Origin of the sequence: Jannaschia sp. GRR-S6-38 (genome assembly GCF_029853695.1) — a bacterium.
GTDB classification, from domain to species: domain Bacteria; phylum Pseudomonadota; class Alphaproteobacteria; order Rhodobacterales; family Rhodobacteraceae; genus Jannaschia; species Jannaschia ovalis.
In genome coordinates this window covers 1,653,620-1,768,962 of the sequence record NZ_CP122537.1, presented here as the reverse complement: position 1 = coordinate 1,768,962, position 115,343 = coordinate 1,653,620, and the positions used below count along the sequence as shown (strand labels likewise).

General features: G+C 69.7%; 83 protein-coding genes, 3 tRNA genes and 2 pseudogenes (2 of these 88 running past the window's edge). 28 read left to right on the top strand and 60 right to left on the bottom strand.

Annotated features, from left to right (window positions below; genetic code table 11):
• On the bottom strand, positions 1-1,289 hold the 5' portion of the coding sequence (locus tag P8627_RS09040) for an FAD-dependent oxidoreductase (RefSeq protein ID WP_279963775.1). 217 nt of this gene lie to the left of the window's left edge; the window shows 1,289 of its 1,506 coding nt (coding positions 1-1,289); the start codon lies at positions 1,287-1,289; its stop codon lies off the left edge, out of view.
• Between the two features lie 216 nt (positions 1,290-1,505).
• Here P8627_RS09040 and rimP point away from each other — a divergent pair, with 216 nt between their 5' ends.
• The 4 genes from rimP to infB are packed head-to-tail and all read left to right on the top strand — an operon-like array spanning position 1,506 to position 6,983.
• Positions 1,506-2,090: a ribosome maturation factor RimP gene (rimP, locus tag P8627_RS09035; RefSeq protein WP_279963774.1), complete on the top strand. Its 585-nt coding sequence runs from the start codon at positions 1,506-1,508 to the stop codon at positions 2,088-2,090.
• Position 2,091: 1 nt separating this feature from the next.
• The gene (gene nusA, locus P8627_RS09030; RefSeq protein ID WP_279963773.1) at positions 2,092-3,861 is read left to right on the top strand and encodes a transcription termination factor NusA; all 1,770 of its coding nucleotides are present in this window, start codon (positions 2,092-2,094) and stop codon (positions 3,859-3,861) included.
• 18 nt (positions 3,862-3,879) lie between these two features.
• On the top strand, positions 3,880-4,512 hold the full coding sequence (locus tag P8627_RS09025; RefSeq protein WP_279967436.1) for an RNA-binding protein: 633 nt from the start codon (positions 3,880-3,882) through the stop codon (positions 4,510-4,512).
• Positions 4,509-6,983, top strand: a complete 2,475-nt coding sequence (gene infB, locus P8627_RS09020) for a translation initiation factor IF-2 (protein ID WP_279963772.1) — start codon at positions 4,509-4,511, stop codon at positions 6,981-6,983. The genes P8627_RS09025 and infB overlap by 4 nt, the downstream gene beginning before the upstream one ends.
• A gap of 58 nt (positions 6,984-7,041) precedes the next feature.
• Here the strand turns inward: infB and P8627_RS09015 are convergent, their stop codons facing one another.
• The 6 genes from P8627_RS09015 to P8627_RS08990 form a co-directional block, all read right to left on the bottom strand.
• Complete coding sequence (locus P8627_RS09015) at positions 7,042-7,461, bottom strand: hypothetical protein (protein WP_279963771.1); 420 nt, start codon at positions 7,459-7,461, stop codon at positions 7,042-7,044.
• Positions 7,462-7,567: 106 nt separating this feature from the next.
• Positions 7,568-8,371: a cytochrome c1 gene (locus P8627_RS09010; protein WP_279963770.1), complete on the bottom strand. Its 804-nt coding sequence runs from the start codon at positions 8,369-8,371 to the stop codon at positions 7,568-7,570.
• A 12-nt stretch (positions 8,372-8,383) separates the two neighbouring features.
• On the bottom strand, positions 8,384-9,754 hold the full coding sequence (locus P8627_RS09005; RefSeq protein ID WP_279963769.1) for a cytochrome b: 1,371 nt from the start codon (positions 9,752-9,754) through the stop codon (positions 8,384-8,386).
• A 12-nt stretch (positions 9,755-9,766) separates the two neighbouring features.
• Complete coding sequence (petA, locus tag P8627_RS09000) at positions 9,767-10,330, bottom strand: ubiquinol-cytochrome c reductase iron-sulfur subunit (RefSeq protein ID WP_279963768.1); 564 nt, start codon at positions 10,328-10,330, stop codon at positions 9,767-9,769.
• Positions 10,331-10,478: 148 nt separating this feature from the next.
• Positions 10,479-10,892 carry a GNAT family N-acetyltransferase gene (locus tag P8627_RS08995; RefSeq protein WP_279963767.1) on the bottom strand — a complete coding sequence of 138 codons (414 nt, stop codon included), beginning with the start codon at positions 10,890-10,892 and terminating at the stop codon, positions 10,479-10,481.
• On the bottom strand, positions 10,889-11,485 hold the full coding sequence (locus P8627_RS08990) for a glutathione S-transferase family protein (RefSeq protein WP_279963766.1): 597 nt from the start codon (positions 11,483-11,485) through the stop codon (positions 10,889-10,891). The genes P8627_RS08995 and P8627_RS08990 overlap by 4 nt, the downstream gene beginning before the upstream one ends.
• Before the next feature lie 163 nt (positions 11,486-11,648).
• On the opposite strand from P8627_RS08990, the gene P8627_RS08985 reads away from it, so the two are divergent.
• Positions 11,649-12,680 (top strand): sodium:calcium antiporter, encoded by a 1,032-nt coding sequence (locus P8627_RS08985; RefSeq protein ID WP_279963765.1) that lies wholly within the window; start codon positions 11,649-11,651, stop codon positions 12,678-12,680.
• A 37-nt stretch (positions 12,681-12,717) separates the two neighbouring features.
• Here P8627_RS08985 and P8627_RS08980 read toward each other — a convergent pair whose 3' ends face one another.
• The 3 genes and pseudogenes from P8627_RS08980 to dapF all read right to left on the bottom strand — a co-directional run bounded on the left by P8627_RS08980 (position 12,718) and on the right by dapF (position 15,412).
• Complete coding sequence (locus P8627_RS08980; RefSeq protein ID WP_279963764.1) at positions 12,718-13,224, bottom strand: fasciclin domain-containing protein; 507 nt, start codon at positions 13,222-13,224, stop codon at positions 12,718-12,720.
• A 116-nt stretch (positions 13,225-13,340) separates the two neighbouring features.
• Positions 13,341-14,613 (bottom strand): annotated as a pseudogene (gene mtaB, locus P8627_RS08975) (tRNA (N(6)-L-threonylcarbamoyladenosine(37)-C(2))-methylthiotransferase MtaB).
• Positions 14,606-15,412 carry a diaminopimelate epimerase gene (dapF, locus tag P8627_RS08970; protein ID WP_279963763.1) on the bottom strand — a complete coding sequence of 269 codons (807 nt, stop codon included), beginning with the start codon at positions 15,410-15,412 and terminating at the stop codon, positions 14,606-14,608. Before dapF ends, mtaB begins: the two are co-directional and overlap by 8 nt.
• Before the next feature lie 86 nt (positions 15,413-15,498).
• Between dapF and P8627_RS08965 the strand changes: the two genes are divergently transcribed.
• A tRNA-Lys gene (locus P8627_RS08965) sits at positions 15,499-15,575 on the top strand.
• Between the two features lie 21 nt (positions 15,576-15,596).
• Here the strand turns inward: P8627_RS08965 and P8627_RS08960 are convergent.
• Both P8627_RS08960 and P8627_RS08955 read right to left on the bottom strand, forming a co-directional pair.
• Complete coding sequence (locus P8627_RS08960; RefSeq protein ID WP_279963762.1) at positions 15,597-17,498, bottom strand: alpha-amylase family glycosyl hydrolase; 1,902 nt, start codon at positions 17,496-17,498, stop codon at positions 15,597-15,599.
• Positions 17,499-17,590: 92 nt separating this feature from the next.
• Positions 17,591-18,196, bottom strand: a complete 606-nt coding sequence (locus P8627_RS08955) for a lytic transglycosylase domain-containing protein (protein WP_347882267.1) — start codon at positions 18,194-18,196, stop codon at positions 17,591-17,593.
• A 151-nt stretch (positions 18,197-18,347) separates the two neighbouring features.
• Here P8627_RS08955 and P8627_RS08950 point away from each other — a divergent pair, with 151 nt between their 5' ends.
• Complete coding sequence (locus tag P8627_RS08950) at positions 18,348-19,235, top strand: lysophospholipid acyltransferase family protein (RefSeq protein WP_279963761.1); 888 nt, start codon at positions 18,348-18,350, stop codon at positions 19,233-19,235.
• A gap of 4 nt (positions 19,236-19,239) precedes the next feature.
• Complete coding sequence (locus P8627_RS08945; protein WP_279963760.1) at positions 19,240-20,640, top strand: L-serine ammonia-lyase; 1,401 nt, start codon at positions 19,240-19,242, stop codon at positions 20,638-20,640.
• Positions 20,641-20,704: 64 nt separating this feature from the next.
• On the opposite strand, the gene P8627_RS08940 is transcribed toward P8627_RS08945, so the two are convergent.
• From P8627_RS08940 to P8627_RS08930, 3 genes are all read right to left on the bottom strand, one after another.
• Positions 20,705-22,255, bottom strand: coding sequence for a glycosyltransferase family 2 protein (locus P8627_RS08940; RefSeq protein ID WP_279963759.1), 1,551 nt, complete (start codon positions 22,253-22,255; stop codon positions 20,705-20,707).
• Complete coding sequence (locus P8627_RS08935; protein ID WP_279963758.1) at positions 22,239-22,901, bottom strand: FkbM family methyltransferase; 663 nt, start codon at positions 22,899-22,901, stop codon at positions 22,239-22,241. Before P8627_RS08935 ends, P8627_RS08940 begins: the two co-directional genes overlap by 17 nt.
• A gap of 83 nt (positions 22,902-22,984) precedes the next feature.
• Complete coding sequence (locus P8627_RS08930; RefSeq protein ID WP_279963757.1) at positions 22,985-24,019, bottom strand: LacI family DNA-binding transcriptional regulator; 1,035 nt, start codon at positions 24,017-24,019, stop codon at positions 22,985-22,987.
• Between the two features lie 87 nt (positions 24,020-24,106).
• Between P8627_RS08930 and P8627_RS08925 the strand changes: the two genes are divergently transcribed.
• Positions 24,107-24,183 (top strand) — tRNA-Arg (locus tag P8627_RS08925).
• A 114-nt stretch (positions 24,184-24,297) separates the two neighbouring features.
• Positions 24,298-24,999, top strand: coding sequence for a phosphoribosyltransferase (locus tag P8627_RS08920; RefSeq protein WP_279963756.1), 702 nt, complete (start codon positions 24,298-24,300; stop codon positions 24,997-24,999).
• 7 nt (positions 25,000-25,006) lie between these two features.
• Here P8627_RS08920 and P8627_RS08915 read toward each other — a convergent pair whose 3' ends face one another.
• Positions 25,007-25,825, bottom strand: coding sequence for a class II glutamine amidotransferase (locus P8627_RS08915; protein WP_279963755.1), 819 nt, complete (start codon positions 25,823-25,825; stop codon positions 25,007-25,009).
• Positions 25,826-25,925: 100 nt separating this feature from the next.
• On the opposite strand from P8627_RS08915, the gene P8627_RS08910 reads away from it, so the two are divergent.
• Positions 25,926-27,323: a preATP grasp domain-containing protein gene (locus P8627_RS08910; protein WP_279963754.1), complete on the top strand. Its 1,398-nt coding sequence runs from the start codon at positions 25,926-25,928 to the stop codon at positions 27,321-27,323.
• A gap of 22 nt (positions 27,324-27,345) precedes the next feature.
• Here P8627_RS08910 and P8627_RS08905 read toward each other — a convergent pair whose 3' ends face one another.
• The 3 genes from P8627_RS08905 to P8627_RS08895 form a co-directional block, all read right to left on the bottom strand.
• Positions 27,346-28,329: a zinc-dependent alcohol dehydrogenase family protein gene (locus P8627_RS08905; protein ID WP_279963753.1), complete on the bottom strand. Its 984-nt coding sequence runs from the start codon at positions 28,327-28,329 to the stop codon at positions 27,346-27,348.
• A gap of 70 nt (positions 28,330-28,399) precedes the next feature.
• Complete coding sequence (gene ftsH / locus P8627_RS08900) at positions 28,400-30,292, bottom strand: ATP-dependent zinc metalloprotease FtsH (RefSeq protein WP_279963752.1); 1,893 nt, start codon at positions 30,290-30,292, stop codon at positions 28,400-28,402.
• A gap of 64 nt (positions 30,293-30,356) precedes the next feature.
• Entirely contained in the window at positions 30,357-31,073 is a 717-nt protein-coding gene (locus P8627_RS08895) for a hypothetical protein (protein WP_279963751.1), read from the bottom strand.
• On the opposite strand from P8627_RS08895, the gene P8627_RS08890 reads away from it, so the two are divergent.
• Complete coding sequence (locus P8627_RS08890; protein WP_279963750.1) at positions 31,060-31,995, top strand: AAA family ATPase; 936 nt, start codon at positions 31,060-31,062, stop codon at positions 31,993-31,995. The two genes, P8627_RS08895 and P8627_RS08890, sit on opposite strands and share 14 nt — an antisense overlap.
• A 16-nt stretch (positions 31,996-32,011) precedes the next feature.
• Here the strand turns inward: P8627_RS08890 and P8627_RS08885 are convergent, their stop codons facing one another.
• The 20 genes from P8627_RS08885 to P8627_RS08790 all read right to left on the bottom strand — a co-directional run bounded on the left by P8627_RS08885 (position 32,012) and on the right by P8627_RS08790 (position 80,733).
• Positions 32,012-33,793: a PHA/PHB synthase family protein gene (locus P8627_RS08885; RefSeq protein ID WP_279963749.1), complete on the bottom strand. Its 1,782-nt coding sequence runs from the start codon at positions 33,791-33,793 to the stop codon at positions 32,012-32,014.
• Between the two features lie 112 nt (positions 33,794-33,905).
• The gene (locus P8627_RS08880) at positions 33,906-34,790 is read right to left on the bottom strand and encodes a DUF2189 domain-containing protein (protein ID WP_279963748.1); all 885 of its coding nucleotides are present in this window, start codon (positions 34,788-34,790) and stop codon (positions 33,906-33,908) included.
• Positions 34,791-34,957: 167 nt separating this feature from the next.
• Positions 34,958-36,790: a DEAD/DEAH box helicase gene (locus P8627_RS08875; protein WP_279963747.1), complete on the bottom strand. Its 1,833-nt coding sequence runs from the start codon at positions 36,788-36,790 to the stop codon at positions 34,958-34,960.
• A 146-nt stretch (positions 36,791-36,936) separates the two neighbouring features.
• On the bottom strand, positions 36,937-37,746 hold the full coding sequence (locus tag P8627_RS08870; protein WP_279963746.1) for an efflux RND transporter periplasmic adaptor subunit: 810 nt from the start codon (positions 37,744-37,746) through the stop codon (positions 36,937-36,939).
• Complete coding sequence (locus P8627_RS08865; protein ID WP_279963745.1) at positions 37,743-39,719, bottom strand: preprotein translocase subunit SecA; 1,977 nt, start codon at positions 39,717-39,719, stop codon at positions 37,743-37,745. Before P8627_RS08865 ends, P8627_RS08870 begins: the two co-directional genes overlap by 4 nt.
• Positions 39,712-41,859, bottom strand: coding sequence for a peptidase M50 (locus P8627_RS08860; protein ID WP_279963744.1), 2,148 nt, complete (start codon positions 41,857-41,859; stop codon positions 39,712-39,714). The genes P8627_RS08865 and P8627_RS08860 overlap by 8 nt, the downstream gene beginning before the upstream one ends.
• A gap of 4 nt (positions 41,860-41,863) precedes the next feature.
• On the bottom strand, positions 41,864-43,720 hold the full coding sequence (locus tag P8627_RS08855; protein ID WP_279963743.1) for an HlyD family efflux transporter periplasmic adaptor subunit: 1,857 nt from the start codon (positions 43,718-43,720) through the stop codon (positions 41,864-41,866).
• A 21-nt stretch (positions 43,721-43,741) separates the two neighbouring features.
• Complete coding sequence (locus P8627_RS08850; RefSeq protein WP_279963742.1) at positions 43,742-44,146, bottom strand: DUF3467 domain-containing protein; 405 nt, start codon at positions 44,144-44,146, stop codon at positions 43,742-43,744.
• A 137-nt stretch (positions 44,147-44,283) separates the two neighbouring features.
• Entirely contained in the window at positions 44,284-62,685 is an 18,402-nt protein-coding gene (locus tag P8627_RS08845) for a calcium-binding protein (RefSeq protein ID WP_279963741.1), read from the bottom strand.
• Between the two features lie 276 nt (positions 62,686-62,961).
• Positions 62,962-63,939: an SMP-30/gluconolactonase/LRE family protein gene (locus tag P8627_RS08840; protein WP_279963740.1), complete on the bottom strand. Its 978-nt coding sequence runs from the start codon at positions 63,937-63,939 to the stop codon at positions 62,962-62,964.
• A 42-nt stretch (positions 63,940-63,981) separates the two neighbouring features.
• Positions 63,982-66,162, bottom strand: coding sequence for a malto-oligosyltrehalose synthase (gene treY / locus P8627_RS08835; protein WP_279963739.1), 2,181 nt, complete (start codon positions 66,160-66,162; stop codon positions 63,982-63,984).
• Between the two features lies 1 nt (position 66,163).
• Positions 66,164-67,891 (bottom strand): 4-alpha-glucanotransferase, encoded by a 1,728-nt coding sequence (gene malQ / locus P8627_RS08830; RefSeq protein WP_279963738.1) that lies wholly within the window; start codon positions 67,889-67,891, stop codon positions 66,164-66,166.
• Positions 67,892-67,899: 8 nt separating this feature from the next.
• Positions 67,900-69,615, bottom strand: a complete 1,716-nt coding sequence (treZ, locus tag P8627_RS08825; protein WP_279963737.1) for a malto-oligosyltrehalose trehalohydrolase — start codon at positions 69,613-69,615, stop codon at positions 67,900-67,902.
• Positions 69,608-71,677 (bottom strand): glycogen debranching protein GlgX, encoded by a 2,070-nt coding sequence (glgX, locus tag P8627_RS08820; protein ID WP_279963736.1) that lies wholly within the window; start codon positions 71,675-71,677, stop codon positions 69,608-69,610. Before glgX ends, treZ begins: the two co-directional genes overlap by 8 nt.
• A gap of 26 nt (positions 71,678-71,703) precedes the next feature.
• The gene (gene glgB / locus P8627_RS08815; protein WP_279963735.1) at positions 71,704-73,968 is read right to left on the bottom strand and encodes a 1,4-alpha-glucan branching protein GlgB; all 2,265 of its coding nucleotides are present in this window, start codon (positions 73,966-73,968) and stop codon (positions 71,704-71,706) included.
• On the bottom strand, positions 73,965-77,243 hold the full coding sequence (treS, locus tag P8627_RS08810; protein WP_279963734.1) for a maltose alpha-D-glucosyltransferase: 3,279 nt from the start codon (positions 77,241-77,243) through the stop codon (positions 73,965-73,967). Before treS ends, glgB begins: the two co-directional genes overlap by 4 nt.
• Positions 77,240-79,243: an alpha-1,4-glucan--maltose-1-phosphate maltosyltransferase gene (locus P8627_RS08805; RefSeq protein WP_279963733.1), complete on the bottom strand. Its 2,004-nt coding sequence runs from the start codon at positions 79,241-79,243 to the stop codon at positions 77,240-77,242. Before P8627_RS08805 ends, treS begins: the two co-directional genes overlap by 4 nt.
• A 110-nt stretch (positions 79,244-79,353) precedes the next feature.
• On the bottom strand, positions 79,354-79,686 hold the full coding sequence (locus P8627_RS08800; RefSeq protein ID WP_279963732.1) for a hypothetical protein: 333 nt from the start codon (positions 79,684-79,686) through the stop codon (positions 79,354-79,356).
• Between the two features lie 95 nt (positions 79,687-79,781).
• On the bottom strand, positions 79,782-80,483 hold the full coding sequence (locus tag P8627_RS08795) for a winged helix-turn-helix domain-containing protein (RefSeq protein WP_279963731.1): 702 nt from the start codon (positions 80,481-80,483) through the stop codon (positions 79,782-79,784).
• Entirely contained in the window at positions 80,455-80,733 is a 279-nt protein-coding gene (locus P8627_RS08790) for a hypothetical protein (protein WP_279963730.1), read from the bottom strand. The genes P8627_RS08795 and P8627_RS08790 overlap by 29 nt, the downstream gene beginning before the upstream one ends.
• A gap of 152 nt (positions 80,734-80,885) precedes the next feature.
• Here P8627_RS08790 and P8627_RS08785 point away from each other — a divergent pair, with 152 nt between their 5' ends.
• From P8627_RS08785 to P8627_RS08775, 3 genes are all read left to right on the top strand, one after another.
• Positions 80,886-81,353, top strand: a complete 468-nt coding sequence (locus P8627_RS08785; RefSeq protein ID WP_279963729.1) for a hypothetical protein — start codon at positions 80,886-80,888, stop codon at positions 81,351-81,353.
• A 44-nt stretch (positions 81,354-81,397) separates the two neighbouring features.
• Positions 81,398-82,021, top strand: coding sequence for a ribonuclease HII (locus P8627_RS08780; protein ID WP_279963728.1), 624 nt, complete (start codon positions 81,398-81,400; stop codon positions 82,019-82,021).
• Between the two features lie 113 nt (positions 82,022-82,134).
• A complete protein-coding gene (locus tag P8627_RS08775; RefSeq protein ID WP_279963727.1) occupies positions 82,135-83,244 on the top strand; it encodes a site-specific DNA-methyltransferase in 1,110 nt (369 codons plus the stop codon).
• A gap of 94 nt (positions 83,245-83,338) precedes the next feature.
• Here P8627_RS08775 and P8627_RS08770 read toward each other — a convergent pair whose 3' ends face one another.
• The 3 genes from P8627_RS08770 to P8627_RS08760 all read right to left on the bottom strand — a co-directional run bounded on the left by P8627_RS08770 (position 83,339) and on the right by P8627_RS08760 (position 85,263).
• A complete protein-coding gene (locus P8627_RS08770) occupies positions 83,339-84,295 on the bottom strand; it encodes a pyridoxal-phosphate dependent enzyme (protein WP_279963726.1) in 957 nt (318 codons plus the stop codon).
• A gap of 64 nt (positions 84,296-84,359) precedes the next feature.
• A complete protein-coding gene (locus tag P8627_RS08765) occupies positions 84,360-84,542 on the bottom strand; it encodes a hypothetical protein (protein WP_279963724.1) in 183 nt (60 codons plus the stop codon).
• A gap of 148 nt (positions 84,543-84,690) precedes the next feature.
• A complete protein-coding gene (locus P8627_RS08760; RefSeq protein ID WP_279963722.1) occupies positions 84,691-85,263 on the bottom strand; it encodes a L,D-transpeptidase in 573 nt (190 codons plus the stop codon).
• A 206-nt stretch (positions 85,264-85,469) separates the two neighbouring features.
• Here P8627_RS08760 and dalA point away from each other — a divergent pair, with 206 nt between their 5' ends.
• Positions 85,470-85,979, top strand: a complete 510-nt coding sequence (gene dalA, locus P8627_RS08755; protein WP_279963720.1) for a divisome-associated lipoprotein DalA — start codon at positions 85,470-85,472, stop codon at positions 85,977-85,979.
• Between the two features lie 3 nt (positions 85,980-85,982).
• On the opposite strand, the gene P8627_RS08750 is transcribed toward dalA, so the two are convergent.
• The 9 genes and pseudogenes from P8627_RS08750 to P8627_RS08710 form a co-directional block, all read right to left on the bottom strand.
• Positions 85,983-86,483, bottom strand: coding sequence for a L,D-transpeptidase family protein (locus P8627_RS08750; protein WP_407932921.1), 501 nt, complete (start codon positions 86,481-86,483; stop codon positions 85,983-85,985).
• A 90-nt stretch (positions 86,484-86,573) separates the two neighbouring features.
• Positions 86,574-87,440 (bottom strand): SDR family oxidoreductase, encoded by an 867-nt coding sequence (locus tag P8627_RS08745; RefSeq protein ID WP_279963719.1) that lies wholly within the window; start codon positions 87,438-87,440, stop codon positions 86,574-86,576.
• The gene (gene queG / locus P8627_RS08740; RefSeq protein ID WP_279963718.1) at positions 87,437-88,477 is read right to left on the bottom strand and encodes a tRNA epoxyqueuosine(34) reductase QueG; all 1,041 of its coding nucleotides are present in this window, start codon (positions 88,475-88,477) and stop codon (positions 87,437-87,439) included. Before queG ends, P8627_RS08745 begins: the two co-directional genes overlap by 4 nt.
• Before the next feature lie 102 nt (positions 88,478-88,579).
• Positions 88,580-89,245: an FtsZ-binding protein FzlA gene (gene fzlA / locus P8627_RS08735; RefSeq protein ID WP_279963717.1), complete on the bottom strand. Its 666-nt coding sequence runs from the start codon at positions 89,243-89,245 to the stop codon at positions 88,580-88,582.
• Between the two features lie 34 nt (positions 89,246-89,279).
• Positions 89,280-90,017 carry a monofunctional biosynthetic peptidoglycan transglycosylase gene (gene mtgA, locus P8627_RS08730; protein WP_407932920.1) on the bottom strand — a complete coding sequence of 246 codons (738 nt, stop codon included), beginning with the start codon at positions 90,015-90,017 and terminating at the stop codon, positions 89,280-89,282.
• Positions 90,018-90,106: 89 nt separating this feature from the next.
• Positions 90,107-94,595 (bottom strand): annotated as a pseudogene (gltB, locus tag P8627_RS08725) (glutamate synthase large subunit).
• A 50-nt stretch (positions 94,596-94,645) separates the two neighbouring features.
• Positions 94,646-95,101, bottom strand: a complete 456-nt coding sequence (locus P8627_RS08720) for a GFA family protein (RefSeq protein ID WP_279963716.1) — start codon at positions 95,099-95,101, stop codon at positions 94,646-94,648.
• Positions 95,098-95,808 (bottom strand): alpha/beta fold hydrolase domain-containing protein, encoded by a 711-nt coding sequence (locus P8627_RS08715; RefSeq protein WP_279963714.1) that lies wholly within the window; start codon positions 95,806-95,808, stop codon positions 95,098-95,100. Before P8627_RS08715 ends, P8627_RS08720 begins: the two co-directional genes overlap by 4 nt.
• A 163-nt stretch (positions 95,809-95,971) precedes the next feature.
• Positions 95,972-97,501, bottom strand: a complete 1,530-nt coding sequence (locus P8627_RS08710) for an NAD(P)-dependent oxidoreductase (RefSeq protein ID WP_279963713.1) — start codon at positions 97,499-97,501, stop codon at positions 95,972-95,974.
• Between the two features lie 208 nt (positions 97,502-97,709).
• On the opposite strand from P8627_RS08710, the gene P8627_RS08705 reads away from it, so the two are divergent.
• On the top strand, positions 97,710-98,510 hold the full coding sequence (locus P8627_RS08705) for an undecaprenyl-diphosphate phosphatase (protein ID WP_279963712.1): 801 nt from the start codon (positions 97,710-97,712) through the stop codon (positions 98,508-98,510).
• Between the two features lie 4 nt (positions 98,511-98,514).
• On the opposite strand, the gene P8627_RS08700 is transcribed toward P8627_RS08705, so the two are convergent.
• Entirely contained in the window at positions 98,515-99,897 is a 1,383-nt protein-coding gene (locus P8627_RS08700; protein WP_279963710.1) for an MATE family efflux transporter, read from the bottom strand.
• A gap of 50 nt (positions 99,898-99,947) precedes the next feature.
• Entirely contained in the window at positions 99,948-100,931 is a 984-nt protein-coding gene (locus P8627_RS08695; protein WP_279963708.1) for a complex I NDUFA9 subunit family protein, read from the bottom strand.
• A gap of 125 nt (positions 100,932-101,056) precedes the next feature.
• On the opposite strand from P8627_RS08695, the gene P8627_RS08690 reads away from it, so the two are divergent.
• The 8 genes from P8627_RS08690 (at position 101,057) to P8627_RS08650 (ending at position 105,782) form a co-directional block, all read left to right on the top strand.
• Positions 101,057-101,143, top strand: a tRNA-Leu gene (locus P8627_RS08690).
• A 177-nt stretch (positions 101,144-101,320) separates the two neighbouring features.
• On the top strand, positions 101,321-101,575 hold the full coding sequence (locus P8627_RS08685; protein ID WP_279963706.1) for a hypothetical protein: 255 nt from the start codon (positions 101,321-101,323) through the stop codon (positions 101,573-101,575).
• 101 nt (positions 101,576-101,676) lie between these two features.
• Entirely contained in the window at positions 101,677-102,306 is a 630-nt protein-coding gene (locus P8627_RS08680) for a ribonuclease D (RefSeq protein WP_279963704.1), read from the top strand.
• Positions 102,307-102,319: 13 nt separating this feature from the next.
• Positions 102,320-103,417: a lipopolysaccharide transport periplasmic protein LptA gene (gene lptA / locus P8627_RS17005; RefSeq protein WP_347882266.1), complete on the top strand. Its 1,098-nt coding sequence runs from the start codon at positions 102,320-102,322 to the stop codon at positions 103,415-103,417.
• On the top strand, positions 103,414-104,178 hold the full coding sequence (gene lptB / locus P8627_RS08665; RefSeq protein ID WP_279963702.1) for an LPS export ABC transporter ATP-binding protein: 765 nt from the start codon (positions 103,414-103,416) through the stop codon (positions 104,176-104,178). Before lptA ends, lptB begins: the two co-directional genes overlap by 4 nt.
• Before the next feature lie 206 nt (positions 104,179-104,384).
• Positions 104,385-104,954, top strand: a complete 570-nt coding sequence (hpf, locus tag P8627_RS08660) for a ribosome hibernation-promoting factor, HPF/YfiA family (RefSeq protein WP_279963700.1) — start codon at positions 104,385-104,387, stop codon at positions 104,952-104,954.
• 42 nt (positions 104,955-104,996) lie between these two features.
• A complete protein-coding gene (locus P8627_RS08655; protein ID WP_279963699.1) occupies positions 104,997-105,461 on the top strand; it encodes a PTS sugar transporter subunit IIA in 465 nt (154 codons plus the stop codon).
• A 54-nt stretch (positions 105,462-105,515) separates the two neighbouring features.
• Positions 105,516-105,782 (top strand): hypothetical protein, encoded by a 267-nt coding sequence (locus tag P8627_RS08650; protein ID WP_279963698.1) that lies wholly within the window; start codon positions 105,516-105,518, stop codon positions 105,780-105,782.
• A gap of 6 nt (positions 105,783-105,788) precedes the next feature.
• On the opposite strand, the gene P8627_RS08645 is transcribed toward P8627_RS08650, so the two are convergent.
• The 6 genes from P8627_RS08645 to cysQ all read right to left on the bottom strand — a co-directional run bounded on the left by P8627_RS08645 (position 105,789) and on the right by cysQ (position 112,788).
• Positions 105,789-107,126: a nodulation protein NodH gene (locus tag P8627_RS08645; protein WP_279963697.1), complete on the bottom strand. Its 1,338-nt coding sequence runs from the start codon at positions 107,124-107,126 to the stop codon at positions 105,789-105,791.
• A gap of 28 nt (positions 107,127-107,154) precedes the next feature.
• On the bottom strand, positions 107,155-108,852 hold the full coding sequence (locus P8627_RS08640) for a DUF5927 domain-containing protein (protein ID WP_279967390.1): 1,698 nt from the start codon (positions 108,850-108,852) through the stop codon (positions 107,155-107,157).
• The gene (locus tag P8627_RS08635; RefSeq protein WP_279967388.1) at positions 108,849-109,859 is read right to left on the bottom strand and encodes a glycosyltransferase family 2 protein; all 1,011 of its coding nucleotides are present in this window, start codon (positions 109,857-109,859) and stop codon (positions 108,849-108,851) included. Before P8627_RS08635 ends, P8627_RS08640 begins: the two co-directional genes overlap by 4 nt.
• Positions 109,860-109,995: 136 nt before the next feature.
• On the bottom strand, positions 109,996-111,018 hold the full coding sequence (locus P8627_RS08630) for a glycosyltransferase family 2 protein (RefSeq protein WP_279967386.1): 1,023 nt from the start codon (positions 111,016-111,018) through the stop codon (positions 109,996-109,998).
• Positions 111,019-111,026: 8 nt separating this feature from the next.
• Positions 111,027-111,920: a UTP--glucose-1-phosphate uridylyltransferase GalU gene (galU, locus tag P8627_RS08625; protein WP_279967384.1), complete on the bottom strand. Its 894-nt coding sequence runs from the start codon at positions 111,918-111,920 to the stop codon at positions 111,027-111,029.
• Positions 111,921-111,990: 70 nt separating this feature from the next.
• Positions 111,991-112,788: a 3'(2'),5'-bisphosphate nucleotidase CysQ gene (gene cysQ / locus P8627_RS08620; RefSeq protein WP_279967382.1), complete on the bottom strand. Its 798-nt coding sequence runs from the start codon at positions 112,786-112,788 to the stop codon at positions 111,991-111,993.
• Between the two features lie 110 nt (positions 112,789-112,898).
• Between cysQ and P8627_RS08615 the strand changes: the two genes are divergently transcribed.
• Both P8627_RS08615 and P8627_RS08610 read left to right on the top strand, forming a co-directional pair.
• Positions 112,899-113,720 (top strand): ABC transporter permease, encoded by an 822-nt coding sequence (locus tag P8627_RS08615; RefSeq protein ID WP_279967381.1) that lies wholly within the window; start codon positions 112,899-112,901, stop codon positions 113,718-113,720.
• Positions 113,702-114,310 carry a COG3650 family protein gene (locus P8627_RS08610; protein WP_279967379.1) on the top strand — a complete coding sequence of 203 codons (609 nt, stop codon included), beginning with the start codon at positions 113,702-113,704 and terminating at the stop codon, positions 114,308-114,310. Before P8627_RS08615 ends, P8627_RS08610 begins: the two co-directional genes overlap by 19 nt.
• Here the strand turns inward: P8627_RS08610 and P8627_RS08605 are convergent, their stop codons facing one another.
• Positions 114,311-114,844, bottom strand: a complete 534-nt coding sequence (locus P8627_RS08605; RefSeq protein ID WP_279967432.1) for an alpha-ketoglutarate-dependent dioxygenase AlkB family protein — start codon at positions 114,842-114,844, stop codon at positions 114,311-114,313.
• Between the two features lie 244 nt (positions 114,845-115,088).
• Here P8627_RS08605 and dnaK point away from each other — a divergent pair, with 244 nt between their 5' ends.
• Positions 115,089-115,343, top strand: partial view of a molecular chaperone DnaK gene (gene dnaK, locus P8627_RS08600; RefSeq protein ID WP_279967378.1) — the 5' end (the start) only. 1,674 nt of this gene lie beyond the right edge of the window; the window shows 255 of its 1,929 coding nt (coding positions 1-255); it begins with the start codon at positions 115,089-115,091; the stop codon falls past the right edge of the window.

Sequence of the window (115,343 nt, the reverse complement as noted above, 5' to 3'; positions counted from 1 at the left end):
GGGATGTCGGCCAGCCCGGCGGTGCCCCCCGCGATGCCGCGCGCGACGCGGGCGCCGTGCTGGCGGGCGACGCGCCAATGCTCGATCCGGGCGGCGCCGAAGGGCGTGGGCGCATGGGCGCAATCGCCCGCCACGAAGACCCCGTCGAGGCCCGGCACGGACAGATCCTCGGCCACGCGGACGCCGCCGTCCTTCTCCAGCGGAAGGCCTTCGATCGCGCCGGTCGCGGGCTTCACGCCCATCGCCAACACCACCAGATCGGCTTCGACGGGCGCGCCGCCCTTTAGTCGGATCGCCGAAACCGCCCCGTCTCCATCGAAGCCCTCGACCTCGGCCCCCGCGACGAAGCGGACGCCCGCATCCTCGTGCTCGGCCATGATCGCGCGGCCGACGCGCGTGCCCAGCACGCGCTCCAGCGGCACGTCCTCGCGCATGACGACGGTCACGTCGCAGCCCCGCTTGGCCAGGGTCAGCGCCCCCTCCATCCCGATGAAGCCGCCGCCGATCAGCGCGACGCGCTTCGCCGCGCCGGCCGCTTCCGACAACGCCTCGGCCTCCTCGACGGAGCGGAGCGTGTGGATGCCCGCCAGGTCGATGCCGGGCAGGTCGGGCCGGATCGGCTCGCCCCCGGGCGCGACCAGCAGCCGGTCGAAGGCGTGGGTGCCGCCATCGGCCAGCGTGACGCGGCCCGGCTCGACCTTCGCGATGCGACCGTCGATGCGGGCGATGTCGCGCGCGGCCAGCCCCTCGGCATCGGTCAGAACGAGGTCGGCGGCGCCCTTCTTCCCGGCCAGCGCGGCCTTGGACAGCATCGTGCGGTCATAGGGCGGCAGGGTCCCCGGCGCGATCATCTCGATCACGCCCTCGAAGCCGGACTCGCGCAGCCTGAGCGCACATTCCTCCGCCGCGGCGCCCGCGCCGGCGAGGACCACGCGGCGGGTATCGAGCCCCTGCCCGCCATGCGCGGGCGGCGCGTGGGGCACGGCGTCGGCGGGCAGCTCGACGGTCACCCGGCCATCGGCCACCGTCACCGCGAAGCGGCTGAGATCGCCATGGCCCGGCGGCTGCGCCTGGCGGCCGGTCCGCGCGTCGAAGCAGGCGTGGTGGAAGGGACAGATCAGCGCGCCGTCGCGGATCACGCCCTTGGCCAGCGGCAGGCCGTAATGCGGGCAGAGATGGCCCAGCGCGGTCACCGAATCGCCGGCGCGGATCAGGATGACATCGGCGTCCTCAGGCTTGTGCGGGACACCTTCGGGGATATCGGACAGGGCGAGTGTGATCTGCGGCATCGGGCTTCTCCTGCGGGGTTCGTCAAAGGATAGCCCCGGCGGATCGGCGGGAAAGGGGACGCGCGCGGCGGCGGGCTTGCATCGGCCGCACCCCTCCCCTATATGCGCCTCAACAGCGGCGGCCTCAGGGTCTCCACCGGGAAAGATCGACGGGCCGCGGGCCCGTTTTTTTGTGCCCGTCCGCCCCGACCAGAAACAGGAAAAACCGACCTCGCGATGTCCGACCTGATCGCCAAGACCGCGCTCGACAAGCGCCTGGCCGAAATCGTGGCCCCCGTCATCGAGGACATGGGCTACGAGCTGGTGCGCCTGCGGCTGATGTCCGGCAAGACGGCCACGCTGCAGGTGATGGCCGATCTGCCCGAGGGCGGGATCGAGGTCGACGCGCTGGCCGAGATCAGCCAGGCGCTGTCGGCGGTGCTGGATGTCGAGGACCCGATCGAGGGCGAATACACGCTCGAGGTCTCCTCGCCCGGGATCGACCGGCCGCTGACGCGGCTGAAGGATTTCGACGTCTGGGAAGGCTACGAGGCCCGCGTCGAGACCGAGGAGTTGATCGACGGTCAGCGGCGCTTCAAGGGCGCGCTGGCCGGGACCGAGGGCTCCGAGGTTCTGATCGAGATCGAGCGCGGCGGCGAGACGCTGACCATCGGGCTGCAATTCGAATGGCTGTCCGACGCCAAGCTGATCCTGACGGACGAGCTGATCCGCGACGTGCTGAACAGCCGCAAGGACAAGGGCCAGATCGACCCGGCCCAATTCGACGAAGTGACGACACTCATGGACGGTGAGGAAGACTGACATGGCCATCACATCCGCAAACCAGCTGGAGCTTCTCCAGATCGCCGACGCGGTCGCCCGCGAGAAGATGATCGACCCGGGCCTCGTGATCGAGGCCATGGAGGAGAGCCTCGCCCGCGCGGCCAAGTCGCGCTACGGCTCCGAGATGGACATTCGCGTGTCCATCGACCGCAAGACGGGCCAGGCGACCTTCACGCGCCAGCGCACCGTCACCGACGAGGACGCGATCGAGAACGAGAAGGCGCAGATCCCCGGCGACGCCGCCACGCAGGCCGTGACGCAGGCGAAGCCGGACATCTTCGTCACCCGTCGCAAGGTCACGCTCTTCGACGAGGAAGGTGAGAAGACCGGCGAGCGCGAGGTGCGCGCCTTCAACCTGCGCAAGCCCACCGAGGTGGACCGCATGAAGACCGAGGGCGTCGACCAGGATACGCCGCCGCAGGAGGGTGACATCCTGGTGGATGTCGTGCCGCCCGTCGACATGGGCCGCATCGCCGCGCAATCGGCCAAGCAGGTGATCCTGCAGAAGGTCCGGGAAGCCGAGCGCGACCGCCAGTTCGAAGAGTTCAAGGACCGCGCCGGCCAGATCATCAACGGTCTCGTCAAGCGCGAGGAATACGGCAACATCATCGTCGATATCGGCGCCGGCGAAGCCGTGCTGCGCCGCAACGACAAGATCGGCCGCGAGAGCTACCGCCCCGGCGACCGCATCCGCGTCTACATCAAGGATGTCCGCCGCGAGCCGCGCGGGCCCCAGATCTTCCTGTCGCGCACCGCGCCCGAGTTCATGGAAGAGCTGTTCAAGATGGAGGTGCCGGAGATCTATGACGGCGTCATCGAGATCAAGGCCTGCGCCCGCGATCCGGGATCGCGCGCCAAGATCGCCGTGATCTCCTACGACAGCTCGATCGACCCCGTGGGCGCCTGCGTCGGCATGCGCGGCAGCCGCGTGCAGGCCGTCGTCAACGAGCTGCAGGGCGAGAAGATCGACATCATCCCCTGGACCGACGACGCGGCGACGTTCCTCGTGAACGCGCTGCAGCCCGCCGAGGTGACCAAGGTCGTCATCGACGAGGATGCCGAGCGCATCGAGGTCGTCGTGCCCGAGGAGCAGCTGTCGCTGGCCATCGGCCGCCGCGGCCAGAACGTGCGCCTCGCGTCGCAGCTGACCGGGCTCGATATCGACATCCTGACCGAGGAAGAGGAATCGAAGCGCCGCCAGGCCGAGTTCGAGGAGCGAACCAAGCTCTTCATGGACACGCTGGATCTCGACGAGTTCTTCGCCCAGCTCCTGGTCTCCGAAGGGTTCACCAATCTCGAGGAGGTCGCCTATGTCGAGCTCGACGAGCTTTTGGTGATCGACGGCGTCGACGAGGACACCGCCAACGAGCTGCAGGCCCGTGCCCGCGACTATCTCGAGGCGCAGAACGCCAAGGCCCTGGCCGTTGCCCGCGAGAACGGACTGCAGGACGACCTGGCCAATTTCGAGGGCCTCACCCCGCAGATGCTGGAGGCGCTGTCGAAGGACGGCGTCACCTCGCTGGAGGAGTTCGCGCGCTGCGCCGATTGGGAGCTGGCCGGCGGCTGGACCGTCGTCGGCGGCGAGCGCCAGAAGGATGATGGCCTGTTGGAACCCTTCGACGTCTCGCTGGAGGAGGCGCAGGACATGATCATGACCGCCCGCGTGATGTTGGGCTGGGTCACTCCGGAGGAGGTCGTCGGCACCTCCGAGGAGGACGAGCAAGCCGCACCAGAGGAGGCCGGGGCGTGATCGCCCCGGATCGTTCCCCTGACGCGCGGCGGCAGAGACAAACAACTCGGCGAGCCTGAACGCCGCTGCATCGTGACCGGCGAGACCGGGCCCAAGGCGGGCCTGGTCCGCTTCGTCGTCGGACCCGACGACACGGTCTTCCCCGACCTCGCCGGCAAGCTGCCGGGGCGGGGTATCTACGTGACTGCCGAACGGGGGGCCTTGGAAAAGGCCGTCGCGAAGCGCATGTTCTCCAAAGGGGCCAAGAAGCAGGTGAGCGTGCCGGAGGATCTGGTCGCCACCGTCGAGGCCGGGTTGCTGCGCCGGCTCCAGGACGCGATCGCGATGGCCCGGAAAGCCGGGCAAGCGGTCTCGGGCTACGAGAAGGTCCGCACCATGCTGGACCGCGGCGAGGCGCGGGTGCTGCTGCAGGCGTCGGACGGGTCGCAGCGCGGCAAGGGCAAGCTGTCTACGCCGGAAGGCGGAAAGTGGATCGGCTTCCTGACCGCCGACGAGCTGGGACTGGCCTTCGGGCGCGACCGCACGATCCACGCCAGCGTGGCCGCTGGAACCTTGGCGCGGCGTATTGTAGAGGAAGCCGCAAGGCTTAAAGGCATCAGACACAGTGCCGACGAAACCGTCGTCGGCGAGAAGGATATCGGGAACGCATGAGCGATCAAGACGGCAAGAAACCCCTCGGCCTTTCGGGCGGCGCCCGCAGCGGGACGGTGAAGCAGAGCTTCGCCCGCGGCCGCACGAACAATGTCGTGGTGGAAACCAAGCGCAAGCGCGTGAACGTGCCGAAGCCCGGCGCGCAATCCGCCGCGGCCGTGAACGCCCAGGGCGGCAAGTCCTCGGGCACCACGACCGATGCGGAGATGGACCGCCGGCTCAAGGCCCTGCAGGCCGCCAAGGCCCGCGAGGCCGAGGATGCCGAGCGCCGCCGCCGCGAGGAAGAGCAGCGTGAAGTCGAGCGGGAACGCCGCCGCGCCGAGGCCGAGGCGAAGGAACGCGAGGAGCGCGAGCGCGAGGAGCTGCTCAAGCAGAAGGCCGAAGAGGACGAGCGCCGCCAGCGCGAGGCCCGCGAAGGCAAGGCCAAGCCGGCCGAGCCGGCCGCCCCGGCCGAGCCCGTAGCCGACGCCGCCCCGCAGCGCCAGCGCACGCACGGCGCCGATGCGCGCCCGGGCGTCAACCACGATGCCAAGCGCAAGCGCGACGACGAGGGCGGCAAGCCCAAGGGCGGCGAGCGCCGTGGCGGCAAGCTGACCGTCAACCAGGCGCTGGCCGGTGGCGAAGGCGGCCGTCAGCGCAGCCTCGCCTCGATGCGCCGCAAGCAGGAGCGTCAGCGCCGCGGCGGCGGCTCCAGCCAGCCGCAGGAAAAGGTCGTCCGCACCGTCCAGCTGCCCGAGACGATCGTCGTCTCGGAACTGGCGAACCGCATGACCGAGCGCGTGGCCTCCGTGGTCAAGGCGCTGATGCAGAACGGCATGATGGTCACGCAGAACCAGGTGATCGACGCCGACACCGCCGAGCTCATCATCGAGGAGTTCGGCCACAAGGTGCAGCGCGTCTCCGAGGCCGATGTCGAACAGGTCATCGAGACCGCCGAGGACAAGCAGGAGGATCTGGTCGATCGCGCCCCGGTCATCACGATCATGGGCCATGTCGACCACGGCAAGACCTCGCTTCTGGACGCGATCCGCAAGACCAAGGTCGTCGCGGGCGAGGCCGGGGGCATCACCCAGCATATCGGCGCCTACCAGGTCGAGACCAACGGCACGCTGCTGACCTTCCTCGACACGCCGGGCCACGCCGCCTTCACCTCGATGCGCGCCCGGGGCGCGCAGGTGACGGATATCGTGGTGCTTGTCGTGGCCGCCGATGACGCGGTCATGCCGCAGACGATCGAGGCCATCAATCACGCCAAGGCCGCCGGCGTCCCGATGATCGTGGCGATCAACAAGATCGACCTGCCCGCCGCCGACGCGAACCGCGTCCGGACCGAACTTCTGCAACACGAGGTCGTCGTGGAGGGGATGTCGGGCGAGGTGCAGGATGTCGAGGTTTCGGCGGCGACCGGCAAGGGGCTCGACCAGCTCCTCGAAGCGATCGCGCTGCAGGCCGAGATCCTGGAGCTCAAGGCCAACCCGAAGCGCGCCGCGCAAGGCGCGGTGATCGAGGCGCAGCTCGACGTGGGCCGCGGCCCGGTCGCGACCGTCCTTGTGCAGAACGGCACGCTCAAGCGAGGCGACATCTTCGTCGTGGGCGAGCAGTGGGGCAAGGTCCGTGCGCTGGTCAACGACCAGGGCGAGCGGGTGGACGAGGCCGGGCCTTCGGTTCCGGTCGAGGTACTCGGCCTCAACGGCACGCCCGAGGCGGGCGACGTCCTGAACGTCGTCGAGACCGAGGCGCAGGCCCGCGAGATCGCGGAATACCGCGAACAGGCCGCCAAGGACCGCCGCGCCGCGGCCGGCTCCGCCACGACGCTGGACCAGCTTCTGGCCAAGGCCAAGGAAGACCAGAACGTCGCCGAACTGCCGATCCTGGTGAAGGCCGACGTGCAGGGCTCCGCCGAGGCGATCATTCAGGCGATGGAGAAGATCGGCAACGACGAGGTGCGCGTCCGCGTGCTGCACTCGGGCGTCGGCGCCATCACCGAGAGCGATATCGGCCTCGCCGAAGCCTCGGGCGCGCCGGTCATTGGCTTCAACGTCCGCGCCAACGCCCCCGCGCGGGCCGCGGCGAACCAGAAAGGCGTGGAGATCCGCTACTACTCGGTGATCTACGACCTCGTGGACGACGTGAAGCAGGCGGCCTCGGGCCTTCTCTCGGCCGAGATCCGCGAGAACTTCATCGGCTATGCCGAGATTCGCGAGACCTTCCGCGTCACCGGCGTCGGCAACGTCGCGGGCTGCCTGGTCACCGAGGGCATCGCCCGACGGTCGGCCGGCGTGCGCCTGCTGCGCGACAACGTCGTGATCCACGAGGGCACGCTGAAGACGCTGAAGCGCTTCAAGGACGAGGTGAAGGAAGTCCAGTCCGGCCAGGAATGCGGCATGGCCTTCGAGAATTACGACGACATCCGCAAGGGCGACGTCATCGAGATCTTCGAGCGCGAGGAGGTCGAGCGCTCGCTCACCTGATCCCGTCTCTTACCGAACAGCGAAGGGCGCCCCGCGGGGCGCCCTTTTCCGTCGCCGCTCAGCGGGGCGGCTTGGCGGAGAAGATCGGGTGCGGTGGAGCCTTCGCCGTCTCGCCCCGCGCGGCGGCGAGGCGGGGCCGGGTTGCGGGCGCGCCGGCCTCCGCCGGTCGCTCGACCGGGTCAGTCCGCGTGGCCTGCGCCGCAAGCTGGGGGCCGCTCGCCCGACCCGCGCGCGCGATCTGCGACAGGATGCCGACGCCGCGCTGCGCGATGCGGATCAGCGCGGCGAGGCCGAGCGACAGAAGCCCGAGGAAGACCAGGGCGATGCCCGGCAGGATCGCGGTCAGCGGTGCGGAGGCGGATGGGTCCAGTAGCGCCATCGCCGCCGCCGCGAGCCCCAGGGCACAGCCGAGCAGCCCTGCAACGACCAGTGCGCCGGCCAGAAGCCCCATGACCCGGTCCCGACCGTCCTCGTCCATCGCCAGTCCTCCCGCCCCGATCATGCGCCCGCGCCGGGGCCTCTGACCAACGAAAAAGGCCGACCCCGAAGGGCCGGCCCATTTCATGCCGATCGCGGTCTGACGATCAGCCCACGTTTTCGTCCTTGCGGCCCTTCACCGGCGCCCAGATGCGCTTGTTGGTGAGGTAGAGCAGCACCGACAGCACGGCGAGCATCACGATCGCCACGAGCCCCATCTGCTTGCGCGCGGCGAGCTTCGGCTCCGCCGTCCACATCAGGAAGGCCGCAACGTCCTTCGCGGTGCTTTCCATATCCGTGGGCGAGCCATCGTCGAAGATCACGTCGTCGCCGTAGAGAACCGGCGCCATCGAGATCCAGCCGCCCGGATAGGCTTCGTTTTCGTAGAGGACGGTGCCTGCGATCTCCTGCTCCTCGCCGGTATAGCCGGTCAGGAGCGAAGCGATGTACTCGGCGCCGCCCATACCCTTGATGATCTGGTTGATGCCCAGATTGTAAGGGCCGTGGAAGCCCGAGCGGGCCTTCGCCATCAGCGACAGGTCCGGCGCGCCGACGGCGTTGTTCTCGGGGAACAGGTCCGGCGGAGTCGCGGGGCGGTAATCGCCCTGACCGTCGGCCAGAAGCGGGTCGAACACCTCGTAAAGCTCCGCATAGGCGCGGACCTGATCCTCCGAGAAGCCGGGCCCGCCCTCGTCCGCGAGCGTGCGGAACGGGACATATTTCAGCCCGTGACAGGCCGAGCAGATCTCGGTGTAGACCTTCAGGCCGCGCTGCAGCTGGTTCTGATCATAGGTTCCGAAGGGCCCCTCGAAGGGAAACTCGTAATCCGTGATCTTCCCCTCGCCCCCGGCGGCCAGCGCCGCCGAGGTCGAGACTGCAAGTGCCGCGATGGCCTTGGTGAAGACGTTCATCTGTCTTTCTCCTTATTCGGCCGGGGTCGCGGCTTTCTCGCCGGGCAGACGCTGCCCGGTGCCGAGCCCGCCATCCGTTCCCGAACCGTAATGCTGCGCGAACTCCTCCTCGATGGTGGCCGGACGCGGCAGCGGCTTCTCGATGACGCCGAGCAGCGGCAGGATCACCAGGAAGTAGGCGAACCAGTAGACCGACGCGATCAGCGACAGCGTGGCCCAGGGCTCCTCGGCCGGCATCGACCCGAGCCACATCAGCACGAAGAAGTCGATGACCAGCAGCCAGAACCACCACTTGAACATCGGGCGGTAGCGGCCCGACCGGACCGACGAGGTGTCGAGCCAGGGCGCGAAGGCCATGACCGCGATCGCGCCGAACATCGCCAGCACGCCGAAGAACTTGGCGTCGATGATGCCGCCGGTGATCCAGTCCGCCGCGATGACGATCCAGACATCGGCCGTGAAGGCGCGCAGGATCGCGTAGAACGGCAGGAAGTACCATTCGGGCACGATATGCGCGGGCGTCGCCAGCGGGTTCGCCTCGATGTAGTTATCGGGGTGACCCAGGTAGTTCGGCATGAAGCCGACGATCGCGAAGAAGACCAGCATGATCACCGCGAGAGCGAAGAGGTCCTTGATCACGAAATACGGCCAGAAGGGCAGCGTGTCCGCCTTGGCTTCGGCCTTCGAGGTGCGGCGCACTTCGACCCCGGTGGGGTTGTTGTTGCCGGTCGAGTGGAAGGACCAGATCTTCACGACCGAGAGGCCCAGGATCAGGAAGGGCATCAGGTAGTGCAGGCTGAAGAAGCGGGTCAGCGTGGCGTTGTCCACGGCCGGTCCGCCCAGCAGCCAGGCCTGCAGCGGCTCGCCCACGAAGGGGATGGCGCCGAAGAGGCCGGTAATCACGGTCGCGCCCCAGAAGGACATCTGACCCCAGGGCAGCACGTAGCCCATGAAGGCGGTGCCCATCATCAGCAGGTAGATGATGATGCCGAGGATCCACGTGATCTCGCGCGGGGTCTTGTAGGAGCCGTAATAGAGGTTCCGGAAGATATGCGCGTAGACCGCGATGAAGAACAGCGACGCGCCGTTGGCATGGATGTAGCGCAGGGCCCAACCGCCGTTCACGTTGCGCATGATGTGCTCGACCGACGCGAAGGCGTGATCGACATGCGGCGTGTAATGCATGACCAGAACGATGCCGGTGATGATCTGAAGCAGCAGCGTGAAGGTCAGGACGATGCCCCAGATCCACATCCAATTGAGGTTCTTGGGGGTGGGGATCATGAGCGTGTTGTAGAGCAGGCCGATGATCGGCAGCCGCTTCTCGACCCATTTCTCGCCCTGGGTCGTCGGGACGTACTCGTCGTGGGGAATGCCGGACATGGGTGTTCCTCCTCAGCCCAGTTGAATTGTTGTGTCGTCGACAAAGGTGGCCACGGGCACCGGCAGGTTGCGCGGTGCGGGGCCGCGGCGGATGCGACCCGCCGAGTCGTAGTGGGAGCCGTGGCAGGGGCAAAACCAGCCGCCGAAATCTCCGGCGCCGTCGCCCAGCGGCACGCAGCCGAGATGGGTGCAGACGCCCATCTGGACCAGCCATTCGCCAGCCTCGTCCAGGGTACGATTCTCGTCCGCGGCGGATGCGCCGTCGTCGATATTGGCGTTGCCGGCCAGCGGGTCGGGCAGACTGTCGATGTCGACGGCGCGCGCCTCCTCGATCTCGGCCTCGGTGCGGCGGCGGATGAAGACCGGCTTGCCCAGCCAGAGCGCCGTGATCTGCGTGCCCGGCTCGACCGCGGAGACATCGACCATGATCGAGGCCAGCGCCTGGACGTCGGCCGACGGGTTCATCTGGTTGATGAGCGGCCAGACGGCGGCGCCGGTCACGACGGCGCCGGCACCGGCGGTCGCGTAGTAGAGGAAATCGCGGCGGGTTCCCGCTTGATCGTCTGCGTGTGACACGAAGTCGTCTCCCGTCTCATGTCGGTCCCGTCGGACCGGAATCGTTGAACGCGTTCAGCGGCCCTCGGACCACGTCTGGCGCGTCATAGCCCAAGCGGCGGCACAAGTTCCAGCGGACAATCCCGCGCAGTTTCGCTTTGTCCCGCGGTCAGAGGTCGCGGGTCATGTCCCGATGGGACAGCCCTGCATCCCGGTAGATAGGCCCATACGGTTCGAATCCCAGCCGCTCGTAGAAGCCCAGCGCGGTCGTCTGGGCGCCCAGAATCGCGCATCGGAAGCCCATTTCGGTCAGATCGGACATGGCGCGCTCCATCAGATTCCGCCCCAACCCCTTCATTCGAAAGGGTTTCAGGACCGCGACCCGCTGGATCTTCGCGTCGTGGCCCTTCGGCAGCACCCGTAGGGTGGCCACCGGCACCGCGTCGATGCGTCCCAGCCAATGCAGGCAGTCGAGATCGCGGCCATCGACCTCGTCGGCGAGGCTGACGCCCTGTTCGTCGACGAAGACCGCGGCGCGGACGGCCAGCGCTGCGTCGAGCTCCGAAACGCGCTCGATTCTCACGGCTTGGTGGCCACCATCGACTCGCGCGCCGCGAAACGCGCCTCCCATTTCGCGAGCGTCTCTCGCCCGGCGCGCCAGTTGCGGTCGGAATGGCGCAGGTCGAGATAGCCCAGCGCGCAGCCCACCGCGATCTGGCCCATCGTCAGCGGCCCCTCGAGGAGCGGCATCGACCGCGCCTCGATCGCGTCGAGGCTGCGGGTGATCTTGGTCCATTGCGCGTCGAACCAGTCCGGCCACCAGAGCGCCTCGGGCCGCAGCCGCTTCTCGTAGGTGATGGCGATCGCGGCTTCCATGATCGCGTGGGCATTGGCCTCGAGGCTCAGCACCTCCCACAGCCGGCCCTGCGGATAGAGATTGGCGCCGGCCCGGTCGTCGAGGAAGCGGGCGATGACGCGGCTGTCGTAGATCGCGGGCCCGTCCTCGCGCAGCAGCGCCGGGATCTTGCCTGACGGGTTCGCGGCGTTCAGCGCCGGCTCGCCGCCCATCGGGCTGGCCGAGACGTCGCGGATCTCGACATCCGCCTGCCCGGTTTCCAGAAGCAGCACCCGGCAGGTGCGGGCAAAGGGCGAGGCGGGGGAGCTCAGAAGCTGCATCACGGGTCTCCGGCGGGTGGGTCGGCTGCGACAGAAGCAGGCCGGCGCGGGCGATGCCAGCCCCCGGTGCCGATTTCGCCGTGGAACAACCGCCCGGCGCGCGGCTTGTGTCCCCGGGGGTCGGGCGTCCGGCCATCCGCATCGCAACCTGCCGGGACGCCGAATGTTCGCAGCCCTCGCCACCCCCCTTCTGATCGGGGCCTTCGCCGCGGCGGGGCTGGTCGTGCTCGTCGTCTCGACCCGGATGACGCGGCTGGCCGACATCATTGCCGACCGCACCGGCATGGGCGAGGCGCTGGCGGGCGGGATCCTGCTCGGGGCCGCGACCTCGCTCTCGGGGCTCACCGTCTCGGCCACGGCGGCCTGGAACGGCGATGCCAGCCTCGCCGTCTCGAACGGGCTGGGCGGGATCGCGGCGCAGACGCTGTTCCTCGCCGTCGCGGATCTGAGCTTCCGCAAGGCCAATCTCGAGCATGCGGCGGCAGAGCCCGCAAATCTCTTCCAGGCGGCGCTGCTGATGATCCTGCTGACCCTGCCGGTCCTGGCCTTCGCGATGCCGGCCTGGGACATCTGGGGCGTCCATCCCGTCAGCATCCTGATGGCGGCGGCCTATCTCTACGGCGCGCGGCTGTCGCGGGCGGTCCGCGAGACGCCGATGTGGGCGCCGGTCGACACGCCCGAAACCCGCCATGACGAGCCCGAGGACGCGGCCGAAGCCCATCGCGACGCGCGCGGACCGGCGCTGGCCTTCGCCGGGCTGGCCGTCATGCTGGCGCTGTCGGGCTGGGTGATCTCGGCGACGGCCTCGGTGGCGGTCGGACGGTTCGGGCTGTCATCCTCGCTGGTGGGCGCACTGGCGACGGCGGTGGTCACCTCGCTGCCCGAGCTGGTGACGACGGTCGCCGCCGTGCGGCGCGGCGCGCTGCAACTGGCGGTGGGCGGCATCATCGGCGGCAATACCTTCGACACGATGTTCCTCGTCGTGTCGGACGGCTTCTACCGCGAGGGCTCGATCTTCGCGGCGATGCAGCCGGCGGACCTGTTCTGGCTGGCCACGGGGCTGGTGATGACGGCGGTTCTAATGGCGGGGCTGATCCGGCGGCAGAAGCAGGGGCCGGGCGGGATCGGCGCCGAGACAATCCTGTTGATCGCGCTCTATGCCGGGGCGGTCGGCGTGCAGCCCTTCGGGTCGTGAGGTCGCGCGCCGGGACCGGCCCGGCGCGCGCGTGGGGTCAGGGCAGAAGGACGGTGTCGATCACGTGGATCACGCCGTTCGACGCCGTGACGTCGGGCGTGGTCACGTTCGCGCCCTCGACGGTCACGCCGCCGCCGGTGCCGTCGACATGCAGCGTCGCGCCGTTCACCGTCGGAAGCCGCCCGCGCACGCCCACGAGCGAGGAGGCCGGGTAGAAGTTCGGCGCGACGTGATAGGTCAGGATCGCGGTCAGCTGGTCGCGGTTCTCGGGCAGGAGCAGGGTCTCGACCGTGCCCTCGGGCAGAGCGGCGAAGGCCTCGTCGGTCGGCGCGAAGACGGTGAACGGGCCCGGCCCCTTCAGCGTCTCGACCAGCCCGGCGGCGCCCAGCGCGGCGGCGAGTGTCTGGAAATTGCCCGCCGCGACGGCGGTGTCGACGATGTCGGCCGGGCCGTCACTGGCGGCGACGCAGCCTCCCAGCGCGGTGACGCCGACAAGGCCGGCCCCCATGGTCAGAAGGCGGCGGCGGTTCAATTGATCGGTCATGATACTCTCCCTGTCGGATGCGCGCCTTGGCGGCGCCGTGACTTGGGTGCATCTGGACTGACGCAAGGTCAGGTCCACGCCACGGGCGCGGCGAGGCGTTCACGAAACCGTGAGTTTCAGCCGATCGTCTCGCCCAGAAGTTGTGCGCCATCGACCGAAACGGCCCGCGCGACAAGCGTTTGCCCGACGGGCTGATCCGTCGCGAAGCGCATCTCGGCGAATTGCGCGGTGCGGCCCATGCGCGGGCTTTCCATCAGCACGGCGTGGCGGCGCCCGACCTGCGCGGCGAGATGCCGGGCGACAGCGGCATCGCCCGCGGCGCGCAGCCGGGCGGCACGCTCGCGGATCGTGCGGCCGTCGATGGCGGGCATCTTTGCGGCGGGCGTGCCCTGCCGCGCAGAATAGGGAAAGACGTGCAGCCAGGTCAGATCGCACTCCGCCACCAGCCGCAGGCTGTCGGCGAAATGCGCCTCGGTCTCGGTCGGAAAGCCGGCGATGATATCGGCGCCGAAGGTCATGTCGGGCCGCAGGCGCCGCGCCGCCTCGCAGAAGCGGATGGCATCGCCGCGCAGATGCCGGCGCTTCATGCGCTTCAGGATCAGGTCCGCGCCATGCTGCAGCGACAGGTGTAGATGCGGCATCAGCCGCTCCTCCTCGGCGATGGCGCGCATCAGCGCGTCGTCGACCTCGATCAGAATCGATCGAGCTGATCCGGAGCCGCTCGACCCGCGTCAGCTTCAGGATCCGCATCACCAGATCGCCCAGCCGCGGCTTGCCCGGCAGATCCGCCCCCCAGGAGGTCAGGTCCACCCCGGTCAGCACGATCTCGGCATAGCCGCGATCGACCAGCCGGGCGATCTGCTCGACCACGACGCCCGCGGGCACGGAGCGCGAATTTCCGCGGCCGTAGGGAATGATGCAGAAGGTGCAGCGGTGATCGCAGCCGTTCTGGACCTGCACATAGGCGCGGCTCCGGGTGCCGAACCCGTCGATCAGGTGGCCCGCCGTCTCGGCGACCGACATGATGTCGTCGACCTGCACCGGCTCCGTCCCGCCGGTGGCGAGGCCCGCCCAAGTGCCGGACTGCATCTTCTCGGTATTGCCGATCACATGATCGACCTCGGGCATCGCCGCGAAGCCCGCCGGGTCGGTCTGCGCGGCGCAGCCGGTCACGACGAGGCGCGCGCCGGGGTTCGCGCGCCGCCGCTTGCGGATGTCCTGCCGCGCCTTGCGGACGGCCTCGGCGGTGACGGCGCAGGTGTTCACGATGATCGTGTCCGTGAGGCCCGCCTGCGTGGCCAGGTCGCGCATCGCCTCGGCCTCGTAGGCGTTCAGGCGGCAGCCGTGGTTCGACAGGACGGGGCCGAGGCGGGGGGCGTCGTCAGCCATGCCAGACCCCGTCGAACACATACGCGGTCGGGCCGGTCATCCAGACCCCGTCGTCGCGCCAGTCGATCTCAAGCCCGCCGCCGTCGAGATCGATGCGCACGCGTCGCCCCGTCAGCCCGCGCCGCGCCGCCGCGACGGCCACCGCGCAGGAGGACGAGCCCGAGGCCAGCGTGACCCCGGCCCCGCGCTCCCAGACGCGCATCCGCAGGTGATCGGGTCCAAGGAGATGCGCGACCTGCACATTGGTGCGTTCGGGAAAGAGGGGGTGATGCTCATGCGCGGCTCCGAAAGCCGGCAGGTCCACCGCCTCGGCATCCTCCACGAAGAAGGTGCAATGCGGGTTGCCCATGCCGGTCGCGACCGGGTCGCCCGGGATCGGCAGGTGCAGCGTGTCGACCTCCTCGGCCAGCGGCACGTCGCGCCAGTCCAGAAGCGGCGCACCCATGTTGACGCTGACCGCGTCGCCGCCCGTCGCCTGCAGCACGCCCCGCTCGGTCCGTAGCGTCAGGCTGTCCGCGCCGCGCCGCGCCATTTCCCAGGCGGCGATGCAGCGGGTGGCGTTGCCGCAGGCCCCCGCGGTCGAGCCGTCGGCGTTCCAGAAGGTCAGGCGCAGGTCGACGTCGCTGCCCGCCTCGATCAGCGCCAGCTGGTCGAATCCCACGCCGCGATGGCGGTCGCCCATGGCGCGCGCGAGATCGGCATCAACGCGCGCGCCCCCGCGCCCGTCGATCACGACGAAGTCGTTGCCCAGCCCGTGCATCTTCATGAACGGCAGGCCGTCTGTTCCATCTCGCGCCATCGCGGCGGCAGATACGCCCCCGCCCGCGTTTTTGAAAGACCCCCGGCTTGACGAGGTCGGGGGCTGGCGATAGTTGCGCCCGGCGTGGGCCGGTAGCTCAGTTGGTTAGAGCAACTGACTTTTAATCAGTAGGTCCTCGGTTCGAATCCGAGCCGGCTCACCATCAATCCCACAGACATTCCGATCAGGCGCGCAGCCAGAGGCACCCGTAGGGCGGCACCTCGACCCGCGCGCCCTGCCGCGCGGGCGCGGCGCCGGTCAGCAGGTCGACGGCGTCCGCCGGGATCTCGAGATCCGCCGCCTGCGGATGCTCGGTGAAGTTGCACAGGCCGGTCACCGTCCGGTCGTCGCCCAGCCGCGCCCAGGCGAAAAGGCCCCGGTTGCCCGCGTCGAGGATTCGCGTCGGCACGTTCGACGCCAGCTGCTCGGTCGCCCGACGCACCGCCAGGACGTGCCGCAGGCCCCGCCAGATGCGGCCATGCGGCGTGGTCGCGTCGTGCCGCTCCGCCGCTTTGTCCCAATCCATCGGCGGCCGCTGCATCCAGCGCCCGTCCTCGGCCTTTTCGGGATCGTCCCGGTAGGCGTGATCGTTCAGCAGCCCCAGCTCGTCGCCCATGTAGATCAGCGGGATGCCCCCGAAGCCCGCGATCAGCGCGTGGCCCATCAGGATGCGGGCCACCGCCGCGTCCACCGCCGCCGCGTCGCCCGCCTCCAGCGCCGACTCCAGGCCGGCGAGCGCGGCGAAGCTGCCATTCGTGCGCCGGTCGCCGGTCGCTTCGTTGACCTGGAAATCGGCGCCGCGCGCGAAACTGCCCGGGAAGCGCCCGGCGTAGAAATCGGCGAGGAAGGTGCGATGGCCCGGGCCCGAGATGCCGGGCACATGGGCCGCGTCCTCTTCGGTGACGGCCCAGCCGATATCGTCGTGGCAGCGGATATATGTGGCGAAGCAGGCGCGGCGGAAGCTCTCGGGGAAATGCGCGCGCAGCACATAAGTCATGAGCCGCGTGTCGCGGGCCGCCAGCGATGCCCAGAACTGCACCATGAGGTTGTTGTGATAGGCCAGCTGGCTTTCGCGGCCCTGATGCGTGTCGGTGCCCAGATAGGGCACCAGATCGGCGGGCCCGACGATGGCCTCGGCCTTGTGGATCCCGGCGGGCGCGGCGATCCGCGTGGCCTGGGTCAGCGCCTGCAGGATGTCGTGCACCTCGGGCAGGTTCTGGCAGATCGTACCCATCCGTTTCCACATGAAGGCCACCGCATCCAGCCGGAACACCTCCACCCCTTGGTTGGCGAGGTGCAGGATCATGTCGAGGATGGCGAGAAACACCTCTGGGTTCTCCCAGTTCAGGTCCCACTGGTATTCATTGAAGGTGGTCCAGACCCACTTGCCGCCATTCGGACCGGGAATGTCGTCATACCACGTGAAGTTGCCCGGTGCCTGCGCGGGGAAGATCTCGAGCAGGGTCTTCTCGTAGTCGCGCGGCAGGCTGTCGTCGTCGAACATGCGGTAGAAGGCCTGGTAATGCGGATCGCCCGCGCGCGCCTTCCGCGCCCAGTCATGCTCCTTCGCGGTGTGATTGAGTACCATGTCGATGCAGGGGCTGATGCCGGCCCGGCGCAGCTTGGCCGTCACCGCGCGGAACTGCGCCATCGTGCCCAGCTTCGGGTCGATCCGGCGGTAATCCATCACTGCGTAGCCGCCATCGGACTGGCCCGGGCGGGGCATCAGGCAGGGCATCATATGGGCATAAGTGATCCCCAGCTCCTGCAGATAGGGGATGCGGTCGGGCAGCGATTTCAGGTCGCCCGCGAGGCGGTCGATATAGAAGACATAGGCCGCCATCTCCTGGCTCAGGAACCAGTCGGGATCGACGTCGCGCGCCATGTCGAGGCGCTTGAGATCCGCGGGCCGGTCCGCCCAATGCCCGGCCAGCAGCGTCCGGATCCGCTCGAGCAGGGCCTCGGCCGTCGCACCCGGCCCGTAGAGGCGCGAGACCGGGCCGATCAGGTCGCGCCGCCCCCGACGCCAGCGCAGCGCGAAGACGTCTTCGTCGGTGATGTTGCGGGCGGGGCGCTTGACGGTCACGGGGGCGATCCTTCGGCTCGGATGAGCCCATGACCTAGCGCCTCCGGCCCGCGGGTCTCAAGCAGATGGGTGCCGGGAGCCTCCGACGCGTCCTAGGCGCAGCGCTCCTGCCCCAGGAGGCCGGCGAAGCCCGGGGCAGGCTGGCAGGTCACCTCGGCCACCATCGGCAGCGGGTTGCCCGCGTCATCGATCGGCACCATCGGCGCACGGCCCGCATCGTAGTCGCGCCACATGTCGCCGCGCAGCCCCGTTTCCCACAACAGGCCCCGGCGCTTGGCTTCGTAATAGTAGCCGCGCGCGTACCACATCATCGCCTCGTACTCGTCCCCGTCCGAGACCATCCAGGCCCCGCGAAGGTAGCGGGTCGCGTATTTCAGATGCGTGTCGGCATCCAGGAGCGCGCGATTTTCCGCGCGGAAGTTCATGTTGCGGGCGGTGGCGGGCAGGATCTGCATCATCCCCCAATAAGGGCCGTTCCGCGCGCTAGGCCGGTAGTCGCTCTCGCGCTGGATGACGCGGTGCAGGAGGCTGCGGGGCAGGTCGTAGTAATCGGCCCATTTGTTGACGAGCTGGCGGATCTCGGGCGTCTCGCCGGGATAGAGCGGCTGGGTCGCCTCGGCGCGGGTGGAGACCTCGGGGGGCGCGGTGGCGACACAGGCCGACAGCGCCAGAAGAAGGGGGACGAGCAAGCGGAGCATCGGAAGGGATCCGTCATTGTTGCGACCCCTGCCCGGTAGCGCGGGATGCGCCGCCGGGGGAGCCCCCGCATGACGCATCGGCAACCTCCCGCCCATGGCGCGCCGGGCCTCGGCCCTTGTCAGGCGGCGGCGCATGGGCCACCTCGGACGGGTGAAACGGCTATCCTACTGGTTGCAGGCGGCGCTTCTGCGCACGCTCCTCGTGCTCGTCGCCGCGCTGCCCATGGCCGCGCGCCGCCGCGTGCTGGGCTTCGTGACCGAGTGGGCGGTGCGCCTGACGCCGCTGCGCGCCCGGCTCGGCGCCAATCTCGATCGCGTCTGGCCCGACCTCCCCCCGGCGCGGCGCGGCGCGATCCTGCGCGGGGCCGCGCGCAATGTCGGGCGCACGCTGACCGGCATCTGGTTCAACGACGATCTCGCCCGCGAGGCGGCGGATCTGGTGCCCGAGGGGCCCGGCCTCGACGCGCTGCGCGAGGCCCGCCGCGCCGGGCGCGGCGCGGTGATCGTTTCGGGTCATTTCGGCCAGTGGGAAGCGATCCGCCACGTCCTCAAGCGCGAGGGGCTGGAGACCGGCGCGATCTACCGCCCCAACAACAACCCGTTCTACGAGCCGATCTTCCGCGCCGGGATCGAACGCGGCGGCGCACCGATCATTCCGAAGGGCAGCGCGGGAATGCGGCAGATGCTGCGCCACGTGCGCGCCGGCGGCTTCATCGCGCTGCTGCCTGACCAATATGTGGGCGACGGGGTCTGGCTGCGCTTCCTCGGCCAACCGGCCCTGACCTCGCCCGTCGCCGCCGAGCTGGCGCTGCGCTACGACCTGCCGCTGATCCCCGCCTTCGCCCCGTGGGAGGACGGCCGACCCCGCGTCATCCTGGAGGCGCCGATCCCGCCCTCGGACCCGGCGGCGATGATGCAGGCCTTCAACGACCGCCTTGGGTCGTGGGTGGAACGTCACCCGTCGCAATGGCACTGGCTGCACCAGCGCTGGAAATACTACGCCTTCAACGAGGCCGGCCGCGACGCGGCCGCGGAGTAGGCGCATGTTCCTGAGCATCTTCGACATCTTCAAGCCGGGCATCGGGCCGTCCTCGTCGCACACGATGGGGCCGATGGTCGCCGCCGGCCGCTTCCTTGAGGCGCTGCGCGGAGGAGCGGATCCGGAGCCGGGCTCGGGCCCGCCCGCGCATCTACAGGCGACGCTGCACGGCTCGCTGGCCTGGACCGGCAAGGGCCATGCGACGGATCGCGCAGTCCTTCTGGGCCTGTTGGGCTTCGACCCGGCGGAGGTCGACATGGACCGCGCCGAGACGGCGCTCGCGACGCTGCGGGAGACGGGTCGCGTGACGCCCGAAGCCCTGCCCGAGATGCGGCTCGACCCGGAGGCGGACGTGATCTTCGACTTCGGCCCGCCCCTGCCCGGCCACGCGAATGGCATGGTCCTGCGGGCCTTCGACGCGGGCGGCAACCTGCGGATGGAGGAGACCTACTACTCCGTCGGTGGCGGCTTCGTCGCCACCTCGGCCGAGCTCGCCCCCGCCTCCGACCTGCATGCCGAGAAGGCGCAGGCGGGCTTTCCCTTCCCCTTCGGCTCCGCCGCCGAGATGCTGGCGATGGGCGAGACCGCGGGCCTCAGCGTGGCGCAGATGAAATGGCGCAACGAGGCGGTGCTGACGCCCGAGGCCCGGCTCGCCGCCCGCGTGGACGCCATCTGGGCGAAGATGGATGCCTGCATCGAGCGCGGGCTGGCCCAGGACGGCATCCTGCCCGGCGGGCTCAACGTGAAGCGCCGCGCCCGGGCGATCCATCGCAAGCTGGTGGAGGAGGGCGGCCGCAACCTCGCGCAGCCGCATGTCTGGGGCGACTGGCTGTCGGTCTACGCCATGGCCGTCAACGAGGAGAATGCGGCCGGCGGCGCGGTCGTGACCTCGCCCACCAACGGCGCGGCGGGCGTGGTGCCCGCGACGATCCGCTACTACCGCGACCATTGCATCGGGGCGAGTTCCGAAGGCATCCGGACCTTCCTGCTGACCGCCGCCGCGATCGGCGGGCTGATCAAGCACAATGCCTCGATCTCGGGGGCCGAGGTCGGCTGCCAGGGCGAGGTCGGCAGCGCCTCGGCCATGGCGGCGGCGGGCCTCTGCGCCGCGCTGGGCGGCACGAATGCGCAGATCGAGAACGCCGCCGAGATCGCGCTGGAGCATCACCTCGGCATGACCTGCGACCCCGCCGGCGGGCTGGTGCAGGTGCCCTGCATCGAGCGCAACGGGCTGGGTGCCATCAAGGCCGTCTCCGCCGCCTCGCTGAGCCTTCGCGGCGACGGCGCGCATTTCATGCCGCTCGACAATTGCATCGAGGCGATGCGCCAGACCGGGCGCGACATGTCGGAGAAGTACAAGGAGACGAGCCAGGGCGGCCTCGCGGTCAACCTCCCGGAATGCTGAGACCGGCGCCGGGGGCGCGGCCCCCTGGACCCCAGGCGTGTTTCCGGACCCGTGGTCGGCGGACCTACCCTTCGGCGGCGAGCTTGCCCTGGCGGGATTTCAGCGTCTCCCACAAATCGCGGTAGCGCGGCTCGGCCATCAGGGTCTCGAACTGCTCGCGATGCCAGGCGATGCCCTGCGCGTGGAGGCGGTTGAGCTTGCGGTCGGACATCAGCGCGGCCAGCTCCGCCTCGAAGCCCGGCAGCCCGGCGACGAGCGTGTCGTCGCGCCCCTCGTTGAGGTTCCACTTGTCCCAGTAATCGAGGCCCAGATCCTCGTTGATATGGTTCGCCCGCCCGCGGTTCTTCTTGAGGATATAGGCCTCCATCGAGCGCAGCGGGTAATGGTGCATATAGGCCGTCCGGTCGCAGCCCTTCCACGGGATCGACCAGGTCTTCGCCGGGTTCATCCGCGCGCTGATGTCTTCCCCCGAGGGCGATTTCCAGACGATCCGGTCCTGCCATTCGGGCGCGACGCGCGGGCGATGCAGCCCGATGTGATACATCGCCTCGGGCTTGCGGAACATCGTCTTGACGTCGCGCTTGGCGCGCCCCTCGTGGCGCGGCGGCGGCTCGCAGGCCGTGAACTGTCGGGTGATGGGCAAGTCGCGGAAGGCCTCGATCCCGCCATTGCCGAAGATCTTCCAGGGAAACGAGACGACATCGGTCTCGGGGCCGAGCTCGGCCAGCAGGCCCTGGATTGTGCGGTCGGCGGTGCGGATGTTGATGAACTCGTCCACATCCGCGATCAGGATCCAGGTCGCCTTGTGGTAGAGGACGTGTTCCCTGGCCCATTTCAGCGCCGATTTGTGCGGCCCGCGGGCCAGCACCCGGTTCACCACGTGGCGCAGGATCCCCATCTCCTCCAGCCGGTCGAGGATCGGGTCCGTCGTGTCCTCGCAATCGTTCGTGTAGACGAGGAAATCCGTGAAGCCGAGCGCGCGGTGATGCGCGACCCATTCGATGACGTAGGGCGCCTCGTTCTTCATCGTCGAGACGACGAGGAACCGCGCATCGGCCGGTCGGCCCAGCAGCCGGACCGTGTCCGGCAGGCGGAGGGTCCAGTACTGGCCCTTCTGCTCCAACACGGCGCCGGGCAGCCGGGCGACGATATCGCCCACCGCCTCGCGCACCGGGCGGCCCAGCTCCCCGCCCCAGTGCCAGCCGCCGCCCGCGATCATGCCGCCGGGACGGACGACACGGACCGCCGCCTCGAGATCGGCCAAGATCACGTCGTAATGCTTCTGCCCGTCGAGCCAGATCCAGTCGAACGCCGCATCCTCCATCCCGGCGAGCGCCGCGCCCGAGGGCATCCGCAGGATCGTGGCGTCGGGATGCGCCGCGCGCACCTGCGCCAGTTGCACGTCGCGATCGGCCTGCGGGGCGGTGTAGGCCAGCGCGCGGACGTCGCGCGCCGCGTCCTCGGCCCAGGGGTCGATCAGCGTCAGCGCGCGCGGGACCGCGATCCGGACCAGATGCTCGGTATGCCGTCCGCCATGCGTGCCGATTTCCGCCCCGCGCCCCGCGCGCGGCAGCCTCTCGATCGCGCGTACCCCGTTCTCACGCAGCTTGCGCATCCGCATTCCTGTTACGGCCCATGTCGAAGCGCGGGCTGTCGGCGGGAATGAACAGCACATCCGCCATGCGCGGCGCCCGCGTCAGGCCGCTGAGGAAGCTGTACACCTCGAACCCCTGCTCGGCCATGAAGGCGATCACCTCCGAGAAGCGGTAGCCGTCGACGAAGCGCTTCTTGATGGACGTCTCGGTGATCACGAACTCGCATCGCCGCAGCGTGGCCGTCGCGCCGCGCAGCACCTCGAGCTCGGCGCCTTCGGTGTCGATCTTCAGGCCCAGCGGCCCGGCATGGCTGGCCACGAGGTCGTCGAGGCGCCGCACCTGGACGCGGCGCCGCTCCGCCGGGGTCCCGCCGTCGCGGCGCGCCCGGAACGAGCTGCGCGCGAGGCGCCCGGCCTCGACCTGCAATTCCATTAGGCCGGGCTGCGCGCCCAAGGCGCAGACGTGGAATTCATGGTCCAGATGGCCCCAATTCTCGGCCACGGCCGCGCGGCTCTCCTCCAGCGGGTCGATCATGACGAAGTGGCGATCCGGGAAGCAGTCGTAGAGGAAGGGCGTGCCGTTCAGGACGCCCACATCGATGATGGTGTGCGCCTCGAAACCGTAGCGGCGGAAGTACCGCGCCTGCATCTTGTCGGGCATCGCCATGATCCCAACTCCTGTCCTGCTCATCCGGTCTTCGGTGCCGGATCTTGCGACACGGTAAATGAACAAGCCGTTTGCGTCGACGTTCAGGCCGTCGAAACCGCGCGCATCGTGTCTCCGGGCAACAGTGTGGGAACCAGCTCCAGCCGCCGGTCCTCGCCTTCCAGCACCCGGCGTCCGCAGACGATCTCGGCGGCGATGCGCCCGGCCTCGCGGCGGCGGCTGTCGACGGTCGCCAGCTTCCGGGGCAGCCCGTCGAGAAGGGTAAAGGCGTTGAACCCCGCCAGACCCAGCGCGCCGCCCACGTCGAGCCCCTTCTCCAGCGCGTAGAGCAGGCCGCCCGCGCCGGTCAGGTCATTGGTATAGAACAGGAAATCGATATCCGGCGTCCGCGCAAGCATGTCGGCGGTCATCTCGCGGCCCTTAGCGAAGCCCGACATCCCCTCATAGGCCATCTGATCGGCCACGCCGATCCCCGCCTCGCTCAGCGCGCGTTCCAGCCCCTCGATGCGCTTGCGGGCGCGGTGGTCGCCATGGGCCCGTGTGCCCAGGATCCCGACGCGCCGGTAGCCGCGCGCGGCGATCTCCGCCCCGACCTGGTAGCCGGCGCGCCAGTGGCTGATGCCCACGGCCGCGTCGATCGGCTCGCCGTCGACATCCATCACCTCGACCACCGGCACGCCGCAATTGCCCAGCATCGCGCGGCTCGCCTCGGAATGCTCGAGCCCCGCGATCACGACACCCGAGGGCCGCCAGGACAGCATCTCGAAGAGGACGCGCTCCTCCTTTTCGGGGTCGTAGCCGGTGGTGCCGACGACGGGTTGCAGCCCGGTGCCTTCCAGCCCTTCCTCGACCCCGGCCAGCATCTCGGGAAAGACGAGGTTCGACAGGCTTGGCACGATTACGGCAACGAGGTTCACGCGGTTCGAGGCCAAGGCGCCCGCGATCTTGTTGGGCACGTAGCCCAGCCGCTTGGCCGCCGCGATTACCTTCGCCCGCGTCGCGTCCGACACGTCGCCCCGGTTGCGCAGCACGCGGCTGACGGTCATTTCGCTGACGCCCGACGCCTCGGAGACATCGCGCAGCGTGAGGTGCTGGTGGCGGTCGCTGCGGCGGGTCACAAAGGGCGTCCGAGGGTCATGCCGCAGGTCTAGCGCGGGGCCGCATCGGTGGACAAGCGCCCGCTGCGAGCGCTATCACCCGCCGGGGGTCCCGTGGCTCAACTGGATAGAGCAATCCCCTCCTAAGGGATAGGTTGCAGGTTCGAGTCCTGCCGGGATCACCACCTCCTCTCCGCATCTGCCGCGCCCGCGACGGTGGGGCCCCGGCCGCCGTCGCGCGCGGGCCTTTTGCGCGGGATCAATGACCCCAGCCGCGGGCCGGCGCATCCTTGCTTGCGATGATCCTCGCAACGGATGGGACCGGCATGGCCCGTGCGACGATATTTACCGACCGCCACGACGCGGGGCGCAGGCTGGCGGCAGAACTGCCGGAGTTCGATCCGGCCCAGACCGTCGTCCTGGCCCTGCCGCGCGGCGGGGTGCCCGTCGCCGAGGAAATCTGCCGCGCCCGCGGGCTGCCGCTCGACCTGCTCATGGTGCGCAAGATCGGCATGCCGGGACAGCCGGAGCTGGCCGCCGGGGCGGTGGCCGACGGCCCGCATCCGATAACGGTGGTCAACAGCCGCATCGCCGGCGCCTACGGCCTGGACGATGCGCGGGTCGAGGCGATGGGGCGCGATCTCCTGCCCGAGATCGCGCGACGCCGGGCGCTCTATCTCGGGGACCGGGCGCGCCCGGAGATCGCGGGGAAGACGGTGGTCCTGGTCGATGACGGGGCCGCCACCGGGGCCACGCTGCGGGTCGGTCTCCTGGCGGCGCGGAAGGCCGGGGCCAAGCGGCTGATCCTGGCGCTTCCCGTCGCAGCACCCGACGTTTTGGAGGAGCTGTCGCGGCTGGCGGATGTCGCGATCTGCCTCGACACGCCCCGGATGTTCCGCGCGGTCGGCGGGTCCTATGCAACCTTTTCGCAGGTCAGCGACGCGGAGGTCGTCGCCGCGATGGCGCGCTGCGCGGGCGACGGATCGGCCGACGCGGGCTAGGCCGCGGTCACGCGCCGAGCGGCAGGCTCTCGATGCCGTAATCCTCGGTCACCTGAAACACGCAGCCATTCGGCACCTCGGTCCAGACATCGTGCTGGGTGATCGGTTCGGAGGCGATCTCGACGGCCCGGTAATCGGTCGCCGCCTTGTGATGGACATGCGGCTTCCGGCAGATCGGGCAATCGAACACCCGGTCGCGGCGAAGGCGGTACAGGCTTCGGTTCAGGCGCGAGGCGACCATGCGCCGCCCGTCGGTCAGAACGACGTTCAAGCCGACGCGCGCGCCCGGGTCGACCACGCGGCTCCAGGCGATCACGTCGTTCAGCCCCGCCTGCACGTTTTCCAGGAGCCCCCGCTCCGGATGGCGCAGCAGCAGGCTCAGGAGGTAGCGGAAGATGTGCTCGCTATCGGTCTCGCCGTCGATCTCGACCCGGTGCAGCGGGTCCATCGCCTCCAGCATCGCCATCCGCACCCGCCCAAAATTCGGGATGGTGCCGTTATGCGCGAAGATCCAGACCCCGTGGTGGAAGGGATGGGTGTTCTCCAGCGCCTGGGCGCCGACCGTGGCGCGGCGGACATGGGCAACGACGGTGCGGGCATAGACCCGCGCGGCCTTCTTGGCAAAGCGCTCGCCGTGAAAGGCGGCCCAGGTCTGCTTTTCGATGATCGGCAGGCCCTCCGGATAGTCGGCGACGCCCCAGCCGTGCCCGTGCATCATCCCCTCGCGGTCGCTGAGGCTCTGCGCCATCAGGGCGTTCTGCGAGCGCACCAGGCCGCATTCGACGCGGGTCGGCTCGTTGGCATGCATGGCATAGAGGCGGCACATTCGCGGAGGCTCCCGGGTTGGCCCGTCAATCCGGCAATTCGGGCGGCGGCGCCTTGACGGCGATCAAGGCCGGCGCGCGCGGCGCGCGGTAGGCGCGGCCATGTCGACGCGATCAGATGCCGCCTGCGCCGCCGCCCGGCGCCTGCGCGACGAGCCGCTGCTGCGCTTCGCCGGCCGCTTCGGCCCGCGCGTCGAACAGGGCATCGGGGACGGCGCGCGGCTCCTGATCGGCGATCAGAGCGAGATCGCGCTGTTCCCGCCGGATCACGCCTCCTCGCTCGACCACCGCATGGCGCTTCTGGCGCGGCCCGGCGACACGGTCGTGACGCGGCAGCCCGCCCCGCGCTTCGCGGCCTATGCGCAGGACTGGCTGGGGCTCGGCGATGTCGCGTTCCTGTCCGTCGGCGCGGGCCGGCCCCGGCCGGTGGCCGCGCTCTGCCACGGGGATGCGCAGATGCGGAATCGCATCGCCGCGCGGATCGCCGGGCGCGGGACGCCGGCGATCCTGCCTTACCTCACGACCGGCCACGATTGGCGACTGGCCCAGGTCCTGGCCGAGGCGGCAGACAGGCCGGTGGCCGTCGCCGGGCCGACGCCCCTGATGTCGCGGCGGGCCAATGACAAGCTGTGGTTCGCCGCGCTGGCCCGCGACGTCCTAGGGCGCGATGCCGTGCCGCCGAGCGCCGCGGCCTTCGGCCCGGCCGCCGCCGCCGGGCTGGTCGCGCGGATGGCCCGCAGCGCCGACAGCGTCGTGGTCAAGGTCCCCGACAGCGCAGGATCCTCCGGCAATATCCGGCTCGAAACCGCGGCGCTGGCGGGGCTCGCACCGGCCGGCATCCGGCGGCTCCTCCTCGACCGTCTCGCCGCGCTGGGCTGGCAGGGACGCTTCCCGCTCCAGATCGGCGTGTGGGAGACGGGCGTGCGGTGCAGCCCCTCGGTCCAGATCTGGATCCCGGCGAAGGGCCCGCCGCGCCTCGACGGCGTGATGGAGCAGCGCGTTCTCGGCGTCGAAGGCGCCTTCATCGGCGGCACGCGCGCCGAGCTGGAGCCCGCGCTGCAGGAGCGGCTCGCGACGGAAGGCCTGGCGCTGGCGGATGCGCTGCAGCGGATGGGATATGTCGGGCAATGCTCGCTCGACGCGATCCTGCGCGACGGCGGCGGCCCCCCCGAGCTGCACTGGATCGAATGCAATGCCCGCTGGGGCGGCATGTCGATCCCCCTCGCGGTGGCGACGCGCCTCGCCGGCGGCGCGGCGCCCGCGGGATTCGTCGTCACGCAGGCGATCCGCCCCGAGCTTCCGCTGATCGGAATGGACGCAATGGTGGCGCGCCTGCGGGGCCTGCTGTGGCGCGACGGGGATCCGGCGACGGGTATCGTCGTCCTCTCGCCGCCCGACGCCCGGAACGGCCTGCGGGTGAACCTCATGGCGATGGACCGGACCGCCGGCGCTGCGCGGGCGCTGATGCGGCGCGCCTGGGCCCGGTTCGACCCCGCGTGATCCGGTCCCGGCCGAAGCGCCGTCAGGGCATCAGGACTGCCGCGCCCTGCAGGCGGCCCGCGCGCAGGTCGTCCAGCGCCGCGTTCGCCTGCGCCAGCGGATAGGGCACCGTCCGGGTCCGTACCCCCGCCTTGCGGGCCAAGGGGAAGAATTCCTCCCCGTCCGCCCGCGTCAGGTTGGCGACCGACAGGACGTGCCGCTCGCCCCAGAGATCGGCGTAGGGAAAGGACGGGACATCGCTCATGTGGATGCCCCCGCAGACGACGCGCCCACCCTTGCGCACGGCGCGCAGCGCGGCGGGGATCAGCGCGCCCACCGGCGCGAAGAGGATCGCGGCATCGAGCGGCACAGGCGCCGCCGTGTCGGAGCCGCCCGCCCAGACGGCCCCCGTCTCGCGCGCGAAATCCTGCGCCGCGGTGTCGCCGGGCCGGGTGAAGGCATAGACCTCGCGGCCCTGCCAGGTGGCGATCTGGACCAGGATATGCGCCGCCGCCCCGAAGCCGTAGAAGCCCAGCCGCCGCGCATCGCCGGCCTTGCGAAGGCTGCGATAGCCGATCAGCCCGGCGCAGAGCAGCGGCGCCAGCGCCACCGGATCGTCATCGCCCGGTAGGGGAAAGACGTAGCGCGCATCGGCCAGGCACCGCTCGGCGAAGCCACCGTTCAGCGTGTAGCCGGTGAAACCCGGATCGTCGCAGAGGTTCTCCGCCCCCATGCGGCAATAGAAGCAGCTCCCGCAGGTCCGCCCCAGCCAGGGCACGCCGACGCGCTGTCCGATCGCGGGCTCCCGGACCTCCGCGCCACAAGCCGTGACGCGGCCGACGATCTCGTGGCCGGGGATCAGCGGGAGCGCGGGATCCGGCAACTCGCAATCGACGACATGGAGATCCGTCCGGCAGACCCCGCAGGCCTCGACCGCGATCTCCACCTGGCGCGGGCCGGGCAATGGCAGGTCGATCCGCTCCTCCCGCAGCGCGCGCTGCCCCGCCCGCAGGACCATCGCGCGCATCGATCGCGTCACCGCGGCACGCCCGGTGCTCGGGCGGCAGGGGGCGGCGGGCCGATCCGGCGGCGCGGCCTCATTCGAGCGGCCCGTCCGTCGGCTGCGGCTTGAGATAGCGCACCTTGTCGCCCCCGCTCAGGCAGGCCGCGATCTGTTCGGCATCGAGGATCTCCTCGGCCTCCAGCTGGGCGATCAGGCGGTCGAGGCCGCCCCGCTTCTGCTCGAGGATGCCGTCGGCTGTCGCCTCGGCCTCGCGCAGCAGGGCGATCACGGCGGCATCGACCCGCGCCGCGGTCTCGTCGGCATGCTCGCGCGGCTGCGCGATCGACTGGCCGAGGAAGGGATGCTCCGCGCTCTCGCGCAGGTCGACGGGGCCCAGCGCCTCGCTCATCCCCCAGCGCGCCACCATCGACCGGGCCAGCTTGGTCGCCCGCTGGATGTCGTCATCCGCGCCGGAGCTGACACTGCCGAGGATCCGCTTCTCCGCCGCGCGGCCCGCCAGCAGGATGGCCAGCTGCGCGCGCAGATAGCCTTCGGGCAAGGTGTGATGCTCCTCCTTGGAGAGCATATGCGTGCCGCCCAGGCTGCGGCCGCGCGGGATGATCGTCACCTTGTAGAGCGGGTCGGCCCCCGGCAGGTGAAAGGCCACCGCGGTGTGCCCCGCCTCGTGCACGGCGAGGCGGTGCTTCTCGTCGGGATGGATGGCCAACGTCCGGACGGTGCCCATCATCACCTTGTCGCGGGCCTCCTGCAGGTCGGCCTCGGTGATGCTGTCGCCATGGCGGCGCGCGGCCTGGATCGCGGCCTCGTTGAGCAGGTTCTTCAGATCCGCGCCCGAAAAGCCGGGCGTGCCGGCGGCGATGGCCTCAAGGTCGTTCGGATCGACCAGCGGCAGGTCGCGCGCATGGATGTCGAGGATCGCGCGCCGCGCCATCCGGTCGGGCAGGTTCAGCACCACGTGCCGGTCGAAGCGCCCGGGCCGCAGCAAGGCGGGGTCCAGCACGTCCGGCCGGTTGGTCGCGGCCAGGACCACGACGGCCTCCTTGCCGCCGAAGCCGTCGAGCTCGGCGAGGATCTGGTTGAGCGTCTGCTCGCGCTCGTCATGGCCGCCCCCCAGGCCGGTGCCGCGCGTCCGCCCGATGCTGTCGAGCTCGTCGATGAAGATCACAGCGGGGGCCGCCTTGCGCGCGGCCTCGAACATCTTGCGCACGCGGCCCGCGCCGACGCCCACGAAGACCTCGATGAATTCCGACCCCGAGGTCGAGAAGAAGGGCACGTCCGCCTCGCCCGCCAGCGCCTTGGCGAGCAGCGTCTTGCCCGTGCCCGGCGGACCCATCAGCAGCACGCCATGCGGCACCTCGGCGCCGACCCGTTGGAAGCGATCGGGCTCGCGCAGGAACTCCACCAGCTCGGCCACCTCGGTCTTGGCCTGGTCCTGGCCGGCCACGTCGTCGAAGGTCACGCCGGGCCGCTTCTCGCTGGGTTGGGCGAATCGCCCGGCGAAGAGCCCGCCCGGCCCGCCGCTGCCCAGGCCGCCGGCGATGCGGCCCATCATGCGGCGCTGAAACCAGAAATATACACCGAGGATCAGGACCCAGGGCAGGAAATAGGCCAGGATCGACCCCTGCGGCGGGGCTTCGGCGGTGATCTCGACCCCGTTGGCCTCCAGCATCGCCAGCAGAGCGGGATCGCCCTGCGCGGGCGTGACGGCGCGGAAGGTCGCGGGCTCCCCCTCGCGGCCGGTCGTGACGGTGATGGCATGCTCCTCCAGATGCGCGCCGGTCACGATCCCGTCGGCGATCATCGCCTTGACCTCGCTATAGGGCAGATCCGTCGGGCCGGGCTGCGAGCCCAGGACGAACACCCAAAGGATGCCGAGCGCGAGCATCGTCGAGACGAGCCAGGCGCCGCTCAGCCATTTCGGGTCGAGGGTCGGGCCGCGGGGCGGCGGAGCGGACGGATCGGGCATGGGATCTCCGGGCTGGGGATTCATCCATCATGCGCGCACCGGGCCGCCGCCGCGTTGACCGGGGTCAAGGCCCCCCGGCCCGGCGGGCGCCGATACTGCGATCAACCAGCCGGGAGTCCGCCCATTGGACCAGTCCCAGACCATCGCCTTCCTGTCGTCGCCCGCCGCCTTTCGGGCGCTGGATACCCCGTCCCCCGACGACGCACCGGTCGAGATCGTCGAGACCCACGGCGCCTATGTCTTCCTCTGCGGCGCGGTCGCGCTGAAGCTCAAACGGGCCGTGGTCTACGACTACATGGACATGGGCACCCCGGAACGGCGCCACGCCCTGCTTCTGCGCGAGCTGGAGCTCAACGCCCCCGCGGCGCCGATGATCTACCGCGACGTGCTGCCGGTCACGCGAAAGGGCGACGGTCTCGCGCTGGGCGGCGCGGGGCCGGTGGTGGACTGGGTGCTGCGGATGTGGCGCTTCCCGGCCGACTGCGAATTCGAGGCCATCGCCGCGCGCGGCGCGTTCGACGACGCGCTGGCCACGGCCACGGGCGAGGCGATCGCCGCCTATCACGCGGCCGCCCCGGTGATCCGCCGCCCCGGCGGCGCGCCGATCTCGGACATCCTGGCCGAACTGGGCCGCGTCTTCGCGGAGTTTCCGGGCGCCGCCGGCGCGGAGCGGGTGGACGCCTGGCGCGCCGCCGCCGCCGCCGCGCTCGACCGGCTCTGCCCGCTTCTCGACCGGCGCGGGCGCGCGGGGCATGTGCGGCGCGGCCATGGCGACCTGCATCTGCGCAATCTCGTCCGAGATCGGGGACCGGCCCGTCCTCTTCGACGCGCTCGAATTCGACGAGGACCTCGGGACCTGCGACATCCTCTACGACGCGGCCTTCCTGATAATGGATCTCTGCCACCGGGATCTGCGCCGGCAGGCCTGCCGCGTCCTCGACGCCTGGCTGCGAGAGGCGCGCGGGGTCGAGGACTCGGGCCTCGCCGCGCTGCCGCTCTTCATCTCCGTCCGGGCCGCGATCCGCGCCATGGTCGCGCTGCAGACCGACGCGGCGCGGGCCCGGCCCGGCGCATCCGCCGCCGAGATCCGGGCCTTCCTCGACCTAGCGCTCGCGGCGCTGCACCCCGCCCCGCCGATGCTGATCGCGACGGGGGGCTATTCGGGCACCGGCAAGAGCGTGCTCGCCCGCCGGCTCGCCCCCGGGACGGGCGCCTTGCCCGGGGCCGTGCTCCTGTCGTCCGATCTCGAACGGAAGGCCGGCCGGCCGAAGGACCGCAGGCTCGCCCCCGCGCGCTATGCGCCCGAAGAACGCGAGGCGGTCTATGCGGGCATGTTCCGGCGGGCCGAGACGCTTCTTGCCGCGGGCCAGGCCGTGATCCTCGACGCGACTTTCCTGGATCCCGCCCTGCGCGCGGCCGCCTCCGCCTGCGCGGCGCGGGCCGGCGTGCCGTTCCACGGGCTCTGGCTCGATGCCCCCGTCCCGGTTCTCGAAGCGCGCGTCCGCGCCCGGCGGGGCGACTCATCGGATGCGGATCTGGAGGTTCTGCGGGGTCAGCTCGGCGCGTCCATCGGCCATCTCGACTGGCATCTGCTGGAGGCCTCCGGCACGCCGGACGCGGTGCTGCGCACCGCCCGGACCGCACTGGGCGACGGATCCGGCGAGACGCCGGATCTTTCCGGCCGGTCGCCCGCCCAGGCCTGAGCCTGCGGGCGCGGCCTCAGGTCTGGTGTACGTAGGTCCCGGGCGCCGCCCCGAGGGCGCGACCCGGTACGGGCGGCGGACCCGGTTCGCCCGACAGTCCCGCCAGCCAGTCGGACAGTTCGGGCCACCAGGACCCCTCGACCGGATCGTGCCGCGCAAGCCAGGTTTCCGGATCGGTATAGAGTGCGCCGGCCTCGCGATGGCCGATCCGGTAATGGCGGTTCGGATGGCCCGGCTCACTCAGGATGCCGCCATTATGCCCGCGGCTGGTCAGCACGAAGGTCAGGTCGCAATCGGTGAAGAGCCGCGTCTTGTAGACGGATTGCCAGGGCGCGATGTGGTCGGTCTCGGTGCCCACGACGAAGAGCGGGACCGAAATGTCCTTGAGCGCGATCACCTGGCCCTCCACCGCGAAGCGGCCGGCGGTCAGGCGGTTTTCGAGGAACAGGCCGCGCAGGTATTCCGAATGCATCCGCGCCGGCATCCGCGTCGTGTCGCCGTTCCAGACGCCCAGATCGGTGGGCAGATCCTCGCGCCCGAGGAAGTAGCGGTTGACGGCGCGGCTATAGATCAGGTCTTCGGCCCGGATCGAGGCGAAGGTCCGCGTCATCTGCGGCCGGTCGAGATAGCCCTGGTCCCACATGAAATCCTCGATGAAGGCGACCTGGCTGTCATCGACGAAGCGCAGAAGCTCGCCCGCCTCGGCGAAATCGACCTGCGCGGCCATCAGCGTGATCGAGGCCAGACGGTCGTCGCCGTCGCGTGCCATGGTCGCCGCCGCGATGGCCAGCAGCGTGCCGCCCAGGCAATAGCCGTTCGCATGGACCTTGGTGTCGGGCACGATCTCCCCGATGGCGTCCAGCGCGGCCATGATGCCGTTGCGCCGGTAATCCTCCAGCGACCAGTCGGCATGTTCGGCGCCGGGATTGCGCCACGAGATCATGAAGACGGTGAAGCCCTGGTCCAACAGGTAGCGGACCATCGAATTGCCGGGCGACAGGTCGAGCACGTAGTATTTCATGATCCAGGCCGGCACGAAGAGCACCGGTTCGGGATGCACCGCCTCGGTGCGGGGATCGTATTGGATCAGCTCGAACCACGGGTTGCGGAAGACGACGCGGCCGGGCGTGCAGGCCAGATCCTCGCCCACGCGGTAGCCCTCGGGCGGCTTCTCGCGCGTCTGCAACAGGGTGTGGAGCCAGTCCTCGGTGAAATGCGCGGCGCCCTGCACCAAGTTGCGGCCGCCGGCGGCGACGGTTTCCTGGATGATCTCGGGATTGGTGAGCGGGAAGTTCGACGGCGACACGATGTCGAGCCATTGGCGCATCTGGAAGCGCGCCCGGTCGGCATCGCCCTTGGCGAGGCCCGGCATGTCGTCGGTGGCCGCGTGCCACCAGTCCTGCACGGCGAGGAAGCCCTGTTTCCAGAGGCTGAAGGGCGGCTGCTCCCAGCCGGGATGGGTGAAGCGGTGGTCGTACGCCTTGGGGGCGAAGGGCGCCTCGGCCTCCCGGGCCAGGGCCTCGGACATCGCGAAGGCGCCGAGCTTGCCGGCATTGGCCTGGGCCCGCTCGGCCAGTTCGAGCTGCCGGCCCGGCGACCGGGCGAGGTGCAGCGACCAGTCCTGCCAGGCGGCGACGATGGAATGCGGCGAGACGCCGCCGGTCAGCCGCGCCAGCGCCGCCCGCGCGGCCCGGTCGAGCACGGCATGCGGATGGCGCGCCGGGGCCGGATCGGCCAGCGGGACGGGCAGGTTCGGTGTCGCAGGCTTCGCCTTCTGCGCCGTCGAGATCGTGGCCATCGCATCCCTCCCCCAGGTCGGCCCGGGCGAATCCCTCCCCCGGCCGCAACGCCCCCTTCTCGACCGCGCGCCGCGCCGCCGCCTTGACGGCGATCAAGCGCGTCGGGGCGGGTCAGGCGTCCGGGGCTGCCGGCGGCTGCACCGCGCGTTGGTAGAGATGCCAGGTCGCGTGGCCGAGGATCGGGAAGACCAGGATCAGGCCCAGGAAGATCGGGAGCGTGCCAAGGGCCAGGGAGGCCGCGACGATCAGGCCCCAGGCGGCGACCACGGCGGGGTTCTTGCGCGTCACCGCCAGCGAGGCCGTCACCGCCGCGTAGACGCCGACATGGCGGTCCAGGATCAGCGGGATCGACACGACCGTCGTGGCGAGCGTCACCGCCGCGAAGACAAAGCCCACGCCGCAGCCCAGCACCAGCAGCGCCCAGCCCGCGGGCGTGGTGAAGACATCCGTCGCGAAGGCCGCGGGCGAGATCGGGCTCGCCGGCCCGAGGGTCAGGCGATAGATGAGCAGCGCCGCGAGGAGCCAGACGAAGAAGACCACGGCCAGTCCCAGCCCGATGGCCAGGATCGACCCGATGGCCGGCGACCGGATGACGCCGAACGCCGCGCCGTAGCCCGCCGGATCGCCCTTCTGGCGGCACCGGCTCATCTCGTAGAGGCCGATCGCGGCGATGGGCCCGAGCAGGGCGAAGCCCGACATCATCGGGAAGAGAAGCGGCAAGAGGTCCCGCTGCAGGGCGAACATCGTCAGCACGAGGCCCATCATCGGGTAGAGGATGACGATGAAGATCACATCGGTGCGCAGCGCCGCGAAATCCACGGCGCCCTTGCGCAGCGCGAGGCCCAGATCACGGAAATCGAGACGTGCGACCTCGGGCGGGGGCAGCCCCTCGCCGCCGATATCCCGGGCCGCGTGCCGGCCCGACCGGACGAGATCGATGATCGCGTCGAGCGTCCAGGTCATCGGGTTGCCGATCGTTCTGACGGGTTTGGCCATCGCGCAAGCCTCCTCGCGTTTCCGCGCCGAGGGCTAGACCGACCGGGCCTCGCCGGTCGGAGCGCCGGCGCGAAACCAGCGTATCACGATTCCGCCTGCGGCACGACCGCCGCGCGGCGGCTTGGCCCGCCCAGGCAATCACGATGCGGTGCGCCGGCCGGCCGCGCTCAGGATCGCGGCGGAGTCTTCCCGGCGCGGGCCTTGTTCTTCTTCGACGAGGGCTTGCCCTTCGGCGGCGGCGCGCCCGTCGCATCGGCCCGCTTGCCCTTGTGCGGCTTGAACTTGGCCCCGGTCCGGGGCTTGCCCGGCGTCACCGCGCCGTCGCGGGTCGGATCCTCGGGCTTCGTGCGGTCCGGGCGGGGCCGTCCGGGGGCGGCCGACTTGCGGTCGGGGCCCCGGTCGTCGCGGCCGGGCCCGCGCTTGCGGTCGTCGGCGGGCGGGCCGTCGGCGGGGCGCAGGGTCAGGCCGTCCTCGATCTCACCGCCCACGGCGCGGGCGAAGGCCTCGGCCCGGCCCTCGCGCAGCTGCACGTAGCTCGTCGTCTCGCGGATGCGGATCGCGCCGATATCGTCGCGCGTGACCTGCCCGGCCCTGCACAGCATCGGCAGAAGGCGCCGCGGCTCCAGCCCGCGATCGCGCCCGCCGGAGACCTCGAACCACCGGCTCGGGCCGAAGGCCTCGCGCGGGCGCGGGGCCGCGGCGGCGGCCGGGTCCTCCAGCTCCTCGGGCGCGGTCTGGCGTTCCGCGCGCAGGCGCAGATAGGCCAGCGCAAGCTGCTCGGGCGAAAAACGCGCGGTCATGTCGTTGACCGCGGGCGACTCGCTTTCGGTCATCTCCTCGAACCAGGCCGGATCGGCCAGCATCCGTTCGCGGTCGCGCTCCAGCACTGCCTCGGCCGAAGGGGCGGGGCCCCAACTCGCCGACAGCTTCGCCCATCCCAGCAGGCGATGGGCCTTCTTCTGCGCGGCGGGCGGCACGATCAGGACCGAGGTGCCCTTGCGCCCGGCCCGGCCCGTCCGGCCCGAGCGGTGCAGCAGCGTGTCCGACCCGGTCGGAAGCTCGGCATGGATGACCAGGTCGAGATTTGGCAGGTCGATGCCGCGCGCCGCCACGTCGGTCGCCACGCAGACCCGGGCGCGCCCGTCGCGCATCGCCTGCAGGGCATGGGTCCGCTCCGCCTGGCTCAGCTCGCCGGAGAGGGCCACGACCGGGAAGCCGCGATTGGACAGGCGCGTGGTCAGCCGGTTCACCATCGCGCGGGTGTTGCAGAAGACGATGGCGTTGGGCGCCTCGTGGAAGCGCAAAACGTTGATGATCGCGTTCTCGCCGTCGCGCGGCGCAACGGTCACCGCCTGGTAGTCGATATCGGCATGCTGCGCCTCGCGCGAAGCGGTGGCCACGCGCTTGGCGTCGCGCTGATAGCCCTCTGCCAGCTTGGCGATCGCGGCGGGCACCGTGGCCGAGAACAGAAGCGTCTGCCGCGATTTGGGGCAGGCCCCGAGGATGAACTCCAGGTCCTCGCGGAAGCCGAGGTCCAGCATCTCGTCGGCCTCGTCCAGCACCACGGCGCGCACCGCCGACAGGTCGATCGAGCCGCGAGTGATGTGGTCGCGCAGGCGGCCCGGGGTAGCGACGACCAGATGGGCCCCGCGCGCCAGGGCGCGGCGCTCGTCGCGCATGTCCATGCCGCCGACGGTCGAGGCCAGCACGGCGCCCGCCTTCTCGTAGAGCCAGGCCAGCTCGCGCCGGACCTGCAGCGCCAGCTCGCGCGTGGGCGCGACGATCAGCGCCAGCGGCGCGGCGGCCGCGTCGAACCGGTCGGCCTCGCCCATAAGGGTCGGCGCGATGGCGAGGCCGAAGCCCAGCGTCTTGCCCGAGCCGGTCTGCGCCGAGACCAGCATGTCGGCGCCTTCGAGCGCCGGGTCGAGCACCGCCGTCTGGACGGGGGTGAGCGTGTCGTATCCTCGCGCGGCGAGCGCGTCGGCAAGTGTCGGTTTCATGTCACATCCAAAGCCGCCGCCCCGGATCGGGCGGACAAGGGACCGCCCCTAAGCTGCCCGGCGGCGAATGTATAGCCGGGCCATCGCGTCGCGCCGGGGCGACACATGGCCCTTCTCCGGGCGCGCCGGTCGCGGGGCGACGCCGCTCAGAACGCCACCCGGCATTTCGTGCCTGCGGGAATGGCGCCGTCCGGATTGGGCAGCTCCAGCCGCACTGCGAAGGTGGCCGAGGCCGCGTCGAAGACGCTGTCGACGACGGTCACCACCGCCTCCTGCGCGAAACTGACGGGCCGCTCCTGCCGAACGATGCGCGTGTCACCGGGCGCGACGCGGGCATAGGCCTCGGCCGGGACGAAGACGTTGACATATAGCGGGTCGATCTCGGCCACGGTGACGATCGCCGTCTGCTTGGTCGCGAATTCGCCCCGCGCGGCGGTGACCTCGGTGACGACGCCGGCGAAGGGGCTGCGCAGCGTGCGGCGGTCGCGCATGGCCTCCATCTGCGCCAGCTCGATCTCGGCCAGGTCGCGCGCCAGCTGCGCCTCCTCGACCCCCATCTCGGCCAGGCGCAGCTCGATCTCGGCGGTCTGGCGCAGGGCGGTCGAGCTGACGTTGCGCTCCTCCAGCGCGGCCACGCGGTCGAACTCCGTCTGCCGCAGCTCGCGCCGCGAGACCTGCTGGCGCAGCACCACGTCCGAGGCCGCGCGGGCGCGCGCCAGATCGACCTGCAGCGCCTCGAGGCTGTCGTCGAGCCGCGCGACCGGCTGGCCGCGGCGGACGATGTCGCCCCGATCGACCAGTATCTCGGCGATGATGCCGTCGGCGGCGGGCGAGAGATTGGCGACCGAACGCGGCTCGATCAGGCAATCGAGATCGAGCGGCGCATCCGCCTGCTGCGCGGCCGCGGGCGCCCCGAGCGCGAGCGCGCCCAGCGCCACGGCGATCCATCTGGTCATTCCACCCTCCCGGCAAAGCCGAACTGTTCTTCACGTCGAAGATCGTGGCGGAGAAGATCGGTTCGGGCGCGGGCATGCAACCGCTCGGCGCGGCGTTGCGCGCGACGGAATGTCCCGAGCCCGCCCAGCCGCAGGCGCGCGGGCAGGCCGCCGAAGCCCTCTATCAGCGGATCGGTCCAGCTCAGGACGGCCTCGCAGCTTCCCGGATCGCCCTGCCGGGCGCAGCGTCCGATCACCTGCCGGTCGATGCGCCCGGCCTCGTGCAGCTCGGTCAGGATGACATGCAGCCCGCCCGCCGCATGGACGGCTTCGTGCAGGCCGATATCGACCCCGCGCCCGGCCATGTTGGTCGCGACGGTCAGCGCGCCGGGCTGGCCCGCGGCGGCGATGATCTCGGCCTCCTGCCCCGACTGCGCGGCGTTCAGGAGCGCATGGTCGAGCCCCGCATCGGTGAGCGCCTGCGACACCGCCTCGCTCGCCCGCACGGTCCGGGTGGCGATCAGGACGGGGCGGCCCGCCGCCTGCAGGTCGCGCACCCGGCCCAGCACCTCGGCCCATTTCGCAACCTCGTCGCGCAGGATGCGGCCGCCCTCGTTGCGGCGGCGCGACGGGCGGGGCGGCGGCACGGGCACGACGCGCAGGCCGTAGACCGCGCGCATCTCGGCGGCGACCTCGCGCGCGGTGCCGGTCATCCCGGCCAGCCGCCGGTAGCGGCGGAAGAACCGCTGGTAGGTCATGCGGCCCCGGATCTCGCGGCGGCCGGTGATCTCGACCCCCTCCTTGGCCTCGATCAGCTGGTGCAGCCCGTCCGACAGCGCCCGGTCCGGCGAGACACGGCCCGTGTATTCGTCGATCAACCGGATCGCGCCGTCCTCGACCAGGTAATGCTCGTCGCGGCGGAACAGGTTGCGGGCCGAGATGGCCAGCGTCGCAGCATGTTCGCGGCGCGCGGTGTTGCGCCAGATGCCGCCCATCTCCAGCGCCATCTCGCGCAGGCGCCGCCGCCCCGCGCCGGTCAGCTCGATCTGGCGGGCGGAGCGGTCGATCGAGAAATCCCGTCCCTCCTCCAGCGCGGCGCCGAAGGCCGCCGCCTGCTCCGCCCAGTCGGGATCGGGATCGGCATTGGCCGACAGGATCAGCGGCGTGCGGCATTCGTCGATCAGGACCGAGTCGGCCTCGTCCACGATGGCGAAGGGCAGCCCGGTCATCGTGATCCCCGCGCCGCGCGGGGCGGGGGCCGCGACCATGTCGAGCGCCAGGCGCAGGGGTCCTGCCTCGGCCCCCAGCCGGATGCGGTCGCGCAGGTAGTCGAAGGCGATCTCCTGGTTCGAGCCATGGGTGATGTGGCAGCGATAGGCGGCGGGCCGCGCGGCGGGCTCGACCTCGGAGGTGACCAGACCGACCGAGAAGCCCAGCGCCTCGGCCAAGGGCTCCAGCGCCGCGGCGTCGCGGGCGGCGAGGTAGTCGTTGGCGGTGATGACATGCACCCGCTCGCCCATCGCCGCCACGAGGCAGGCGGCCAGCGCCGCGGTCAGCGTCTTGCCGGAGCCGGTCTCCATCTCGGCCAGCCGGCCCGAGGCCAGCACGAGGACCCCGGCGATCTGGTTCGGGAAGGGCATCAGCCCCAGCCGGTGCGAGGCCAACGCAGAGAGCAGCGCCAGAAGCTCGCAGGCCGGCCGGGCCAGCGGGCGCGCGAGCTCGGCGCGCGGCCGCGCCGCGGCGATGCGCGCCACAAGCTCCGCCTCGTCCAGCGCGCGGAACCCCTCGGCCATCCGCGCGACCCCGGCGGCCCGGCCCAGGGCGCGGCGGCGGATCAGCGACGCGGCCACGGGCTGGCTGGCCCAGGCCGCGGCGCGCTGCAGGCGGAAGCGCCAGTCGAGCGGCGCCTCGGCCTCGGGCGCGGGCACCATGCGCCGGAACAGCGACAGGCCCGGCGGCGGGCCCGGCAGGGCGCCTGGTGAAGCGTCAGACATTGAACCGCCGCAGGAAGACCTGCCGCAACCGGCGCCAACCGCGCCAGACCAGCGGTTCGCGCCCGTGGTCGAACCGGACATGGACCCGCATCCCCAGGACGAGGCTGGGCGCCTCGGCCAGCGGGCGCAGGTCGAACTGCATGACCGGCTGCAGCGCGACGTTCGGGCCCTCGGCCATCGGGTCGGGCGCGAAGATGCCGCCGCCCTCGGTCGTCAGCGCGGCGGAGGCCAGCTCGTAGCCCACCGCGGGCACCTCGCGCACGATGCGGCCCGCATAGCGCCGCTCCAGCCGCTCGGCCGGGCGCATGTCGACGGCGGCGGTGCGGTTGCGGACGATATCGGCCGTGTCCTGGTGCACCGCCACGCGCACCACGACGGCCGCCGGGTCGACCACATGCCCCACGATATCGCCGCGGTTGAGGTACCGGCCGTCCAGATCGGCCATGGCGGGCAGGACGAGCTGCCCGCTGCGATGCGCCACGACCCGCCGGGCCGCCTCCAGTTCGCGCAGGATCTGCAGCTCCTGCTCGGCGCGGACGGCCTGCGCGCGCCAGAGCCGGATGTCGTAGGCGCTCTCGCTCAGCGATTGCTGGTAGCGCCGGGCATAGCGCTCGTATTCGGCCTCGGCGGCGCGCAGCCGGGCCTCGGCATAGGGGTCCTCCAGCCGCAGGACCGGCTGGCCGGCCACGACCTGCACGCCCGAGGGCACGAAGACCTCGCGGACGGTGCCTGCCGCCTCGGCATAGATGGTCTCGTCGCGCGTCGAATGGACGACCCCCTCGGCCAGGGTCCGATAGGGCACCGGCCAGACACCCAGCGCCAGGATCAGCAGCAGGAGCGCCGCGCAGCTGACGCCGAGCGCGCGGGCCCGGCGGCCCCGCAACCGCTCGCCCAAGAGCACGAAGCGGATATGGGACACCAGCGGCTTCACGAACATCAGCGTCACCGACCAGATCGCCAGCGCGACGCCCACCGCAAAGAAGCGCACCGCGACGATCGAGACGATCGTGATGGTGATGATGATCCGGTAGATGAAGGCGGCGATCGAATAGAAGACGAACCACCCCCGCTCGCCCGGCGCGCGGACCGGGCTGCGCGCGTCCTGGATGCCGAAGGCGTAGCGCTGGACGAGGTAGCCCAGATACTGGTTCGCCCGGTTGCCGAGATTGGGGATCTCGATCGCGTCGGACAGCACGAAATAGCCGTCGAACCGCAGGAGCGGGTTGCCGTTGAACAGAAGCGTCGAAATGCCGCCGATCACCATCACGTTCCAGGCCACGGCGCGGACCAGCCCCTCCTCGACCTCGACCCAGACCAGCATCGCGATGGCGGCGAGGCCCAGCTCCACCAGGATGCCGGCCGCGCTGACCAGCATGCGGCGGCGCTTGTCCACGAAGCCCGTCGCGGCCGAGGCATCGACGTAAGGAACGGGAATGAAGATCAGGAACATCAGCCCGACCTCGCGGACCTCGGCGCCGTATTTCTTCAGCGCGAAGCCGTGGCCCAGCTCGTGGAAGAACTTCACCACCGGGTAGACCAGCGCCAGCGCGATCAGCGATTCCGCCGCCAGCGCGCGGTCCACCAGGTTGTCGGTCAGCGCCGGCCAGTTCTGGATCGCGGCGAGGCCGGCCCAACCCAGCAGCACCACATAGGCCAGCGCGCCCCAGAGCGTGAAGAACGGTCGCGCCAGCGGCCAGGCTTCGGTGATGAACCTGTCGGGATCGAAGAGCGGCAGACGCAGCGCCAGCGGGTTCATGAACCGCGCGACCAGGCCCTTGCCCTCCTTCTTGAGCGCGCGGTCGACGATGCGGTCGCTGTCGGGCAGCCCGTCGCTGACCAGAAGGTCCACGCCCGACAACTGCGCCAGCGCGTTCAGAAGCTCGTCCTGCGTCGGGGCCGTCTCGCCCAGCTCGATGCAGGCGATGTCCCAGACCTCGCCCAGCGTCCGCGTGCCATTCATCTGCGCGGCGACCCAGTAGGCGCTGTCGGACAGGCGGCAGAACTTGCCCGTCAGCGGATCGCGCAGCACGAACCAGGCCTGGCCGCGGAAATCCTGCCGCGTGATCTCGGCCCGGTCGGCGAGGCGCGGGCGCAGATGCGCGACGCGGTACCAGAGCTGGCTTTCGAACCCCGTCGCCATGGCGTCAGGGCAGCCAGCGCCAGGCCGCGAGGCGGAACCAGTCGATGATCGGCTGGGCCCAGATCGCGATCAGGCGGCGTTCCTCGATGGACACCTTGGCGATGCCGCGCATCCCCGGACGCAGCTCGGGCGCGGTGTCCTGCAGCGTGGCCTCGGCGATGGCGTAGTTGCGGCCGTCCTCGGCGATCATCCGCGGGGTGATCTGCGTGACTTCGAAGGGGAAGCGCTGGTCCGGCAGTGGCGCCAGCACCAGCAAGCCCTCCTGTCCCACGCGCAGCTCGTCGAGATCGCGCTCCTCGACTTCGATGGCGACGCGGTAGGCGTCGAGCGGCGCGAGGCGGAACATCTCCTGCCCCAGCCGCACGGCCACGCCGAGGGACTGGCTGAAATCGCCCTCGATCACGAGCGCGTCGAACGGGGCGCGCAGGACCGACCGCTCGAGCTGGCGCGCCACCAGGTCGGCGCGGGCACGGGCCTGCTGCATGTTGGCCTCGGCGATGCGGGCGGCGGCGGCGTCGCGGGCGGCCAGCGCGCGGTCGTATTCGCCGGCATAGCGCTCCAGGTCGGTGCGCCAGCGCGTGAGCTCGATCCGCAGGTCGCGCTCATCGAGTGCCAAAAGCGGATCGCCCGCCGCGACCCGGTCGCCGGCGCGGGCGAATTGCACGGCGATATGGCCGTCGAAGGGCGCGGCGAGCGACCGCACGACGGCGCCCTGCAGCTCGGATTGCGCGGTGACGCGGAATTCCGACATCGCGAAGGTGAAGAAGGCGACGATCCCCGCCACGGCCAGAAGCGCCAGCTTGCGCCCTAGGTAGCCGGGACCCAGCAGGCGGCCCAGCCCGCCCTTCAGGCTGTCCCAGGCGGTGCGGATCACGCCCCGCTCCGCCCGCTCGCGGCCCGACAGGAGCGCGCCCAGCGCCGCCGCGGCCCCCTCGGCCGCCGCCATTTCCATCTCCGAGAAGCGGGCCCCCGCGGGCTTGGCGAGATGCAGCGCGCCGATCGCCGCGCCGCCCGTTCCCTCGAAAAGCGGCACGGTCAGAAGGTCACCCAGCCGCCCGTCCCGCGCCAGTTCGGCATGGGCCTGGGTGACCATGAAGGCGCCGTCCTCGCGCGGCGGATGCAGGATCGAACCTTCCTGGTGAAACGCCTCGCCCATCGCCAGCGCGATGGCCTGGGTGCTGTCGGTCTCGCGCGGGCGCTCGGCCACGTCGGAAAGCGCGGTGACCCTGATCCGCCCGCGGCGGCGCGCCTGGCCCAGCGCCACGGTCGCGCAGCCCAGTTCGCGCGCCAGCAGGTTGCAGGCGGCCATCGCCGCGCCCCGATGGGTTCGCGTGTCGAGCGCGGCGCCCACGACGTCGAGCACCAGCGCGGCGCGGCCGCGATCCTGCCGGTCGGCCTGTCCCAAGTCGCGGCGCAGCGCGGCGACCATCCAGCCCGAGGCCCAGCGCAGCCGGTGCAGCAGGTCGGCGGCATCGGCCGGCGCCTGCGCGAGGTTCAGACAGACCGCGCCCAGCGCCTCGCCATCGACGATGAAAGGCTGCGCCACCAGCGTGTCGCGCCGGACCAGCGCCCGGCCCTCGGTCATCGCCAGCTCGATCGCGTCCATCACCGCGTGGCTCGGGCTTCCATCCTGCGGCCAGAGCGCGATGGGCACGAGGCCACGCGGCGTGCGCACGACCACCGCGGCCTCGGGACAGGGCCCGAGGGTGCGGACGGCGAGCGCCAGCCAGACCCGCGCGAAGGATGCGAGATCCTGGTCTTCGGAGAACTTGGACCAGAGCGCGCGGTCGAGAACGGAGACGGTCGAGGCCGCCTCCGCGCCGCCCGCGCGGGACGCGCCGGATCCGCTTGCCGGGGTCACGGGCGCGTCGAGGTCATTCCGTTACGACTTGCCCTTGCCGGCCTTGCCCGCCGAAGCCTGGCCCGAGGCCGCGGCCTGGCTCGCGGCGGCGGCGGCCAGCCCGTCGAGCTTGATCTCGCCGAAGCGCCGCTCGTATTGCGACAGCACCGCCCCCAGCAGCACGAAGAGGCGCTTCGCGGCATGCGGGTTCAGGATGATGCGGTTCAGCAGCTTGACGTCGAATTCCTTGTTGGCCGCCGGGTTCCAGGTCTGGTTCGACCCGAAAAGCAGCGTCACCTCCTCGCGCGTGGAGGCGGCGTTGACGACATTCGCGTAGGTCGTCTCCATCGCGCTGTCGTCCCAGTTGACCACCGGCGCGGCGGGGGTGCCCACTTCGTCCGGCGTCGCCGTCGTGGTCGAAGCGGTCTGTGCGTCGGTCTCGGCCATGGTCCTGAATCCTCAATGAAGTCACTGTTCAGCGGTGTGTGGAACTTGTCGAAGCGGCTGCCCCTGGGCAAGGCGTTTCGGGGTCGAAGGGGCGGGGCGCGCCGCACCTGTGGCGGGCGCGCCCCGGATCGGGGCGGTTACTGGGCGGCCACCGGCCAGGTCGCGCCACCTTCGCCATAGGCCGCGTCGAGGAGCATCGCTTCCTCGCGCGTGATCATCTCGCCGACGCGCTCATCGAAGACCAGCACCTCGTCCGGATCGGCGGGCGCCGCGGCGGGGTCGAGCCCGTCCTCGGGCGGCAGCAGCGCGGCCAGCTTGGTCGCCGGGTCGAGGCTGCCGATCAGCAGGGCCCCGGTCGGCAGCACGAGCGCCGCGGGCTGGAGCCCGAAATCGGCCAGCGACAGGGTGCTGACCAGATCCGGACGCGCGGCCTCCGCCGCGAAGGCGGCGACGCGCGGGGCGACCAGCTCTTCGCGGGTCGGATCGCCGCCGCCGCCGATCGCCGGCGGCACCAGGCCCTCTTCGCGGGTGAACCCGCCGGAACGCGTGTCGTCGCGGTCGCGCAGCCGGTCCTCGCCCAGGCCGCCGAGCACCACGGCGCCGGAGCGGGTATCGCCGCGCAGCCGGTCGTCGCCGTCCTGGCCCAGGATCAGGTCGCCCCCGCGCGAGCCGTTGACCAAGTCATCGCCCTCGCCACCGTCGATCAGGTCGTCGCCGACGCCGCCGCGGATCTGGTCGTCGCCCGCGCCGCCGAAGATCACGTTGTCGGCCGGGTCGGAGCGGCTGTCGCGTCCGCCCGAGCCGTCGAACAGGAACTGCACGCGCCCAGCCGAGATGCGGTCGTCGCCATCGCCGCCTGACAGGACGTTCGCCCCGTTGACGCCGTTGATGTCGTCCGCGCCGCCCAGGCCCATGATCAGGTTGTTGCGGTCGTTGCCCTCCAGGTCGTCGTCGAATTCGGTGCCGATGACGTCCTCGAAGGCGCTGCCGTTGAAGAGCTGCAGCGACAGCATGTGCTCGCCGCCCGCGACCAGCCCGTTGATCACCTGCCAGCGCATGTCGCCCAGGTCGATCTCGGCCGGCCCGGCCAGGCCGCTCAGGTCGATGCGGTCGCCCGCGTCGTTGGGCAGGCCCAGCGGGCCCGCGACGACGACGTCGTTGCGGCCGATCGCGTTGCGCACCGGCGGCTCGCCGTCGAAGGGATCCCAGTAGCCGCCATCGACGCCGTAGTAGTTGCCGGCATCGAAGTTCTGGAAGGACCGGCCATAGCCTGTCCCCTGGCCCAGGAATCCGGCTTCGACGATTTTGTCGTCGCCCAGCGCCTCGCCCTCGAAGACATAGGTGTCGTTGCCGGCCCCGCCCCAGGCCCAGTCGTCGTCGCCTTCGCCGGCGATCACGTCGTCGCCGCCGGTGCCGACATCGACTAGGTGCAGGCCCGGGACGCGGAAGGGATCGAAATTGCGTCCTTCCTGGCCGCCATAGCCACCATTGGTCCCGTAATCGTCGAAGAAGTCGCCGAAGTAATGCCCGCCATAGGCGCTGAAGCCGTCGGCGGCGTCCTGCGAGCGGCTGACCTCCTCGGCGGCCCACTGGCCCAGCTTCAGGCCCGCGGCCTCGCCGCCGTTGAGGACGGCATGGGCGTTGTCGCCCGCGATCACGTCGTCGCCGGCCTCGCCGCGGATGGTGTCGGCCCCGTCGCCGCCGATCACGATGTCGCCATCCGCGCCGGTCGCGATCAGGTCGTCGGCCACGGCCGCGCCCGTGCTGGCGGCCTCCATCTCGACAACGCGGCCCGCGAAGAGCTGCATGACGCCCTGGTCGCCGATGACGCGGTCGCTGTCGGTATCGGATTGCTGGATCACGGCGCCCTTGTCGGCCCCGCCCACGATCTGAAGGCCCGCCAGGCCCGGCGTGTCGCGATCGGCGCGGAAGACGCCCGGACGGGTTTCCTCGAAGCCGGCCTCGATCCGCAGGCTGAAGCTATCGCCCACGACGTCGCGGAAGATCACGACATTGGCGGGCCGGTCCGGGTTCGCCGGGTCATAGGCCAGGAACTCGCCCGTGAAGGTGAAGCCCTCGGGATCGGCCGCCTCGAGCGAGGTCGTCCCGCTCGCCGTGACCAGCGTGATGAGGCGCGCGGCGGCGTCGGTGAAGGCGTCGCGATCCTCGGCATCGATATAGAGATAGACGTCGTAGGGATCGGTCCCGACCGCCTGCTGGATATTCGCCACGTCCACGCCCAGCACCGCGTTGTTGCGGGCCGAGATGTAGCCGTTGAAGATCCGGCCGTTCTCGGTGTCGGGCTTGAGTTCGTCATGCGCCTCGACCTCGACCCCGCGCGGACGCCGGTCGTCGAGGTTCTGGCCGACGGTCAGGGTGATACCCTCGGCCGTCGTCAGCACCTCGGCCTCGCGCGTCGGCCGCGCCGTGCTGCGCTGCTGGTCGACGCCCGGACCCTCGAAATTGGCGTCGCGCTGGTTGCGCAGCTCCAGATCGCGGGTCGATTCCTGCGCGTTGGTGAAGTTGTTCCAGTCGTCATCGGCAACGAAGCCCGCCTGGTCGTCGACCAGCCCGTTCACGACGCCGGCGCCGAAATTGATGCTGACGGTGGTCACGTCGGTGCCGGTCGCGGCGCCGTCGACGCCGTCATGCGGGCCGCGGTCGCCGGTGTCGATCACGTCGCTGCCCAGACCGCCGAGAACCGCGTCCTCGCCGTTGCCGGTCGCGATCGAGTCGTCATTGGCCTGCGGGCCCGGCGCGTCCAGCGTCTCGATGGTCCGCAGCTCGGGCGCCAGCGGATTGCGCAGCACCAGGACCGCCTTGCCGTTGTCGCCAATCACAGCATCCGCATCCAGCGCGCCCATATCGGCGTCGCCATAGGTGCGGATCAGGTCGCTGCCCGCGCCGCCGAAGACCAGGTCGTTGCCGCCGCCGGTGGCGATCTCGTCGTCGCCGCCGACCTCGAGCGCGGTCGACTCGACCGTGTCGATGGCGTAGCCGCGGCCGACGATCTGGATGCCCGCGATGGTCGCAGGGGAGCGCGGCCGGTCAGGGTTCTCGCCCTCGACAGAAACGGTGATCGTCTGCGATCCGCCGCTCAGGCCCGTGGCCACGACGTAGTTGCCGATGCCGGGCGTTCCGGCCTCGACCCGCTGATAGGTGCCCGCAAAATCGCTGTCCTGCGGATCGTCGACGAAGAAGGTCTGGCCGCCCAGCGTGATCTTGCGCTGCGTATCGATCGCGCGGTCGGTATTGGCGCTGTCGGCATCGAGATAGACGTAGATGTCGTAGCTCTCATAGTGCCCGTCGAGCCCGTCGATCTGCACCTCGATCGTGTCGCCGCGATCGGCCGTCATAAAGCCTTCGAACAGGCGCTGGTCGCCGCCCGGGCCCTCGACGTCGATATCGCGGTGCAGGCCGTTCCGGTTGCGCTGCGTCTCGCCATCCGCATCGACCGCGCGCCAGCTCAGCTTGACGCCCGCCAGGATGTTGCTCGCGTCGTCGCGCACGATCTCCAGCTCGTTGTCGCCGAAGGTCGCCGCGGCTTCCTGCAGATTGATCCAGCCGGCCGAGCGCGGCGCGGGCAGCGTGCTCGCGCTAGTGTCGACCCCGGCGGCCTCGAAGACCGAGGTGTCCTGGTCGCGCCGCTTGTCGGAGCCGAAGTTGAAGCTGACGATGCCGGTGCGGTCGGTCCGCGCGTCGGTGCCGTATTCGCCGGTCCCGGCGAAGGTGATCTCGCCGTGATCGCCCAGCACCACGTCGGCAAGGTTGTCCACCTGGCCCGCATCGATCGTGTCGTCGCCCGCGCCGCCCAGGATCGTGTCCTCGTAGAGCGAGCTGGTGATGACGTCGTCGCCGCCCTGCGTCGGTGCGGTCGAGCGCACGGTCTGCAGCAGGTCGCGGTCGAAGCTGCCCGGCACCGGGGTCGCCAGCGTCAGGTCGAAGACGATCTCGCCATTGTCGCCGAAGATGATGTCGGCGGCGTCCAGCGTCGTCTCGAACCCGGCCACGTGGTCGCCGTGGATCGTGTCGCCGCCCAGCCCGCCGAGGATGACATCCCCGCCCGCACCGCCGGAGATCAGGTCGTCCGCGAAGAAGCTGCCGGTCGCGTCCAGCGTGCCGATGCGGGTGGGCACGCCGCCCGCCTGCTCGACGATGCCGTTATCGCCCAGGATGACGTCGTCGCCGTCCAATTCGGGCGCGCCGTTCACCTCGTCATTGCCGTGGATCGCGTCGCCGCCGGCGCCGCCGATGATCGTGTCGCTGCCCGCGTTGCCGCGGATCAGGTCGTCGCCGCCGCGGGCCTGCTCGACCGAGACGGCGCGCGTCAGGATCGTCTCGACCGTCGCGCCGATCTCGGGCGCGGAAAGGATGGGGCTCGCGTAATCGTACTCGGCCCGGCCCAGATCGCCGAAGACGAGGTCGCTGCCGGTGCCTGCAGTAATCGAGTCATCGCCCTCACCGCCCATGGCGAGGTCGTCGCCCGCGCCGGTGACGATCAGGTCGTCGCCGCCATCGTCATCGGCGATGGCGAGGACCATGCCCTTGCCCCAGCGCACCAGGTCGGTCTGGTCCTCGGGCAGGGTCGAGATGCGGAAGCCGGAGGTCGCGTCGAGCGTCACCGAGAAGTCGGGCGCGATCGTCATCGAGGACGCGTCGTTGTCGGTGATCAGCCGCGGCTCTTCCAGGAATCCGGTGCCGTTGTTGATGTCGACGAAGAGGCCGATCAGCCCGGTATCGCCGGTCTCGAACGGATCGTCGGCGCGGCCGGTCGAGCGGTCGGGGACCGGCAGGATCTGGTTGCCGGTCAGCACGCCGGGGGCGAAGGGCGCCGTCGCCAGCCCGAGGATGACCTCGGGCGACTGGCCCAGCCGGGTCACGATGGCGCCTGCGTCGTCGGTGTAATCGACCGGGGCCACGAAATCGACGCGGCCGGTATCGCCCAGCACGACGTCGTCGCCGGTGCCGGTGGTGATGATGTCCGAGCCCGCGCCGCCGAAGACGATCAGGTCCAGCGTCGAGGACGCGCCGTCGAAGAGGTCATCGCCGCCCTGCAGCTCGACCGCGAGCGCGCCGTCGGCCGGATCGACGATCGCCCAGCCCGCGACGAGGTCCAGCCCGTCGAAGGGCGCGTCGACGAAGAGCTGGTTGCCGGCGCCGCCGGTGATCCAGCGCTCGCCCAGCACCGCGCCGCCCGCGTCGAGGATGCGTAGGATCTGGCCGGAATAACCCGTGGCGTCGAAACCCGCATCGAGCGTCAGCACGTTGCGGAAGCCGTTGCCCAGCTCGGGCAGCTCCAGCGCGATGGCGCTGCCGGATGCGAGCTCTCGCTCGGCGTCGTGCAGATCGGCCGTGACGGTGTCGCCGGCACGGACGCCCGGCTGGTTGATGTCGACGATCTCGTCGCCGGTGCGCAGGATCGTCCAGACCTGCCCGCCATCGGCGCGCGTCGGCGTGCCGATGATCTCGAAATCGTTGTAGCCGGCTCCGAGGGTGATATCGAGCACCTCGAGATTGCCGAAGGTGATCCCGCCGAGGCGCTCGCGCCCGCCGATGATCACGTCCGGCCCCATGTTCAGGCCCGACAGACGGTTGCTGGACAGCAGGCCCGAACTGTCGGCCAGGCTGTCGTCGTCATTGACGAAGAGCACGTCGATCGCCTGCGTCTCGTCGACGAAGAAGTTCAGGCTCTCGCTGGTGATCGCGTAGCCCACGACGCCGTCGAAGCTCTCGGTCGGCACGCCCTCCGCGTCGGTGGCCAGCTCGTAGGCCTCGTTGAGCGTGAAGGTGACGGTGCCGTCGGGGTTGATCTCGGCGGCGATGATCAGGCGGAACTGGTCGGTGACCGAAGGCGCGTTTTCGGCCCCGGTGATCTCCAGCGTCTTGCCCACCAGCTCGGCAATCTCGTCATCGGTGGCGAGGCCCGCGCCGGTGCCCGGCAGGCGCAGCCGCAGCTCGGTCAGCACCGCGTCGGTCAGGTCGGAGCGGTCGATCGTGACCGTCGGGCTGGCCGCGTCGTTGGCGATATCGGCTTCGCCGATGGCGGGCTTCACGTTGATCTCGCCCGGCAGCATCAGCGGCGCGCGCAGGCCCGCGGTCGACCCGCTGCCGCCCGCGCCGTCGGTCAGGACCGGCCCGAGGATACCGGCCAGCGTGGCCGGGCCCGGCGCGAAGACCTTAGTGTCGCCGCCGTCGAAGACCGCGTCGTCCACCGCCGCAACGGTGATGATCAGCGGCACGTCCCAGTTGTCCGCGTCGAAGCTGGCCATCACCTTGGTGACGACGTTGCCGCCGGAGTCGAAGACCTGGTTGCCGCTCGGGTCGAGCGCGTCGACCTCGGTGATCGGCACGGTGACGCCGTCGCGCGTGATGCCGGTGATCTGAAGCTGCACAAGGTCGTGGCGGATTCCGCCCGTCTTGGTGGTCTTGGTGATCAGCTCGGTCAGGTCGACCTCGACCGTGTCGCTGGGCTGGCCCGTCAGGACCAGCTCGTAGGTGTCGGTCTTGCCGCCCTCGATCACGTCGGTCGAGCCGCCGGTCTCGCGCAGCAGCATCGTGGGCGCGTCGTCGTCCGAGATGGTGACCAGCACGCTCTCGGCGAAGGCCGTGGCGAAGGTGGGAACCGCGTAGGAATAGGTAGCCGCGATGATGCCCGCGCGTTCGGTCGGCTGGCCCGCCGGATCGAGGAACACCACGGTCCCCGAGTTCGGGACCAGTTCGAAATCCACGCCCTCGACCAGCGGGATGCCGTCGATGGTCAGGCTGGCGATCGCGGTGGGCACTTGGCCAAGCCCGATCGAGGTGACCGGCGCGCTGCCGGGAATGTCGAGCGTGAGCGACTCGGCGGACGCGCTCGCGCTGGTGAAGTTCGGAACGAAGCCGAAGCGGATCAGCGCGTTATGCGCGCCCTCGCGCTTGGTGTCGTCGGTCGCGCGGACCTCGATGTCGAAGCCGCTCAGCGCGTTGGTCGCGTCGAAGGCGAGCTCGGTCAGCGGCGTGTCATAGGGCCCGCCCACCTTGTAGAGCTCGATCTGCGTGCTGTCGTAATCCAGCGTCAGCGTGAACTGCTGCCCGGCCGCCAGCGCCTGGTTCAGGCGCAGCTTCATCGCGTCGCGCTCGTCGGTCTGGTCGCCATCGGCGCCCTCGATGACCGTCGTGATCGTGTTGTCATCCGCGACCACGGCGCCGGCCCCGTCCAGCGTCCAGGTCTGGTCGACGATCAGGCCGGGCGTGTCGTTGTCGTTGATCGTGACCTCGACGCTGCGCGCCTGCAGCCCGTCATAGAGCTTGATGCGGAAGACGGAATCCGCCCCCGGATCGACGTCGAAGACGCCGTTCAGGGTCAGCTCGGTCGCCGTGTTGCCGAGGATCAGCAGCTTCTGGCCCGCGCCGGTGCCGCCGATGATCTCGAGCTCGCGCCCGATCAGGCTGTCGGGGTCGCCGAAGGTCAGCGGGCTGCCGTCATTCGTATTCGCCGTCAGCGTCGCGCGGTCGTCGAACCGCGCTTCGGCCGGGATCTCGACCACGGTGCCGACCACGCCGGTCAGCGCGTCGTCCACCCGCAGGATGAAGGCCGAGTCGGTCGTCGGCACGTCGCCGGTCGTCCAGTCGCGGTCCAGATCGAAGGTCAGCGTGCCGCCATTGTCGGTCACGCCGGTCACGAAGCGGGACTGGCCGAAGCCCGGCCCTTCCGAGATCGTGATCTGGCGGCCCAGCAGGTCGTCCGCGGTCAGCGTGCCGAAGGGCGCCTTGGCCACGGTGATCGCGGATCCGCCGGCCGCCGACACGGTGCCGACATTTCCGACGACATTCTGGCCCGACTTGAAGGAATGCGTGACCACGCCGTTGGTCTGCCCCTCGAAGGCGGCATCGTCGAAGTTGAAATCGACCGGCGTGTTGGCCTGGCCGGCAAGGTCGCCGCGGGTGAACAGCGCGCCGGGCAGCTCCTGCCGGACGCCGTCGGCGATGACCTTCACCTCCTGCGCGACGTTCCAGTTATCCGCGGTGAAGACCAGCGTGACGGCCGAGCCGTCGGATTTGACGGTCGCCCCCGTCGCATCGCTGTCGACGCGGAAGGCATAGCGGCCCTGGTTGCGCCCGTCGGGCGAGGGCAACGGCGCGCCCACCACGACCTCGACGTCGCGGCTGGGCGCGCGGGTCAGCACGATCGAGTAGAGATCGCCGACGCTGTCACCCTCGTCCACGATGGTCGAGCCCTGGGTTTGGGTGACGATCGCGAAGGCCTGCTCGTTGTCGCCGACATTGGCCGAGACGCCGAAGACCTTTTGGCCGTCATAGCGCGCGTCCGAGGACTCCATCGAATGCGCGATGATGCCGGAATGGCCGCGCAGGTCGTTGGACACGACCGGCGGGGTGGCGCCGCTGGCGTTGAACGTGTCCGACCCCAGGCCCCCGAAGAGCTGGGTGAAGACCGACGATTTGGTCGATTGCAGGAAGAACCGGTCGTCGCCCTCGCCGCCATCGACGATCAGGTTTTCGATATTGACGAAGTTGACGTTCAGCCCTGCCCCGAAGACGCCCTCGTCAGTGATGACGAAATCGTCGCCGAACTCGGTGCCGATCACGATCAGCGTGTCGAACCCGTCGCCGCCGTTGATGTTCACCGGCGCGCTGACCGCGTAGCGCATCGTGTCCGCACCGGCGCCGCCGGTCAGGTCGGTGCGCTCGCGCGCCGGCTCGGAGGAGCCGGCCAGCGCGAAGGCGCGGACCTCGAACAGGTCGTCGCCCGCATCGCCGTTAAGCTGCAGCACGGCCTTGTTGTAATAGATCACGAAGCTGTCGTCGCCGATGCCGCCATTGATCGTCATCGGGAAGCTGATGCCGTTCGACAGGAAGCCGCGCGTCGTCTGCAGCGTCATGTAGAAATCTTCCGCGTCGATCCCGGTGTCGATCCCGCCATTGTCGACGTTCACGTTGCGTGCCGTACGGAAGAGTTGGCCGATCTGGAACTGGTCGGCGCCCGCGCCGCCGTTCAGCGTCATCTCGGCCGCCGTGTCGTCGGAGGCGAAGAGGTCGTCGCCGCCGCCGCCATTGACGATGATGCGCTCCAGCGTCTTGCCGTAATTCACCCGCTCGGCGTTGAAGTCGCCGTTGAGCATCGCGACGAAGGCGTTCGCCCCCGAGGCGTCGGCGCGGATCAGGAAGCGGTCGTCGCGATCGGTGCCGTTGATCTCGAGGATGTCGACATCCGCGGCGTCGAGGCCGGAATCGACCAGCCCGATCTCCGACGAGGTCGTGCCGCCGGCCAGGTTGACGCGGTAGGTGTCCCCGCCATCGCCGCCGTTCAGCGTGTCCGAGCCCTTGGTGACCAGGATCACGTCCTCGCCGCCGCGGCCGAACACCGCGTCCGGACCGGTGCCGCCGTCGAGGCTGTCATTGCCTTCCCCGCCGTCGAGGAAGTCGCCCTGCCCGCCGCCGCGCAGGTCGTCATTGCCGTCCTCGCCCATCAGGCTGTCGGCCCCGCCCTCACCCAGCACGAGGTCGTCGCCGCCGCCCGCGCGGACGGTGTCGTTGCCCATGCCGGCGAAGATGATGTCCTTCGACCCGCCCGCCGTGATCACGTCGCTGGCGCCGCTGGCGCCCACGGCCAAGCGCGGTGTCAGCGTGTTCACGTTGGTGGCGTCTGTGATCGCCGTCAGGTTCGCCAGGAAGCCGTCGGCATCGTTGCCCGTCAGCGAACTCAGGATGCGGCCGGTGTCGCCGAAGATCAGGTTGTTGCCTTCGCCGCCCGCGATGGTGTCGAAGCCTTCGCCGCCGAAGATGATGTCGCTGTCGCCCTGGCCGTCGATATTGTCGTCGCCCTCGGCGCCGAAGATCACGTCCTGGCCGCTTCCGCCGAAGATGGTGTCCTTCGCGCCCGCGCCGTCGACATCGGTGACGCCGCCTCTGTGCAGCGCCGCGACGGCGCCGACGGTCTTCAGGGGATCGCCGCTGTCGAAGGCGATCACCCCGCCATCGCCCAGGATCAGGTCGCGCCCGCCCTCGCCCGACAGGTTGTCGCTGTTGCCGCCGCCGATGATGATATCGTCGCCCGCGCCACCGAAGAGCGTGTCGCGCCCGTCCGTGGCCCGTGCCTCGGCCGAGATGACCAGTTCGCGGATCTCGCCCGCGTCGCCGAAGAGCAGGTCGTTTCCGCCGCCGCCGCCCAGGCTGTCGTCGCCCGCGCCGCCGGTCAGGTGATCGGACGCGCTGGAGCCGATGATCGTGTCCCGCCCGGCCCCGCCGTCGAGGATGTTGTAGCGCGTGGTCGCGAGCGCGCCGGACGAGCCGAGGAACTCAATCCGGTCATTGCCGGCTCCGCCACGAATGTCGAAATGCACCTCGTCGCCGCGCCAATTGTGCAGGAAGACGCGGTCGTCGCCGATCCCGCCATCGACCACCAGCGTCGCGCCCGGCGCGATTTCGTAGCGAAACTTGTTGTCCACGGTCGGGCTGTCGGGCCCGAAATCGCCCCAGATATCGACCAGGATATTGCCGTTGGCCGCCAGGCCGACCTTCTCGATGTTGATCGTCTCGCCGAAATCGTTGGTGTTGCCCAACAGGCGCTCGGCGGCGAAGCGACCGGTGTTCAGCACCAGGTCGCCGTTCGGCGCCTCGGAGGCCACGATCGGAGGCCGGAAGAAGTCGATATCGAAGGTCAGCAGCGTGATCGGATTGACCAGATCGAACTGCTTGTTGATCTCGAACAGGCCCAGGTCGATCTTCAGGAAGGCGAAGAGCCGCGCGAAGATCTCGCCCGAGACGTCGAAAATCGCCAGCGGGGCCAACAGCTTCTCGCCATCGGTCGGCGCACGCAGCTGGTTGGTGAAGTTGGATTCCAGCTCGTTCAGGCGCACCCGGCCGTCATTGTCGGGGTCGAACAGGTCGAACAGGATCTCGATGAAGAGCCCGCCCGCGACGCCCGCGCTGGCCACGCCGAGGTTCAGCTCGGCCGCGGCGGTGATGCCGCCCAGGAAGCGCAGTTCGGGCACGTCGGCGCCGGTGCCGTCCGCGTTGGCGCGGTCCGAGACATAGAGGCCGTTCAGCAGGAGCAGCGGGTTGCGGAAGCCGGTATCGACGAATTTCTGGATGCCGATCGTGTCGTAGCCGAAGGCGAAATCGGCCGTGAACTCGATCTGCAGGCCCAGCGATACGCCCAGCGGTCCGAAGATCGAGAAGAAGAACTTCTTCTCGAACTCGGCCACCAGCGGCGCGAGGTCGTAGGTGACCAGCGTCGCCGGGTTGCCCATCAGAAGGCCGAAGACCTGCGTGGGGTCGGTCAGGATCGGGAAGGCGAAGGCGCCGTTCGCCAGAAGCTTGTTCATCGTCGAGGCGGACTTGTTTCCGCCCGAGGCCTGCTGGTTCAGGCTCGCCTTCGTGTCCTGCGTCTTCAGCGAGCCGTTGGACTTCTTCTGCTCGAAGGTCGATTTCCCCGAGAAGCCGTCCGAGAAGGGATTGCTGCCGCCGGCCCCGGAGATCGTGTCGAAGATCACGAAATCGCCGATCGGGACCATTAGGCCCTCGGCCGAGGACAGCTCGTTGATGGTGTTGATCAGCGAGATGACGTCCGCGATGGCGCGGATCAGGCGCGGGTCGACCTTGCCGGCCGTGGCCGCGATGTCGAGCATGGTCAGGTTCACGCCGAACGTGTCGATCAGCGGGATCGGCGCGGTCAGGAAATCGATCAGCGGCTGCAGCGGCTCGGTGACCTCGGCCACCTTCTCGACGATCGGGCCCAGCACGTCGGTCAGGTATTCGCCCACATCCAGCTGCACGCTGTTGAAGGCGAGATATTTCATGCCCTCGGACAGGGCCTGGCCCAAATCGCCCGACTGGCCGTCGCCGATCAGCACATAGGTCTGGTCGAGCTGCCAGAGAAACTCGAAATCGGCCATGATCGACGGGAAGCCCGAGCTGGAATTGCCGCCCAGCAACTCGTTGGAAATGCCCAGCGTCAGATCCAGCATCGCCGCCGCTTCGGCGTAGATGTTCAGGTTCAGCCCGATCTGCCCGAATTCGGCCAGCCCCAGCCGGCCGGTATCGTCATTGGCGTTGTCCGCGACGCCGTCGGTGACGTCCATCGAGATCCGCGCCAGAAGCTGCGTGATCTCGTTCTCAAGGTCGCCATCCAGGTCGCGCCCGACATCGTCGGTCTTCGCCGTCAGGCCGAGGAAGCCCAGCTTGCCGGTGATCTCGCCGCGCGGCGTCGCCGTGGCGGTGAATTCCAGCTCGTCCTGGCTGCTGACGTCGAGGTAGAAGCCGTCCACCGCCGACAGGCCGAAGCCCAGCTCCAGCGACCATTCGAGGTCGAGATCCATCTCGGCATCGCTCTCGAGCCCGAGGCCCGGAATGCCGATATCGAAGCCCAGATCGATATTGCGCAGGTTCGCGGGCAGGATCTTCTGGCCCAGCGTGAAGGCCCAGAAGATGTCGGCGGTGCTCGGCGCCGCGCCGTTGAACAGCACGTCCGCCAGCGCCTCGGCGTCGAGCGCGATGTAGTCGCCCGCCGTGTCCGGACCGTCGGTCAGGTCGGCATCTTCCAGCGCCTGCAGCAGGTTCAGCCCGTCCGGGCCCAGCAGGTCGAAGATCAGGTTCGAGATGAGGTTGAGGTCGGGATCGGTGAAATCCTCCGCCGCGTCCTCGATATTGTCGATCGCGACCCGGAAATCGCCGATGAAGCCCTCGCGGAAATCGCCGATAAAATCGGCCGCGTCGGCGAAGGCGCTGCCGACCAGCGGCAGGTTCAGCTGCGACAGCGTGCCGAACAGGTTCTCGCCCAGAAGCCCGAGGATCTGGTCGAACCCGTCGGTGGCCAGCCGGATGTTGTCGAAGATCGACAGCTCCGACAGGTCGAAGCCCGTCAGGAAGGACACGAGGTCGCTGATGTCGATGATGACCGCGCTGTCGCCCACCGCGGCGTCGAGGCCGGCGGCGTCGCTCACCACCGTAAGGTTGGCGATATTGGCCAGGTCGCCCTGGTTGCCGACGGCGTTGCCTTCCGAATCCTCGGTGATCGCATTGCCCACGCGGATCGCGCCGATGTAGTTGCTGTCGCTCGGGAAGAAGACCGGCAGCACGCCTTCCACGGTGCCGAACGCGCCGCTCTGGTTGCCGGTGATCGAGAAGGCGTCGCCGACGGACAGGTCCGACAGCGCGACGTAATCGGTGAAGGTCGCAGCCAGTTCGGCGCCGGCATTGATGGCGACATAGGCCTTCTCGGCGCCGTTGTTCTGAATCGCCAGCGCCAGCGGCCCGAGCGAGGCGTTGAAGGCGAGATCCTCGCCCGCGACGCCCAGCGTCGCCTCCAGCCCGGTCTCGTCGAGCAGGAACAGCGCGTCACCGATCGGCGTGTCGCTGTCGGTCACGGTGTTCAGGTCGACGCCGAAGGCCAGCGTCATGAACACGCCCGCATTCGCCGCCAGCCCGGCCGAGCCCGAGAAGTCCACGATCCCGTCGAGGCCCAGGTCGTCGAAGATGTCGCCGAAGCCCAGATCGGCGAAGCCCACGTTCACGCTGTCCGAGAACAGCGTCCCGATATTGAGCGAGAAGGTCAGCAGGTCCTTGCCGTCGACCTCCTCGAAGCCGATCTCGAAGGCTTGGATGTCGCCCGGATCGACCTCGCCCGTGGCCAGCGCGAAGGCTTCGCCCAGCGTGGCCGAGGACAGGCCGATCGCGTCGTTGAGCGCATCCTCGAGGAATTGCAGCGAGCCCGCGGGGTTGGCCCGCAACTCGTTGACGAAGTCGCGCAGGTCGTCGGCCATCGCGAGCAGGTCGCGCAGCGACTGGTTGAGCACCGGGATGTCGGTGTCGAGGAACTCGAAGCTCTCGAACTCGGCAAGGAAGTCGGTGACCAGGATCAGCGCGTCGAGGATCTCGTTGATCCCGAAATTGCCGAAGCCGTCGCTCAGGATCGCGCTGGGATCAATGCCGCTGAAATTCGTGCCGACCGAGGGCCGCAGCGTGACGTCGTCGATGGTGCCGGTCTGAAGGTCGAGGCCTTGCGCCGCGCCCTCCACGATGCGGAAATCCTCCACCGTGACGGTCGTCGTGCCGGCATCTTCGGTCAGTTCGGAGATCGTCGCGTCGAAGACCAGCCCGGCACCGTCGGAGAAGCGCAGATCGGCGCCCACGGCCAGGATGTCGGTCACGTCCTGCCCGACGGTGAAGCTGTCGGGCCCGGTGACGGTCAACCCGCCGAAGGTTTCGAACCGCGTTCCGAGGAACGGATCGCCCAGCGCGAGGATGTCGATCTCCAGCGGCACCGAGGCGCTGCCGCCCAGAAGCTGACTGCTGATCGCGTCGAACCCGGCCGAGCCGGTCTTGAGCGACAGCGACAGATCGGCGCCGCCGAAATCGGACGCGCCGTCCTTGAACTCGATCTGCGGGATGGCGAGGATGTCGAGCGGCGCGGCGCCGTTGCCCAGCGCCTCGATCAGCTCGCCCACGGTGACGATGTCGTCCTCGGCGACCGAACCCTGCGACGTGTTCAGCCCGAGCGTCGCCTTGGCCGCGAAATTCGCCTCTCCGGTCAGGTCGGCGCCGATGAAGCCCAGCATCGCCTCGGCCACCACCCCGGTCTGCAGGATGCCCTGCCCGCCGCCCTGCCCGGCGGTGCCGACGACGCCGGACAGCCGCACGCCCTGCGCATCATCGGTCCCGTCGCCGTCCAGGTCCACATCGACGATGGCGTCGATGGTGAAGCTGTCGGCCTCGAGGTTGCCCACGCCAGTCAGCTTGATCGTCGTCCCGATCCAATCGGTCAGGTCCAGCGTCGCGGAATAGATCACGTCGCCCGCGCCGAAGACGCGCAGGTCATTCAGCAGGCGCCCGGCCTCGGCCTCGAAAGTCAGGCTGCCGATCTCGGACAGGTCGTCGCCATGCAGGAAGAACCGGTCCGAAAGCTGCACGCCGCCGATGGCGCTGCCGGTGATGACGCCGTCGGGCGTCTCGCTCTCGCCCTCGGCGGGCACGATATTGGTGTCGGTGCCCGCGATCCCCAGCTGCGTCGCCGCATCCGAGCCGTTGGTGCCCTCGATCGCGCGCAGCAGCACGCCGCCCTGGTCGTAGGTGACGCGCAGCGACTTGCCGGACTCGTCCTCGGGCGTGTCGGGATCGTCGGGCGTGATTTCGACCACGAGACCCGGAACCGCCGCCTGCATGGCCGCGATCACATCGCCAAGACTGGTCGCCGCGGACAGGTCGACCCCGACGACGCTGTCATCGTCCAGACGGATCAGCAGGTCGTCATTGTTCGCCACCGCCGCCTCGAAGCCCAGCTCCGGCGCGGCCGCGACCGAGAAATCCGCCGCGCTCAGCGTGTCGTCGATCAGCGTAAGGACCAGGACGCCGCCCTGGTAATCGGCGGCGATCCGGTTGGTCAGGTCGACGGTGGCGCCGCCCGCGTCCTCCGCCAAGGCAAGCGCGTTGCCCAGATCGGCGGCGAGGTCGACGATGTTGCGGTTCAGCGTCTTGGTGGCGCCGCCCTCGACCGCCAGCGTGTCCGCCGCGGGGATCGTCACCGTGTAGGCCATGCCGTCCAGCGTCAGGTTCAGCACGATGTCGCTGGGGGACACGCCGACCGCCGGCGCGACCGCGCGCGCCGCCTTGACGCTGCCCACGGCGGACTGCCCGTCATTGATGCCGAGGATCGCGATGGCCGGATCGGTATCGGCCACGCCCAGCGTCACCGTGTCGGTATCGACATCGGCCGTGAAGACCAGTTTACCGGTCGGATCGGCCGAGACCGTCACCCCCGTCAGCTGCGCGTTGATCGCATCGACGAGATCGGACGTCGTGACCCGCAGATCCTGATCGGCCAGCGTGACCGTCGCACCATTGACGGTGAATTCCAGCGTCGCCACGGCGGGCGGCACGGCGGTGCCGCTGATCGCCGGGGCGTCCTTCGCCTCGACATCCAGCGCGCTCAGCAGGGTGTTGGGCTCAAGGTCGCCGGTATCCGACGGCAGGTCGCCCGGCTGCGACGGGTTGGGCGTCAGGTCGATCCCCAGCCCGAATTGCAGGTCGCCCGTGCCGGTCAGCACCAGCCGGCTGTCGGAGGTCAGCTCGGCGATGTCCCCGAGATTGAGATCGAAGGAGGTGTCCAGCTCGACCGCGAACAGGGCCTTCGTCAGGTCCAGATCGAAGGTCAGGCGGTCCTCGTCCATGTCGTAATTCACCGAACCGGTCGGAATCACGTCGTTGATCAGGCGGATGAAATCCTGCACCGAATCGAAGGTCGGCGTGTTGAACCGGTCGATCAGGCGCGAGACATCGTCGCCCAGCCCGGTATTGTCCGACAAGGCATCGGGCGTCAGCTCCAGCGTGCCTTCCGCGACCGTCGCGCCGTTCTTGCGCAGCGTGACGCGAGTCGCGATTGCCGCCGTGATGGCGGCGAACTTGCCCGTCAGATCGCCGATCGGCGCGCTGTTGAGCCCGATCAGAATTCCGCCCAGATCGTCGTCGAAGACCACCTCGTCGATATCGTCGTCGAGGATCGCGGTGGTCAGGGTGGACCCGTCGCCGCGGAACTCGAAATAGCGGCCCAGGCCGATATTGCTCAGCGCCGTGTTTAGGTCGGTGACCAGCTTGTTGTCGCCATCCTTCACCCCGTCGCCGCCGCGATCGTAGAGCAGCAGGTCCGACACCACGCCCGCGATATCGGCGATCTGGCTCAGCCCGCCCGCGATGAAGGGGATCTCGATCTCCGAAAGCAGCGAAGACTGCGATGCGTCGTCCAGCCAGACGATGAAATCGGCCAGAACGCCGACCAGGTCCTCGGGCGAGAAATCGTTGAAGTCGAGGAAATCGGAATTCGCGTCGAAGCTCACGTCCGGGGCGATGCCGTCGAACAGGTCCCCGTCGCTGAACACGAACTGCAGCGACCCGGCCAGCCCGGGCACGCCGGTCTTCGCCGTCAGATCCAGCGTGCCGCTCAGCCCGGCGGTCCCGCCCAGCGTGATCGTGTCGGCGGTGAAGTCGTAATCCGCCCCGGTCACCGACGGCGTCAGCGCCGTCAGCAGATCCGCCCCGGCGGTCGTGCCGTCGAAAGCCACGGTGCCGGTCGCCGATTGCAGGCCGGCATTGGCCGCCAGATCGCCCGTCAGCGTGCCCTCCAGGATGCCCAGCGTCGCCGTCGCGTCGAGCGTCGCCTCGACCTCGGCCCCGATGCCGAGGCTTTCGATCCGGCCCGTCACGCCGGACGTGCCCGCCACGAAGGACGCTTCCAGCACCGCGCCCACGCCCAGCTTGGCCGTCGCCTGCAGCTCCAGCCCGACAGCGTCGATATTGGCGCCCAGATCGACGTCGAAATCCGTCTGCCGCGCGCCGGTCAGCGCAAAGTCGAAGACCACGTCGCCCGCGGTGGACAGGCCCAGCGCGACATCGGTCAGCGCCAGCCCCAGATCGCCCAGTCCCGACAACCGCGAGGTGATCTCGTCGCGGACCAATTCGGTCGCGCTCGAGGTGAAGCCGAACAGCGTCGCGATATCGTCGCCCGCCGCGGTCGTGACCCGCACCGCCGCGACATCGTCCGCGGTGACCTGGAAGGCCAGCCGGCCGCCCTCGGGCGCGTCGAGGCGCAGGCGCGAGGCGATATCGTCCACGGCGGAGAAATCCTCGGCCACGCCCGCCGCGATCGCGTCGTAGACGGACTCGCCCGTGGGCACGTTGACCGCGACCGCCGCGGTAAAGACCGTGCCATCAGTCGTCTCGACCTCGACATCGATGTTGAAGTCGTCGATCGCGCCGGTCGCATCGAAATCCGCCACGACCTTCGGGCTCAGCAGCGCGGGCCCGAGGCCCTTCACCGATTTCGACAGCCCCGCCAGGTCGCCCGCGAAATCGCCCGCCGTCGCGCTGGCATCGTCGATCAGGCTCAGCATCTCCGCGCGGGTGGCGTCGATCCATTCGAACAGGTCCAGCGCCGCGCCGATGGTCACCTCGGCCTGCCCCAGGATGGTCGAGCCGCCCACGAACGGGAATTGCGCCGCAAAATCGCCGGCCTCCGACAGCCCGCGCAGCAGCCCGCCCAGCTGCCCCATGCCGTCCTCGATCGCATCGTGCACATCCGCGACATCGAGCAGGAGATCGGGGTCGATCCATTCCGACAGCGACCCCGTGGGCCGCGTGAAGGTGTCCGTACCCTCGCCGGACTCGAAAATGACGACCGGCGCACCGGCGCCGCCCAGCATCAGGTCGCCCAGGGTCAGGCTCTCGTCGGCGGCGGTGCCCTCGACGGTGATCGTGCTCAGGCTGTTGAGCGCCCAGCGGTCGATCTCGGAGCTGTCGCTGTCGTCGGTGGCGACCAGGTCGTCGCCGTCCAGATCCAGGGTGATCGCGGTCAGCGCCCCGCCGAGCGAGATGATCGGATCCGCCGACAGCAGGATCCGCGGCTCCATCGCCTCGACGTCGAGCCGTTCGCTGCTGGGCCGCTTTCGGGGTTTGGTCAGGATCGCTGCGGCGGAGGAGGCGCGGAGCAAGCTCGATTTGCCCGATCCGTCACCAGACGATTTGATCGGACCGTCGAAAGCAAAATCCTTCATCGCAACCCCGCGAAAACAAATTGAACGGGGACGCGGCCTCGATCACGCAAGATCACAGGTTGCGGGCCGATCGACCCAAGGCGCACCGCCCGCAAAAGCAGCTGTGCGAATTGCCTGCCTCACGAAGTCCTGAAAGTCATGCAAATTTTTCATTTTCGTCTGGACGCAAGTCAAATCTGTACCAATTGCGCCCGTCGGCAGCCAATCGCGCAACAATGAAATGAACGCCCCCAAATTGACGCTGAGTCATTTTCGTCACGATCAACGCCATTTCGGTCAGAAGGGCGCGCCCCAATCCGGGACCTCGACCTCCCAATGCAGCGGACGGATCCCCGGCACGGGTGCCGGCAGGACCGGCAGGCGGTCGTCCAACAGCACGCCGCAGACCAGCCGGTCGAGCCCCGGCCCGGCATGCGTGACCGACGCGATGTTGCGCAGGATGCGGGTCGGCGCGCGGTCCAGATGCGGGCGGCCCATGGTGCCCTCGGCGAAGGCGGCCTGCACCTCCTCGGCCCAGGCCGCGTCGCGTTCGCCGACGACAAGGACCAGGCCGCCCTCCGGGTCGATCCGGAACAGCTCGTTGGACACGATGCAGGCCACCAGCAGCCCGCCCTCGGCATCGAGCGCCAGCCCGTCGGGAAAGGCGCCCGCCGGCATCCGCGCAAAGACCTCCGGCGCGCCGTGCAGCCCGGCCTCGTCCAGCCGTACGCGGCTGACGCGCTGGGCCATCGTTTCGGCGATATAGAGCCAGCCGCCCGCGTAATCCGCGCGGATCTCGTTGGTATAGCCCAGCCCCTCCAGCACCACCCGGAACCGCCCGCGCTCGATTACGCCGACATAGCCGTTCGCCACGTCCGGCCGATAGGCCAGGCTGCGCGGCGTCATGGTCGAGGAGACCGTGATCCAGATGCGCCCCGTCTCGTCAGGCAGAACGAAGTTCACCGGCGGCGGCGTCGCGGTCGTGCTGCAAGCGTGGAACGGCCGGAAGCCCTCGGCATCCAGCTCCATCAGCCCGCCGCCATCCGCGATATTGGCCACGAGGAAGCTGCCGTCGCCGCGCAGCGCGATGCCGTTCGCCAGAACCGGATGGCCGCCGAATTCGGTCGGCGCGGCCAACGCCATCTGCGTGCCGTCGGGCCGGATGCGCGCCACGCCCCGGTCGCCATGCGCGCAGAATAGATCGCCCGAGGCGGTGGCCAGCACGCATTCCGGCCGCGTCAGCCCGTGGCCGACATAGCTCACCCGATCCAGCATCGCCGCCCTCCCCCGGGCATCATGCCGGGCGCGGCCCCGGAATCAATCGTCGCGCGCGATCCGTACCGCTTGCGGCCCCAGCGCCGCGGGCGGCCAGAGCGCACCCTCCGCCGCGGGCAGATCCTCGCCGCGGGTCGAAACCGTGACGGTCAGCGCCCCGCGCCGGGCGGAGAGCTGCCCCTCCGGCGCGTCGCGCGGTTCCCAGGCGGCGGCAAAATCCTCGGGGTGATCGCGGCGCAGGTGCAGCAGGCAGCGCGTCAGGTCGAGCTTCGCGCGATCGAAGCCAGACAGGTCGCCCCCGCCCGCCAGCGCCGCTTCCAGCCGCTCGAAATCGACCGGGGCGCGATTGTCGGGGTCGGTCAGGCGGAAGCTGCCGATCTCGGTCCCCTGGTAGATGTCGGGAATGCCCGGGATCGTCAGCTTCAGCGCCGCCTGCGCCAGCGACAGCCGCTCGGCCTGGCGCGCCAGCGGGGCGAGCGCCTCGGGCAGCGACCCGAACCGGGCCGCCGCGGCGCGCGCCGCGTCCAACACCGGCGCCTCGAAGGCGGCATCGACGGCGGTCCAGAACGTGTCCCGCTTGGCCTCGCGCATGGCCTTTTCCATATGCGTCGCCAGCCGATCCGCCAGGTCGCCATCCGGGGCCCCGGCAAAGGCCGACTGCGCCAGGTACCAGCCCCAGGGCGCCGGCAGATCGTCCACCAGCGCCATCAGGTCGTCGCGCACACCCGGCGCGTGGCTGATCGCCGCGATGCGCATCCGGGCGTCTTCGGCCCGCTTCGTGTCGTGGCTCGAGGTCAGGGTCAGCGCTCCCGGCATCTGCGCCTCGCGCGCGGCCATCTTCGCGTGGAACCCGGCCGGGTCCAGCGCCGGGGCGTCGGGCTCGGCCCCCACCTCGTTGGCCGAGAGCAGCGGCACCCAGCGATAGAAGGCCGTGTCCTCCTGCGCCTTGGCGATGGCCGCGCCGGTGAGCTGCTGCAGGCGCAGGCGCAGCTCGACCACCGCCGGATCGGTCAGCAAGCGGGCGAGGTCGGGCAGCGCGCCGGGGTCGGGCCGGGCCCGTGCGGCGCGCACGGCCACGTCGCGGATCAGCGCCGCATCGGGCTTGGGCACCGTGTCGGCGGTCGTGTAGCTGCGATAGCGCGGGAAGGCCCGCACATAGGCGAGGATCGCGTCGCGCCACGCGGCCCGACCCCATTCCATCGCCGCGCCGGCTTCCGTGGCGAGGTCGGTCAGCCGCTCCAGCTCGGCCTGCAACTCGGTCGTCACGATCTGCGTCTTCGCCGCGTCGCGCACCGCGCCGAAATCGCCCCAGCCCTCGGCCAGCCGGGCCGCGCCAGCCCCATCCGTCAGGACCCGCGCGATCGACCGCGCCGCGACGTAACCGGTCGTGCCCTCGACCGGCCACTCGGGCAGCGCCTCGTCGCCGGTCAGGATCTTCTCGACCCAGATCGGTGTGTCCGGCAACCGGTCGCGCAGCCGCCGCAGGTATTCGGCCGGGTCGGCCAGCCCATCGACATGATCGACGCGCAGCCCGTCGACCACGCCGCGTTCGACCAGCTCGAAGGTCAGGCGGTGCACATCCTCGAAGACGGCCCTGTCCTCGACCCGCAGCCCGATCAGCCCGGTCACCGTGAAGAACCGGCGATGGCTGATCGCCGCCGCCTCGGTGCGCCAATGGGTCAACCGCCAGGGCTGCGCGGCATGGACGGCGTGGATGTCGCCCATCGGCCGCGCCGCCAGCGGCACCCGCAGCCCGCCCGGCGCGACCATCGCATCGTCCTCGACGGTGATCTCGCCCGCGTCCGCCAGGTCGGCGAAGGGCGCGCCCAGCCAGGGCAGGCGCAGCCGCCCCTCGGTCCAGTCGATGTCGAAATGCCCGGAATAGGCACTGTTCCGGCCCTTCGCGAGCACATCGGCGAGCCAGCGATTGTGCACCGTGAAGGCCATGTGGTTCGGCACGATGTCGAGGATCAGGCCCAGCCCGTGATCCCGCATCGCGGCCGATAGCGCTTCCAGCCCCGCGCGCCCGCCCAGCTCCGGCTCCACCTCGTTCGGGTCGCAGACATCGTAGCCATGGGTCGAGCCCGGCGCGGCGGTGAAGACCGGCGCGAGATAGAGATGCGAGACGCCGAGGTCGCGCAGATAGGGCGCGAGCCGCGCGGCGCGGGCGAAATCCATGCCCTCGCGCAGTTGCAGCCGGTAGGTGGCGGAGGGCAGCTTCATGTCAGGGCCTCGGTCGGGCGGCGCGCATCAGCGCGGTGATGCGGGCGAAGGTCGGATGCGCAGCGATCGCTTCGAGCGGCGTGGGCGACCGCGGCCGCCAGTTCGGATAGCTCTCGACCGTGCCGGGCAGGTTGGTCGGCGCCTCGGGCCCCACGAGGTCGGCCAGCCGCACGCCCGCCAGCAGACAGGGCGTCGCGGCGATGAAGCGATGCGCCGCGTCGAGCACCGCCTCGGGCAACTCAGCCTCCTTCACATCGGCTTTCACGCCCATCGCCTTCGTCATATGCCGCCGCTCCCAGGCGCGGTGCTTGTGCTGCGCCTTCCCCGCCTTCTTCGAGATCAGCCCGTGCTCGACCCGATGGTCGATATCGTCGCCCCGCCACCAGCCCGCCAGCACCGGCAGGTCATGGGTGGACAGGCAGGCCAGCGCCATCTCGGGATAGTCCGCGGGCGGCTTGAACCCGTCTCCGGTCTGCTCGAAATAGGCGATCCGGTAGGACAGGATGCGCGCCTTCTCCATCGCGTCGCGGAAGCCGTCGGGCACGAAGCCCAGATCCTCGCCGATCACCACCGCCGCACGCTCGCGGCTGGCTTCTGCCAGCGTCGCCAGCATCTCGGGCAGCGGAAAGCGCAGATGCGTCCCGGCGCTGGCGGGCGCGCCTTCGGGGATCAGGAAGAGCTGCCACAGCGCCATCGCATGATCGATCCGCAGCGCGCCGGCATCGCGCAGCTGCGCGTCGATCATCGCCCGGAACGGCGCGAAATCCGTGTCGCGCAGCCCCGCCGGAGAGGGCGCGGCCAGGTGCCAGTTCTGCCCCTCCTCGCTGAAGAGGTCGGGCGGCGCGCCCACGGTCAGCCCGGGCAGCGCCACCGCCGCGCCCGACCAGGTGGCCGAGCCGTCCAACGCCTCGCCCACGGCCAGATCGAGATACAGGCCCAGCCGCATGCCGGCCTCCCGGGCCGCCGCCTGCGCCTCGGAGAGCTGCCGCCGCGCGATCCATTGCAGCCACAGCTGGAAGTCGATTTCGGAGCGGTTCGCATCCACGAAAGTCTCTGTTTCGGGGCTTTCAGGGTCTTGCAGCCCCTCCGGCCAGCCGTGCCAGCCGCCGCCTTCGACGCGGGAAATCGCCTCGAACAGCGCGTGCCGCCGCAGCGCCGCCCCACCCTCGGCTATGAAAGCATCAAAGGCGGGATCGGTGCCGAAATGGTCGAAGACGTGGCGCAGCGCGACCATCTTGGCCCGCGCGACGGCGGCGTAGTCGACGAGATCGCCATCGGGCATCGCCGGCCGCGCGCAGCCCAGCGCGTCGGGTGCGATGTAGAGCGGGTTCAGGAAGCGACGGTTCGACGGCGAGAAGGGCGAGGTCCGCTCGGGCGCGGCGGTGAACAGCGCGTGGACCGGGTTGATCCCCAGGAAATCGGCGCCCGCCGCGCCGCAGATGCGCGCCAGTTCGGCCAGATCGGCGAAATCGCCGATGCCCCAGGACCGCTCCGAGCGCAATTCGTAGAGCTGGCAGAAGATGCCCCAGCCCGGCGCGTCCTGCAGCGAGGCGGGAAGGTAACAGCGCGCGCCCTTCGGCACGGTCATGCGCTTCGGCGCGGCGGGTCCCTCGGGCGGGCCGTCCGGATCCTGCCCCAGCCCGCGCAGGATCAGGCGCAGCGTCTCCTCGGGCACGGCGCGCCCGTCGTAATCCAGCGTCAGGCCGTGGTGCCGGGCCTGCTTGCGCAACGCGGCCTTCACGACACGAAGACCGCGGCGGAGTTCGGCGCGCCGGGCGCCGCGCCCTCCAGATGGATCATCTCGCCGTCCGCCGCCGGCAGGTCGACCGCCGCCTCCGACAGGTTCGCGCGGATCGACACCGTGCCGCCGCCCAGCGCCCAGTCCACCGCCAGGCACCGCGCCGGCGCATCCAGCACCCGGCCCGCGCCCGGCCCGGTGCCGTCGAGCAACGGCCCGATCCGCTCGGCCCGCAGCCGCAGTAGGGCCCGGTGGCGCTCAACGGCGGCGCGGCCCTCGGGCGTCTCGGCCCGTGTCCAGTCGATACGGCTGGCCTCGAAGGTCGCGCGGGCGACCGGGTCCGGCACCTCGGCGGCGCTGAAGCCCGCGAAGCCCTCGAATTCCTTGCGGCGGCCCTCGGTCACGGCGCGGCCCAGATCGCCGTCGAAATCGGCGAAGAACAGGAAGGGCCGCTCTTCCTCCCATTCGTCGCCCATGAAGATCATCGGCACATGCGGCTGCAAGAGCAGCACCGCCTGCATCGCCCGGAGCGCGTCGCGATCGGCCAGCACCGTCAGCCGCTCGCCCCGCGCGCGGTTGCCGACCTGGTCGTGATTCTGCAGGAAATCGATGAAGGTCTCGGGCTGCATATGGGCCGAACGCACGCCCTTCCCGCCCGCGCCGCCGGTCGAGAACCCCTCGGCCATCGCGCGGGTCAGAAGCCCCGTCGGATCGGCGGCATAGGCGTCGTAGTAGCCCTCCGTCTCGCCGGTCAGCAGGACATGCGCGGCGTTGTGCCAGTCGTCGTTCCACTCACCCTGCATCGCCGCCGCGCCCTCGTGCAGGTGGGTGACGTTGCGATTGTCCTCGGTCGTCAGGTGCACCGGTCGCCCGGCGGCGGCCTGCACCTCGCGCGCGAGTTGGACCAGCAGCTCGGGGTCCGAGGGATCGCGGATCTGGTCGATCGCGTCCAGCCGCAGCCCGTCGAGGTTGAATTCGGTCACCCAATAGACGGCGTTGTCGATGAAGAAGCGCCGCACCGCGTCGCGGGTGTAGTCGATGCCCGCGCCCCAAGGCGTGTGCCGGTCGGCATCGAAGAAGTCGGGGGCATACATCCCGAGGTAATTCCCGTCCGGGCCGAAATGGTTGTAGACCACGTCGAGCAGCACCATCAGCCCGTGCCCATGCGCCGCGTCGATCAGCGCGCGCATCTCGTCGGGTCGCCCATAGGCCGGGTGCGGCGCATAGGGCAGGACCCCGTCATAGCCCCAGCCCCGGTCGCCACCGAACTGCGCCACCGGCAGGATCTCCAGATGCGTGACGCCGAGGCCCGCCAGATGCGGCAGCCTGTCGATGGCGGCGCGGAAGGTGCCTTCGGGCGTGAAGGTGCCGATATGGCATTCGTAGATCACCGCCTCGCGCCAGGCCCGCTCGGGACGGGGATGCCGCCAGCCGTAGTCGGTGCCCGTCACGACCGAGCGGCCATGCACGTCGCCCGCCTGGCGGCGCGCGGCCGGGTCGGGCACGACGAAGCCGTCGGGCAGGCGGAAGCCGTATTCCGTCCCCGCGGGGGCGTCGGTCACCCGCTCGAACCAGCCCGCGCCCGCGGGATCCATCGCCAGCTCGCGGTCCGGTAGCACCAGCGTCAGCGTCTCGACCCCCGGCGCCCAGATGCGGAAGCGGGTGCCGTCGGGCCCGGGCAGCGCGCCCCAGGCGGGGGGCGGGACCTCAGTCATCCGTCGCCTCCAGAAGCAGCAGCGACCGGCCCTCGATCGCGATCACGTTGCGCACCGGATCGCCGCGGCCCTCGGGCCCCGCGAAGCCCTCGGTCGTGTCGACCAGCCGCACCCAGCGCCCCGCGGGCAGGTGCACGTCCCGCCCCTCGGGTCCGGCATTCATCGCCAGGAACAGCGTGCGGTCGTTGCGCCCGTGCAGGCTGACGGCCAGGGCGCGCCGCTCCGGGTCCTGCCAAGCCTCGGGCTCCATGTCCTTGCCCATCAGCCGGTGCCAGGTGGCGTAGCGCCCCTCGGAATTGTCGCCATGGGCGTGGAAGAAGCGGCGATAGGTCAGCAGGCTGCGCGAATGGCGCAGCGCGATCAGGCCCTGCACGAATTCCACGAAGGGATCGTCGGTCTTCGACCAGTCGAGCCAGTTGATCTCGCCGGGCTGGCAATAGGTGTTGTTGTTGCCGTCCTGGCTGCGCCCCTGCTCGTCGCCCATCAGGATCATCGGCGTGCCCTGGCTCAGCAGCAGGGTGGCCATCAGGTTGCGCCGCTGCCGGTCGCGCAGCGCGACGATCTCGGGGTCGTCGGTCGGCCCCTCGACCCCGTGGTTCCAGCTCAGGTTGTGCGAATGCCCGTCACGCCCGCCCTCACCATTGGCCTCGTTGTGCTTGTGGTTGTAGCTCACCAGGTCGGCCAGCGTGAAACCGTCATGGGCGGTGATGAAGTTGACGCTGGATTGCGGGCGGCGGCCGTCATGCTCGTAGATCTCGGCCGAGCCGAGGATGCGGTCGGCCAGCGCCGGGGCCTGCCCGGCATCGCCCTTCCAGAAGGCGCGCACCGTGTCGCGATACTGGTCGTTCCACTCGGCCCAGCCCGGGGGGAAATTGCCGACCTGGTAGCCGTCATTGCCGGTGTCCCAGGGCTCCGCGATCATCTTCACCGAGGACAAGACCGGGTCCTGCAGCACCGCGTCGAGGAAGGGCGCATGCGGGTCGAAATGGTCGCGCCGCCGCGCCAGCGTCGTGGTCAGGTCGAAGCGGAACCCGTCCACGTGGCACTGCTCGACCCAGTAGCGCAGGCTGTCCATGACCATCTGCAGCACGCGCCGATTGTCGAGGTTGAGCGAGTTCCCGGTGCCGGTCGTGTCGTAGTAATACCGCTTGTCGTCGCCCAGCAGGTAGTAGCTGGCATTGTCGATCCCGCGGAAGGACAGCGTCGGGCCCAGCTGATTGCCTTCGGCGGTGTGGTTGTAGACCACGTCGAGGATCACCTCGATATCGGCATCGTGGAGCCGGCGCACCATCACCCGGAACTCGTCCAGCGCACCGGGCTGCACGAGGTAGCGGGTCGCGGGGGCGAAGAACCCCATCGAGTTGTAGCCCCACCAATTGGTCAGGCCCTTGTCCAGCAGGTGCCGGTCGTCGGGAAAGGCGTGGATCGGCAGAAGCTCGACCGCGGTCACGCCCAGCTTCTTGAGATGCGCGATCGTGCCCGGCTGGGCCAGCCCCTCGAAGGTGCCGCGCAGCGGCTCGTCCACATGCGGCGCGCCCATCGTCATGCCGCCGACATGGGCCTCGTAGATCACCGTGCGGGCCCAGGTGGTCCGCAGCCGGCGGTCGCCGCCCCAGCTGGACGCATCCGGCGTCACCACGCATTTCGGCATCGAGGAGGCGCTGTCGCGGCGGTCGAAGCTCAGATCCTCGCGCCGGTGGCCGACCTTGTAGCCGAAGAGGCTGTCATGCCAGCGCAGCTCGCCCGAATGCGCCCGCGCATGCGGGTCCAGCAGCAGCTTGTGGGGGTTGAACCGGTGCCCCTCCTCGGGGGCGTAGGGCCCGTGCACGCGGTAGCCGTAGAGCTGCCCCGGCCGCACGTCCGGCAGATATCCGTGCCAGATCTGGTTGGTGTATTCCGGCAGCGGGATGCGCGCGATCTCGCGCTTGCCGGTGGGGTTGAACAGGCACAGCTCGACCTTTTCGGCATGGGCCGAGAACAGCGCGAAATTGGTGCCCGCCCCGTCCCAGGTGGCGCCAAGGCGCGCCCCGGTGCCGGGTTCGATGCGGTGGTCGGACGGCATGCTGCGGATCCTTCAGAAAGGGGGGCTCACGCGTCCGGTCTCAGGATCACGCAGGCAAGCGGTGGCAGGGTCAGGCTGGCCGAGACCGGCTGGCCGTGCCAGCCCTCGCCATCGGCCGACACCCGGCCACCGTTGCCCGAACCCGTACCGCCATATTCGGTTGCATCGGAATTGAAAATCTCCTTCCAGGCGCCGTCCGACGGCAGGCCCACCCGGAAATCCTCGCGCAGGACGGGCGCCATGTTGCAGATCACCGCGACCGCCGGGTCGCCGTCCCCGCCCATCCGCAGGAAGCTGAAGACGTTGTTGTCGGCATCGCCGCCGTCGATCCAGCGGAAGCCGGACGGATCGCAATCCAGCCGGTGAAGGCCGGGATTGTCGCGATAGACCCGGTTCAGGTCCCGCACCAGGCGCTGGATGCCCTTGTGGCTGTCGTCGTCGAGCAGGTGCCAGTCGAGGCTGCGATCGTGCGACCATTCCCGGTCCTGGCCGAATTCCGACCCCATGAAGAGCAGCTTCTTGCCCGGATGGGTCCACATCCAGCCCAGATAGGCGCGCAGGTTCGCGAATTTCTGCCAGCGGTCGCCCGGCATCTTGCCCAGGAGGCTGCCCTTGCCGTGCACGACCTCGTCATGGCTGATCGGCAGCACGAAATTCTCGCTGAAGGCGTAATGCAGCCCGAAGGTCATCTTGTCGTGGTGCCAGCGGCGGTTGATCGGGTCTTCCTGGATGTATTGCAGCGTGTCGTGCATCCAGCCCATGTTCCACTTGAAGTCGAAGCCGAGCCCGCCCTCGTCGACCGGGCGCGACACGCCCGGGAAAGCGGTCGACTCCTCGGCGATCGTCTGGCCGGTGCTGCGCTCGCCCACCTGGCGGTTCACGTCGCGCAGGAAATCGATCGCGTCCAAATTCTCGCGCCCGCCATGGCGGTTCGGGATCCATTCGCCGGCATCGCGCGAATAGTCGAGATAGAGCATCGAGGCGACGGCATCGACGCGCAGCGCGTCGACATGGAACTCGTTGAGCCAATAGAGCGCCGAGGCCCGCAGGAAGTTCGACACCTCGTTGCGCCCGAAATTGTAGATCAGCGTGTTCCAGTCCTTGTGGAAGCCCAGCCGCGGATCCTCGTGCTCGTAGAGCGCGGTGCCGTCGAAGCGCGCCAACCCGTGCTCGTCGGACGGGAAATGCGCGGGGACCCAATCCATGATGACGCCGATATCGCGCTGGTGCAGGTGATCGACCATCGCCGCGAAATCCCGCGGCTCGCCGAAGCGCGAGGTGGGGGCGAACATGCCGATGGGCTGATAGCCCCAGGATGGCGCGAAGGGGTGCTCGGAGAGCGGCAGGAACTCCACATGAGTGAAGCCCATCTCCTCGACGTAATCGGCCAGCATCGGGCCGACCTCGGCATAGGACAGCATACGGTCGTCATCGCCGCGCCGCCACGAGCCCAGATGCACCTCGTAGATCGAGACCGGCTTGCCGCGCAGATCCTCGCGGCCCTTCTTCGTCCAGGCACCGTCGCCCCAGGGCCGGTCCATCGGTGCGGCCACAATCGAGGCGTTGCCCGGCGGCACCTCCATCCGGAAGGCCAGCGGATCGGCCTTCAGCGGCAGCACCTCGCCGTACGCGCCGACGATCTCGAACTTGTAGATCTCGCCCGGGCCCATGCCAGGCACGAACAGCTCCCACAGCCCGCCGCCCAGACGCTTGCGCATCGGGTGGCGGCGCCCGTCCCAGGCGTTGAAATGGCCCACGACGCTGACCCGACGGGCGTTCGGCGCCCAGAGGCCGAAGCTGACGCCCTCGACCCCCTCATGGCTGCAGACATGCGCGCCGAGCTTCGTCCACAACTCCTCGTGCCGGCCCTCGGCCAGCAGGTATTCGTCCATCTCGCCCAGCACCGGCCCGAAGCGGAACGGATCCTCCTTCTCCCAGACATGCTCGCCCGCGCGCAGGCGCAGCCGGTAGGCGGGCATCGCCTTGCGGCGTGCGAAACGGGTGTGGAACACGCCCTCGGGATGGATCCGCTCCAGCGCCGCCAGCACCTTGCCCTTGGCGTCGATGGCCTCGACCTCGCCCGCATCGGGGGCGAAGACGGTCAGGGCCGGGCGGCCCGCGTCCGCATGCGGGCCCAGCACCGCGAACGGGTCGCTCAGCCGGCCGCGCACGATCGCCTCTAGCGTGGCCTCGTCATGCGGCGCCGCGGGCGCGGCGGCCTCGGGCGCGGGTTTCGCTGCGGATTTCGCGCGCGGTTTGCGGGGGGCCTTCGGCTTGGTGGGGGCGCTCATGTTTCGTCCTCCATGACATGCAGGATGCCCTTCAGGGGCACGTCGATCCATGCGGGTCGGAAATTGCGTTCGTAATCGACCTCGTAGGCCGCCTTGCGCAGGACATGCAGGTCCAGGAGCGCGTCCTCGAAGGCCCGGTCGGCGGGGCGGACGGGCGCGTCGCCCATCGTGTCGCGCCAGCCTTGCAGGAACGCGCCCGCCGTGCGCGCGCGCCAGTCGGCGACCTGCGCCAGCGCCCGCTCCGGGTCGGCCCCGCCCTCGATCCGGCGGTCCAGCGCCGTCCAGAGCGCGTAGTCGAAGCTGCGCAGCATCCCCGCTACGTCCCGCAGCGGCGAGGACTTGGCCTGCCGCTCGGCCAGGCTGCGCGACGGCTCGCCCTCGAAATCGATGATGGCGAGGTCGTTCTGCGCCACGAGGACCTGGCCCAGGTGATAGTCGCCATGTACGCGGCAGGCCGCGCCCGAGGGCGTCATCGCCCCCAGCCGCGCGATCCGCGCCAGGATGTCGACCTGTCGGGCCTTGACCCGTTCGGCCAGCCCGACCGCCTCGCCCTCCAGCGCGGCAGGGTCCAGCGCGTCGAGCGTGCGGGCCACCTCGTCGCGGGTCTCCCGGACCAGCGCGGCCAGGCCCTCGGCATCCAGCGGCTCGGTTCCGAAGGCGCCATCCCCGGAAGCAAGCGCGAGGTGCATCTCGGCCGTGCGCTGTCCCAGCAGCGTGCCAAGATCCACCGCGCCCAGCGCCAGGATCCGGTCGTCGCCCGCGCGCCCGACCTCGCGGGCCTCCATCTCGCGGTCCAGCCCCTCGGTCACGAAGGACCAGGCATCGCCCTGGTTCGGCACGTATTCCGACGCGGCCGCCAGGATCGTCTCGGTGCCGTCATCGGCGGTCCAGGCGATGGTGCCCAAGAGCTTGGGCGTGCCCTCGAAATCCGTCTCCTCGGTCAGGAAGCGCGCCACCTCGATATCGGGCTGCACGCCCTCGCGGACGCGACGGTAGAGCTTCAGCACCAGCTGGTCCGAGAAGGCGACCGAGGCGTTCGACTGCTCGGCGCCCAGGAGCCGCGGCTCGCCCGCGGTCTCGTCATCGGGCAGGTTCTGGCCCGCGAAGACCAGCTTGCCGCCCGGGCCCGCGATCTCGGCGCCGTCGCGCATCGCACCGAGCAGGGCGCGCGCCATCTCCTCGTCGGAGGCGCCGTCCATCAGCGCGCCGACCTGGTTGGTCCGCCGCAGCTTGGCCAGCGTCGCCGGCAGGCGCGGCGACAGGCTCAGCGCGCCCTCGTCCCAGACCGCCGAGAGCGGCAGGAAATAGCTCTGCGTCGCGCCGCCGGTTTCCACATCGGCGACGGCCAGCATGTGCTTGCCCTCGCCCAGCTCGCCCATCTGGCGCAGATCGACCGAGCTCACGCCCCGGCCCTTGCCCGCGAACCAGCGCTGCAGCTCGATATAGCGGGGCAAGCTGCCGGACAGGAACTGCTTGCCCTCGCGGCCCGACAGCGCCGTCGACAGCGTGCCGTCCCGCGTCGTCATGGTGACGAAATCGGGCAGGACGGGCGTGGCCGGCATGTGCCAGTCGGGCGCCTCCTCCTCGGTGGCCAGCTTGAACCAGAAGAAGCCGTAGGCCGGCAGCGTCAGCATGTAGGGCAGCTCGCCCACCGGCGGGAAGGGCGACTGGCCGACCAGCTCGACCGGCACGCGGCCTTGGTAGCGGCTCAGGTCGATCTCCACGGCCTGCGGCGCGCGGCTCAGATTGGCGACGCAGAGCACCGCCTCGTCGCCCTCCGAGCCCGGCTCGGCCTCCTTGGCGCGGCGGATATAGGCCAGCACCTTGCGGTTCGCCGGATAGAGCAGGTCGATCTCGCCGCGTCCGAAGACGTCGTGCTTCTTGCGCACCGTCACCATGCGCCGCATCCAGTTCAGCAGCGACGAGGAGGAGGCCGCCTGCGCCTCGACATTCACGGCCTCGTAGCCATGAACCGGGTCCTGGATCGTCGGCAGATACAGCCGCTGCGGATCGGCGCGGCTAAAGCCCGCGTTGCGGTCGGCCGACCATTGCATCGGCGTGCGCACCCCGTCCCGGTCGCCCAGGTAGTAGTTGTCGCCCATCCCGATCTCGTCGCCGTAATACATGATCGGCGTGCCCGGCATCGACAGCAGCATCGAGTTCAGAAGCTCGATCTTGCGCCGGTCGTTGCCCATCAGCGGCGCCAGCCGGCGGCGGATCCCCATGTTGATCCGCGCCCGCTTGTCGGAGGCGTAGGTCTCCCACAGGTAATCCCGCTCGCGGTCGGTCACCATTTCCAGCGTCAGCTCGTCATGGTTGCGCAGGAAGATGCCCCATTGGCAGTCCTCGGGGATCTCGGGCGTCTGGCGGATGATGTCGGTGATCGCGTGCCGATCCTCCTGCGCCACGGCCATGTACATCCGCGGCATCAGCGGGAAGTGGAATCCCATGTGGCACTCGTCGCCCTCGCCAAAATAGGGGCGGGTGTCCTCGGGCCACTGGTTGGCCTCGGCCAGCAGCATCCGGCCCGTGTAATGCGCGTCGAGGTCGCGGCGGATCGCCTTCAGCACCTCGTGGGTCTCGGGCAGGTTCTCGTTATTGGTGCCGTCGCGCTCGACCAGGTAGGGGATCGCGTCCAGCCGCAGCCCGTCCACGCCCTTGTCGAGCCAGAAATGCATGACGTCGATGACGGCTTCGAGCACCTTCGGATTGTCGAAATTCAGGTCCGGCTGGTGGTCGAAGAAGCGGTGCCAGTAGAACTGCCCGGCCACCGGGTCCCAGGTCCAGTTGCTGTCATGGGTGTCGTTGAAGATCACCCGGGTCTTGTCCATCCACTTGGACGGATCGTCCGACCAGACGTAGAAATCGCGCTCGGGGCTGCCCTTGGGGGCGTGCCGGGCGCGCTGGAACCACTCGTGCTGGTCGCTGGTGTGATTGATGACCAGCTCGGTGATGACCTTCAGCCCGCGGCGATGGGCTTCGGCGACGAAGGCGTCGAAATCCTCCAGCGTGCCGTATTGCGGGTTCACCGCCTTGTACTCGGCGATGTCGTAGCCGTCGTCGCGCAGCGGCGAGGGATAGAAGGGCAGAATCCACACGGCGGTCGCGCCAAGGCTCTGGATATGGTCGAGCCGCTGCATCAGCCCGGCGAAGTCGCCGATGCCGTCGCTGTTGGAATCCTGGTACGCCTTCACGTGGCACTGGTAGATGATCGCGTCCTTGAACCAGTCCTCCCGGTCCGCGTCGGCGATGATGGTATGAGCTGGGGCGTTCATCGTGCGGCTCCGGGTGGGGTCAGTTTCCAGATGGCGTAGGGACGGTTCCAGGGATCCAGCGCCAGCCTGTGATCACGGCCGTGCCAGGTGAAGCTGTTGCCGTGGATCAGGTCCTGCACCTCGATCGAGGCATCTTCCGGCAGCCCGAACTCCCAGAGCGGGACCTCGAAGCCGAACTCGGCGCCGGCATGGGGGTCCAGCAGCACGTGGAACAGCACCGCGTTCCCGGTCGCCGGATCGTGGCGCAGCCAGCTCAGCACCCGGTCGTCATGGGCGGGCACGAAGGACAGGTTGCGCATGTCGCGCATCGCCGGCTGCTCGCGCCGGATGCGGTTGATCAGCCGCACGTCGTCCTTGATGTTGTCGGCCGCATCGAGATCGCGATGGCGCAGCTGGTATTTCTCGCTGTCGAGATACTCCTCCTTGCCGGGCATCGGCGCGCCCTCGCAGAATTCGAACCCCGAATAGAGCCCCCAGTTGCCCGCCAGCCCCGCCGCCAGGATCGCGCGGGTGCGGAACCCGGGACGCCCGCTGGTCTGCAGCATCACCGGATTGATGTCGGGCGTGTTGACGAAGAAATTCACGCGCATGTAGTCCGCGCATTCCGTCGTCGTCAGCTCGGTCAGATACTCCGCCAGCTCCTGCTTGGCGTTGCGCCAGGTGAAATAGCTGTAGCTCTGGTTGTAGCCGAGCTTCGCCAGCCGCTTCATCACCTTGGGCCGGGTGAAGGCCTCGGCCAGGAAGACCGCCTCGGGATGGGTCTTGCGGACCTCCGCGATCAGCCATTCCCAGAACGGGAAGGGCTTGGTGTGCGGGTTGTCGACGCGGAAGCTGACGACGCCGTGCTCCGCCCAGAACAGGAACATGTCCAGCACCGCGTGCCAGAAGGGCAGGTTCGGGCTGCCATCGTCCATGTAGTAGCGGAAATTGACGATATCCTCGTATTTCTTCGGCGGGTTCTCGGCGTATTTGATGGTGCCGTCGGGGCGCCATTCGAACCATTCGGGATGCTCGGCGATCCAGGGGTGGTCGGGCGAGGCGTTCAGCGCGATGTCCAGCGCCACGTCGAGGCCCGCGTCGTTGGCCTTGGCCACCAGCCGGTCGAAATCCGCCAGCGTGCCCAGCTCGGGATGCACCGCCATGTGCCCGCCCTCGGGCGAGCCGATGGCATAGGGCGAACCCACGTCGCCCGGCGCGGCGGTCAGCGTGTTGTTCTTGCCCTTGCGGTTCGTGCGCCCGATCGGGTGAATCGGCGGGAAATAGAGCGTGTCGAAGCCCAGGTCGGTCACGTAGCCAAGATGCGTCTCGACATCAGCGAAGGTGCCGTGCCGGCCGTCCCCGCCCCAGGAGCGGGGGAACAGCTCGTACCAGGCCGAGAAGGCCGCGGCTTCGCGGTCGACCCAGACCGGCATCGGCGGCGATTGCGTCAGGTTCGCGCGCGGCCCGATGCGCTGCATCAGCGCCGCCGTCTCCTCCGACAGCAGCGCGTGCTGCGCATCCTTGCCCTTGGCGGCGGCTCTCAGCGCCTTGAGCGCCTCGCCATCCGCGCCGCGTGCGCGGATACCCTTCAGAATGTCGCGCGCCTCCTGCAGTTCGGTGGCGACGGATTGGCCGGCGGCGACCTTCTTGCCGGTGTCCCGCGCCCAGGTCGCGAAGACGTCGCGCCAGGCGAGGATGGTGAAATGTGCGGGCCCGGGCCCGTCGAACCGCGCCTCGCCCGTCCAGCGATCGTTGACCGCATGGGTCAGCGCGATCTCGGACGGTTCCCGGCCCGGCAGGTCGATCAGCGCGGCGGCGCCCAGCACCTCGTGCCCGTCCGCGAAGATGTCGGCGGCGATCGCCACCGGCCAGTCGGCCACCACTTTGGCGGCGAAGCGGCCCGCATCGACGGCGGGTTCGATCGCCTCGATGGCGAGTCGGACAGAGGTCAGGGCGGCCGGCGGGTCGGCGCGCTTTGCGGATTTCGGGGCCTTCGTGACGGCTTTCGGCTGTCGCGTCATATCTCCCTCGTCGTCGTTATGCCGCTCTCGTCGCAGTTGGCGGCTCGAATGGATGAACGAACGCCCTTTGCACTATGTTCCGCAATCCCGGGGTCAACCCCCGCGCGGGTTCAACCCGCAATTGCACGCATGTCGGGGTCCAGACCTGCCCACCAATCCGCGTATGTGCTGTTTTTCGGGGCCTTCCGCGTCTCGTCCGGGGCGCCATCCGTCCACCAGACCGGGCCGCGCTCGCCGAGCCGTTCCTTGGCGGCCTGCACCCGGTCGCGCGCGGCGCGGGTCTCCGCCTTGGTGGCCGCGTCGCGCACCGCGCGCCGCGCGGCCATCAGGTCGCGGACGGCCGCCTTTCGCTCGGCTTCGGGCAGGGCCGGGTCGCTGCGGCGCCAGAGCCGGCCCTTGGCCACGAAGTAGCGGCCATCGGGCGTGACGGGATAGTCGGGCATGGGTTGGAGATAGGGCCGGAGACGCCCCGTCGAGGGGCTGCGCCCGCACCGGGCCGGGCGTCGCATCGGACATGACGGCCCGCCGAGGCGCGCCGTCACACCATCCGGATGACCTTCGGATCCAACGCCAGCACGTAGCCCTGCCGCGTGATGTTGCGGATCAGGAGGTGAGTCACGATCTGGTTGCCCAGCGCGTCGCGCAGGCGCTTGATCCGCGTGGCCCCCGCCGCCTCGTCGCAATCCGCCTCGGGCCGGCCCGAGATCATCGACTCGATCTGCGCGCCGGTCAGCATGTCGCCGTCCAGCCGCGCCTCGGCCAGCACGCTCAGCGTCTCCATCGCGGCATCGGTCAGCTTCAGCTCGATATCGTTCAGCATCACCGCGTTCTCGGCCCGGGCCAGCACCAGCGAGGTCACCTGGATGCCCGAGCGCTCGATCTCGCCCATGCGCCGGTTCAGCGTCACGATGGCCAGCAGCAGCACCACGCAGGCGATCAGCAGCGCGGTGGCGAAGACCAGCAGCACGAAGATGATCGTGCGATAGCTCGCCAGAACGTCCGAGAAGGCGGTGCCGGATTGCGCCAGCACCTCCAGAAGCCCGATCTCGGCGCGGCCGGTCAGGTCGGCTTCCACGAACAGCCGCTCGACCCGGGCGTTGAAGGCGTTGGCGTCGGGCAGGGTCGCGAACAGGAAGATCGCCGCCGCGCCCAGGATCAGGACGATGGCGGCGATGCCGACGCCGACGATCCGCGCCGAGGCGGCCCGCGTCTCAGTAACGGAGGAAGAATTCGCCGGCACTGTCTCTCCTATCTTCCAGCCCCTCGGGGCCGAACACGGACGTCACCTGCAGCAACTGCCAGCCATCGGCAAGCCGCTGCGCCAGAATGGCGGCGGCGGCGGCCGGATCGCAAGCGTCATCGGGGATCTCGATGACGCCGTAATGCAGTTGCAGGGGGTCGTCCTTCTTCGCCTTGTAATCGGCATAGCAGGCCGCCCCGGCCGGTGAGGCGAGGCAGGCGAGCAGGATGAGGGTCAGTGCGGGTTTCATGCTTTCCCTGATGGGGGATCGGGGCCGCGCAGGCAATATCCTCCGCGCGGCTATGCGATGACAGCAGCGCGTTATTGAGGGACCGAGCCCGGCGGGGCGAAGACCGGGTTGTCCCATCCAGGACACACCGACACTGCCCGAGGAGACCCGCCATGACCCGTCCGATACTCGCCGCGATCCTGTCCGCCGCGCTGGCCCTGCCCGCGACCGTGACGCCCGCCGCCGCCGATTCCCGCGACGTGGCCCGCGTGCTCGGGGGCCTCGCCGTGCTCTACATCCTCAAGGAAGCGATCGAGCGGGACCGCGCCCGCGCCGCCCCGGTCAGCCGCGCGCCGATCTACCAGCCGCGCCGCCATGCGCCGCGCAGCGCTCCGCGGCCCCAGCGCCGCGACCGCTTCGACGTCAAGATCCTGCCCGAGCGCTGCTTCCGCAGCTTCGAGACCCGCCGCGGCACGGTCCGGGGCTACGGCGCGCGCTGCATGCAGAACGCGGTCGCCCGGCCCGGCCTCCTGCCGCCGCAATGCATCGAACAGATCCGGACCGTTCGCGGTCCGCGCAACCTCTACCGTGCGCGCTGCCTGCGGCGCGACGGCTGGGCTCCCCGCACCGCACGTCGTTGACTTCGCGTTGACGCACCGCCGGGAGGGGAGGCAGGGTCGGCGTCATGCCGGCCCTGCCACCCGACTTTTCGCATGAGCGCGCCGCCCTGGACCGGGGCGCGCGCGTCGTCGCCGGGCTCGACGAGGTCGGCCGCGGGCCCTGGGCCGGGCCGGTCGTGGCCTGCGCCGCCCGCCTGACCGGCCCCGCCCCCGCGGGCCTGACCGACAGCAAGAAGCTCACCGCCGCGCGCCGCGCCGCGCTGGTGCCCCTGCTGGAGGCCTGCTGCGAGTTCGGCTTCGGCGAGGCCAGCGTCGCCGAGATCGACGCGCTCAACATCCGCCGGGCCACGCATCTGGCCATGCGGCGCGCCGTCGCCGCCCTGCCTGTCCCGCCCGACCACCTGCTGATCGACGGCAATGACTGCCCCGACTGGGTCGATTGTCCCCGGGACGTGATCATTGGCGGCGATGCGCGGTCTTTGTCGATCGCGGCGGCCTCGGTCCTCGCCAAAACACGGCGGGATCAAGGCATGGTGGCGCTGGCGCAACAATTTCCCGGCTACGGCTGGGAGCGCAACGCCGGATACGGCACCGCCGCCCATCGCGCCGGGCTCGAAACGCTGGGCGTGACACAACATCATCGGCGTAGCTTCGCCCCCATCCGCAAGATATTGTGTCCAACCGCGTGACACGATCTTGCCGCAATCTGCCTGTGGACCGTTAACCCACAGCCCGCCATCTTGGGCCTCACAACAAATTGGCGACCCCGGCAAACGGGGCGCCGGCATGAGGCGACAGAGACATGGCAAGACCCGCATCGGGAGCGTCCGCGCTTCCGCTCGACACGATATTGCCCGGCGAATGCGCCGCGGCGATGGACGCGCTCCCCGAGAATTCCGTCGACCTGATCTTCGCCGACCCCCCCTACAACCTGCAGCTCAAGGGCGACCTGCACCGGCCCGACAATTCCACCGTGGACGCGGTGGACGACGCCTGGGACCAGTTCGACAGCTTCGCCGCCTACGACGCCTTCACCCGCGACTGGCTGCGCGCCGCGCGGCGCGTGCTCAAGCCCGATGGCGCGCTCTGGGTGATCGGCAGCTACCACAACATCTTCCGCGTCGGCGCGGCGGTGCAGGATGCCGGGTTCTGGCTCCTGAACGACGTGGTCTGGCGCAAGACCAACCCGATGCCGAACTTCCGCGGCAAGCGGCTGACCAACGCGCATGAGACGCTGATCTGGGCCTCGCGCTCCGAGGGCTCGAAGTACAAGTTCAACTACGAGGCGCTGAAGGCCCTGAACGAGGGGGTGCAGATGCGCTCCGACTGGACCTTCCCGATCTGCACCGGACACGAGCGGCTCAAGAACGCACGCGGCGAGAAGGCACATCCGACCCAGAAGCCCGAGGCGCTGCTGCACCGGCTTCTGGTCGCCACGACCGATCCGGGCGACGTGGTGCTCGATCCGTTCTTCGGCACCGGCACGACCGGCGCCGTCGCCCGCGCGCTGGGCCGCCACTATATCGGGATCGAGCGCGAGGCCGAGTATCGCGACCTCGCCGCCGCCCGCATCGCCGATGTCCGCCCCTACGAGGCCGCGGCGCTCAAGGTCACCACCTCCAAGCGCGCCGCCCCGCGCGTGCCCTTCGGCCAGCTGGTCGAGCGCGGCATGCTGCGCCCGGGCGAGGAGCTTCTGTCCGGCAATGGCCGCTTCCGCGCCAAGGTGCGCGCCGACGGCACGCTCGCGGGCGAGGGCGTCATGGGCTCGATCCACCAGGTCGGCGCCGCCTACGAGGGCGCGCCGTCCTGCAACGGCTGGACCTATTGGCACTTCAAGCGCGAGGGCAAGCGCGTGCCCATCGACGCGCTGCGCCAGCAGATCCGCGACGAGATGGGCGACCCCACGGGCTGATCCCCAACCAGGTACCGCCTGCGCCCGCTGTCCAATGTCCGGCGGGCGCACCTTGACCCCTGCCCGGCCCTGCCGGTGCGGGGGTCCTTTTTGTCTAGGCCGGGCCTTCGGTGATCAGGACCAGCGCGCCCGCCGCCCCGTCGCGTCGGGCCGCCGCCAGACCCGCCGCGCCCGACGCGGTGGTCGGCAGCCCCAGCGCCCCGGCGTCGCCGGCTGCCGCGCGGGCCTCCGCATCGCTGACCGTCGCGTAGCCTACGCCGGCCCGCGCCAGCATCTCCACCGCCAGCATCGACGGCGCCTTGCAATCCAGCCGCCCCATCTCCGAGACCGGGCCCGCCACCGTCACCGACCGCCCCGCCGCGGCACTCGCCGCGAGGCAGGCGGCGGCCTCGGGCTCGACCACGACGATCTCGGGCTGCACCGGCCAGTCGGCGCGGATCGTCTCGGCCATCGCGGCGGCCAGACCGCCCACGCCGGCCTGCAGATAGACCCGGGCGGGCCAGTCGCCCGCGGGCCCGATCTGCTCGCGCAACTCGCGCGCGATCACCGTGTATCCCTCCATCACCAGCCGGGGCGGCTCGGTATAGCCGGGCCACGACCCGTCGGCGAGATGCGTGGCGCCGCTCGCCTCCGCATCGGCGATGGCCGCCGCCACGCTCGCCTCGTAATCCGCGCCCGACCGGACGACCTCGGCCCCCTTCGCGCGCAGCCGGTCGGCGAAGCCCTCGCTCACCGTGGCCGACAGGTGGACCCGCGCCGCGGCGCCGAAGAGCCGCGCGCCCGCAGCGACCGACAGCCCGTGATTGCCCGCGCTGGCGCAGGTGAAGACCCGGCCCCGGCCGGCCCGCCCGGAGGCCAGCGCGGCGAGATCGCCGCCCAGCAGCGCGGCCACCGCATAGACCCCGCCCAGCGCCTTGAACGCGCCCAGCCCCATCCGGTCGGAATCGGCCTTCAGCATCAGCCCGTCCGCGCGCCGCAGCGGCGTCGCGCGATGCGCCGGGCACTGCGCGAGAAGCCCCAGGGGCCGGTCCGGATCGAGCAGACGCGTCATCACAAACGAAAAGGGCGCCCCCGAGGGAGCGCCCTTTCCAAGTCTATGTGCGGTCCGGTCCGGATCAGTCCGAAGCGACGGCGGCGGCCAGCAGGACCAGCGCCAGGAGCGGAACCACGATGCCGGCGGACGAGGACGAGGTGTCCTCGACGATGACCACGGGCTCGACCGGGGCGGGCTCGATATTGCCGGCGAACGCGGTGAGCGGGGCGGCCGTCAGAGCGGCGGCGAGAGCAAGTTTCTTCATTGTATCCTCCAAGATACGCCATCGGTGAGGCGTCAGTTGCCACACCATATGGCACCCAAGACTGTACCTCGTGCGAGTCCGTTAAACAGTTACGCCTGGGCATTGCAACGACTGCGAAAGCCCGAAAACGCGACGGGCGAAGGGCTTGTCAAATAAGCAACACCTGCGTTCCGACCCGCGACATGGCGAAAACCTCGGCGATATGCTCGTTGTAGAGCCCGATGCATCCCGAGGACGAGCGCCGCCCGATCTTGCGCGTGTCATGGGTGCCGTGGATCCGGTAATAGGTCCATCCGAGATACAGCGCATGGGTCCCCAGCGGGTTGTCCGGACCTGGCGGCACGACCGCCGGCCACTCGGGATTGCGCCGCCGCATGTTGGGCGTCGGCCGCCAGGTCGGACCCACCACCTTCTGCACCACGCGCGTGCGCCCGCGGCGCGTCATCTCCTCGGTCATCGGCACAGAGGAGGGGTACAGGTGATAACCCCCGCCCTCGTCCCACATATGCAGCGCGCGGCTGTCGATATCGACCAGGATCGCGCCGCCCTGCAGGCTCGGGAAATGCGCGCGCCAGTCATGCGCCCGGAAGCTCGCCAGGTTGCGGCGCGCGGTCGAGGCGGTGACGTCGGCCTCCATCTGCACGGTGTCGGGTAGGCCCTGGCCCAGCGCGGGGCCCGCCAGCGCGGCGGCGCCTCCGGCCAGAAGGGCGCGACGGTTCATTCGGCGCATGCGATCTCTCCCCTGTTCTGCCGGGACCCGGCCCCCGGCGCGAATTGTTACGGCAGGTTACGGCCTGGACCGCCCCGCCTCAAACAATCCGCAACCCCTTGGCCGGGTTCCGCCCGCAGGCCGCCGGCGGGATTTGCCATGCCCCCTGCTCCGCGATAGGTCGGACCCGATCGCGCCAAGGACTTGGGAAGACCGACATGAATCGCCGCACCGCCCTGATCCTGATGGGAAGCTCCGCCCTCGCCGCCTGCGCCCCGCCGCCCCCGGCGCTGGGGCCCGACGGCCGGCCCCTGCCCAAGCTCTACCGGATCTCGGCGTCCGATGGCGAACGCATCCCCTTCCGCGTGCTCGATTCGGTCAACGCGCTGCGCCAGGGCGCGGGCGTCGCCGCGCTGCAGCTCGACCCCAACCTCTCGGCCGCCGCCGCCACCCACTCGCGGGACATGTCGCTGCAGAACCGGCCCTGGCACTTCGGCTCCGACGGCTCGTCGCCGATCGACCGCGCCCGGCGCGTCGGCTATTCGGGTCGCCTGCTGGGCGAGGCCATCTCCGAGACCTACGAATCCGAGCTCGAGACCGTCGCGGCCTGGATGCAGGAAACCGGCGCCCGCCGCGTGATCCTCGACCCCGACGCCCGCAGCATGGGCTTCGCCTATTTCCAGGAGCCCAACGGCAAGATCTGGTACACGCTCACCGTCGGGACCTGAACCTCAGGGAAAGATATCGATCGGCGTGCCGTCCTCGACCATCGCGTAGATCTTCTTCATCTCGCGATTGCTGACGGCGATGCACCCGGCGGTCCAATCCTCGCCCCGACCGCGCCGCTTGTCGCCCCAGCCGTGGATGAAGATGTCGCCGCCGGGCTTCAGCCCACGGCTCGACGCGAATTCCAGGTCGGCCGCGTTGGGATAGTCGATCCCGATCGAGAGGTAGAAGCTGGAATTCGGGTTGCGCCGGTCGATCGTGTAGCGCCCCTCCGGCGTCCGCCCGTCGCCCTCGAACTGCTTGTGCCCCTCGGCGGTGAAGCCGAGCTGGATCTCGAAGGCTTCCAGCACCTGGTCGTGATGCATCAGGTACATTCGGCGATTGGCCTTCTGCACCTCGACCCGGGTCACCTGGGGTCCGTCATAGGATATGAACTTGCTGCTGCACGCCGAAAGCGTGAACGCGACGCCTGCCAGAAGCGCCGCCCTGCGGGTCATCTTCGTCATCTGCCTGCCTGTGGTCTGTGTCGTTGCACTGTCCGGGGGCGAGCCTAGCCGATTCCCGCGCCCGGCGAAACGATCCACAGGGCCGCGGCCTCAGCTTTCGCGCTCCTGTCGCAACAACGCCGCAAGCCCCGCGCGATAGTCCGGATAGGCGAGCCGCACGCCCAGCTCATCCTTGATGCGGTCGTTCCGGACGCGTTTCGACTCGGCATAGAAGCTGCGCGCCATCGGCGACAGCTCGGCCGCGTCGAAATCCACCGCCTCCGGCAGCGGCAGGCCGAGCAATTCCGCCGCATGGGCGATCACGTCCTGCGGCGGGGCCGGGTCGTCGTCGCAGAGATTGTAGATCCGCCCGCCCGGATGCGGCGCCGCGATCGAGGCCTCCAGCACGCGGGCGATATCCTCGACATGGATGCGGCTGAACACCTGGCCCGGCTTCACGATCCGCCGCGCCGTGCCCTCGCGCACCTTGGCGAAGGGCCCGCGCCCGGGCCCGTAGATGCCGGCCAACCGGAAGATATGCAGCGGTGCGCCCGTCCGGTCGCAGATCGCCTGCCACGCGGCCTCGGCCTCGACCCGCATCCGGCCCCGCCGGGTCGCGGGCGCCAGCGGTGTGTCCTCATCGACCCAGCCGCCCGCATGGTCGCCATAGACGCCCGTCGTCGACAGGTAGCCGACCCAGCGCATGGCGCCCAGATGCGTCTCTAACGCAGGGGAATAGGCGTTCAGAACCGGGTCGCCCTCGGGCCCCGGCCCGGCCGAGACGAGCACGTGATCGGCCCGCGCCAGCGCCGGGCCGATCTCGGCGCCGAAGTTCAGCGGCTCGACCCCCTCGGCGCGCAGGGCCGCGGCCTTCTCCTCCGACCGGGTGGTGCCGATCACGGTCCAGCCCCGGGCCAGCAGGCGCGGCGTGAGCGCGCGGGCGGAATAGCCGTGCCCGAAGCTCAGCAGGCAGCTCACGACAACCGCTCCACCGCCCAGCGCGCGGCATCGGCCACCGCGGCGTCGCCATCGTCGCACAGGTCCTGCGCCACCGGTTTCAGGCGCGCGGACCCGGAATTCCCGATCGCGTAGCAGACGTTGCGCACCATCCGGTCGCGGCCGATCCGCTTGATGGGCGAGCCCGCGAAGCGCGCGCGGAACCCCGCATCGTCCAGCCCCGCCAGATCGGCCAGCGCCGGCGCGCGATGCGGCCCGTGATAGCGTATGTCGGCGGCCTCCACCGCGAACTTGTTCCACGGGCAGACGGCCAGGCAGTCGTCACAGCCATAAATCCGGTTGCCGAGGCCCGGCCGCAGCGCGGGATCAACCGGGCCCCTATGCTCGATCGTCAGATAGGAGATGCAGCGCCGCGCATCGAGGCGGAAGGGCGCGGGGAAGGCGTCGGTCGGACAGATGTCCAGGCAGCGCGTGCAGCTCCCGCAATGCTCGCCCTCGGGCGCGTCGGGGGGCAGCTCCAGCGTGGTGAAGATCGCGCCCAGGAAGACCCAGTTGCCGAAATCGCGGCCCAGCAGGTTGGTGTGCTTGCCCTGCCAGCCGATCCCCGCGGCCTGCGCCAGCGGCTTCTCCATCACCGGGGCAGTATCGACAAAGACCTTCACCTCGCACTCCGCCTCGGCCACCATCCAGCGCGCGACCCGCTTCAGCGCCTTCTTGACCAGGTCGTGGTAATCGCGCCCCTGCGCATAGACACTGATCGCCCCGTGTTCGGGACGATCCAGGTCCGCAAGCGGGTCGTGATCGGGCGCGTAGCTATGGGCCAACATCACCACCGACCGCGCCGCGGGCCAGAGGCTCGCCGGGTCGCCCCGCCAGGCCGCCCGCTCGGTCATCCAGGCCATGCCCCCGTGATGCCCGTCATCGAGAAACTGCCGCAGCCGGACCTTCGCATCGGGGATGGCGTCAGGGCGGCAGACGCCCAGGGACACGAAGCCCGCCGCCCGCGCCTCCGCCGCCAACCTCTCCCGAAGCGCCGTGCCCCCGCCCGTCTCCGTCACGAAGTGTTAAGGTTAACGCGCCCCCTCCCCACCATCACGGGTCCGGAGATATTCATTTCGGGACGACCACGACAGATGCACGGCCCGCGCGACGCGGCCACGTCAGAAATCCAGATCGGCGTAATGCCCCGCGGGGCGGAAGCCCGGCACGACATCCGCCAGGATCGAGCGGAAGGCCGGGCGCGACTTGATCTTGGCGTACCAGTCCCGCACCGCCTGATTGCGGTTCCAGTCCACGTCCGAGCTGTAGTCGAGACAGCTCAGATGCGCCGCCGCCGCGAAATCCGCGAGCGACATCTCGGCCCCCGCGAGCCAACGGTTCCGGTCCAGCAGCCATCCCATATAGTCGAGATGGAAGCGGATCGCCTTGACCCCGCTCTTGACGTTCGCCCCGTCGGGATAGCCCTGCCGCGTCAGCTTCTTGTTGATCCGCTCGTAGACCAGCTTCGACGTCACCTCCTGGTGGAACTTGTCGTCGAACCAGCCCACCAGCCGCCGCACCTCGGCCCGCGCGGCGGGCTCCTTCGGCATCAGCGCGGGCTCGGGCACCGTCTCCTCGAGATATTCGCAGATCGCGCCGCTATCGGGCAGCGTCAGCCCGTCGATCCGCAGCACCGGGACCTTGCCCGCCGGGTTGCGGCGCAAAAATTCCGGCGCAGCCTCCCAATAGGGCTCGTCGATCAGCTCCACCTCCAGCTTCTTCTCGGCCAGCACGAGGCGCACCTTGCGGCTGAACGGGGACAGGCGGAACTGGTGAAGCTGGATCATGATGGCACGGGAATGCCCCGCGCGGCGGCGCTTTTCAATCCTCGAAGCAGGCCGCGCGACCGTCGGCGCGGATCGTCGCCGCGCCATCGGCGACGCGCGCCGACTTGCGGCGGATCGGCTCCGAGGGCCGCGCCGCGTCGCGGTCCTTCGGCGCCGGCAGGATCGCCGCGATCCGCGCCGCCTGCCCCGGGCTCAGATCGGCGGCATCGACGCCGAACCAATGCCGCGCCGCGGCCTGCGCGCCGAACACGCCCTCGCCCGTCTCGGCCACGTTGAGATAGACCTCCAGGATCCGCCGCTTCGGCCAAAGCGCCTCCATCAAAGGTGTGATCACGGTCTCCAGCGCCTTGCGCGGCCAGGACCGGCCCTGCCAGAGAAAGGCGTTCTTCACCACCTGCTGGCTGATGGTCGAGGCGCCGCGCGCGGCCCCCGCCTCGATCGCGTCGCGGATCGCGTCGACGTCGAAGCCCCAATGCAGGCAGAAATTCGCGTCCTCCGCCGCCACCACCGATCGGGCCAGCGCGGGCGCGATCGCGTCGAGGTCGCGCCATTCCTGCGCCACCGCCCCCAGCCGCAGCCGCTCCGACAGCATGTAGGGCGTCGTCGGCGGGTCGATCCAGCGATAGGCCGCCACCCAGAGCACCACCAGAACCGCCACCCCGATCGCCCCGCGCAGCGCCCAGCGCCCGGTGGCGCGTAGCAGTCCGGCCAGCCGCGCCCGCAGGCCGGGTCGCGTCGCGCTGCGCTTTCGGGAGGTTCGGCGTTTCGTCACGCGCCCACCAAACCGCTGCCGCGGCGGCGGTCAAGAAAAACCCCGCCCGCCGGTCGGGCGGACGGGGCGAAGGTGGCCCGAATGCGACCCTATTCCGCGGGAATCGCGCCGACCTCGTCGCTCAGCGGCGCGGGCAGATGCACCAGCATCTCCTTCGGGCAGACCTGCAGGAAGTTCCCCAGCTCGCGCTCCCAGTCGCCCAGGATCGCGCGCGCCTTCTTCGACCCGGTCTCGGCCGCGTGCCGCTCGACCAGGCCGCGCAGTTGCTCCTGCCAATGCGCCACCGTCACCGGGCAGGTCACCAGCGTCTCGGGGTTCATCAGGCTCGAGGCCAGCCCGTCGGGATCGTAGAGATAGGCCATCCCCCCGGTCATGCCGGCGCCGAAATTGGCCCCGATCCGACCCAGGATCACCGCGACCCCGCCGGTCATGTATTCGCAGCCATTCGACCCGCAGCCCTCGATCACCACCTTCGCGCCCGAGTTGCGGACCGCGAAGCGCTCGCCCGCGCGGCCGGCGGCGAAGAGATAGCCGTCGGTCGCACCGTAGAGCACCGTGTTGCCGATGATCGTGTTGTCGTCGGCCTTCAGCGGGCTCGCCATCGGCGGGCGCACCACGATGGTGCCGCCCGACAGGCCCTTGCCGACATAGTCATTGGCATCGCCCGACACTTCCAGCTTCAGGCCCGGCGCCAGGAACGCGCCCAGCGATTGCCCGGCCGAGCCCTGGAGCTTGACCGTCAGGTGATCGGGCTGCAGCCCGTTCCGCATGCCGAATTTCGACACGATATGGCTGGACGTGCGCGTGCCCACCGTCCGCCAGGTGTTCTGGACGGCATAGGAAAGCTGCATCTTCTCGCCATCGTCGAGGAAGCGCTGCGCGTCCTGCACGATCTGCGCGTCCAGCGTGTCGAGCACCGCGTTGCGCGGGCGGGTCCGGTCGTAGCGGATCCGGTCCGCGCCATCGACGGTGATCAGCAGCGGGTTCAGGTCCAGGTCGTCCAGATGCGCCGACCCGCGCGACACCTGCGTCAGCAGGTCGGCGCGCCCGATCACCTCGTCCAGCGACCGCGCCCCGATCGAGGCCAGGATCTCGCGCACCTCCTGCGCGTAGAAGGTGATCAGGTTGACCACCTTGTCCGCCGTGCCGGTGAACTTGGCCCGCAATTCTGGCTTCTGCGTGCAGACGCCGACGGGGCAGGTGTTCGACTGGCACTGCCGCACCATGATGCAGCCCATCGCGATCAGCGCGGCGGTGCCGATGCCGTATTCCTCGGCCCCCATCATCGCCGCCATGACGATGTCGCGCCCGGTGCGCAGCCCGCCATCGGTGCGCAGGGTCACCCGCTCGCGCAGCTTGTTCATCGCCAGGACCTGGTGCGCCTCGGTCAGCCCCATCTCCCACGGAAGACCCGCATATTTGATCGAGGTCGCGGGCGATGCGCCCGTGCCGCCGTTATGCCCCGAGATCAGGATCACGTCGGCCTTGGCCTTCGCCACGCCGGCCGCGATCGTGCCGACGCCCGAGCTCGCCACCAGCTTCACCGTCACCTTGGCGCGCGGGTTGATCTGCTTGAGGTCGTAGATCAGCTGCGCCAGGTCCTCGATCGAATAGATGTCGTGATGCGGCGGGGGCGAGATCAGCGTCACGCCCTTCGTCGAATGCCGCAGCCGCGCGATGAGGTCGGTGACCTTCATGCCGGGCAGCTGGCCGCCCTCGCCGGGTTTCGCACCCTGCGCGACCTTGATCTCCAGCTCCTCGCAATGGTTCAGGTATTCGGCGGTCACGCCGAAGCGGCCCGACGCCACCTGCTTGATCTTGGCCGACGGGTTGTCGCCATTGGGCTCGGGCACGAAATGCGCGGGGTCCTCGCCACCCTCGCCCGAATCCGACTTCGCGCCGATCCGGTTCATCGCCACGTTCAGAAGCTTGTGCGCCTCGGGCGACAGCGCCCCCAGCGACATGCCCGGCGTGACGAAGCGCTTGCGGATCGCCGTGATGCTCTCGACCTCCTCGATCGGGATCGGCTCGCCCTTGGGCTTTATCGCCAGCAGGTCGCGCAGGTGAATCGGCGGGTTGGCCTGCATCGCGGACGAGAACTGCTTCCACAGCTCGTAGGACCCGCGGTCGCAGGCGGCCTGAAGCATGTGCATGGTCTGCGCTTCCCAAGCGTGCTTCTCGCCCGAGCGGCGCGCCTTGTAGAAGCCGCCGATGGGCAGCACGTTGCGCGCCCCGCCGGTCAGCCAGCCGCGGGCGTGCACGCCCTCGGCCTTGCGCTGGATGCCGATGACGCCGATCCCCGAGATGCGGCTCAGCATGCCGGGGAAATACTCCGCCACCATGGCCCGGCTCAGGCCCACTGCCTCGAAGTTGAGACCGCCGCGATAGGAGGACACGACCGAGATGCCCATCTTGGCCATGATCTTCAGAAGGCCCTGGTCGATGGCGGAGCGGTAGCGCGCCACCGCCTCGTCCAGGCTGCAATCCAGCAGCCCGCGCTCGATCCGGTCGGCCAGGCTGTCCTGCGCCAGATAGGCGTTCACCGTGGTCGCGCCGCAGCCGATCAGCACCGCGAAGTAATGCGGGTCGATGCATTCCGCCGAGCGCACGTTGATCGAGCAGAAGGTCCGCAGCCCCTTCCGCGTCAGCCAGCTATGCACCGCGCTGGTGGCCAGGATCATCGGCATCGCGACGCGCTCTTCGCCCTGGAAGCGGTCGGTCAGCACCAGGTGTCCCGCGCCCGACCGCACCGCATCCTCGGCCTCGGCGCGGATCCGCTCCAGCCCGTCGCGCAGCGCGTTGGCCTGCCCGCCCACCGGGAAGGTGCAGTCGATGGTGACCACCGAATCCTCGAAATGGTCCATCATCGCCTGGAACTGCGCGTTGCCCACGAAGGGGCTGTCCAGCACCAGGATCTCGGTCTGGCTCGAGTCCTGGTCCAGAACGTTCTTCAGGTTCCCGAACCGCGTCTTCAGGCTCATCACCCGGAACTCGCGCAAGCTGTCGATCGGCGGGTTGGTGACCTGGCTGAAGTTCTGGCGGAAGAAATGGCTCAGCGGGCGGTACTGCTCGGACAGCACCGCGCTGGGCGTGTCGTCACCCATCGAGGCCAGCGTCTCCTTGCCGTCCTCGGCCATGGGCGCGAGGATCTGCTCCAGCTCCTCGACGGTATAGCCCGCCGCGACCTGCCGCCGGCGCAGCTCGTCGCCGGAATGCACCGCGCTCTCGGCCACGCCCTTGGTGACCTCTTCCAGGTCGGTGATCTTCTCGACCCAGTCGCCGAACGGCAGCTCGGCCGCCAATTGGTCCTTGATCTCGGTGTCGTGGAACAGCTTGCCCTCGACCATGTCCACCGCGATCAGCTGGCCCGGCCCCAGCGCGCCCTTCTCGACCACGGTGGCTTCGTCGACCGGCACCATGCCCGCCTCCGAGCCCGCGATCAGCAGCCCGTCGCCCGTCACCGTGTAGCGCATCGGCCGCAGCCCGTTGCGGTCCAGCCCCGCGCAGACCCAGCGCCCGTCGGTCATCGCCAGCGCAGCGGGCCCGTCCCAGGGCTCCATCACCGAGTTGCAATAGGAATACATGTCCCGCCAGGCCTGCGGCAGCTCGATCGCCTGCTGCGACCAGCTTTCGGGCACCAGCATCGTCTTCGCCATCGGCGCATTGCGCCCCGCTCGCACCAGCACCTCGAACACCGAATCCAGCGCCGCCGAATCCGACGCCCCCTGCGGCACGATCGGCTTGATGTCGCCCGCCAGGTCCCCGAAGGCGCTCGACGCCATCCGGATCTCGTGGCTCTTCATCCAGTTCACGTTGCCCTTCAGCGTGTTGATCTCGCCGTTATGGGCCAGCATGCGGAAGGGCTGCGCCAGCCACCATTGCGGGAAGGTGTTGGTGGAGTAGCGCTGGTGATAGATCGCGAAGGCGCTCTCGAATCGGTCGTCCTTCAGGTCGGGATAGAACTCGGCCACCTGCTCGGCCAGCATCATGCCCTTGTAGATGATCGACCGGCAGCTCAGCGACGCGATATACAGCCCCGCGATCTGCGCGGCGATGGCCGCCTTCTCGATGCGCCGGCGGATCACGTAGAGCTCGCGCTCGAAGGTCTCCTCGTCGGCGCCCTTCGCGTTCGAGATCAGGATCTGCTCGATCTCGGGCCGGGTGGCGTTGGCCTTCTCGCCCAGCACCTCGATATTCACCGGCACGTGCCGCCAGCCATAGATGTAGTAGCCCATGCGCAGGACTTCGGTCTCGACGATCGTGCGGCAGACCTCCTGCGCGCCGAAATCGTTGCGCGGCAGGAAGACCTGGCCCACGGCCAGCGTCTCGTCGCGCACGTCATGGCCGGTGCGCGCGATCTGCTCGCCGAAGAACTTGTATGGAATCTGGACGTGGATGCCCGCGCCGTCGCCGGTCTTGCCGTCGGCATCGACCGCGCCGCGGTGCCAGATGGCCTTCAGCGCGTCGATCCCGGCCTGCACGACCTTTCTGGCTGCGCTCGCCCTTCAGGTCGACCACCAGGCCCACCCCGCAGGAGGAATGCTCGGATTCCTCGTGATAGAGACTGGTTCCGGCGATCCGGGCGCGGGCCTCGACCTGCTCGCGCTCCCATTCGGTGAAGTAATGCGTCATGGGTCGTCTCCTTCCACGAAGGGCTTGCGGGATTCGTAATCGGCACGCGTGGCGCGCCGGTGCTCTCCGGCCAGGCGCGCGTAGGACGGCGCCCGATCGATGTAGATTTCCGAGATCAGCGGAAAGTCATGCGCGGCGGCGAAGATGCCGGGCAGAAATTCGTAAGCCGTGTCGTCGCCGATATCGCGGAACCAAAGGTGGCTGCCGCAGCGCGGGCAGAAAGCCCGCTCCGCGAAGGACGAGGAGCGGTAGCGCGCCACTTCGCCGGTCACCGTCACCGCGCCCGCATCGGCCTCGAACCCGGCTTGCATCACGCCCGACCAGCGGCGGCACATCGCGCAATGGCAGGCGCCGACGGCGGCGACATGCGGCCCGTCCACGACGATCTCGACCGCGCCGCACAGGCAGCGGCCGTCCAGCCGGCCCGCGCTGCGATACTCGTCGATATTCATGCCGCCACCCCGCGCGCGTAGCGATTGAAGATGGTCGTCACCCGCCGCGTCCGGCCGCGGATGATCGCGGCGATGATCTGCGACAGCTGGCCCGCCTCTTTCAGGCTGCGCGCCAGGTTATGCGCGGCGACCGGCAGCACGAAGCGGTGCAGGTTGGGATGGGCGGGCAGCAGATCGACATGCGCGCGGTCGGGCGCGCAATCGCCGCCCACGGCCACGAAGAACCGCGTCTCGCCCTGCCCCACCAGCTCGGCGGTCGAGCGGATCGGCAGCGGTCCGAACTTGGCCGCGACGTCGGGCCAGCGCGCGTCGGCCAGAAGGTCGCGATCCATCGTGACCTGCGGCGAAAACGCGATGGCCCGCGCCACCGGCAGGTCGCGCGCGGCCAGCATCGCGCCGTAGCCGCCCATCGAATTGCCCAGCGTGACCAGCTCGGTCGTCGCCTCGTGCTCGCAGGTGGCGCGGATCAGGTCGACGATCCGGTCCCACAGGCCCGGCGCCGCGTACCAGCTCGCCGCGCGGTCAGTGACGAACAGAACGTTGTTCGCGCCCCCGTCCGAGGCCGAGGCCGCGAATTCGTCCAGCCTGCGATCCCCGAAGCCCGCACCGATCCCCGTGAACACCACGACGAGCCGGCTGCCCTGCCCCTTCAGGAAGCGCAGCACCAGTGCATCGTCGCGCAGAACGGTCTGGATGGCCTGAGCCATGAAGATCTCCCTAACCGCGGATCGGGTCAGCAGGACTGACCCGTTGCACGGAGCGCAAACCGGCCGCGTCCGACACAGATCCGACATGGATCACCCACGTATTCCGCCCCGTCCGGCCGGCCCGGTATGACGCCCACGCAGCGCGCATCTGTCGCAGACCCGATCATTCGGCCGCGACCGAGGCCTGCGCCGCGGCGAAGCGGTCGAGGATGGCTTCCGCCGCCTCGCGCCCATCGCGGATCGCCCAGACGACCAGCGACGCACCGCGCACGATGTCGCCCACGGCATAGACGCCCTCGAGCCCCGTCTCGTGGGTGCGGAAATCGGCGCGGATCGTGCCCCAGCGGGTCACTTCCAGCTCCGGCTCCTCCCAGAGCGTCGGCAGGTCCTCGGGCTCGAAGCCCAGCGCCTTCACCACCAGGTCCGCATCCTCGACGTAATCCGCGCCCTCGATGATCTCGGGGCGCTGGCGGCCGGTCGCATCGGCCTCGCCCAGCTTCATGCGCTGCACCCGCACGCCCGCAACGGGCGCGCCGCCGGCCACGGCGACCGGGTGGCCGACCGTCTCGGCCTCGCTGACGCGCAGGTCGATCGCGGGGCCGCCCTTCATCGCCTCGCCGGCTCCGACCTCGAACCCGGCGGGGGCCGTCAGCCAGACGAACTCGACGCCCTCTTCCTCGGCGTTCTGCACCTCGCGCTGCGAGCCGGGCATGTTGGCGCGGTCGCGGCGATACAGGCACTTCACGCTGGTCGCGCCCTGCCGGATTGCGGTGCGCACGCAGTCCATCGCGGTGTCGCCGCCGCCAATCACGACCACGCGCTTGCCGTCGGCATTCAGCTCGCCCGAATCGAACTCGGGCACGGCATCGCCAAAATATTTCTTCGACGACGCGGTGAGATAGTCGATCGCGCGCACGATCCCGGAGGCATCGTGATTGTGCCCCTCCAGCTCGCGCGACTTGTAGACGCCGGTGGCGATGACCACCGCGTCATGCTTGTCGCGGATCTCGGCGAAGGTGATGTCGCGCCCCACTTCGACGCCCAGCGCGAAGCGCACGCCGCCGTCTTCCAGCTGCCGGTTGCGGCGCTCGACGATCTCCTTCTCCAGCTTGAAGCCGGGGATGCCGTAGCTGAGCAGCCCGCCCGCGCGGTCGTAGCGGTCGTAGACCGTGACCTGCACGCCGGCGCGGCGCAGCATGTCCGCCGCGGCCAGCCCGCCGGGCCCGCCGCCGATGATGCCGACGCTCTCGGGGCGCTCGGATTGCGGGCGGATCGGCTCGACCCAGCCCTCCTCGAAGGCGGTGTCGGTGATGTATTTCTCGACCGCGCCGATGGTGACCGTGCCGTGGCCCGACTGCTCGATCACGCAATTGCCCTCGCAGAGCCGGTCCTGCGGGCAGATCCGGCCGCAGATCTCGGGGAAGGTATTGGTGATTTGGCTGATGTCATAGGCCTCGCGCAGCCGCCCCTCGGCGGTCAGGCGCAGCCAGTCAGGGATGTTGTTGTGCAGCGGGCAATGGCTCTGGCAATAGGGGACGCCGCACTGACTGCAGCGCGCCGCCTGCTCCGCCGCGCGCTCGGCCGCGAACTCGCGATAGATCTCGCCGAAATCGTCCTTCCGATCCTCGACCCCCCGCTTCTCCGGCGTGGCCCGCGGAACCGTCACGAACTGGAGCATCTTGTTGCCAGCCATCAAAGCCTCCCTCACTGCGAGATGCCCGTCTAGACAAGGCTCGCGGAAAGATAAAGTCAGTAGGGCTGTCCTAATTGCGTATTTTCGACGCAGGGGAAGGCCCATGCGCCGGATTTCGCCCAGATTTTAGATCCACATCGGACCTATCGTCCCTGTTTCCCTTGTCACACGCCTCCGCCACAGTCCCCGAAAACGAGGCGAATCAGGCATGGCTCTCTGGCATCTCATCCTTCTAGCCGTCCTCCAGGGCGTGACCGAGTTCCTGCCGATCTCCTCCTCCGGGCACCTGATCCTGCTGCCCGCCCTGACCGGCCTGCAGGACCAGGGCCCCGTCCTTGATGTCGCCGTCCATGTCGGCACGCTGGGCGCGGTGGTGCTGTTCTTACGCGACGATGTCGGCCGGGCGCTGGCCGGAACGTTGGGCCTTCTGCGCGGGCGCTTCGGCGCGGCGGAGCGGCTGGCCGCGGCGCTGGCCGTCGCGACGGTCCCGGTCATCCTGGCCGGGCTCGCGATCCAGATGACCATCGGTTCGGGAGCTCTGCGCTCGGTCGCGCTGATCGGCTGGACCACGCTGGGTTTCGGCCTGCTCCTGTGGTGGTTCGACCGGCGCGGCGGACAGGCGAAGGCGCTGCCGGACTGGTCGCTGAGCCAGGCCGCGAAGCTGGGCCTCTGGCAGGCTGTCGCGCTGATCCCGGGCACCTCTCGCTCGGGGATCTGCATCACCGGCGCGCGCGCCATGGGATACGACCGGCACGAGGCGGCGCGGATCGCGATGCTGATGTCGATCCCCACGATCTTCGCCTCGGGCGTGCTGCTCAGCCTCGACGTCGCGGCGGAGGCGGATGGCGCGGTGGCCCGCGACGCGGCGCTGGCCGCGCTGATGGCCTTCGGCGCGGCGCTCCTGGCGCTGAAGCTGATGTTCCGGCTGCTTCAATCGGTCAGCTTCACGCCCTACGTGATCTACCGCATCGCGCTGGGGACGGTGCTGCTGGCCTGGGCCTATTCCTGACCGCTCAGGCCGGGACGACCCGCGCGGGTCCGGAGACGCCGACGAAATTCGTCTCCAGGAGGCCCACGGCCCGCGCCGCGACCAGAACGGCCCAGGCGCCGAAGCAATTGGCGATGACCGCCGCGCCGAGGATGCCGGTATAGCCGAACAGGGTGACCCCGAGCCAGGCGAGCGGCACGTAGACGGCGATCACCCGCGTGATCGACAGCGTCATGGCGTGGCCGGCCTTCGAGATCGCGTTGAGCGCCGCGTTGCCGGTGACGAGCATCCCGAAGCCGAAGAGCGACCAGCCGACGATCCGCAGATAGGCCGCCGCTGCCTCCGTCGATTGCTCGGACGCGCCGAAGGCGCCGGCGATCGGTGCGGCGAAGAAAAACAGCAGCAGCGCGACCAGAAGGCCGTAGCCAAGCGAGAAGCCGAAGCAGAGTTTCAGCGCCAGCCGCGCGCGATCCTTCGCCCCCGCGCCCCAGTTCTGCCCGACCACCGGTCCGATGCCCGAGCTGAGCGCCAGGAGCGGGACGGAGACGAGGCTCTGCACCCGGGTCGCCGCGCCGAAGCCGCCCACGTAATTCGACCCGACCACGGCCACCGCGGCCGTCACCAGCGCCATGCCGCCCGGCCGGATGGCGTTCGACGCCGCCGCCGGACCGCCGACGCCGAGGATGGATTTCGCGTTCGCCCCGAGGTCGCGCAGCGGTTCCTCGCAGGGTTGCAGGATGCCGTCGCTCCAGGCCAGCCAACCGGCGATCGCCGCGCCGGCGACCATGGCGACCAGCGTGCCGAGCGCCGCGCCGGCGATGCCCAGTTCGGGCACCGGACCGAGGCCCAGGATGAAGACCGGGGTCGTGCCCACGTTGACGACGGCCGAGGCGACCATCACCCCCGCCGAGACGCCGCCATTGCCATGCGCGCGGAAGACCGCGTTGATCAGCATCATCGCGACCAGGAACGGGAAGCTGAGACACCAGAGCGGCGTGTAGCGCAGCGCCACGTCGCGCACGTCGTCATCGGCGTTCATCAGGGTGAGGATCCAGCCGTCGAGCAGCCAGAACGCGAGCGACGCCAGCGTCGCGAGCCCGATGCCGAAGCCCAGCGCGTGCAGACCCCGGCGAGTGACGTCGTCCTCGGCGTCCTTGCGGCCCAGGGCCTGGCTGATCACCGCGCTGGCCCCGGCCGAAAGGCCGATCGAGAGCGAGGTGATCGTGGTGGTCAGCGGGAAGATGAAGCCGACGGCTGCCAGCGCCTCGGGCGAGACCTTGGCGAGGAAATACGCATCGACCAGCCCGGTCGAGAGCACCGCCGCAATCCCTAGGACCATCGGCCCCGCGACCAGGGCGATGGCCTTCCAGACCGGTCCTTCCGTCAGATCGCGCGTCCGTCGTGCCATGCCCGTCTCTCCTCGCAACCCGGAGGGACATAGCGCGGCGCGGGGGCGTGTCAGCCCTTCAGCTTGCGGGCGCTCTCGGTGATGTCGGAATACTGGCCCGAGGGACGGAAGCGCCAGAGATAGTCGGGCAGGACGGCTTCCATCGCCATGGGCTCGATCCCGAAGGCCTCGAAGCCCGGATGGTCGCCGCTCACCACGTTGTCCCGCGCCAGGTTGCGGACCTGGTCGCGGGTCAGGACGCCGTTCTGGAACACACCGAAGGTGACGGCCTGCAGCAGGTCGAAGGCGCCCGCCATGATCTTCGCGGCGAAGAACGGCACCGGCACGATCAGCGCGCGGCGGCGGATGACGCGCAGCATGGTCTGCATCAGGCCGCGGAAACTCTCGATATCGGGGCCGCCCAGCTCGTAGATGCCGGGCTTGGCGCGGCCCTGCGCGGCCATCGCCGCGGCGGCGGCCACATCGTCGACGAAGATCGGCTGGAAGCGCGTCTTCGCGCCGACGACCGGGATCGCCGGGGCCAGCCGGGCCATCCCGGCGAAGCGGTTGAAGAACTGGTCCTCGGCGCCGAAGACGATGGACGGGCGCAGGATCACCGCGTTCGGCATCGCGTCGAGGACGGCGGCCTCGCCCGCGGCTTTGGTCCGGGCATAGGCGCTGTCGCTCTCGGCATCGGCGCCGATCGCGCTGATCTGCACCATCCGCCCGACGCCCATCTCGGCCGCGATGCGCGCGATGCGGGCGGCGCCCTGCGACTGCACCGCGTCGAAGCTCTGCTTGCCGCCTTCGGCCAGGATGCCCACGCAATTGACCACCGCCTCGGCCCCGGTCAGCGCGGCGGCGACGCTGGCATCGTCGCGGATATTGGCGAAGACCGCATCGACCTGGCCCACGCTGCCATACATGCGGACGAAATGCGCCTCGTTGGGACGTCGCACGGCGACGCGCACGCGCCAGCCGGCCTTGGCCATGCGGCGCGCGATATAGCGGCCGACGAAGCCCGAACCGCCGAAGATCGTGACGAGCTTTTGCATGGGGCCCTCCTGTCCGGTCGCCCGTCCGATACCCCCCGCACAAGGCCCGGGCAAGGGCCGCGATTTTCCGCCCGCGGGTGATTGACACGGTCGGGGGCCGGGGATACGCACCGCGCACCGTGGAAGCCCAGGTGGCGGAATTGGTAGACGCGCTGGCTTCAGGTGCCAGTTCTCGCAAGGGAGTGGAGGTTCGAGTCCTCTCCTGGGCACCACGGAAAAGAAAACCCCCGGGGACCGTTGGTTTCTCGGGGGTTTCCTTTTTCCGGGCCGGGCGCGGCGGCAGGCTCGGCGCGCTCTCCATGCGTTAATGGTTAACGCAAGACTTTGTCTTCATTCGTCTTTTTCTCGGCTAGACCGGCTTAACGTTTCGTTAGTCAAAGGTCAGCGCCATGCTCCGGTTTTCCCTCCTCGCCCTCTGCCTCGCCCTGCCCGCCTGCGGACAGGACAAGGCGAAGCATGCCGCCGCCGGCGTCGTCACCTCGCAGGCCGTCGCCGAGATGACCGGCAGCCAGGTCAAGGGATGCATGGCGGCGATTGGCCTAGGCCTGGCCAAGGAAGCCTGGGACTCCACCGGGCGCGGCACGGCGGACGGGGACGACCTGCTGGCCACCTCGGTCGGTTGCGGCTTCGTGATCGAGTTCTAGGCTCCAGGCGCGTCCGCGCGCCTTGCGATCCACGGCTCGCGCTCGCTATGAGACCCGCGCCCGGTGCGCCCAAGCCCGCGGGCCGAGCTCAGGAGCGCGCGATGACGATCAGCCAGTCCGATATCACCCTTCACCAAGGCGACCTGCCCGAAGGGCTGCACTTCCCGAACGGCGTCGCGATCGATTGCGAGACGATGGGCCTGGACCCGCATCGCGACCGGCTCTGCCTCGTGCAGCTGTCCGGCGGGGACGGCCATGCCCACCTGGTGCAGATCGCGAAGGGACAGACATCGGCGCCGCGGCTCGAGGCGCTGCTGCGCGACGAAACCGTGCTGAAGCTCTTCCATTTCGGCCGCTTCGACATCGCCGCGATGTACCACGCCTTCGGCGCGCTGGCGCAGCCGGTCTGGTGCTCCAAGATCGCCAGCCGGCTGGTGCGGACCTATACCGACCGCCACGGGCTCAAGGCTTTGCTGTCGGAATTGCTGGGCGAGGATATCTCGAAGATGCAGCAGACCTCGGACTGGGGCGCGGAGGAGCTGAGCGAGGCGCAGATGGCCTATGCCGCCTCGGACGTCTTCTATCTGCACCGCCTGAAGGACGCGCTCGACGCAAGGCTGGCCCGCGAGGAGCGCCAGGAGATCGCGCAGGCCTGTTTCGATTTCCTGCCGACCCGGGCCAAGCTGGACCTGATCGGCTATCCGGAGACGGACATCTTCGCCCATTCCTGACAGGATGCGTCCGATGCCGACGCGCAATCGCCAGAAACTCCACAGCCGCGTCGTCCGGCTGGCGACCATCATCCTGCCGGTGGCGGCGCTCGCGCTTCTGTCGACGGTGTTCATGCTCGCACGCACGGTCGACCCGTCGGACGCGATCCCCTTCGCCGAAGTGGACGTCAGCGAGCGTGCCCGCGACCGGCAGCTGACGACGCCCCGCCTGTCGGGGCTGAGCGAGGACGGCACCGCCTTCGCCCTCTCGGCGGCGACGGCCCGGCCCGACCCCGACGATCCCCGCCGCCTGAGCGTCGAGACGATGCGGCTCGTGCTGGAAGGCGCCGATGGCGACCGAACCACCGTCTCGGCCCTGGGCGGCCAGATCGATTCCGCCGCGCGCACCGTCGACCTACGCGGCGCCGTCCGGGTGCAGACCTCGACCGGCTACACGCTGCGGACGGAACGGCTGCAGGGGTCGCTGGGCGATCTGGACATCTTCGCTCCCGGCGAGGTGACCGGGGACGGCCCGCTCGGCGATCTGCGCGCCGGATCGATGCGGCTGGACGAGGACGCGACCGGCCGGGGGCGGCTGGTCTTCACCGATGGCGTCGATCTGCTATATACCCCCCGACGCCATAGGATGCCGCGCATGTTGTCCCGATTTCTCGTTTTCCTGACCCTGCTCGCGGGGCCCGCCATGGCGCAGACGGCGACCGTCGGATTCGGCGGCGGCGGGCATGACGCTTCGGCCCCGGTCGAGGTCGCGTCCGACACGCTGGAAGTCGACCAATCGAACGGCCGCGCGGTGCTGACCGGGAATGTCGTCATCGTGCAGGGCGAGCTGCGACTGGCCGCCAACCAGGTGGTGGTGGATTACGCGACCGCGAATGGCGACCGCCGGATCGAGAGGCTGAACGCCTCGGGCGACGTGCTGATCGTCGCGGGCGCCGATGCCGCCGAGGGGCAGGAAGCGGTCTACACGCTCGGCTCTTCCGACATCGTGCTGACCGGGGACGTGGTCGTCACGCAGCAGGGCAACACGCTGGCGGGCGACCGGCTCCTGGTAAACCTCGACTCGGGCGCGGGCACCGTGACGGGCCGCGTGCGGACCACGCTGCAACCGTGAGCGCCGCGAACAAACCCGGCCCCTCGGTGATCGAGGGCGATGGCGGCCTGCGGATTCGCAACCTGCGCAAGTCCTACAAAAAGCGGCCCGTGATCCGCGACGTGTCCATGGATCTCGCCCGCGGCGAGGTCGTGGCGCTGCTGGGGCCCAATGGCTCGGGCAAGACGACCAGCTTCTACTGCATCGCCGGGCTGGTGGCGCCGGATGGCGGCAAGGTCACGCTGGACGGGCAGGACGTGACCTGGCTGCCGATGTATCGCCGCGCCAAGGCCGGGATCGGCTACCTCCCGCAGGAAATGTCGATCTTCCGCGGGCTGAGCGTCGAGCAGAACATCATGGCCATTCTCGAAGTGGCCGAGCCCAAGCGACACCGCCGGCGCGAGCGGCTGGAAGAGCTTCTGGGCGAATTCCATATCGAGCATCTGCGCCGCGCCTCGGCCATGTCGCTCTCGGGTGGCGAGCGGCGCCGGGTCGAGATCGCGCGCTGCCTCGCGGCCAAGCCCCGCTACCTCCTGCTGGACGAGCCCTTCGCGGGCGTCGACCCGATCGCGGTGAACGATATCCGCGGCCTCGTGATCGAGCTGAAGGAGCGCGGCATCGGCGTCCTGATCACCGACCACAACGTCCGCGAAACGCTGGAGATCGTCGATCGCGCCTACATCCTGCACGATGGCGGCGTGCTGATGTCGGGCAGCCCCGACGAGGTCGTGTCGAATGCCGGCGTCCGGCGCGTCTATCTGGGCGAGGGGTTCTCGCGCTGAGGAGCCCGCATCGCGGCCATTGACAGTTTCCCGCCGAAAGCGCCCAATTGACGGATGGAGACCCGATCTCTCGACAGGACCGATCCGCCCCGAACGCGCAGGCGCCACGCCGCTCACCGCTTCCAGGCCCGTCTCCGGCAACATCCAGGATTCCCGACCTGACGCGCATCCCGCGCGCACGGCCGCACGCCCCCGAAGGAGGAACCATGCGCTACCAGATCACCGGAAAGCAGATCGATATCGGCGAAGCCCTCCAGACCCACGTGAAGACCGAGCTGGGCGGCGTGATCGAGAAATATGCCGGCCGTCCGACCGACGCGCAGGTGACCTTCTCGAAATCGGCCCACGAATTCGTCTGCGAATCCACGGTCCATCTGAGCACCGGCCTGACCGCGACGGCCAAGGCCAAGGCGACCGAGATCTACGCGGCGTTCGACGCGGCGAGCGAGAAGATGGAGAAGCAGTTGCGCCGCTACAAGCGGCGTTTGAAGAACCATCACCAGGAACGGTCCCAGCCGGTTGAACTCTCCGGCGCGTCCTCCTATATCCTCGCCGCCGAGAGCGAGGGTGACGAACCCGACACCCTCGCGCCGATGATCGTGGCGGAGATGGAAACCAAGATCCCGTCCCTGTCCGTCGGCGAGGCGGTAATGCAAATGGAACTGGCCGGCGCCCCGGTGCTGGTCTTCAAGAACGAAAAGGGCGGCGGCGTGAATGTGGTCTACCGGCGCGACGACGGAAACGTCGGCTGGATCGACCCTGCCGCGAGCACCTGAGCAAGGCCCCGGGACAGGGGCGCGCGAGCGAGGGCAGTACAGATGCGTCTGAGCGAAATCCTGGTCCCCGGTGCGGTGAAAATCCTGCCCCGGGCCAGCAGCAAGAAGCGTCTGCTGTGCGATCTCGCCGAGATCGCCAAGTCGGTTCACGGGCTGGAATACGATGCGACCTTTAGCGCGCTGCAGGACCGCGAGGCGCTGGGTCCGACCGGCGTGGGCGAGGGCGTGGCCCTGCCGCATGCTCGGCTGGCCGGGCTGGACGAGGTCCGCGGCGTCTTCGTGAAGCTCGAGCAGCCGATCGACTTCTCGGCGATGGACCGCAAGCCCGTCGACCTGATCTTCGCGCTCTTCGCGCCCGAAGGCGCGGGCGTCGCGCATCTCAAGGCGCTGGCGCTGGTGTCGCGGACGCTGCGCGATCCCGGGCTCTGCGCGAAACTGCGTGCGAATTCCGAGCCCGCGCTGCTCTATACCCTGCTGACCGAAGCCCAGGCCTCCGAGGCTGCCTGACGCCGGGCCCCGCGCGCGCTATGATCGGGGTGCGACCAGCAGGGAGGGCAAGGCATGAGACTGAGCGATATCGAGCGCGATCAGCCGGTTTTCGCGCGCGAGGGCGACGTGAATGTCGGGGCGGTCCGCGCAATTCGGAACGATCACGTGTTGATCCATTTCGAGAATTTCGGCGAGGCCAAGATCACCGTCGACCAGATCGCCTCCGTGCATGACGGCAAGGTGATGCTGAACGTCGCGGCGCTGCCGCCCGAGCTGGCGCAGGCGATCGGCCATGCCCATGACCGCGAGGAGCCGGTCCACCGCATGCCGCCCAAGTGAGGCGGATCAGCTGTTCTTCCAGCGCCGGAACCCGAACTGCATGAAATCGCGCCGGTAGGCGGCGATGCAGGCATCCTCGATCTCGTCGGCCAGCTGGCCCGCGGCCCAGTCCGGCGACGGCATCGCGAAGGGCTGACGGGGACGGCCCGCGAGATCCGCAAGCCGGTCGAGTTCGGCCTGCGCCTCCGCCTCGCGGATCAGGCGCTGGGGCAGGACGGCTTGCGCCATTCCCGCCAGAAGCGCGGTCTGCGTCGCCCATTCGGCCGCGACGGGCAGGGCGGACTGGCCGCCCAGATTGGCCTTCAGGAAGGTCAGGAAGCCCAGGAAGGCGACGTCCGGCGGCCCCTCCAGGTCGATGCCGTGCTGGTTGGTCAGGACCCGGCGCACCGTGCTGGCCCGCGGGCCGGTGTCCGACAGCACCGCGCGAAAGGCGTCATGCGCGCGCGCCAGCGGGTGGCGCAGCAGGGCGAAGCTGACGAAATCCTTGTTCCGCCGCATCCAAGGCTTCAGCCCTTTCTGCGTCATCCCGCCTGTCGGCGCGGCGCCGTCGAGCCGCGTCAGCCAGTCGCGCAGGGCGGCGTCCGACTTGCCGGGCAGGGGCAGGGCGAGAAGCGGGCTTTCGGCGGCGGCGATGAAGCTGGGAACCGCCGGGCCGCGCACGGGCTCCATATGGACGGAGCGCGTCAGCGCGAAGGGATCCAGCGTCGCCAGGTGGGCGCGCATCTCGTCGGGATTCTCGACCTTTTCGTCGACCGCGCCCGGGTTCTGCTTCTTCAGCTTGCCCGGCACTTCGGCCAGACGGTCCTGGCTGCCGAGGAAGGCGGCGAGGCCGTTGAGCACCTCCAGATCCCCAATCTCCTCGTAGTTGAGCCAGAACGCGGTCTGCCCCGTGACCTGCAGCCGCCGCTGCAGCCGATCGCGGAACTCGCGCTGCGCCGCGACCATGCGGTCGAACGCGGCGGGATCGAACCGCGCCTGGGCGGCCTTGGCCATCTTCGGATTGGTCAGCCGCCATTGCCCCGTCCGCGACGCGATGGCGAGCGACACGTAGCTGTCGAGCGGATTGCGCGTCAGGACCAGCTTCGCGATCGACGCATCCTCCAGCACCCGGTCGAGCACCCGCGGATCGTGGTCGTGGAAGAAGCGGAACCCGGTCAGCCCGTCCTCGGCCAGGACCCTGTCCAGAAGGGGCACCGGGTCGGCCGCGCGCGCGGCCATGTCGATGCCGAACAGCGCGAACTGGTTGTGCTTGCCGATGAAGACCGGGTTGAAGAGCTCGCCGAAGCTCCGGACATCCGAGAGGGTGTTGAGCGATTCCTCCAGGTGGTTGGAGCCGGTCCGCATCTCGGCGAACAGAACGAAACCCCGAAACCTAGCCGGCATCGCGCACCTGCGCCTCGGCCTCGGGCGCGGGGCGGCGCGCGGGCAGGGAGGCGAAATCGCCCGTCACCTGCGGCTTCACCCCTTCGTTGCGCAGGCGCTGCAGAAAGGCCGGGATGTCGTCGAGCGGGCGCATGTCCGGCACCGTCGTCAGACGCCGCGGGCCGGGCCCCGTGATCTCGTCCAGCACGCCCTGCAGCTTCTCCATCGGTTGCGCGACGTAATCGGCCAGCGTCCACAGATGCACGCGCGCCGAGACATGGCGGTCGCGCAGCGCCTTGAGGAATTCCAGCTCGATCCGCTGCAGCCGCGCGGCCTCGGCGCGGATCTCGGGAAAGGGGGCCTGCGATTGCGACAGCGGCACCGCCCAGGCACCCGAGACGACCGCAAGGGTGGCATTCGGATCGCGGGCCATGAAGTCCACGATCTCCTGGGTGTCGCGCGGCCCGAAGAGAAAACTCTGCCGCTCGCCGCGCGTGGACCACAGAAGGTTCGTCAGGAACTGCGTCGGCCGGTAGTCGCGCAGGGTCGCGCTGTCGGTCAGGCAGCCGTTCATCACCGTCTCGCCGCCCGCGAATTCAACGCGGTCGGGATGATAGAGATGGCCGTGCACCCGCCCGCCGATGCGCCGGGCCAGCCAGTCGGCGAAGCCGGGATGCAGATCGCCGAAGCCCGCGAAGACGTTGTAGCGCGCGCAGGTCAGCCCGTTCTCCCAGCCGGCGGCGGGGAAGCGCGCCTGGCTGTAGAGGCCGGGCCGCCCCTGGCCGCGGCGTTCGTTGGCCTTCGAGAAGACGCGGTCGATCTTGCCGGGATTGGGCTCCGCCCGCTTCGCGGCGGGGCGGTCATCGGTCAGGAAAGTGCGGTAGAGCAGGTCCGCCCGGGGCCAGACCTTGCGCGCGACGAAGCAATCCGACCGCTCCAAGAGCTTGGCGTGATCGTCGTAGAAGACATGCGGTTTCCCCTGCACGTCGAATTTCGACAGCGTGAGCGAGCGGCTTTCGATCGCGGGCGAATACCGCCGCGCGAGAGACTGGAAATAGCTTTCGTCGGGGATCCAGACCTTGGCGAAATAGCGGTCCATCTTGGCGCGGTCGGGCGCGTTCAGGATCGATTCCAGCGTGCGCCGCGTGAGACACCACCACTGGCTGCCCAGATGCGGGCTGACGCCCTCGGGGATGCGCCGCTTCAGCCCCAGCGCGCGCTGGATCGCGACATAGCGGTCGAACAGGCGCCGACGCCGACGCCAGGAAAACGGGAAGCGCAGCGTGAAGCGTTCCCGCTCCAGCCCGTCGACGGTCCAGGTGACCTCGTCGGTGGTGACGCTTTCGATGAAGTCGGTCTCGGGATGCGTGGCGAGATAGGCCTGCAACCCGCCCACGGGCCGCAGCGGCAGGCAGGATCCCGAGGCGAGAAAGACGTGGCGCACCTGCGGGAAGTTGTCGAGCAGCCGCTCGGTCGCCAGCTGCGTGGCCCGGACCAGCGACCAGGTGCCCCATTCGACGCGCACCCGCTTGGAGAACCGCACCTTCGGCTCGCCCCGGAACCGGTCGCGGAAGGCGCGAAAGGCCTTCATCGGGACCTTTCCGTCGACATGGATCACGACGGGGCAATCGTGGTCGGCCCAGTAGCGGGCGACTTGCTCGGCGCGGTCGAAGGCCGTGTGCACCAGCATGACGAACCCGAGGCTCATGCCCAGTTCCCCTTGGAGATGAGGCCCAGAATTTCGAGCTGACGCCAGTTGATGTAGCGCTCGGACCACTTGCACCAGAGGTTCGCCGTCGGATCGAGGCCGCCGCGATAGGCCGCGTATTCCGCGCCGCCGCGATAATGCTCCGAGCGCCGGGCCTCCTCCTCGGCGCGGTCGACGATCATGTTGAGAAACTTCGCATGGAGCAGCACGCCCGTCGTCTTCTCGCCGCCATGGCCGTCATAGGTCAGATTCAGCCCACGCGGCAGAAGCTGGTGGGTCGAGCTGGTATAGACGAATTCGCGGCTCCACTTCACCAGCGGGATCTTGTTGAGCGCGGGCGCCTTCTTCGGCGTCTCGGCGAAGAAGCTGCGCGCCCGGACACCACCCTGGATCCAGAGGTTGCCGAAGCGGGAATTGCGCTCGATCACGTAGTTGCCGCTGTCGAACCAGGCGGCGATCTCGAACGGGTCCTGGCCTTCGGCATAGGTCTGCGCGCCGATCGGGCCCTTGGGATACATGTCGAGCAGCATCGCCCCGAAGGATCGCACCTGGCTGGCATCCAGCCAGTCGGTCAGCGCCCGCAGGGGCCGGGTGTCGCAGAACGGGTAGACCAGGAACTCGTCGACATCGACGGTCAGACACCAGTGGCGATGCGCGTATTGCCGCTGCAACCAGTTCAGCCAGTCCACGCCGAACCGCGCCTTGGCGTAGCTGGCCTTCGTCGTCCAGAGCGACACGTCGGGCTGCGCGGCGAGGTAGTCGCGCGTGCCGTCCGTGCTGTCATTGTCCACGAACAGGAAATGATCCACGCCCAGCTTGCGGTAGTAGTCGAGGAAATAGGGCAGGCGCACCCGCTCGTTCCGGACGGTGGTGAAGCACAGGATGGCGCCGCGGGCGACGGTGTCGGTGCGATTGCGGACGGGTGCCAGCTGCCGGCGCCGCCGCAGGGCCCGGATGCGCCAGTACTTGCGGCGCAGGCGCATCCTGTAGGATGAGATCAGACCCATCGGTTCGGACCGCCGCTTTCCTCGCTACGCGACCAGTTCAACACGGCCCCTCTTTGCGTGGGATTTCGGCACGAAGGCAACGTGCCGCGACGTGATCGCGATGGCATGATTCCATTTCGCAACTGTTTCGATCCGGTCAATTCCAGCCGCCACGCGACATAAGGCCCAGCCCCTCCAACTGGCGCCAATCCGCGAAGCGGGACGAACATTCGGACCACAGGACCGGGTCGCCGACCAGCGCGTCGTAGTAGCCCTCGTAGAGATCCGAGTTCTCGAAATGCTGGCGGCGGTCCTTTTCCTCCGCCGATTTGGCCGGCGCGTTGGGCAGGAACTTAGTGTGCAGAAGGACCCCCGTCGGCGCCGCGGCCGCCCCCTCGGACCAGACATGGTTCAGCCGCCGGGGCAGCAGGGAATGGGTGGAGGAGACATAGGCATAACGGCGGTTCCAGCGCACCAGCGGAACCTTGGACAAGGTCGGCGCGCGGCGCGGGTCGCCGGCGAAGAAGGCGCGCGCCCGGGGCCCGCCCTGCACCCAGAGGTTCTGCAGCTTCGGCTGGCGCAGCGAGACGTAATTGCCCGCGTCGAACCACGGGATCGCGTCGAGCGGATCCTCGCCCGCCCGGTAGCGGGCCGCGCCGAGGCGGCCGCGCGGATAGAGGTCAAGCATCAGCGCGCCCATCGCCTCGCGCCCCGTCAGCTCCAGCCAGTCGGTCAGCGCCCGCAAGGGCCGCTTCTCGTGATGGGCGTAGAGGAACAGCTCGTCGGCATCGAGCGTCAGGCACCACCGCCCGTGCCCGTGCCGCGCCAGCAGGACGGTCAGCCAGTCGACGCCGAAGCGCGACGCCTTGTAGCCGTGGGGCGTGGACCAGAGCGAGACGTCGGGCTGGTCGCGCAGGAAATCCGCGCTGCCGTCGGTGCTGGCATTGTCGATGACGAGGAAATGGCCGACGCCCAGCTTGCGGTGATGATCGAGGAAATGCGGCAGGCGCAGCGCCTCGTTCCGGACGGTGGCGAAGGCGAGGATGGCATCGGGCGCAAGGCCCGCCATCCGGTCAGCGCGGACCCGGAGCTGGCCGCGCTTGGCGAAGGACCGCGCCAGCAGGCGGCGGCGGCGCCAGCGCAGCTTGTAGGCCGCCCAGAACTCTGCCGCCGCGGTCACGGGGCGGCTCAGCCGGTCTCGTACTCGATGGCGGCCAGATCCTGCAGGAAGCCCCGCAGCTCGTCGCGGAGATCGGGCCGGGACAGGCCGAAGGCGACCGTGGCCTGCAGGAAGCCCGCCTTCGAGCCGCAATCGTAGCGCTGGCCCTGGAACCGGAAGCCGTAGACGCCGGGATTGCTGCCGATCTCGCGGGCGATGGCGTCGGTGAGCTGGATCTCGCCGCCGGCGCCGCTCTCGATTTCCTCGAGATGCTTCATCACCTGCGGCGCCAGGATGTAGCGGCCGATCACGGCGAGGTTCGACGGCGCGGTCCCGGCGGGCGGCTTCTCGACCATGCCGCGCACGCGCAGGGCAGGGCCCTCACCCTCCTCGACATCGAGGATGCCGTAGGCCGAGGTCCGGTCCGGGCTGACCTCCATCGCGGCGACCATGTTGCCGCCCGTCTCGGCATAGGCGTCGACCATCTGCTTGAGGCAGGGCGTCTCGGCGGCGATGACGTCGTCGGGCAGGATCACCGCGAAGGGTTCGTCATGGATCATGCGCCGGGCGCACCAGACCGCATGCCCGAGACCCAGCGCCTTGCGCTGCCGGACATAGGCGATCTTGCCCGACTCCATGTCGGTGCGCGCCAGCTCGTCCAGCAGGTCGTGCTTGCCCTTCTCGCGCAGCTCGGCCTCCAGCATGGGGCTGTCGTCGAAATAATCCTCCAGCGCGGATTTCCCGCGCGAGGTGACGAAGATGAACTCCTCGATCCCGGCGGCGCGGGCCTCGTCGATCGCGTACTGGATCAACGGGCGGTCGACGAGGGTCATGATCTCCTTCGGGACGGATTTGGTGGCGGGCAGGAACCGCGTTCCCAGCCCCGCGACCGGGAAGATCGCCTTCGTGACCTTGCGCTGCATTTCCTGATCCTCCCGAAACAATCGACCGTCGCGTGCGAAATTGTCAGGCAATTGTGCCCGAATTTGGGCTTCAGCCGGGTTTCAACTCGAAGCCCGGCGCGTGGGCGATGAAGAACGGGTTCTCGAAGCCGGGCTTTCCGTAGCGCAGCGGGCTGTGATCGTCGAAGCGCACGACCTCGCCGCCCGCGCCGGCCAGCACCGCGTGGCCCGCGGCCGTGTCCCATTCCATCGTGCGTCCGAGCCGGGGGTAGAGGTCGGCCTCGCCGGTCGCCACGAGGCAGAATTTCAACGACGACCCGGCCGAGCGCATGTCGGCCACCGGGTATTTGGCGATATAGGCGTCCGTCGCGGCATCGCGATGCGATTTCGACGCGACCACCAGCAGGGCCGCGGGATCGGGCTGGCGCACGCGGATCCGCGTGGTCGCGCCCGCGGCGTAGGGGTCGAAGGGGCCCGCCTCCTCGACCGAATGGCCCTCCGCATCGGTCCAGAACAGACGCTTGCGCGCCGGGGCATAAACGACCCCGCGCACCGGCACGCCGCCATGCACCCATGCGATGTTGACGGTGAAATCGCCGCGGCGCTGGACGAATTCCTTGGTGCCGTCGAGCGGGTCGACGATGAAGAAGTCGCTCACGTCCTGGCCATGCGTCTCGGCCTGCTCCTCGGTCACCAGCGCCACATCCGGGAAGGCGTCGCGCAGCCCGGCCGAGATCAGCGCGTCGGCCGCCTCGTCCGCCGCGGTCACGGGGCTGTCGTCGGATTTCGAGCGGACTTCGAAATCGTCGGCCTCGTAGATCTCCATGATCCGGTCACCGGCCTCGAGCGCGAGACGCCGCAGCGTCACCATCATTCGGTCAAAATCCATGCCTATCTGTCCCCGGAGTCGAGCTGATCAGGATCGTCGCGCCCTTTTGGACCCGGTTCTGCTTATGGTAAGGAAGCGCTTCGGAGCAAGCGTGCAGCAGGAGGACGGCCATGTTCAGGCAGCATCGCCGCCAGACGATGTGGGGCGCGGCCTTCCGGATGGCCGACCTGATCTTCCACGCCACCGTCCGCCAGACGAAGAAGGGCCATCGCTCCGGCCTGATGGCGCTGGGCATGGCGACGCTGCAGACGGCGATCTTCGTGGGCGCCTTCTGGCTGATGTTTTCCATCCTCGGCCTGCGCGGTATCGCGATCCGCGGCAATTTCGTCCTGTTCCTGCTGTCGGGAATCTTCCTGTTCCTGACGCATACCAAGGCCGTGGGTGCCGTCTCAAGCGCCGAGAGCTCGACCTCGCCGATGATGCTGCACGGCCCGATGAACACCTATGTCTCGATCGCGGCGGCGGCGCTGTCCTGCCTCTACCTGCAGACCTTCTCGATGCTGATCGTGCTGTTCTTCACCCATGTCGCGCTCGAGCCGGTGGTGATCACCGATCCCGCGCAGGCGGCGCTGATGTTCATCCTGGCCTGGTTCACGGGCTGCGCGATCGGGTTGTGCTTCCTCGCGCTCAAGCCGTGGTTCCCGAATTTCTGCAGCATCGGCTCGTCGATCTACCAGCGCATGAACATGATCGCCTCGGGCAAGATGTTCGTGGCCAACACCCTTTCGGCGACGATGCTCTCCTTCTTCAGCTGGAACCCACTGTTCCACACCATCGACCAGGCGCGGGGCTTCACCTTCGTGAACTACAATCCGCATTATACGAGCTGGCAATACGCGCTGATCGTGGGCGTGGTCCTGCTCGTGCTGGGCATGATGGGCGAGCATTTCTCGCGCAAGCACACCTCGATCTCGTGGTTCGCGACGCGGTGATCCGCGCGCTGCTTCTCTGGCTCTGGCTCGCGGCGCCGGCGCTCGCCACGCAGGACGGCTGGCCCGCGCTTTTCGACGTGATCGGCGTGGCGGCGGACGACGTGCTCAACCTGCGCGCAGCGCCCGGGCCGAGCGCGCGGGTCGTGGGCCGGCTGGCACCGGACGCGACCGGGATCGAGGTGATCCGCCCGGACGCGCGGCAGCGCTGGGGCCTCGTGAACACGGGCGAGGGCACGGCCTGGGTCTCGCTGCGCTATCTCGCGCGCCGGCCGGGCCAGTGGGACCGGGCTTTCCCACAAGTCGCCAGCTGCTTCGGGACCGAGCCGTTCTGGACCCTCGCCATCGACGGCGACGCCGCGCGGATGTCTACGCCGGAGCGCGTTGTCGCGGGCCGCGTCACGGCGCGGCTGGGATCCGCCAACCGGCGGGATCGGTTCGGGCTGACGGCCGATCTCGGCGGCGCGCCGCTCAGCGGCGTCATCGCCAACCGCGCCTGCAACGACGGGATGAGCGACCGGGAATACGGGCTGGCCGTCGACGCGATCTTCGAGGGCGCGGTGCTTTCGGGGTGCTGCACGCTTTCGCAATAACTATGTCACGACCCGAAGCGTCAGGTTGATCCGCCCCGGCGCGTCCAGCAGGGTCGAGGTCCCCGGCGCGATCCGGTCCACCCCGTGAAAGCGCAGCCGCGCCGCGCCCTCCAGCACCACCACGTCGCCGGATCGCAGCCATACCGCCTCCGTGCGGCCGCCGCGTTCGAGATTGCCGATCCGGAAGCGCCCGTCATCGCCTAGCGAGATCGAGACGACGGGCTGCGCGAGATCGGCCTCGTCGCGATCCTGGTGCAGGCCCATCCGCGCCTCAGGCCCGTACCAGTTCACCAGGCAGCATTCCGGGTCCCGCGCGTCCGGCACGACGGCGCGCCAGACGGCCATCACGCTGTCGGGGATCGGCGGCCAGCCGACGCCCGAGTGATGGCGTTCGGCATAGCCGTAGCGGCCGCGCTCGACGACCCAGCCGAACCGGCCGGCCGCGGTCATGCGCACCGACATCGGCCGGCCGAACCGGGTCACATGGGTGACGAAGGGCGCGGCGCGGGCGATGGCGCGCACATCCTCCGCCATCGCCGCCTGGGCCGTCCGATCCAGCCAGCCGGGCAACAGGCGGACGCCCCGGATCACCGCGCCCCGCGGGGCATCGCCATCGCTCAATTTGTGCCTCTTCACGTCCTTGCGAGGTCCAGACCCCCTCCTTATATACCCTCCGAACCGCGGGCCGGGGCAATTCGGACCGTATTCGAAAGGGATATGGACCGGGATGCCTGAGCGGGTCCCGGACCTCACAGATCGCCAAGAGAGGATATTCGAAATGGCAAAAGTCATCGGTATCGACCTCGGGACCACGAACTCCTGCGTCGCCATCATGGACGGGTCCCAACCCCGCGTGATCGAGAACGCGGAAGGCGCGCGCACGACGCCGTCGATCGTGGGTTACACCGAGTCCGAACGCCTGGTCGGCCAGCCCGCCAAGCGGCAAGCCGTCACCAACCCCGAGAACACCGTCTTCGGCGTCAAGCGCCTGATCGGTCGTCGCTTCGAAGACGAGCATCTCGCCAAGGACAAG

Coding starts and splice junctions, on each gene's coding strand:
- P8627_RS09015 (WP_279963771.1), bottom strand. CDS start 7,461: ATGGACGAGGACGGTCGGGACCGGGTCATGGGGCTTCTGGCCGGCGCA.
- P8627_RS08990 (WP_279963766.1), bottom strand. CDS start 11,485: ATGCAGCTTCTGAGCTCCCCCGCCTCGCCCTTTGCCCGCACCTGCCGG.
- lptA (WP_347882266.1), top strand. CDS start 102,320: ATGCCGACGCGCAATCGCCAGAAACTCCACAGCCGCGTCGTCCGGCTG.
- glgB (WP_279963735.1), bottom strand. CDS start 73,968: ATGAGCGCCCCCACCAAGCCGAAGGCCCCCCGCAAACCGCGCGCGAAA.
- dalA (WP_279963720.1), top strand. CDS start 85,470: ATGAATCGCCGCACCGCCCTGATCCTGATGGGAAGCTCCGCCCTCGCC.
- ftsH (WP_279963752.1), bottom strand. CDS start 30,292: ATGCCCGATCCGTCCGCTCCGCCGCCCCGCGGCCCGACCCTCGACCCG.
- P8627_RS08655 (WP_279963699.1), top strand. CDS start 104,997: ATGCGTCTGAGCGAAATCCTGGTCCCCGGTGCGGTGAAAATCCTGCCC.
- P8627_RS09005 (WP_279963769.1), bottom strand. CDS start 9,754: ATGTCCGGCATTCCCCACGACGAGTACGTCCCGACGACCCAGGGCGAG.
- P8627_RS08885 (WP_279963749.1), bottom strand. CDS start 33,793: ATGGCCACGATCTCGACGGCGCAGAAGGCGAAGCCTGCGACACCGAAC.
- P8627_RS08920 (WP_279963756.1), top strand. CDS start 24,298: ATGATCCTCGCAACGGATGGGACCGGCATGGCCCGTGCGACGATATTT.
- P8627_RS08720 (WP_279963716.1), bottom strand. CDS start 95,101: ATGAATATCGACGAGTATCGCAGCGCGGGCCGGCTGGACGGCCGCTGC.
- P8627_RS08955 (WP_347882267.1), bottom strand. CDS start 18,196: ATGCTCCGCTTGCTCGTCCCCCTTCTTCTGGCGCTGTCGGCCTGTGTC.
- P8627_RS08945 (WP_279963760.1), top strand. CDS start 19,240: ATGTTCCTGAGCATCTTCGACATCTTCAAGCCGGGCATCGGGCCGTCC.
- P8627_RS08895 (WP_279963751.1), bottom strand. CDS start 31,073: ATGCAGGTCGCCATGGCCGCGCCGCACATGCCCCGCGCGCCCGCGCCG.
- hpf (WP_279963700.1), top strand. CDS start 104,385: ATGCGCTACCAGATCACCGGAAAGCAGATCGATATCGGCGAAGCCCTC.
- P8627_RS08870 (WP_279963746.1), bottom strand. CDS start 37,746: ATGACCAGATGGATCGCCGTGGCGCTGGGCGCGCTCGCGCTCGGGGCG.
- P8627_RS08805 (WP_279963733.1), bottom strand. CDS start 79,243: ATGACGCGACAGCCGAAAGCCGTCACGAAGGCCCCGAAATCCGCAAAG.
- galU (WP_279967384.1), bottom strand. CDS start 111,920: ATGCAGCGCAAGGTCACGAAGGCGATCTTCCCGGTCGCGGGGCTGGGA.
- P8627_RS08605 (WP_279967432.1), bottom strand. CDS start 114,844: ATGGCGGAGGATGTGCGCGCCATCGCCCGCGCCGCGCCCTTCGTCACC.
- P8627_RS08890 (WP_279963750.1), top strand. CDS start 31,060: ATGGCGACCTGCATCTGCGCAATCTCGTCCGAGATCGGGGACCGGCCC.
- P8627_RS08750 (WP_407932921.1), bottom strand. CDS start 86,483: ATGACGAAGATGACCCGCAGGGCGGCGCTTCTGGCAGGCGTCGCGTTC.
- infB (WP_279963772.1), top strand. CDS start 4,509: ATGAGCGATCAAGACGGCAAGAAACCCCTCGGCCTTTCGGGCGGCGCC.
- P8627_RS08985 (WP_279963765.1), top strand. CDS start 11,649: ATGTTCGCAGCCCTCGCCACCCCCCTTCTGATCGGGGCCTTCGCCGCG.
- P8627_RS08880 (WP_279963748.1), bottom strand. CDS start 34,790: ATGGCCAAACCCGTCAGAACGATCGGCAACCCGATGACCTGGACGCTC.
- P8627_RS08700 (WP_279963710.1), bottom strand. CDS start 99,897: ATGGCACGACGGACGCGCGATCTGACGGAAGGACCGGTCTGGAAGGCC.
- P8627_RS08845 (WP_279963741.1), bottom strand. CDS start 62,685: ATGAAGGATTTTGCTTTCGACGGTCCGATCAAATCGTCTGGTGACGGA.
- P8627_RS08615 (WP_279967381.1), top strand. CDS start 112,899: ATGTTCAGGCAGCATCGCCGCCAGACGATGTGGGGCGCGGCCTTCCGG.
- P8627_RS08875 (WP_279963747.1), bottom strand. CDS start 36,790: ATGAAACCGACACTTGCCGACGCGCTCGCCGCGCGAGGATACGACACG.
- P8627_RS08790 (WP_279963730.1), bottom strand. CDS start 80,733: ATGAAACCCGCACTGACCCTCATCCTGCTCGCCTGCCTCGCCTCACCG.
- P8627_RS08635 (WP_279967388.1), bottom strand. CDS start 109,859: ATGGGTCTGATCTCATCCTACAGGATGCGCCTGCGCCGCAAGTACTGG.
- P8627_RS08650 (WP_279963698.1), top strand. CDS start 105,516: ATGAGACTGAGCGATATCGAGCGCGATCAGCCGGTTTTCGCGCGCGAG.
- P8627_RS08935 (WP_279963758.1), bottom strand. CDS start 22,901: ATGGCGATGCCCGACAAGATGCAGGCGCGGTACTTCCGCCGCTACGGT.
- P8627_RS08775 (WP_279963727.1), top strand. CDS start 82,135: ATGGCAAGACCCGCATCGGGAGCGTCCGCGCTTCCGCTCGACACGATA.
- P8627_RS08765 (WP_279963724.1), bottom strand. CDS start 84,542: ATGAAGAAACTTGCTCTCGCCGCCGCTCTGACGGCCGCCCCGCTCACC.
- P8627_RS08780 (WP_279963728.1), top strand. CDS start 81,398: ATGCCGGCCCTGCCACCCGACTTTTCGCATGAGCGCGCCGCCCTGGAC.
- nusA (WP_279963773.1), top strand. CDS start 2,092: ATGGCCATCACATCCGCAAACCAGCTGGAGCTTCTCCAGATCGCCGAC.
- treZ (WP_279963737.1), bottom strand. CDS start 69,615: ATGACTGAGGTCCCGCCCCCCGCCTGGGGCGCGCTGCCCGGGCCCGAC.
- P8627_RS08865 (WP_279963745.1), bottom strand. CDS start 39,719: ATGTCTGACGCTTCACCAGGCGCCCTGCCGGGCCCGCCGCCGGGCCTG.
- P8627_RS08850 (WP_279963742.1), bottom strand. CDS start 44,146: ATGGCCGAGACCGACGCACAGACCGCTTCGACCACGACGGCGACGCCG.
- P8627_RS08760 (WP_279963722.1), bottom strand. CDS start 85,263: ATGAACCGTCGCGCCCTTCTGGCCGGAGGCGCCGCCGCGCTGGCGGGC.
- P8627_RS08915 (WP_279963755.1), bottom strand. CDS start 25,825: ATGTGCCGCCTCTATGCCATGCATGCCAACGAGCCGACCCGCGTCGAA.
- treS (WP_279963734.1), bottom strand. CDS start 77,243: ATGAACGCCCCAGCTCATACCATCATCGCCGACGCGGACCGGGAGGAC.
- P8627_RS08710 (WP_279963713.1), bottom strand. CDS start 97,501: ATGGCTGGCAACAAGATGCTCCAGTTCGTGACGGTTCCGCGGGCCACG.
- P8627_RS08685 (WP_279963706.1), top strand. CDS start 101,321: ATGCTCCGGTTTTCCCTCCTCGCCCTCTGCCTCGCCCTGCCCGCCTGC.
- P8627_RS08770 (WP_279963726.1), bottom strand. CDS start 84,295: ATGACGCGTCTGCTCGATCCGGACCGGCCCCTGGGGCTTCTCGCGCAG.
- P8627_RS09010 (WP_279963770.1), bottom strand. CDS start 8,371: ATGAACGTCTTCACCAAGGCCATCGCGGCACTTGCAGTCTCGACCTCG.
- P8627_RS08705 (WP_279963712.1), top strand. CDS start 97,710: ATGGCTCTCTGGCATCTCATCCTTCTAGCCGTCCTCCAGGGCGTGACC.
- glgX (WP_279963736.1), bottom strand. CDS start 71,677: ATGCCGTCCGACCACCGCATCGAACCCGGCACCGGGGCGCGCCTTGGC.
- rimP (WP_279963774.1), top strand. CDS start 1,506: ATGTCCGACCTGATCGCCAAGACCGCGCTCGACAAGCGCCTGGCCGAA.
- treY (WP_279963739.1), bottom strand. CDS start 66,162: ATGAAGCTGCCCTCCGCCACCTACCGGCTGCAACTGCGCGAGGGCATG.
- P8627_RS08680 (WP_279963704.1), top strand. CDS start 101,677: ATGACGATCAGCCAGTCCGATATCACCCTTCACCAAGGCGACCTGCCC.
- P8627_RS08645 (WP_279963697.1), bottom strand. CDS start 107,126: ATGCGGACCGGCTCCAACCACCTGGAGGAATCGCTCAACACCCTCTCG.
- P8627_RS08840 (WP_279963740.1), bottom strand. CDS start 63,939: ATGCTGGATCGGGTGAGCTATGTCGGCCACGGGCTGACGCGGCCGGAA.
- P8627_RS08695 (WP_279963708.1), bottom strand. CDS start 100,931: ATGCAAAAGCTCGTCACGATCTTCGGCGGTTCGGGCTTCGTCGGCCGC.
- P8627_RS08910 (WP_279963754.1), top strand. CDS start 25,926: ATGTCGACGCGATCAGATGCCGCCTGCGCCGCCGCCCGGCGCCTGCGC.
- P8627_RS08715 (WP_279963714.1), bottom strand. CDS start 95,808: ATGGCTCAGGCCATCCAGACCGTTCTGCGCGACGATGCACTGGTGCTG.
- fzlA (WP_279963717.1), bottom strand. CDS start 89,245: ATGATCCAGCTTCACCAGTTCCGCCTGTCCCCGTTCAGCCGCAAGGTG.
- dapF (WP_279963763.1), bottom strand. CDS start 15,412: ATGGCGCGAGATGGAACAGACGGCCTGCCGTTCATGAAGATGCACGGG.
- P8627_RS08785 (WP_279963729.1), top strand. CDS start 80,886: ATGACCCGTCCGATACTCGCCGCGATCCTGTCCGCCGCGCTGGCCCTG.
- P8627_RS08905 (WP_279963753.1), bottom strand. CDS start 28,329: ATGCGCGCGATGGTCCTGCGGGCGGGGCAGCGCGCGCTGCGGGAGGAG.
- P8627_RS08800 (WP_279963732.1), bottom strand. CDS start 79,686: ATGCCCGACTATCCCGTCACGCCCGATGGCCGCTACTTCGTGGCCAAG.
- P8627_RS08980 (WP_279963764.1), bottom strand. CDS start 13,224: ATGACCGATCAATTGAACCGCCGCCGCCTTCTGACCATGGGGGCCGGC.
- P8627_RS08640 (WP_279967390.1), bottom strand. CDS start 108,852: ATGAGCCTCGGGTTCGTCATGCTGGTGCACACGGCCTTCGACCGCGCC.
- cysQ (WP_279967382.1), bottom strand. CDS start 112,788: ATGGATTTTGACCGAATGATGGTGACGCTGCGGCGTCTCGCGCTCGAG.
- P8627_RS08940 (WP_279963759.1), bottom strand. CDS start 22,255: ATGCGCAAGCTGCGTGAGAACGGGGTACGCGCGATCGAGAGGCTGCCG.
- P8627_RS08860 (WP_279963744.1), bottom strand. CDS start 41,859: ATGGCGACGGGGTTCGAAAGCCAGCTCTGGTACCGCGTCGCGCATCTG.